This window comes from Sulfitobacter sp. 1A15106 (assembly GCF_043556995.1).
In the GTDB taxonomy this organism is placed as follows: domain Bacteria; phylum Pseudomonadota; class Alphaproteobacteria; order Rhodobacterales; family Rhodobacteraceae; genus Sulfitobacter; species Sulfitobacter faviae.
The window spans coordinates 225523-336542 of sequence record NZ_JBIFFM010000002.1; the positions used below are offsets into that span (position 1 = coordinate 225523).

Genomic DNA, 111020 nt, shown 5'->3' on the forward strand with positions numbered 1-111020 from the left:
CGCGGCGATCACCCAACCCATCCGCTGCCCGGTCAGGTGGCCATGCACGGCCACCCGCGCGATGCCAAAGTGATCCCCAGATCGCGAGATTTTCATTAACGAATCCTCATGCAATGCATGAGGTACACGCCGCAACTACATGATATAAAAAGCAAACCAATAAATAACCGATCCCCTGTTGACCCTCTGAACGCCCCTCGCTAGCCTGCCGGAAATCCGTTGGGGTGCCGCAGGGCTGAGAGGTGAAAACCGACCCATCGAACCTGATCCGGGTCGTACCGGCGTAGGGAACGGAAGCAAGCATCAGCCCCATCCGGGCGGTCGTTTACCCCGTATCTCCATGCCCTCGGCCCATCTAACGAATGGGGGGCCGAATGGCGTTTCAAGCACTAACGATTGCGGGGTCCGACAGCGGCGGCGGGGCGGGGATTCAGGCCGATCTCAAGACCTTTAGCGCGCTTGGCGTCTATGGGGCCAGCGTGCTCACCGCCGTGACCGCCCAGAACACCCGCGCCGTCACCGCGGTCGCCATGATCGCGCCTGCGATGATCCGCGCGCAGATGGCGGCGGTCTTTGACGATCTGGCCATCGGCGCGGTCAAGATTGGCATGTTGGGCGACCCAGCCACGATCTCCGCCGTGGCCGAGGGGCTGGCAGACTGCCCCGCGCCCGTTGTGCTCGACCCGGTGATGGTGGCGAAATCCGGCGACGCGCTCCTCTCTGCCGAAGCGGTCAAAACCCTGCGCGACCGGATGCTGCCCCGCGCCCATGTGCTGACGCCGAACCTGCCCGAGGCCGCACGGCTGCTGGACACAGAAGAAGCCACCGACGAGGCCACGATGCTGGCGCAGGGCCGCGCGCTCCTGTCGCTCGGCCCCCGCGCGGTGCTGATGAAGGGCGGCCATGGCAAGGGCGAAACCTGCGTCGATCTGCTGATTTCCGAGGCCGACACCCTGCGCCTTTCCGCGCCCCGCCAGCAGACGGCGAACACCCATGGCACCGGCTGCACGCTCTCTGCCGCCATTGCCGCCGGTCTGGCGCGGGGCCTGCCTCTGCCGGAGGCGGTGGAGGCTGCCCATAGCTATCTGCAACGCGCCATTGCCGCGGCGGACGCCCTCAACATCGGCCATGGCCACGGGCCGGTGCATCATTTCCACGGCGTTTGGCCCCATGAGTGATGTCACCATCATCGGCGCGGGCGTGGCAGGGCTTTGGGCCGCGCGGGCCTGTCTGGCGCAGGGGCTGCGGCCCCGGCTCGTTGACCGCAAAGGCCCGCCCGGGCCGCACGGCTGTTCGTGGTGGGCGGGCGGCATGCTCGCCCCCTTTTGCGAAGGCGCGCTGAGCGAGCCTGCGGTGGTGACCCACGGGCGGCGTGCTGCGGCGCTATGGGGGGAGGTCACGGAGGTCACCCATAGGGGCACGCTGGTCCTCGCCCCCGAGCGGGACCGCGCGGAATTGCAGCGTTTCGCCGCCCGCACCGAAGGCCACAGCGACTGCGACGCCGAAGCCATCGCAGCCTGTGAGCCGGACCTCGCCGGGCGCCATCGCCGCGGGTTGTTCTTTGCCGAGGAAGCGCATCTGAACCCGCGCCAAGCGCTGTATGATCTATCCCAAACCCTTATCGCCCAAGGGGTAAAGGTCGAGACCACGGCCCTCGCCCCGACGCAGATCGCAGGCCCGGTGATCGACTGCCGCGGCATGGTGGCCCGCGACGCTCTGCCCGGTCTGCGTGCCGTGCGCGGCGAGATGATCCTGCTGCGCGCGCCCGAGATCACCCTCACCCGCCCGATCCGCCTGCTACACCCGCGCCACCCGCTCTACGTCGTACCGCGCGGGCAAGGCATCTACATGCTGGGCGCGACTCAGATCGAAAGCGCCAGCCGCAGCGGCATGACCGCCCGCTCGGCGCTGGAACTGCTCTCAGCCGCCTATGCGCTCGACTCGCGCTTTGCCGAGGGCGAGATCATCGAGATGGGCGCCGACCTGCGCCCGGCCTTCGCCGACAACCTGCCCGGCATCGTGCAGCGCGGGGCGGTGCTGCAACTGAACGGATTGTTCCGGCACGGTTTTCTCATGGCGCCCGCCTTGGCCGAACAGGCTGCGGGCTTTCTGGCAACAGCGACAACGGGGGATTTATTCCGTGAAGATTGAAGTGAACGGCGAGACGCGTGAGGTCACCGCCACGCAGCTTGACGCGGCATTGGCGGAGCTTGGTTGGGGCGAAGCGAAAGTCGCCACCGCCCTCAACGGCAGTTTCGTCCCCGCAGGCGCGCGGGGCGAGACCATGCTGAGCGACGGCGACCGGCTCGAAGTGCTCAGCGCCATGCAGGGGGGCTGAACGATGCGCGATTTCTACGGCACCGCCTTGCCCCTGCCGCTGATGCTGGGCACCGCGCGCTACCCCTCGCCCGCAGTGATGGAGGCCGCCTTTCGCCAAAGCGCCGCGCCGGTCGCCACGGTTTCGCTGCGCCGCGAGCAAGGCGCGGGACAGGCGTTTTGGGACATGGTGCGCGGCTTGGGCGTGCATCTGCTGCCCAATACCGCCGGCTGCCATTCCGCCCGCGAGGCGATCACCACTGCGCAGATGGCGCGGGAATACTTCGGCACCAATTGGATCAAGCTCGAGGTCATCGGCCATGCCGACACGCTGCAACCTGACCCCTTCGGGCTGGTCGAGGCTGCCGAAGCGCTCTGCGCCGATGGGTTCGAGGTCTTCCCCTATACCACCGAGGATCAGGTGCTGGCCGCGCGGCTGGTCGATGCAGGCTGCCGGGTGCTGATGCCTTGGGGTGCGCCGATCGGCTCGGGGCTGGGGCTGAACAACCTGCACGGGCTGCGCAGTCTGCGGGCAGCATTTCCCGATGTGGCCATGGTGATCGACGCGGGCCTCGGCCTGCCCAGCCATGCCGCGCAAGCGCTGGAGATGGGGTTCGACGCGGTGCTTTTGAACACCGCCGTGGCCGAGGCCCGCGACCCCGCCGCCATGGCCGAAGCCTTTGCGCTGGCCTGCCGCGCGGGCGCGCTTGCCGCCGCTTCCGGCCCCATGGGCCAGCGCGACATGGCCGTGCCCTCCACCCCCGTGATCGGAAAGGCTTGGCTATGAGCTTGCCGCGTTTCTACCCCGTCTTCGATAGTGCCGCATGGGTCGCGCGGGCCGTGCCCTTGGGGGTGAAGCTGGTGCAACTGCGCATCAAGGACGCGCCGGAAGAGGTGCTGCGCGCCGAGATCACCACCGCGCTCGACCTCTGCCGCCAGCACGGCGCGCTGCTGGTGGTGAATGACCATTGGCAACTGGCGATTGAACTGGGGGCCGATTGGCTGCATCTGGGGCAAGAGGATTTGGACAGTGCCGACATCCCCGCGATCCGCGCCGCCGGGCTGAAGCTGGGCCTGTCGACCCATGACCGTGCCGAGCTTGACCGCGCGCTGGCCCTCGCCCCCGATTACATCGCCCTCGGCCCCGTCTATCCGACCATTCTGAAAAAGATGAAATGGACCGAACAGGGCCTCGACCGTTTGACGGAATGGAAGGCGCGGATCGGGGATATCCCGCTTTGCGCCATCGGCGGCATGTCTGTCGCCCGCGCGCCGGGGGCCTTTGCCGCCGGGGCCGATACGGTGGCGGCGGTCACGGATATCACGCTGAACGCAGACCCCGAGGCACGAATGCGCGAATGGCTTGAGGTGACAACATGAGCCGTTACGCCCGCCAGATCATTCTGCCGCAGGTTGGCGCCGAGGGGCAAGTGCGTCTCACGGCGGCGCATGTGCTGGTCGTCGGTGCCGGAGCGCTGGCGGTGCCCGTGCTGCAATATCTCGTCGGGGCCGGTGTCGGGCGGATCACATTGGTGGACGGCGATCAGGTGGCCTTGAGCAATCTGCACCGCCAACCGCTCTACCGGATGGGTGATCTCGGCAGGCCCAAGGTCCGTGCCGCCGCCGAGGCGATGGCGGCGCTGAACCCCGAGGTGACGCTTGCCCCGCGTGCCGAATGGCTCACCCCCGCCAATGCGCCCGCCCTGCTGGCGGACTGCGATATCGCGCTCGACTGCGCCGATACTTTCGCCGCCAGCCTGACCCTGTCGGACGAAGCCCGCGCGCAGGGCAAACCGCTGATTTCAGCCTCGGCCCTTGGGCTGTCGGGCTATGTCGGCGGTTTCTGCGGGGGTGCCCCCTCGCTCCGCGCTGTCTTCCCTGACCTGCCGCAAACGGCAGCGACCTGTGAAACGGCGGGCGTCTTGGGGCCCGTGGTCGGGATGATCGGCGCGGCGCAGGCGCAGATGGCGCTCTCGGTCCTGCTGGGCCTCGCGCCTTCCCCGCTGGGGCAACTCTTGATCTGGGACGCCGCGCAATGGCGCATGTCGGGCTTTCGTTTCGACACCGCGCCCGAGCCCGCGCGCGCCGCGGGTTTCATCGCCGAAAGCCAGATCGCCCCGCGCGATATGGTCATCGACCTGCGCGCCGAGGCGCCCGCGCCTTTCTCAGCCCAAGCGCGTCATGTCCCGCCCGAGGCGCTGCCGGACCTGCCGTTGCCAGCCGATGCACCCCGCATCGTGCTCGCCTGCCGCACCGGCCTGCGGGCGCATCACGCGGCCAACACCCTCCGCCCCCGCTGGCCGGGCGAAATCGCCCTGCTCGCCCTCCCGGGCGCCTGACCCTCTTCCCGCATAAACGATATACTGGAGACCCTTCGTGAAAAACATCCTCGCCCCCCTTGCCCTGACGCTGATCGCGGCCCCCGCCTTGGCCCAAGACAAGATGACCGTCATGCTCGACTGGTTCGTGAACCCTGACCACGGGCCGATCATTCTAGCGCAGGAAAAGGGCTATTTCACCGATGCGGGGTTAGAGGTCGAACTCGTCTCCCCCGCCGACCCGAATGAGCCGCCGCGCATGGTGGCGGCGGGCCGGGTCGATCTGGCAGTCTCTTACCAGCCGGAACTGCATCTCGCCCAGCGCGAGGGCTTGGACCTGCGCCGTGTGGGCACGCTGGTCGAAACCCCGCTCACCTGCCTCGTAGTCCGCGCCGACGGGCCGGTGCAGGAGATGGCGGACCTGAAGGGCCGAAAGGTGGGTTTCGCCGTGGCCGGCGTGCAAGAGATGCTGCTGGATGCGATGCTGAGCCACAATGGCGTGGCGCCTGCCGAGGTCGAGCAAATCAATATCGGCTGGTCGATCTCGCCCGCGCTAATGTCTGGCCAAGTCGACGGGGTGATCGGCGCGTTCCGCAATTTCGAGCTGAACCAGATGCAGATCGAAGGCCATGAGGGCCGTTGCTTTTACCCCGAAGCCGAGGGCGTGCCCGCCTATGACGAGTTGATCTACGTCGCCCATGCCGAAGAGATGGACCGCGACATGATCGCCCGCTTCCTGCGTGCCACCGAACGGGCCGCAGCCGATATCGTGAACGACCCGGCCGCCAGCGGAGAGGTCTTCTTTGCCTCCGACGCCGAGTTGCGCAACGAGTTGAACACCCGCGCATGGGAAGACACATGGCCGCGCTTCGCCACCCGCCCCGCCGCGGTGGACCACGGGCGCTATGACCGGTTCGAGACCTTCATGCAGGAAAGCGGCGTGGTGGAAACCGTGATCCCCGCCGCCGATCTGGTGGTCGACGTCACAGCGCAGGCGAAACCATGACGGCGCCCGATTATGGCAAGGCCTTCGCAGCTTGGCGCGATGGTGCCGGAGAGACATGGCGGGCCTATACCCGCCATGACTTTGTCGAACAGCTGGGCAACGGCAGCCTGCTGCAGACCAGCTATTTGCATTACCTGCGGCAGGACTATGTTTTCCTGACCCACTTCGCCCGCGCTTGGGCTCTTGCTGCGGCCAAGGCGGAAACGCTGGATGAAATGGCCGCCGCGAGTGCCACGGTCCATGCGCTCGTGCATGTGGAGATGCCCCTCCATGTAGAGACCTGCGCAGGCCATGGCATCGACCGCACCACGCTCGAGTCCACGGCAGAGGCTCCCGGCAACCTCGCCTATACACGCTATGTTCTGGAGGCGGGCTATTCCGGGGACTTCCTTGACCTGACGGCCGCCCTCGCCTCCTGCGTTCTGGGCTATGGTGAGATCGGGTTGGCCCTGCGGGGCAATGACGGCCCCTATGCCGATTGGTGCGCGGTCTATGGCGGCGAGGAGTATCAAGCACTGTGCCGCGATGTCGGAGCGCTGATCGACGGGGGGCTAGAGCGGCGTCTGGGTGCGGATTGGCAAACCCTGCCCCGAGCCAAGACCTTGCAAGAGCGTTTCAACACGGCCACAGCGCTTGAGGTCGGCTTTTGGGACATGGCGCTGTCGCCCGCGGCAGCATGACCGCCCCTGCGGTGCATCTATCGGGCGCGCTCCACGGCGCTGCTGGCCCCTTGATCGACCACTTCGATCTTGCCCTCAAGGCCGGGCGGTGGAACGTCTTGCTTGGCCCCTCGGGTGTGGGAAAAACCTCGCTGCTGCGTCTGCTTGCGGGTCTGCCCACTGTGGCCCGGCTGGAGGGCCGTGTTGCTACGAATGACGACCGTCCCCTCGCCCCCCGTGTCGCGATGATGGCGCAGGACGATCAACTGCTGCCTTGGGCGAATGCGGTTGAGAATGTCACGATCCCCGCCCGGCTGCGCGGAGAACGGGCGGACCCTGACCGCGCCGCAGCACTTTTGGCCGAGGTCGGGCTTCGCGCGGAGCTGCGCCGCAAACCTGCCGAGCTTTCCGCCGGTCAGCGACAGCGCGTCACCCTTGCCCGCACGCTGTATGAAGACCGTCCCATGGTCTTGCTGGACGAACCTTTTTCTGCCCTCGATGTGGTGACCCGCCTTAAAATGCAGGATCTAGCGGCGCGGCTGCTTTACGGGCGAACCGTCGTGCTGATCACCCATGACCCGGCTGAGGCCCTAAGGCTCGCCGATCACGCTTGGATCGTGAGCCGCCATGGGGCCGCCCCCTGCCCCTTGCCCAAAACGCCGCCACCGCGCCGGATCGACGCCCCCGAGACCCTCGCCGCTCAAGCCGATCTGCTGCGCCGCCTGGGGCTGGCCTCACCCGCGCAGGTCGCCTGATGGTATTTACGCTGCATAAATTATGGCGTGGCATGGTCTGCTTCGCCCTCGCCGTCGCGATATGGCAGCTTGTCGTCACCCTCAGCGGCGTGCCGCGTTTCATCCTGCCGGGACCTTGGCTTGTCTTGCAAGCGCTGGGCGGGAATGCCGCGCTGCTCTGGCAGAATGCGCTATGGTCGGCGGGCAATCTTGCGCTGGGCCTAAGCTTAGGCATTTTCCTCGGCATTGAGACCGCGCTGTTGCTGACCCTCTCGCGCCGCGCGCGCTGGCTGCTGCGCCCGATGCTGGTGGTGGCTCAGGCCGTGCCTGTCTTCGCCCTCGCCCCGGTCATCACCCTCTGGCTCGGTTACGGGATGCCCTCCAAGATCGTAACCATCGCGCTGGTCACCTATTTCCCCATCGCCTCGGCCCTCTTCGACCGGCTGATGGCGCTGCCCCCGGGCCTGCGCGATCTGGCGCATCTTTCCGGCGCAAACCGCTGGCGCGAAACACTGCTGCTGCGCCTGCCCCATGCCGTGCCGGGGCTGATCTCGGGACTGCGTCTGGCGGTGGTCTATGGCCCCCTTGCGGTGCTGATCGGCGAATGGGTCGGCTCCTCCCGCGGGCTGGGGCATCTGATGCTGATGGCCAATGGCCGCGGCCAAACTGCGCTCATGTTCGCGGCCCTGATCGTGCTCGCGGCGCTGTCGCTGCTGCTCTGGTCCGCGGTCGAAGCGCTCGCCCGCTGGACGGCACGGCGGTTTTAGGTGCCTTGGAACCCCATGGTCAGCGTGATGCTCTTATGCGGCACGGCATGGTAATCCGCGCCCCAGCGTCCAAGGATATCCGGTCACAGCCAAAGTTATCGGCTATGTGAAATGGTAGATCGATGAAACCGACACCGTCGGGCGCGGGTTCACCATCCCCTAAAAGCTAAGACGTGAAAATTGGCCGCCGCAACCTAAGTGGCGGCCATTCACCTGATAGCCAGAGGCAAATGCACATGCGCCTTTCGAATATTCCGGTCAGTTCAACGACAGCTGCGCGACACATTCGGCCCCACGGCAACGTATCTCTCCCCCTTCTTCGATGCAGAGCTTTTTGATCGCGATATTGCTGCGCAAGAAGTTCACATCCACCGTCTCAATATTTCGCGCGCGCGCTTCGGCCAGACCGCGATGGAAGAGCCTCCGGCCATAGCCGCGCCCTTGATAGGCATCTTCAACCGAAAGCCCGATTTCCGCGTGAGTGCTGTCGATGCAATGTAGCTCCAGTATCGCACGCAAAGCACCATCGCTTTCGACGCCGAGCGTGAGGTCGGGGTTGGAGCCCCGAACCACGCGCAGCAAGGCATCATCGTTAAGCTGGCCCATGAATCTCAGCTCGCGCGAAGCGGGGCTAAGTCTTTGGTAATGTTCGCATAGGGTCTGCTTTAGAAGCGGGAGGGGAACGGAAAGAGGTTCTGGAACGGCGGTGTGCATGATGTCTCCAATCTCAAGTCCAAGATGGGAAGCTGACCCGCCCGGAGTAGAGATCGAACAGGGCAGGAGAAATGCGCTGCTTGCATAGGTTGCCGGCACCTTTGCTATTCCAGCCTGTGGCGCGCGCCGCGAGAATAACGCGCTGCTGCCCTCGCCATCCTGTCGTCTTTCGTGCAGTTCCGGGAAACCGCAGGCGCGGCGTGCATCAATCCCGCGACGGCCTATACCCCCCTCCACTTCCGCTCTCAGCCGCTGCGCTGTCCCGCCGGGGGCGGCACCCAAGACGGCGATCCAGCGGTAGAAGATCGGTGTCAGAAAGAGCGTAAAAACCGTAGCAAAGCCCAGGCGGCCGACGATCCCCCAACCGACGGCAATGCGCAATCTTTGCGTCCGAATTGATCCAGCGCAAAGACCGCAGAACGGCACCCCCCTAAACCGGTGCCATGGAACAGATACAGATGCTCGAGGCTCTCGGCCTCTTCGACGCGCGCGTGCCGCGCTACACCTCCTATCCCACCGCGGCGGCTTTCACCCCCGCGGTCGGCGCCGCGTTTCAGCGCTCAGCGCTTGGCGCGTTGGACCCCGGCGCGCCGGTCTCGGTCTATGTTCACATCCCCTTTTGCGAGCGCCTGTGCTATTTCTGCGCCTGCCACACGCAGGGCACCAAGACGCTCAGCCCTGTCGAGCGCTATATCGAGGCTCTTGAGGCCGAGCTTGAGCTTCTCCGCGCCGCGATGCCTGCGGGCATGCGGATGGGGCGGATGCATTGGGGTGGCGGGACACCAACCATCCTACCGCCCGCCCTCATCGACCGCCTGAACCGCGCCCTTCATCAGCTCTTCACGCCGACCGAGGATTTCGAGTTCTCCGTCGAGATCGACCCCACCCAGATCGACCCCGCCAAAATCGCTGCCCTGCGCGCCGCGGGCCTCACACGGGCCTCTATCGGCATTCAGGATTTCGACCCTGAGGTGCAGCAGGCCATCGGGCGCCTCCAGTCCTTCGAGGTCACGCGCCGCTGTGTCGACCAGTTGCGCGCCGAGGGGGTCACCTCGCTCAATACTGACTTGGTTTACGGCCTGCCTCATCAGACCATGGCGCGGCTGGAGGATACGATTGACAAGACCCTGTCCCTTGCCCCGGATCGCGTGGCGCTTTTCGGATATGCGCATGTGCCATGGGTCGCGAAACGGCAGAAACTCATCCGCGAGGCGACACTGCCCGACGCCGTCGCACGCTATCACTTCGCTGAGAGAGCCGCGGCGCGCTTCGCCGCTTCGGGCATGGAGGCAATCGGCATCGATCATTTCGCCACGCCGCAGGATGGGCTGACCCAAGCAAAAAACAACCGCCGCCTGCGCCGGAATTTCCAAGGCTACACCGATGACAATTGCCAAACCCTGATCGGCCTCGGCGCCTCGTCAATCTCGCGTTTTCCGGGGGGATACGTACAGAACGCCCCCGCGACGGCGGCCTATACCGCGCGCATCCTCGCTGGCGACTTGCCCGGAACGCGCGGCTACGCCTTGGAGGATACGGACCGCCTGACCGCGCGGGCGATCGAATGTCTGATGTGCGACTTCACCCTTGACCTGAACGCCTTGGCAGAAACCTTCGGCGCGCGGGCCTTCGATCTCGCGCCCGAGTTGAAGGCCATGGCAACCCGCTACACGCCATTCGTGCGCTTGTCCGGAACGCGCCTCGACATCCTGCCCGAGGGTCGCGCCCTGACCCGCATGATCGCATCGATGCTTGACCGGGAGGTGCCGGAGGGCATGCGCTATTCGCAAGCTTCCTGAGCTTTATCCGGCCCGCCCGAGGCGCGGGCTGTTCGGACACTGACAAGCCGACGGCAGACAGATCGGCGTGCGCCTTGCCGACCGTGGCAGACCGCTGTGACCCTTGGGAACAAAGCGCGCGCGGGCCGGTTTCTTCCCAATAATGGATTGGGAAAGGAAATGTCTTCATCGAAATCGAAGGACGAAATCTGGGACGAGTGGCGCGATCTGGTCAACATGGCACCGGCGGAGCTTGAGGACTGGCTGGAGACCGAGGCCTCCAAGGCCGTGGGCGACAGCGGAAGCGGTGAAAGCACCGGGCACAAATCCGGCCGCCGGATCGTCAAGATCAAACGCACCAACAAGGACGACCTGACCGACGATCAGTGGGATCACATGGCGACCGTCGTTGGCTATATCAAACGGCATCTCTCCCAAGGCGGGCCGAAGGATGATGTTGAAGACTCGAAATGGCGCTATTCGCTGATGAATTGGGGCCACGACCCTCTGAAGGGCGATAGCTGACGCACTGTGCCTTGCCCGAGTGGTAAGGGGATGGACCTTTGATCGGGCTTCGACCTTGGCGAAGGAGCGCAGACAATTGAGCTTCTTCGCAACTCAAGCGTCGATATCTTTCGCCCTCTATGGCCTGCAATCCGCGCATCGCAGAACTGGTTGCGGGGCGCAGCGAACCTGCCGCCTCTGCCATCTTCCCATATCTTCGACCTCGCAAGACCGAAGCGGCCCGCCGTATTGGTCCGTAAGAGCCACCCAACAGCGAAACCCCATTCTCGACAATGTCGTAGTCTGCTGCCACAAAGTCACCCAAAGGCAGTCCCGCACCTGTTTCGCCGGGAGATCGTTCGCCTTGCGCTTGGAGGAGGAAAAACCATGAATGCGTTGAGACAAACTATTTGCGCGGCATTGGCCCTGGGGCTTGTCGGGGGCGCCGCAAGCGCCGAAACCAGAGTGACCTATAAGTCGGCCAAATCGGGCTCGTCCTACTATCAAATGGGCGTGGAGCTTGCCGAGGCTATGAAAGCGGGCAGCGGCGGAGACATCTCGGTTACCGTGGAAGAGAGCCAAGGATCGGTTCAGAACGTCATGGAAGTCCGCGCGCGCGGGGCCGACTATGTCTTTACCACCCCGCCCTCCCTCGTTGGTCTGGCCCAAAACGGCAAGGCTATGTTTGAAGGCAAGACCGCACCTGCTTTTGATGAGATTCGCGCGCTTTTCCCGATCCCATCGCTGACCATGCATTTCGTGATGTCTCAGGACAGCGGCGCCACCGCGCTTGCGGATCTGGAAGGCAAGAGCATCCTGCTGGGCAAAGGGTCTTTCGGCGCGACTGAAGGTGCGAAGTATCTGGATATGTTCGGGCTGGCAGACAGTGTGGAGATCGCGGATGCGGAATTGAGCAACGCCGTGGCCGCTTTGAAGAACGGGCAGATCGACGGCTTTGTCACCGCGGGTTCATTCCCGGCGCCAAATGTCGTCGAAGCCGCCGCTTCCACCCCCGTTACCATTGTCCCGTTGTCGGACGAGCAGATCACCCAATCCAAACGGACCCGCATTGTCATTCCGGCGGGCACCTATGCGGGCCAAGAGCAGGATGTGACCACAACGTCCCTGCCCGTCGTCGCTTTCACGACAACCAAGATGGACGACGAAACGGCTTATCAACTGACCAAGACCTATTGGGAAAACAAGGCCAAGATGGCCGATACATCGCCTTGGTGGGGCAATGTCACGCCTGAGTTGATGGCCAATATCACCACTGAACTGCACCCCGGCGCGCTGCGTTATTACGAAGAAGCTGGGATGGCGACAGAGACCTCGCAGTAACAGGACGCGCGGCGCGGGTTTTCCGCGCCGCGCTTGCCCAGCCAAAGCCGGACCCCCATAGATGACAAATCTCCCCGAAAGCCGATTGGCGGCGAGTTTCTGGATCGCGCTGGCCATCGCGCTGGTCAGCTATCACTTGGCGCTGGTGTTTTCGGGTCTGGTGCCGAACCTGATCAGCAGGCCGCTGCATATGGCCTTCATCCTGCCCTTCGCCTTGGTCTTTGACGCGCAGACCCCGCTGCGGCGGATCACTGGCATCATCTTGGCCGCATTGGGCATCGCCGCAGCGCTTTGGGTGGCCTTCAACAGCGATGCGCTTGGCGATCAATACGGGTTCATCGAAAGTAACTTCCAGCTTGCCGTGGCGGTGACGCTGCTCTTGGTGGTGCTGGAAACGGCGCGGCGCGTGATCGGTTGGCCCTTGCCACTGGTTGCGGCACTCGCCCTGCTCTATGGCCTGTTCGGGCAGCATATTCCCGGCGAATTCGGCCATTCCGGCACGCCAATAGAAAGCTATTTCGGAACACTCACCATCGCCGAGGGCGGCATCTGGGGAACGCTCACCGGTGTCTCGGTCTCTGTCGTGGCGATCTTTGTCATCTTTGGCGCAGTTCTGAACGCTGGCGAAGCGGGCCAAGGCTTCATGAATGTCGCCGCCGCCGCGGCGGGGCGGCTGAAAGGCGGCGCGGCGAAAGTGTCCGTTTTGTCCTCAGCGCTCTTTGGGTCGATCTCCGGCTCGGCCTCCGCAAATGTCGCTTCCACCGGCGCGATCACCCTGCCCGCGATGACCAAGCTCGGCTATCCCAAACGCCTTGCCGCCGCGGTCGAGGCCGTGGCCTCCTCAGGCGGGCAGATCATGCCGCCCCTGATGGGCGCAGGCGCTTTCGTGATGGTTGAGCTGACCGGCGTGCCCTACACTGGCATCATGGCTGCCGCCGCGCTTCCTGCGGTGCTTTACTTCGTGGCGGTCTGGGTTGGCATCAACGCCTACGCGCAGCGCTTCGCCCTCAAAGGGATCGCAGAAGCGGATCGCCCTGCAATGCGCGATGTGGTTGTCACATCGCTCTTCTTCCTCGTCCCCTTCTCGGTCCTGCTATGGGGGATGTTCGTCGCGCAGTTCACGCCGGAATATGCGGCGGCTATGGCGATCCTCGCAGCGGCGTTGCTCTTGTTCTTCAACGCAAAGCTCACTTTCGAACCGCGCCAGATCGCCACGCGAATGGCAAGTGCAGTTCTCAATGCCGCACGGCAGGTTGCCCTGATCGCCTCCATCATCCTTTGCGCCTCAATCATCATCGGTGTGCTGTCGATCACCGGGCTTGGCGTGAAAATCACCTCTCTCATTCTGGCGGGGTCCGGGGGGCTTCTTTGGCCGTCCCTGCTGCTCACGGCGCTTGCCTGCCTCATTTTGGGAATGGAAGTGCCCACCACGGCGGCCTATGTGATTTGCGTCTCCGTCGCCGGTCCTGCGCTCATTGAACTGGGTCTTTCGCCGCTTCAAGCGCATCTCTTTGTCTTTTGGTTCGCGCTTCTCTCGACAATCACGCCCCCGGTCTGCGGCGCTGTTTTTATCGCCGCGGGAATGATTGGCGAGAATTGGTTGAAGGTCGCTCTGACAGCGATGGCGCTTGGCATTGGGCTTTACATCATCCCACTGGGCATGGTCGCGAACCCGGATATGCTAAGCCTATCGGACGCCCCATTGGCAGCTCTCTTGGCGGCTGGTCGTGTCGCATTGGGGCTGACCCTGCTTTCATACGGTTTGATCGGAGCGCGACGGCCCGTGCCGACGCTCGCACTTTGCGCAGGTGGGCTGGCTGTTGTATTTTCTGGCCTGTGGTTTTGAGCGCGCGGCGTTAGAACAGGCGATTGGTTAAGTTGATGGTTCGAAGCAAACGCGCAAACCAATTCGGGCTCTATTGGAGGCGTGACCTGTTATCGAATTTTCACCCAGCCGCACCCAAAGCCCGTTTCGTCTTTACAATAGATGCCGCCGCTTGAGCGATCGCCCATCGTGCGGCGCTTCCATTTTTCGCAGAGGAGCGAGTGACTGCAATAGTCAGGGTTCGCGCGTAATAGACCGAGGTCAGAACACACAACGCCGAATGCCGGCGTTCAAACATGGTCTCATCAAGCAATTCACCCCGCATCCCTCCGTCGATACTCTCTAAGGAAGCCGTTCTGTATCTGCTAGCCGGGCGCGATATAGCGCATGCGACCCTTTGGTTTGATCATTTATCTTGGCGCCAGATACTCATCTCTTAGGAGCCTCTTGTGCAGCTTCCCCGTCTCTGTCCGGGGCAACCTCTTGCGGAACTCGATACTCCGTGGGCATTTGATCGAAGACAACTTTGTTCGGCAAAATTCAAACAAGGCGTCACGCAGTTCATCTGAAGCGTCGACATCTGGCAGCAACTGCACAACAGCATGAACGGCTTCACCAAAATCCTCATGCGGAATGCCGATAACGGCTGCGTCGAGCACGGCCGGATGGTTTAGCAGCGTATCTTCAGTCTCTTGCGGATAAACGTTCACTCCGCCCGAAATGATCATGAAAGATTTGCGATCCGTCAGGTAAAGATAACCTTCCGCGTCGACCCGACCGATATCCCCGAGGGTTGTCCAGCCTTTTTCATTAGTGGCACGCCGGGTCTTTTCTGGGTCTTTATGATAAGCGAACTGATGGCCATTCTCGAAAAAAATCTCTCCTTCTTGTCCAACTGGAAGCTCTTCTCCGGTCTCGCCGCAGATATGGATGACCCCCAGTTTGGCCCGGCCCACTGAACCGGGATGCTCCCGCCACTCACGGCTTGTTATCGCAGTGAAACCGTTATTCTCCGTACCAGCATAATACTCGTGGATAATATCCCCCCACCAAGCCAGCATGTTGTGCTTGACCTCAATCGGACAGGGAGCCGCGGCATGTACAGCCATCTGCATGGAGGAAAGGTCGTATGCCTCACGTACCTCCTGAGGTAGTTTCAACAGGCGCACGAACATGGTCGGCACCCATTGGCTGTGGGTAATGCGATGTTCTTCAATAAGTCTTAGCGCCTCTTCGGCGTTAAAACGGTCCATGACAACCGCAGTACCACCCGATTTTACCGTGACCATTGAGTGGCGTAATGGGGCTGCATGGTAAAGCGGCGCAGTGGACAGGTATCGCGTCTCCGGTCCGTAGCCGAAAAGATCGGTTAGCAGATCAACCAGCATCGTGCGCGTGCCAAGCGGCGCGGGTTCCAACGGCCATTTAATACCTTTTGGCCGCCCCGTCGTACCTGAGGAATAGAGCATATCAAGCCCTTGAGCCTCGTCTGGGATTGGCGTGGTTGGCTGATCCGCGACGCCGTGATCCCAACTTGGCAGGCTATCCGCCCCCCCGCCTACGACGCGCACAGCGAAGGCTATGCCAAAATCCGCCTGTAGTTTTGCGATTATTCCCGCAAACCGATCGCTTGTAATTAGCAACTGAGCATCGCAATCCTCGAGGATATAGGCGATCTCTTCCGGCCCCAGATGGGTACTGATGGTCGTGTAATACACGCCGGCACGATCTGCTGCGAAACAGACCTCCAGCATTTCGCGACGGTTCTCCATCAGAATGGCAATATGCGCACCCGTTTCGATGCCCATAGCGCGCAACAAATGCGCGCCTTGATTTGCCCGGGCTTCGAGCGCAGCAAAGCTGACACTTTCGCCTGTGGCGGCCATGACGAAGGCTGCCTTGTCCGCCGGATGGTGGCGAGGCTGCCAAGAAGTATCAATGTCGGACATGTCAGAACTCGATGAGGGTTTTGCCAAAGTGGCCGCCGGCGCGTAGATGCGTTAGTGCCTCTTTCAGCTGATCGAACTTGAAGGTCTCTCCCAGAACAGGCCGCAGCTCATGCTGAGCCATGGCACGCAGCATCGCCTCAAACCCGTCTCGATGGCCCACGGTGACGCCTTGGAGGCGGACCTGCCGGGCGACAATCGGACCCAGCGAGGCGTCGATGTTAAGCCCCGAAAGCACCCCAATCATGGACAACGTCCCGCCCGGCCGCACGGCCTTCAGAGACAGAGGCAATGTTTTCGCGCCGCCTAACTCGATAATATTGTCATAGCCGCCGCGGTCGGCGGTGATGGGTCGGCTGGCACGAGCCCAATCTTCTTCGCTGCGGTAATTGATTGTCGCGTCTGCGCCCATTTCAGTGACTTTCGCGAGTTTGTCGTCGCTGGAGGAAATTACAGTGACATGCGCGCCCTGCATCTTGGCAAAGGCCAAGGCGAAGAGCGCGACACTGCCGGTGCCTTGGACCAGCAATTTGTCCCCGGCGCGGGTTTGGCCGTGGGTGACGACCGCGCTCCATGCCGTGAGCGCGGCGCAGGGCAGTGTCGCCGCTTCTGCGTCGGTCAGGTAGTCAGGAACCTTGACCACCCCTTCCGCAGATAGACAGATGCGGTCCGCCATAACCCCGTCCAGCGGCCCCCCCAAGGCTGACGCGAAGCGTTCAGGGCTTGGCGCGCCCGCGGTCCAATTTTGGAAATAGGTCGGGCAGACACGGTCCCCCACGGCAACCCGGGTCACACCCGGCCCTACTTCGACAACTTCACCCACACCGTCAGACACAGGGATCAAGGGCAGTTCACCCGTCGCTCGGCCATAGCCCCGTTCGGGCACGATCAGATCGCGAGAGTTGAGCGACGCCATTCGCATCTCGACAATGACCTTTCCAGGTCCGCAGCTTGGCTCATCGCGCTCTGTCAGTGTGAGATTGTCGAATCCCCAGTCGCCTTCAATCTGGAATACACGCATGGTTCAGCTCTCCTTCCGGGCGGTCAAACGCGCCACCCTATCTTTGAGGATATTTGTCGCCCCATCGGTGAAGCCCGCCATCTGTGCGGCGGCGATGTGGCGGGTAAAGGGGTGCTCCGGGCGCAAGCCTTCGGCCCCCATCAGTTGCAAAAGTCTTGGCAGTTGAGTCTGCGCACAGGAGACCGAGTTGATCTTGGCCTCAGCAGCCGCAAGTTGGGCATCCGCGCCTTGCGCCACCTTTTCGACGGCCTGCTCCGTAGCGCGTCGGGCCTGCATCAAGGCGGCTTGCGCGGCCTCGAACTCTGCCTGCCAGCGTGGAATGGCATTCAGCGGCTTACCGAAGCTGCAACGTTTAGCGCCATAGGCCGCAGCACTATCCAGTGCTGCTTGCACCATGCCGTTGCACATTGCGGCAACATAGGTCCGCGCGGCATTGATCTCTTTCAGGATCGCTTTGAAAGCTGTGCCGGGTGCAGCGAGCATGGCTTCATGTGGCAGTTTAACCCCCGAAAGGTAAAACCCGCCGGTGCCCAGACTGGTCTGCGAAAAGGCACTGTCGATGGCATAACGGGTGACACCCGGCGCATTCAGATCAACGAGGAAGGCTGCGATGCCATCGCTGTCGCCCACCTCTGCGCATTGCGCATAAACGATCGAAAGCCCTGCCTGCCGCCCGTTGATAATCCATGCTTTTTCCCCATCGAGCTCCCAGCCGCCCGCAACCTGCCGCGCGGTGGTGCGAATGGCAGCAAAATCGCTGCCGGTGCCGGGTTCGGTCAAAGCGGTGCAGGCGTGCATCCGGCCAGAAAGCAGGTCGGGCAGATATTGTGCGGCGGCATCCTGTCCTACTTCGCAGAGCCTGAGGGCAATGTTGTGCGTATTGACCAGAGACATCGCGAAACCGAAATCTGCTCCGGCCAACACCTCCAAAGCTGCCGCGCGGGTGGCAAAGCCGAAGCCCCTGCCTCCCATTTCCTCTGGCACCTCAATACCCAGAAGCCCCAAAGCGGCGGCCTCATGGTAAAGCGCGGGCTCCGGCGCGGCGCCGATGGACCATGCTGCCGCCTCCGCGGCAACACGTCCCTTGGCGAAATGCGTGACCTGATCCAGAAAAGCTTGGCTCATGTCCGGCCCCGACGTTTTTCCATCAGGTCGCGGGCGATACCGGCAATACCGCGCGGCATGAAGATCGTCGCCAGTACCAGCACCAGCCCGTAGAGGATCAGCCGGAAACTATCGGCAAAGCGCAGGTATTCGGGCAGGAAGACCACGAAGAACGCGCCGATGATTGGCCCGGCAATGGTGCCCGATCCGCCGATGATGACCGCGAGGATCGCATCAAGCGACTGCGCAATGCCGAAGATCTCAGGATTGATGAAGCTTTGGTAGTGGGCGTAGATCGCACCGGCGAGGCCCGCGAACATCGCGGAGGTCACGAAGGCAAAGAGCTTGTATTTCCAAGCCGCGATCCCAACCGCGCCGACGAGGTCTTCGTTCTGGCGGATCGCTACGAGGATTTGCCCGATACGCGACCGCACGATCAATGCCGCAAGCCCCGTCATCAGTGCCGCGATGATCAATACAAAGTAATAATACGTCTCCCGGTCGCGCCAATTGAACAGTGCATCCTTGCCACCCGGCTTCGGGATGCCGGTGATGCCTGCCTCGCCTTGGGTAAGCTCGTGGAAGTTCATCAGGACGATGAAAATCACCATGTTGAACGCTAATGTGACGATGGCGAAGTAGTGCCCTTTGACCCGCAAGCTGGGGTAGCCTGTCAGCAGCGCGAAGAAGGCAGTAACGAAGGGCGCGAGGATGATCGTCAGCCAGACTGGCAGATCAAAGTGCGTGCCCATCAGCGCCGTCGAATAAGCCCCAATCCCCATGAAGCCGGCCTGCACGATGGAAACATAGCCGGTGTAGCCTTGGATCAGGTTCTGCCCTTGCGCTGCGATGACCCAGATCAAGGCTAGCACGCTCAGGTGGATATAGTATTTCACAGAGATGAGCTGCGGCAACAATACAAAGCCAACCAGTGCTAGCCCATAAAGGATGAAGGTACGATTACGAGCCATTATGCTTTCCCCATCAGGCCCTGAGGCCGGAACAACAGAACGCCGATCATCACCACGAATGCGATCACGTCCTTATAAGCGGATGAAATGAAACCGGCGGCGAGCGCTTCGGTGATGCCAAGCACGAGCCCTCCCACCACGGCGCCGGGGATCGACCCCAGACCGCCCAAGATGAGCACGGCAAACCCCTTGACGACCAAGCCCTCGCCAATGCCCGGCGCGATCGCAAAAAGCGACCCGACCATGACCCCGGCGCAGACACCAAGCGCTGTCGAGATCGCAAAGACCACCAGCGGGATCGTCTTGACGTTGACCCCCATAAGGATCGCGGCGTCGCGGTTCTCGGCCACGGCGCGGATCGCTTGGCCCGTTTTGGTGCGTTCGACAAACACTGTCATTGCGGCGATCAAAAGCGCGGCGGCAAGGATCACGTAAAGCCGCAGCTCAGGAATGGTGACACCGCCGATGTTGAAGACGCGGGAGAAGTCGGTCGGGAGGACGACTTGCTCATGCCCAAAGAGTTCGAGATTGATCCCCTCAACCATCATGGTCAGGCCAAGCGCCACGATAAAGGCGTTGATGTGATTGGCATCTCGTACCGGGCGATAGGCCAGAAGTTCGATCAATACGCCAAGGGCAAGCCCGACCAAAAGCGCAATCAGGATCGCCAGTAGCAAGGGTATGCCCCAACTGGTGACGAAAAAGAACGTAAGATAGCCCCCGAACATAGAGACCGATCCATGGGCAAAATGCGCGATGCCGAGGATTCCGAAAACCGTGGTCAGCCCCAGTGCGATCAGCACATAGACACCCCCGATGGCGATGCCGTTAATAATCTGTTGAAGTACCTCAACCATGCCGCACCCTGCGAATTAAAGAAGATAGAAGAATGGGGCGCAGGAAACCTGCCCGCGCCCCGCCCGGGGAGGGATCAGTCGTCCAACGTGCTCAGGAATGCTGAATACGCGGCGGCGTCAGACGGCAGGTCTTGTACGAAGACCCAATTGCCGCCCTGCCACTGGAAAGCGCCATTGGAGGTATAGGCCTGCCCGTTTTCATCGAACATTTTGTCATCGACAGGCAGGTATTGCATGACGACCTCATCCGGCACCGCAATCTCGCGCAGCGCCTCAGCCACAGCCTCAGTGTCGTCTACGGTCCCGGCCGCCTCGATGGCGTCCTTCAAAGCATAGGTTTGGTCATAGGAATAAGGTGAGCTTGGTGAAGGCGCGATGCCGTACTCTTCGGTATAGTTGGCGTGGTAGGCCTTGCCGTTTTCAGATGCCGAAAGCAGCGTCAACTCTGTCGGGCGCAGGTCCCAAACGCCTTCCATCTGCTCCGAAGTGGCCACACGGGTAAACTGCTCTTCGCTACCGGAGGTGAAACCATAGCGCGGCACGTCGATGCCAAGCTCGACTGCCTGACGGTAGATAAAGGCTGCTGGCTCCACATAGCCGACGACAAGGATCGCGTCAGGCTCTTGGCCGCGGATTTTGGTCAACTGCGGAGACATGTCGCGGTCTTTCAGACCAAATGCCTCCCGGCTCACGATCTCTCCGCCCGCTTTTTCCAACTCCTTTTCAAAGGCGTCGACGTAGCTGGCGTAGAACCCCACATCCAGCGCGCCCAAGACGGCAACCCGCTTGTGGCCCTTTTCGGCGACGAAGGTACCAGCCGCCGCACCAGTATAATCTGCTGGTGGACGCGTGCGTGTGAGGTTCGGGATTTCGCGGGTCGTGATCGACCGCTCAGCCGCATTGCCCACGAGCATCACCGCATCTTCATATTCGATGAAAGATGCCACAGCCCCGGTCGCGCCCGAGCAGCAGAAACCAAGAATATACTTAACGCCATCTCGGTCGATCAGTTTGCGTACGGCGTTGGAGGCCTCGGTCGGGTTGGCCTTATCGTCATAGGCGATGACGTTGAGCATGTAGGTGTCTTCGCCCACCTTGATCCCGCCACTGGCGTTAATCTCTTTCGCGGCAAGTTTCACCGCATTGGTCTGCGGCAGTCCGTAAACGGCCCCGCCCCCGGTCAGCGCATCGCTAACCCCGATGTCGAGCGTCTTTTCCTCGGGCCATGCGGCACCCGCCGTCATGACCATTGCAGCTGTTATTGCTGTCAGTCTCATGTTCTGTCTCCTCCCAGAAACGTTGGTATCAGTGGCCCAGATACGCCTTTGCGACATCCGGATGTGATTGCAGCTCCGCGCCCGTACCGCTCAGCACGATCTCTCCGGCTTCGAAAAGATAGGCCCGGTCGGCAAGCCGCAGCGCCATGGCCGAGTTCTGCTCGACCAGTAGGATGGTTTTCCCCATCTCTTTGACTCTCGCGATGGTCTCCCCCACCTCCGCGACGATTTTCGGGGCGAGCCCTAACGATGGCTCATCAAAGATGCAGAGCTTGGGCCGCGCCATAAGCGCCCGGCCAATGGCCAACATCTCCTGCTCACCCCCCGACAACGTGCCCGCCGCCTGGCTGGCGCGGTCGCGCAGGATAGGAAACATGTCCATCATCTCTTCAACATCGGATGCCTGCTCTGCATCCTTACGCGGATAGGCTCCCATCCTGAGGTTCTGCAGCGTTGTCATTTGCGGAAAGATCTGACGCCCTTCGGGGCACATGGTGATCCCCGCTTTGACGATGGAGTGGCCGCTTTGGTTGGTGATATCTTGGCCCTCGAACTCAATGGTTCCTGCAGTAGCCGGAACCAGCCCGCAGATCGCCTTGAGCGTAGAAGACTTGCCCGCGCCATTCGCGCCAATCAGCGCGACGCATTCGCCCTGATTGACCTGCAAGTCGATGCCGTGGATGACTTCGATCGCGCCATAGCTGACGCGCAGGTTGGATACGTTCAACATGTCAGGCCGCCTCGCCGAGATATGCGTCAATGACGACTGGATTGTTGCGGATTTCCTCAGGCGTGCCTTCGGCGACCTTTTGGCCAAAGTTGAGCACAACGATCCGATCGCAGACCTCCATGATCAGCGCCATGTGGTGTTCAATCACCAGGACAGAGGTCCCCAGATCGCGGATCTTCTTGATCAGGTCGCTTAAGGTCTTGCGCTCATGCGAGACCAGCCCGGCGGCGGGTTCATCCAGCAAAATCACTTTCGGATTTGAAGCCAGTGCCGTTGCGATCATCAGGAAGCGTTGTTGGGCCGAACTAATGGTGCCCACGCGGTGATCCTGTACCGGCGCGAGGTCGGTGATCTCGAGGATCCGGTCGACACGCGCGGCCAGTTCCTCTTCCTCGCTGGATTTCCGGCCCATGCCGAATACAGACGCCAGCGGATGCGAGGTGCGCGTAACGTTGCAGCCCAGCACGACATGGTCACGTACCGTGAATTCCGTGAATGTACTGGCTGTCTGAAAGGTCCGCGACAGGCCTTTCGCCACACGATCATATTCAGGCAGATTATCGATCTTGGCGCCGGCCAAGCTAATTGCGCCGGATGTGATTGGGAACAACCCCGCCAGACTATTCACAGTGGTCGATTTTCCGGAACCGTTCGGTCCAATCAAACCGAGGATCTGCGCCTCGTTCACATCAAAGGACAGGTCTCGGATCGCATGCACGCCGCCAAACGACTTGCACAGAGATTCGACCCTCAAAACAGGTGTCGCCATAATATATTCCCCTCCCCGCTCCTCCTGCGGTTCGAGAAGCGTAGCGACGGCCCATGGCGCAAATCAAATTCAAAGATTCCGCTTGGATATCTAATTTTTAGATGGTTAGATTTCGAGAGGGCGAAGACTTCGGAGGAGTTTGGCACCGTGAAACCGATCAGGAATATCAATTCTGTACAGGTGTTTAGCCTCACCGCCGAGACTCGGAATGTCACCCGCGCCGCGCAACTCTTGAACATCAGCCAAAGCTCAGTGAGCTATCACATTAAAAAATTGGAATCGGATCTTGGCTACCAGCTCTTCCACCGCACCGGCCAAGGGCTGACCCTCACGGACGAGGGCGTCGAGCTTGCGCAGCATGTTGGGCGGGGGCTTGAGATGATCCAAACTGGGCTCGATCAGTTATCGATACGAGCGGGCGCGATCCGTATCGCGCTCTTGCCGATGTTCTCTAGCCGCTGGTTGTCGTCAGAGTTGGGTGACTTGATCGAACAATATCCTGACGTGCGCCTATCCATGCACAACCACAACAATAACTATGCCTATATGCCCGAGCCCGGGAGCTTTGCGGACATCGGCATTCAATGGGGAAAGGGCGACTGGAATGGCTTTGAAGTCCACCCTCTTTGGCCCGAAAGGATGGCATTGGTCTGCAGCCCCGAGTATCTTGCAAAACATCCGATCACCGAACCAAAAGATGTGACAGGCTGCACCTTATTGCATGTAGACGATACTGGAATGTGGGAAGAATGGTTCGACTTGAACGGAATGAAGATGGTCCATAGCCAGCCGCAAATGATGCTTGAAGATCGTCATTTTCAGCTCAGCTCGACCATCAATGGTTTGGGGGTATCTCTTTTTGCCTCGTGGCTAGTGCAGGAGGAATTGGAAAGTGGCGCGTTGGTTAGTCCTTTCTGCCGAGATTTCAAAACATCATATGCTTATCATCTTATCCTGCCGCGCTTGAAAACTTCATCCCCTGCAGCGCTGCGGTTCCGTGATTGGCTTCTTGAAAACCGTTCCAAGGCAGATCGATTACCGTCGTCACCTTCAGAAGCGTAACTCAGTGATAGAGAAAAGCCGCATCGGCTTGCCGCTCAAATACAGCTTTGTCTGAGAGACAGGCAGGGCCATTCCCAAAATACCACATTCCGTACCGGTCAATGGAAGGATTCAGACGCGTCCGAAAGAAACACAAGAGAAACGATAGGCAGCTATATTTCTCTGCAACCACGGCAACAGGTCGCCGAACGCGGCCCATTCAAATCAAATAGGAATGCATGGTGGCGGAGGAGGTGGGATTCGAACCCACGGTACGCTCTCACGCACGCCGGTTTTCAAGACCGGTGCATTCGACCACTCTGCCACTCCTCCGCAGCACGCTCCTCCTAGAGCGCCGGGATTGATTCGGCAAACGCACATTTTCGCGGCCAGCCCCCCGCACCCCTTTGGGGAAATTCGCCGATCTGCCCTGCGCGGTCTTTTCAAGCGCCGCCCCGTCGGGTTACTCTGCGCCAAAGCCCCTTTCAGAGGGGCGCAGGGCGTGCCGATCCAACGGCGCGACATTCTCGCGGGACATGGGTCGCGGCGCGCGACGACAGCAGGCAAGGACATCAAAGGCATGAGCAGGGATAATCAACCGTTGCGCATCAAGAAAAGCCGCGCGGCGGGCTTGGGCGTGGGCATTCTGACAGTTGGTTTGCTGGCCGGTTGCGAGGGCGGTGATTTCAAACTCCCCTTCGGTGCAAACGAAGGCGCCAGCGCGCCGCGCAGCACCTCGACCAAATTGGTGGAACGTGATGTCGAAGCGCCTGAGGTCTTCTCAGCCACGGATGAGGGTCTTTGGGACGGGCGCCCCTCGCTCGGCGGGGTCTGGGTGGCGCATCCGGATGTGACCGAGCCCGAGCGCGTGATCGTGCGCAATGAGGCGAACGGGAAATTCGTCATCGGTGCCCTGTTCCGGCGTGAGCGCGAATTGCCCGGACCCAAACTGCAAATCTCTTCGGATGCCGCCGCTGCGCTTGGCATTCTGGCGGGCGCTCCGACGCCGCTGAACGTGACCGCCCTGCGCCGCGAGGAAAGCGCCGCCCCGGAAGAGAGCTTTGAGACCGAGAATAGCGGCGACGCTGCAGCCACTCTTGCCAGCCCTGCCCCTATCACCGCCACGGCGCTGGCCCCTGCGCCGACGGCCAGCACCGCTGCCCCTGCCACCGCCAAACCGGCGGCCAAACCGCCCGCCCCCGCGGCCCCGAAACCGGCGCGCCCTGCGGCTGGTGCGAAACTGTCCAAACCCTACGTGCAACTGGGCATTTTCAGCGTGGAGGCCAATGCCACTCGCACCGCCAAACAGATGCGCGGCGCGGGCATGGTGCCCACCGTCAAGCAAAGCGCGATCAATAACAAACCCTTCTGGCGCGTGGTGATCGGCCCCGCCACCAGCAAATCCGAACTCGATACCCTTCTCAAGAAGGTCAAGGCCGAGGGCTTTACCGACGCCTACGCCGTGTCGAACTGACAAACCGGAGGAAATGCTTCCTATGATCCGCCTTTTTGCCGCCGCCGTGGCGCTGGTGCTGACGCTCCAGCCCGCCGCCGCTTTCGATACCCGAGCCACCGCCGCCTATGTGTTGGACCAGACCACCGGCACCGTGCTGCTGGCCAAGAACGCGGATGAGCCGCTGCCGCCCGCCTCCATGTCCAAGCTGATGACACTTTACATGGCCTTCGAAGCCGTGGAGCGTGGCAAGCAGAACGGCGGGCTCGATTTGGTCGAGAAACTGCCCGTGTCTGAACACGCGATGTCCTATGGCGGCTCGACCATGTTCCTCGACACCACCGACCGTGTCTCGGTCGAGGACCTGATCCGCGGGATCATCGTGCTGTCGGGCAATGACGCCAGCGCCGTGATTGCCGAAGCGCTGAGCCCCGATGGTACGGAATACGGCTTTGCCCGGCTGATGACACAGCGCGCGCAGCAGATGGGGATGACCAATTCCACCTTCGCCAATTCCAACGGCTGGCCGCAGGCGGGGCATCTGATGTCGGTCCGCGATCTGGGGCTGCTGGCCAACCGGATCATCACCGATTTCCCGCAGTTCTACCCGCTTTTCGCCGAACGTGAGTTCGCCTTTGATGGCCGCGCGCCGCAGAACAAGACCAACCGCAACCCGCTATTGGGTCTGGGCATCGGCGCGGATGGCTTGAAAACCGGCCATACCAATGAGGCGGGCTATGGGTTGGTCGGTTCGGCCAAACAGGGCGACCGCCGGGTGATCTTTGTCCTTTCGGGTCTCGACAGCGCCGCCGCCCGCGCGCAGGAGGCTGAATCGGTGGTCAACTGGGCCTTCCGCCAGTTCACGCAGCGCGATCTGGGCGAAGCGGGCACCCGCATTGCCGAAGCCCCCGTGGCCCTTGGCACGACCCAATCGGTCGGGCTTGAGCTGAAAGACGATCTGTCGATGCTGGTGCCTGTCACCGGCGGGGATGAGATCGAGGCCGAGGTGATTTACACTGGCCCGTTCCAAGCGCCGATCAGCAAGGGGGACGAATTGGGCGAACTGGTGGTCGACCGGGGCGAATTGCCTGCCATGCGCGTGCCGCTGGTGGCCTCGGCCTCCATCGCGCCGGGGGGGTTCATGGTCAAGATGACCGCCGCCGCGCTGCATCTGATGAACCGCCTCAACGCAGGCCCGCAGGCGGCCCCCACCGTGGAAGCGGAAGCTTCGTGACCAGCGCAGAGAAGGCCCGCGCTCCGGGACTCTTCGTCACTTTCGAAGGCATTGATGGCTCTGGCAAATCCACCCAAGCGCGGCTTTTGGCGGATCATCTGACGGCACAGGGCCATGACGTGGTACTGACCCGCGAACCGGGCGGCAGCCCGGGGGCCGAGGAAATTCGTGCGCTTGTCTTGCAGGGTGCCCCCGACCGCTGGTCGGCGCAGACGGAAATCCTGCTCTTCACCGCCGCCCGCCGCGATCATCTTGAACGCACCATTCGCCCCGCGCTCGACGCCGGAAAGGTCGTGATCTGCGACCGTTTCGCCGATAGCACGCGGATGTATCAGGGCCTTTCGCGCGGCGATCTGCGGCAGATGGTCGATGACCTGCACGCGCTGATGATCGGGGTGGAGCCTGACCTGACCCTCTTGATCGACATGGACCCTGCCCATGGGCTGGAGCGTGCCCTCTCGCGCCAGACAGCCGAAGAACGGTTCGAGGATTTCGGCGTGGAACTTCAAGCCAAGATGCGCGGGGGCTTTCTGAGCCTTGCCAAGGAGTTCAGCGACCGCTTCCATGTGATCGACGGGGGCCGCGACATCGACAGCGTGGCCCAAGACGTGACCGCCTGCGTGACCGCGCGATTGGTCTGATCCACGCGCCCTGCCCGCTTCCCTCTGCGGCGAAACATGCTAGACCGAGGCCATGACAGACGACGCCCCCCAGCCAAACCGTGTGGAAGGTGCCCGCCACCCGCGCGACACGCCGAAACTGATCGGCCAAAGCGCCGCCGAGGCTGCCTTTCTCGACGCTTTCAATAGCGGCAAATTGCATCACGCATGGATGCTGACCGGCCCGCGCGGTGTGGGCAAGGCGACGCTGGCATGGCGCATCGCGCGGTTCCTTTTGGCGACCCCCGACCCCGATGGCGGGATGTTCGACCTGCCCCCGGCTGAAACGCTTGAGATCGACCCCGACCACCCTGTCGCCCGCCGCGTCGCCGCCGGGGCCGAGGCGGGGCTGAAGTCCGTCACCCGCACGCTGAACCCCGACACCAAGAAGATGCGCAAGCAGATCGTCGTCGATGACATCCGCGCGCTGAACGGCTTTTTCCAGATGTCCGCCGCCGATGGGGGCCGCCGCGTGGTCATCATCGACGACGCGGATGAGATGAACCCCAACGCCGCCAACGCGCTGCTGAAGATGCTGGAGGAGCCGCCGGAACGGGCCGTTCTGCTGCTGCTCAGCCACCAACCCTCCAGCCTTTTGCCCACGATCCGCTCACGCTGCCGCACCCTGCGGCTCGGCACGCTTGACGCGGGCCAGATGGCCGAGGCGCTGGACGGCTCAGGCGTGGAGGTCGAAGACGATCCCGCCGCACTGGCCGAGCTTTCCGGCGGGTCGGTCGGCGGGGCGCTGCGCCTGTCGCTGATGGGCGGGGTGAAAACCTATGCCGATCTCGTCGGCCTGATCTCTTCGCTGCCGCAACTCGACCGGGGCCGCGCCATCAAACTGGCCGAAGCCGCAGCACAGCGCGGGGGGGAGGCGAAACTCGACCTGCTCTTTACCCTCTTGGACCTGCTGCTGGTGCGTCTGGCCCGCACCGGGGCCACCGGTGCGCCGCCCGCGCAGCCCGCCTGCGCCGATGAGATTGCCGTGCTGCAACGCCTTTCGCCCAGCCCCGCACAGGGGCGCGCATGGGCCGATGCGGCGCAGCAGATATCCGACCGCGCCCGTCACGGGCTGGCGGTGAACCTTGACCCTGCCGCGCTGGTCCTAGATACCCTGCGGCAGATAGGCCAGACGGCGCCAAGATAGCCGAAAGGACAGCATGACCGACACGCCCCAGATCACCGACAGCCACTGCCACCTCGATTTCGAGAGCCTGCAAGAAGACCTGCCCGGCGTCATCGCCCGCGCAGCGGAGGCCGGCGTCACGCGGATGGTCACCATCTGCACCCGGCTAAAGAACGAGCCGAGCGTGCGGGCCATTGCCGAGGCGCATGAACCGGTGTTCTACGCCGCAGGCACTCACCCGATGTCCGCCGCGGAAGAGCCGATGGCTTCGGTCGACGAACTTCTCGCCCTGACCCAGCACCCCAAGATGGTCGGCATCGGTGAGACAGGCCTCGACTACCACTACACCGCCGAGAGCGCCGAGGTGCAAAAGACCTCCCTGCGCATCCATATTGCGGCGGCGCGGGAAAGTGGCTTGCCGCTGATCATCCATGCCCGCGACGCGGATGACGACATGGCCCGCATCCTGCGCGAGGAACATGCGAATGGCGCTTATAGCTGCGTCATGCATTGCTTCTCCTCCTCCGCTGAGCTGGCCCGTGCCGCGCTCGATTTGGGGTTCTACCTGTCGATGTCCGGCATCACCGCCTTCCCCAAATCGCAGGACCTGCGCGACATTTTCGCGGCCGCCCCGCTCGACCGAATTCTGGTGGAAACCGACGCGCCCTATCTCGCCCCGCCGCCGCATCGCGGCAAACCGAATGAGCCTGCCTTCACCGCCCATACCGCCCGCCGCGCGGCAGAGACCTTTGGCCTCGACTACGCCGACTTTGCGGCCCGCACGCAGGAGAATTTTGAACGCCTCTTCGCGAAAGCCGCCGCTTGGGAGCCTGCGCGCTGATGGCCGACCTGCGGGTGACCATATTGGGCTGCGGCTCTTCCGGCGGGGTCCCGCGGATCGGCGGCCACTGGGGGGCTTGCGACCCGAATGAGCCCAAGAACGCCCGCCGCCGCTGCTCGATCCTTGTGGAGCGGGTGACGGAGGCAGGCAGCACCGCCGTCTTGATCGACACCTCCCCCGACATGCGCAGCCAACTCTTGGACGCAGGCATCGGGCGGCTCGATGCGGTGATCTACACCCATTCCCACGCGGATCACGTTCACGGGCTGGACGATTTGCGCATGGTGGTGATGAACATGCGCGCGCGGCTGCCGGTCTGGGCCGATGCGCCCACGCGGGACGCGCTGATTGAGCGCTTTGGCTATGCCTTCGTGCAGCCCGAATGGTCCAGCTACCCGCCCATCCTCGATATGCATGAGATCACCGGCGAGGTCAGCATCGACGGCCCGGGTGGCACCCTGAAATTCGCGCCCTTCACTGTCACCCATGGCAATATCGACGCGCTCGGTTTTCGCTTTGACGATATCGTCTATCTGCCCGATGTCTCGGCCATCCCTGAGGACTGCTGGCCGATGATGGACAACCTGCGCTGCTGGATCATCGACGCCCTGCGGCGGGAGCCGCATCCGACCCATAGCCATCTGGCGCAGACCCTTGGCTGGATCGACCGGGTGGCGCCGCAGACGGCGGTCCTGACCAATATGCACAACGACCTTGATTACCACACCGTCGCCGCAGAGACGCCGGATCACATTCAGCCGGCCTATGACGGGCTGACCCTTCATTTCCCCCTTCCCCATTCAGACTAGGCAGCGCCGGGCGCGGGCCTGAGGGTCGGCGCCCCCCGCCGCACCCCATAAGGCCCCTTTCAAGTGCAAACTCTTTTAGACGTCATTCTGCCGGTCTTTCTGGTCATCGGCTTTGGTTATGTTGCGGTCTGGCGCGGGCTCTTCCCCGTCTCTGGCATCGACGGGGTGATGAAATTTACCCAGAACTTCGCCATCCCCTGCCTGCTGTTCCAAGCCATCGCCCGCATTGACCTATCAAGCAGCTATGACCCGCGCCTTCTGGGCAGTTTCTACGGCGGCGCGGCGCTGTGTTTTGCGCTTGGCATCCTTGGCGCGCGGCTCTTGTTCCGCCGCGATTGGGAAGACAGCGTGGCGATCGGATTTTGCTGCCTGTTCTCGAATTCGATCCTGCTGGGCCTGCCGATCACCGAACGCGCTTATGGGCCTGAGGCGCTGGCCGGGAACTATGCGATCCTGTCGTTCCACGCGCCCTTTTGCTACGGTTTGGGCATCACGGTAATGGAATTCGTGCGCAACCGCGGGCAATCGGGCCTGTCGCTGCTGCGCAATGTCAGCCGGGCGATGTTTCGCAACGCGCTGGTGCTGGCGATCCTCGGCGGCTTTGCCGTTAACCTCAGCGGTCTGCCGATCCCCGGTGTGGTGGATGACGCGCTGTCGCTCATTGTCCGCGCCGCCCTGCCCGCCGCGCTCTTCGCGCTTGGCGGCGTGCTACTGCAATACAAGCCCGAAGGCGACATGAAAGCGATCCTCATGGTCTGCGCCATCGCCCTTTTGGTGCATCCCGCGCTGGTCTGGAGCTTTGGCACCATGCTGTCGCTGCCGCAGGCCGGTTTCCGGTCCGGCGTGCTGACGGCGGCCATGGCACCGGGGTTCAACGCCTATATTTTCGCCAATATGTACGGCCGCGCACGCCGTGTGGCGGCCAGCTCCGTGCTGATCGCGACGGGCAGTTCGATCCTGACGGTATGGCTTTGGCTCACGGTGCTGGGCTAAGCGAGTCACGCGCGAAAAGCCTGCGATATCCTTGATTTACCGGGGTAAAGTGGTGCGGGTGAAGGGACTCGAACCCCCACGCCAAAGGCGCCAGAACCTAAATCTGGTGCGTCTACCAATTCCGCCACACCCGCACTGCACCAACCGGTGCCCGCGCTGATTAGCAAACCCGCGCGGCAGATGCGAGAGCAAAAAAGCACAAGACATTAACCGGATGTTTGCATATGGTTGGTGATACCTGAGGCAGGTACAATAGAAAGAGACGCCCATGAAACCGAATACGGTCGGGTGCGTAGGCGGCAAAGATCGCCATGGGGGGCAGTTTTCCCCATTCGCTGCGCTGGACACCGGTCTTGTGCAGGGCGCCCTTATTTTGACGCTGGATGGTGAAATCCCGGTTGAGTATCTCTCGGTCGGGGATCGTGTCATTACGCGCGACAGTGGCTTTGCAAAAATCCTTCATATTCAACGCACGACCCGCAGTGTGCGGCGCATCGCGCTGGCGGCGGGATCGCTGGGCCATACGCGGCCCGAGCGCGACGTGGCCCTCGCCGGGGATCAGATGGTGCTGGTACGCGATTGGCGCGCGCGGGCGCTTTTCAATTCCGAACGCGCCTTGGTCGCGGCGCGGGCTTTGGTCGACGATGAATTCATCACCGATTTGGGGGAGGAAGAGACGACCCTGATCCAGATATTCTGCGACGGCCCGCATGTGATCTACGCCGATGGGCTGGAGCTTGGCACAGCCGATGCCGCCCGCGCCCGCGGCGCGGTGCTGCACGCGGCCTAAACCCCCAAGTCCCGCAGCACCTGCGGCATCAGATCGGGCAGGTCCTCGGCGATCAGCCCCGGCCCATGCAGCAACGCTGCCTCAGCATGTATCCATGCCGCGGTGGAGGCTGCCTCGACCGGGGCGATCCCCCGCGCGAGCAGCCCGGTGATAAGCCCCGCCAAGACATCGCCCGCCCCAGCGGTGGCCAGCCAAGGGGTTGCCCGGTCTTGGGTCGCGCTGTGGCGCCGCACCTTCCCCTCGGGCGTCGCGATGATCGTCTCCGGGCCTTTCAACAGGATCACGCAACCGAACCGCGCGGCAGCCTCGCGGGTGGCCTGCGCCTTGGCCCCCTCACCCTCAGCCTTCGCTGCCTCGGCCAGATCTGGGGCGAGCCGGGCGAACTCCCCCATATGCGGGGTCAAAACGCAGCCTTCATGCAGAACGTCGCGCAGATCCGCATCTTGCGACAGCAGGGTGATCGCATCGGCGTCCAACACGACATGCGGCGCGGCGAGGGCTGCTTTGACAAGCTCCGCCGCGCGCGCGCCCAACCCCAAGGCTGGCCCGAGGCAGAGCGCGTTGATCCGGCTGTCTTCGAGCGTTTCGGACAAGGCCGCGCCATCTGGTATCCGTTGCAGCATGACCGCCGTGAGCTGCATCGCCGCTTCAAGCTGCGCGGCGGGCGGCACGCCCAAGGTCAAGGCCCCTGCCCCGATCCGCAGCGCGCCGCGCGCCGCCATACGCGCGGCCCCGGTCTGGCCCGGCCCGCCGGATAGGACGAGCGCATGGCCGTGGTCATACTTATGCCCCGGCTCTTTGCGCAGCAAATCGACGTTCAGGCTCTCTCGGGTGATCTCGGAAATACGCATGCAAAGGGATCTAGCAACTGGCGCCCAAAGGTACAGTCCGGAGCCGATTCACCAATGCTCATTTTTTAGGCACGTTGCGCAAATTCTCAGCGACCCTTGGCAAATGCATCCGCCGCGCCATGTTACCCCCTGCCCGGCGCTGGACGTTACGCGGGCGGGATGCTCTGTCGAAACCAGAGCATATATGCGCGGGAATTGTCAGGGGATTACCATGAAAAAGATCGAAGCCATCATCAAGCCGTTCAAACTCGACGAAGTCAAAGAAGCCCTTCAAGACGTGGGCGTTCAAGGTCTGAGTGTGATTGAAGTGAAAGGCTTCGGCCGCCAGAAAGGCCACACCGAGCTCTATCGCGGTGCGGAGTATGTTGTAGATTTCCTTCCCAAAGTGAAGGTCGAAGTGGTATTGGATGACGATCAGGTCGATGCCGCGATCGAGGCCATCGTCGACGCCGCCAAGACGGAGAAAATCGGTGACGGCAAAATCTTCGTTTCCCCTGTTGAACAAACAATTCGCATCCGTACCGGTGAATCCGGTTCAGACGCGCTTTGACAACGGCCCTCGGGCCCAGACTACGAATAGACCATAAAGGACCTACACGATGGATACCCAGGAATTCCTGAGCAAAATCAAAGATGAAGGCATCGAATATGTCGACATCCGCTTTACCGACACCCGCGGCGCCTTGCAGCACGTTACCATCGTGAGCGATCTGGTCGACGAAGACTTCCTCGAAGAAGGCTTCATGTTCGACGGTTCCTCCATCGCAGGTTGGAAAAGCATCGAAGCCTCCGACATGAAGCTGATGCCCGACGTCAGCACCGCCTATGTCGACCCCTTCTATGCCGAAACCACGATCTGCCTGCACTGCTCCATCGTTGAGCCCGACACCGGCGAAAGCTATGAGCGTGACCCCCGTGGCACCGCTGAAAAGGCCGAAGCCTATCTGCGTTCTTCGGGCATTGGCGACAACGCCTACTTTGGCCCCGAGGCCGAGTTCTTCCTCTTTGACAACGTGAAATTCTCGAACGAAGTCAACAAGGTATCCTACGAAGTTGACGCATCCGACGGCTCGTGGAACACCGACACCGACTATGAGATGGGCAACATGGGCCACCGCCCGGGCCTCAAAGGCGGCTACTTCCCGGTGAACCCGGTGGACGAAGCGCAAGACCTGCGCGCCGAGATGCTCTCGACCATGAAGCGCCTTGGCATGAAGGTCGACAAGCACCACCACGAGGTTGCCTCCTGCCAGCACGAGCTGGGTCTGATCTTTGGTGAGCTGACCAAACAGGCGGATGAAATCCAGAAGTACAAATACGTGATCCACAACGTGGCCCACGCCTATGGCAAATCGGCGACCTTCATGCCGAAGCCGGTCTTTGGCGACAACGGCTCGGGCATGCACGTGAACATGTCGATCTGGAAAGACGGCAAGCCGCTGTTTGCGGGCGACAAATACGCCGACCTTAGCCAAGAGGCGCTGTGGTTCATCGGCGGCATTCTGGCCCACGCCAAATCGCTCAACGCCTTCACCAACCCGACGACCAACAGCTACAAGCGTCTGATCCCGGGTTTCGAAGCGCCGGTTCTGCGTGCCTACTCCGCGCGTAACCGTTCGGGCTGCGTGCGTATCCCGTGGACCGAAAGCCCCAAAGCCAAGCGCGTTGAGGCCCGTTTCCCCGATCCGGCGGCGAACCCCTATCTGGCGTTCTCGGCGCTCTTGATGGCTGGCCTTGACGGCATTAAGAACAAGATCGACCCGGGCGAGGCGATGGACAAGAACCTCTATGACCTGCCCGCGGAAGAGCTGGCGGACATCCCGACAGTGGCCGGTTCGCTGCGCGAGGCGCTGGACGAGCTGTCCAACGACATGGACTATCTGCTGGCCGGTGACGTGTTCACCCGCGACCAGATCGAAGGCTATATCGGGTTGAAGATGGAAGAAGTTCTGAAATTCGAACAGACCCCGCACCCCGTTGAATTCGGCATGTACTACAGCTGCTGATGCGACGTTCGTCCCCACGGGACGGCTGGAGAAATTCGAAAGGGCGCGGTCATTCCGCGCCCTTTTGCTTGGCACCCCCCGGAACAGAGCCTGCCTTGCCGCGTTGGCTTGGCAGAGCAGCAAGAAAAGGGGTGCGCATCATGGCCGAGGATTCAACGGCGCTGACGGATGTTGTCGATGAGTTGAAAGACGCCTCCGAGGGGAAAGAGACCGTTGAAGTTGGCCAATTGATCGACGCGCTCGACCAGCGCGGCTATGGCCCCGCCCTCGCCGTGCTGCCGCTGATGGAGTTGACTCCCTTGGGCGGCATTCCCGGTTTTCCCACCGCTCTGGCGCTTTTGGTTGGCATTCTCGCCCTGCGGATGCTGCTGGGGTATGAGCATTTCTGGGCCCCCAACTGGCTGCGCAAGCGCACATTGGATACCGACAAGGTGCTGAAATCCGTCGAATGGCTGCGGCCTGTTTCGCAATGGATCGACGACAAGCTACAGGCCCGGCTGTCGCGCATCGCAGGCCCCACCGGTCAAAAGGTTGCCTGTGTCGTCATCCTTTGCCTGTGCTTTGCCGTTCCCCCGCTTGAGGTGGTTCCCTTCGCCACCTCCGCGCCGATGATCGTGATTTCCATCTTCGGGCTCGCGCTGCTTTATCGCGACGGGCTGCTGATGCTGCTGGGCTTTATCGGCGCCGGGATCGCGGCTTTTGCAGGCGCATCCTATTTTCTGGGCGGCTGACCGCCCTGCGCCCCACCATCGCCATAAAAGAGCCACAGCGCTTAAGCACTCTTTACCAAGACCCGGCTAAGGAAGCGGATAGATGGCGATTTCCACGACGACCTTTAACGAGCGGCTGCACCGCATTGAACAGCGCGCGAAACAGGCGCGCGGCAAGCAGCGCCGCGCCAAGCGCAGCCGCAAAGGGCTGGTCTTTCTGGTAACCATCGGCCTGCTCTTTGGCGGGGCAAGCTTCGCCCAAGACAGCGCGCCGCAGGTCAATCTCTGGGCTGGCACCGCCTTTGAATATATCCGCGCGCTACTGCTCCGCTGAGGGCCAAAGATTTTCCCTTTCGGTCGCCAAGTGAGTTGAACCGTTTCCCATATGGGCTAACCTCTGCTCGGCACACAGACGCAGAGGGTCAATCTCATGTTCAGAACACTTTTCACCACCACCGCGGCCATCTGCACCTTCATGGCCGCGCCGACTTTGGCCGCGCAATGCGGCAATACGGCCAATGGCTTTGAGGCATGGAAAGGCGCTTTCGCCCAAGAGGCCCGCGCCGCAGGCGTCGGCCAGCGCGGCTTGGACGCATTGGCAAGCGCGCGCTACGCCAATGGCACCATCGCCGCCGACCGGAACCAGAAATCCTTCAAATACTCCCTGTCCAAGTTCATGCAGGTGCGCGGCGCGGATACGATCGTGGCCCAAGGCCGCAAACGCAAAGCGCGCAACGCCGGGCTCTATAACGCGCTTGAGCAGCGTTATGGCGTGCCTGCGGGGGTCTTGCTGGCGATCCACGGGATGGAGACGGGCTTTGGCAGTTTCATGGGCAATAGCGCTGTCGTCTCAGCCATCACCACGCTGGCCTATGATTGCCGCCGGTCCGACTTTTTCGTGCCCCATGCCATCGGCGCACTGAAACTGGTCGACCGCGGGGCCATCACCTCCAACACCCAAGGCGCGAAACATGGTGAGTTGGGTCACACGCAATTCCTGCCCGGCAACGCGCTGCGCTATGGCGTTGACGGCAATGGTGACGGTCGGGTCGATTTCTACAATCAGGTCGACGCGTTGGCCTCTACCGCCAATTTCCTGCGCCAGAAAGGCTGGCAGCCGGGGGCGGGCTATCAGGAGGGTCAGCCGAACTTCCGCGTTATTCAGGCGTGGAACGCGGCGGGGGTCTATCAAAAGGCCATCGCCATCATGGCCAGCCGCATCGACGGCTAATAGCCCACTTAAACTATGTTAAGCGGCGGCGCGTCCCAATCGGGGCGCGCCGCTTGCGTTTGTGGGCTCGGCGGGCTTCTGCGCCCGTTTAATTCCTATAGGCCAAAGGGTTCCCAGCATTCTTTTGCCCCCCCCGGGGGAACCCCCCGCGGCGTCAGTCGTTGGACTGTAGATAAGATATTTGCTGCAGACGAATGGAGGGACCCATGCACGGAATTTTCTACCTCATCGGCCTGATCGTGGTCGTTCTCGCGATCCTGAATCTCGTATTTTAAAGGAGGTCACCATGCCCGACAACAACACCACACAGACCCAAAGCGCTGCCGCCAAAGAGCAGGCGACCGCTGCAAAAGACAAAGCTGCCGCCGCCGCGAGCAACGCCGCTGAATCCGCCAAGGCGCAGGCCCGCGACGTGGCCGACACCGTATCCGCCGAAGCGACCAACTATGCCTACCAAGCGCGCGACACCGCCGCTGACGAGGTCAAAGGCGTGGCCTCTGCCCTGCGCACTGCAGCTGATGAGCTGCGCAGCGGCTCCCCGCAGGAGCGCAGCTTTAGCCAGTTGGCCGATGGTCTCGCCGATGTCTCTGACAGCATGCGCGACAAGGATCTGGGCGAAATGATGGGCGATCTGAACGGTTTCGCCAAGCGCAACCCGATGGTCTTCCTCGGTGGCGCTGCCCTTTTGGGCTTCGTGGCAACCCGTTTCGCCAAAGCCTCCAGCGATCGGCCTCAGGGCGGCTACGGCGGCACCGGCGTCGAATATGACGACGATGACCGCATCGACCGTCCGATGACCGGCACGCCGCCCACCGGTGCTGCCAGCACCGTGCCCGGCCGCACCGCCGCTCAGCCGACAACTCAGCCTGCCGCGCCCAATGTCGTTACAGGAGATAAAGTATGACCACCGAAAGCAACAAATCCGCCGGGAGCCTGCTGACCGAAGCCCTCTCCCACGTCAGTTCGCTGATGCGCAAAGAGGTCGATCTGGCCCGTGCCGAAGTGAATGAGAACCTGAAACATGCGGGCGTGGCCATTGGCCTGATCGTCGGCGCCGTGGTTGTGGCCCTGACCGCCCTGAACGTGCTGAGCGCCGCCCTCGTGGCCGCCCTGACCGAAGCTGGCATCGCCGCTGGTTGGTCCGCCGTGATCGTGGGCGTTCTTTTGGCCATCGTCGCCTATGTGATGATCCAGAAAGGCACCAATGATCTGAAGCTCAGCAGCCTTGCACCGAGCCGCACCGCCAAAAACGTCAAGCGTGACGCAGAGACCATGAAGGAGGTCTACGATGACAAATGACTCCAGAAACCCCGAAGAAATTGAACGCGAAATCGAGCGGGAGCGTGCCGGTCTGGCCGATACGCTGGACGATCTGCAAGACCGCTTTTCGGTCGAAGGCATCGCGCGTCAGTTCTCTGACCAGTTCCGCGAGCATGGCGGCGACTGGGGTCGCTCCATCTCTGACGCGGCCAAGCGCAACCCGGTCGCATTGGCGCTGACAGGTGCGGGCCTTGCGTGGATGATGTTCGGCAGCGGCAACAGCCGTGACCGCCGCGGCTACGAAGGTCTGGACCGCGACCGCGCACATCCCGTGCCGGTGCCGGTGACCAATACCGAAAACCGCCCCGCCGTGCGCGATGCGCGTCGTTCCTCTGCCCCCGCAAACGCTTATGCCACCAGCTATGGCTCCGAACGCGGCGCTGCCGATGATGTCCCCGCTTGGGCCCGTGACGTGCATCACGAAGATGATGATGGCCGCGGCTTCGGCGATCGTGCCCGCTCTGCCGCAGGCAGCGTGAAAGGGGCCGCAGGCTCCGCCGCGAGCGGTGTATCCGGTGCCGCAGGCTCTGCCGCTGGTAGCGTCAAGGGCGCTGCAAGCTCGGCTGCCGGGCGTGCCCGCTCCGCCGGTTCCTCGGTCGCCAGCGGCGCCCGCTATGCCCGTGACCGCGCGTCCTATGGCACGCGTTCCGCCGTGGACAGCATCCGCAGCACCGCCAGCGGCGCGGCGCACAGCGTACGCGACAGCGCCAATGCCGCCAATGAGCGTGCCCATGCCCTGCGGGACCGTCTGTCGGAAGGCACTGAAAACATGACCGCCGAAGCGCGTGAGCGCATCGTGATGGCCCGTGCCCGCGCTGTGGATGCGTGGAACGCCAGCGGCCGCTATGCCCGTCAGGGCGGTGAGCGTGCCTCGGACATGTTCGAAGAGCATCCGATGGTGGCCGGTGCGCTGGCCCTCGCAGTGGGTGCCGCAATCGGCGCCGCCCTGCCCCGCAGCCGCACCGAAGACGCCTATATGGGCGAGCACAGCGATGCGCTCTTCAACGAAGCCGAGCGTATCTACGCGGAAGAGCGTGACAAGCTGGGCAAGGTCGCCAAGGCCGCGACGGATGAAGCTGGCAAAGTCTTGAAAGAGACCAAAGACAATGCCGATGCCGCCGCCGACGAAGAGACCGCCGCCGATGCCGCCGTGAAGAAGGCCAAGGAAAGTGGTCAGCGCGTCGCGGATGCCGCGAAAAGCGAAGCCGACAAGCAAAAGCTTGGCGACGTTAAGAGCTAAGCCAAGCCACGCCCGCTCCCGACCTCGGGGGCGGGCATATTTTACGATACGAATTCAACGTCAAAGGACCAGATATGGCGCGCGGACGGAAAGCGGAAACGCCGATGGAGATACCGGCCCCCGGATGGAAAGACATCCTGTTGCGGGTCAAGGATGAGATCGCCGCCGATCATGTGTCGCTTGTCGCCGCTGGTGTCGCCTTTTACGCGCTGCTGGCGATTTTCCCTGCCGTGACCGCTCTGATGGCCCTCGCCGGATTGGTGATGGAGCCCGCTCAGGTCACCGCGCAGCTTGAATCCCTGACCAACCTCATTCCCGAAGAAGCCGCCAATATCATCCTCGGCCAAGCCGTCGCCGTGACCGGATCGGAAGAGACCGGTCTAGGCTGGGCCTTCTTGATCGGTCTGGCCCTCGCGCTTTACTCCGCGTCCAAGGGCGTGGGCAGTCTGATGGAAGGACTGAACGTCGCCTATGACGAGGATGAGACCCGCGGTTTCGTCTCCAAACTGATCTGGACGCTTGGCCTCACCCTCATGTTGATCGGCGTGCTGCTTTTGGGTCTTGCAGCCACGTTGGCCGTGCCTGCTGTAGTCGCCTTTCTCGCTCTGCCCGATTGGGTCGAGACGCTGCTCACCTACGGCAGCTGGGTGCTGCTTGCCGCACTTACCGCGCTCGCATTGGCCGTGCTTTACCGCTACGGCCCCGCCCGCGACGATGCGGAGTGGAAATGGCTCACCCCCGGCTCCGTCATCGCCTGCATCCTGTGGATCGTCGCCTCCATCGGGTTTTCGATCTACGTCAGCAACTTCGGCAGCTACAACGAAAGTTTCGGCAGCATGGCCGGGGCGATCATCCTGCTGATGTGGCTTTGGATCTCGGCCTTCATCGTGCTCTTGGGGGCCGAGTTCAACTCCGAGATGGAGGCCCAGACCCGTAAGGACAGCACCACCGGCCCCGATGAGCCAATGGGCCAACGCGACGCGGTCAAGGCCGATAAGCTGGGCCGCGCGAAGGGCAAATAGGAGAGTTCTCATGGCACCGCGCGCACTTTGGAAAGGTCAGCTACGCCTCTCGCTGGTGTCGATTCCGGTCGAGATATTCTCGGCCACCAAGACCAGTTCCAAGGTCTCCTTCCGGCAAATTCACAAACCCTCGGGCAAGCGGGTCCGCTATGAGAAATCCGTGCCCGGCATCGGCCCGGTCAAGGCCGAGGATATCGTCAAAGGCTATGAGGTCGGCAGCGACGAATATATCCTGCTCGACCCCGATGAGGTGGATGAGATCAAGCTGGAGACGAAAAAGACCTTTGAGTTGGTGCAATTCGTCGATGCCTGCGAAATCTCTCCGCTCTATTTCGACAAACCCTATTACATCACCGCTTCCGACGATCTGGCCCAAGACGCTTACCGCGTGGTGCGCGATGCGCTGCGCCAATCCGGCAAGGTTGGGTTGGGGCAGGTCACCATGCGCGGCAAGGGATATCTGGCCTGCGTCAAACCCTGCGGCGACGGGCTGTTGATGGAGACGCTGCACTACGCTGATGAACTGCGCGAGGCAGATCAAATTTTCACCGATATCGAGGACGACAAGACCGACAAGGAATTGCTCGATGTCGCGACTTCGCTCATCGACAAGAAAACCGCGCCTTTCGACGCCTCAGCCTATACCGACAAATACGCCGAAGCGATGCAAAAGCTGTTGGATGCCAAGGTAAAGAACAAAAAGACCCCGCGCGTGCAGACCGGGGATGACAGCGCCGCCGAAGGCGAGAATGTGATCGACCTGATGGGCGCGCTGAAAGAGAGCCTGAAAGAAGCGGGCGGCGGGAAATCCAGCGCCAAGAAGAAGGCGCCGCGTAAGAAAGCCTCGTGATGGCCAAATCCCCCGACAGGCTGGCCAGTTACAACGCCAAACGCGATTTCGAGGCGACAGCGGAGCCGCGCGGCCAGATCGGCAGCGGCGCGGGGCAAAGCTTTGTCGTTCAGAAACACGACGCCACCCGCCTGCACTATGATTTTCGCCTTGAATGGGAGGGGGTGCTGCTCAGTTGGGCCGTCACCAAGGGCCCCTCCCCCGACCCGTCGGAAAAACGCCTTGCCGTACGGACCGAGGACCATCCGCTCGACTACGGCGGCTTTGAGGGGACGATCCCCAAGGGACAATACGGCGGCGGCACGGTGATGCTTTGGGACCGGGGCACATGGATGCCGCAGGGCGATGTGGCCAAGGGGCTGGAAGACGGCAAGCTCAAGTTCACGCTGCAAGGCCAGCAGATGCAGGGCGGTTGGACGCTGGTGCGGATGCGGGGCCGGGAAAAGCGCGAGAACTGGCTACTGATCAAAGAGCGCGACGACTATGCCCGTGATCTGCCCGATGGGCTGACCAAAGGCACCGCCCGGTCGATCACCACGGGCCGCACCATGGCCGAGATCGCCAAAGACGCCCCCGCCAAAGAGGTCACCGACCCACGCCCCAAGCGCAAAGGCAAGAACCCCGCTTTCGTCAAACCTCAGCTTGCCACCCTTGTTGCCGACGCGCCCGAGGGCGACGGTTGGATGCATGAGACCAAGTTCGACGGCTATCGCTGTCTGGTGTCCCTGGGCAAGAACGGCACGCGGCTTTTCACCCGCTCCGGCAAGGATTGGACCGATAAGTTCGGCGCGCTTGGGGCCGCCTTTGACCCGCTGCCCTGCGACCGGGCGCTCTTGGACGGAGAGGTCATGGCGGCCAAGATCAACGGCTCGGCCTTCTCTTCGCTGCAAAAGGCGCTGAAAGAGGGGCATCCGCTGATCTTTTACGCCTTCGATCTGCTGTCGCTCGACGGTGAGGATTTCCGCGACGCGCCGCAGTTGGACCGCCGCGCGCGTCTGGCGCAGTTGCTATCCGGCGTGCCCGCAGGCGGGCCGCTGCGGCTGAGCGAGCATGTCATCGGCCATGGCCCCGAAGTCTTCGACCGCGCCTGCAAAGCCGGAGCTGAGGGGATCATCTCCAAACGCGTTGACGCGCCCTATACTGGCAGGCGCAGCAAAAGCTGGCTCAAGGTGAAATGCACCCGGCGGCAGGAATTCGTGATCATCGGCTATTCCCCCTCCGACAAAAAGGGCCGCGCCTTTGCCTCGCTCCTGCTGGGCAGCCATGAGGACGGCGAATTGCGCTACAAGGGCCGCGTCGGCACAGGGTTTTCCGAGGCGGTGATGGCCGACCTCGCCCGCGCCATGACCGCCCGCAAGACCTCGCCCGCAGCCGATGTGCCCGCGGAGGTGGCGCGCGATGCCAAATGGGTCCGCGCCGATCTGGTGGCCGAGGTCGATTTTGCTGAGTTTACCGCCGATGGCGTGATCCGGCACGGAAGCTTTCTGGGCCTGCGCGAGGATAAGGACGCGAGCAGCGTGACCTTGGAGGAACCGCAAGAGGAGCCTAAGATGGACAGCGACAGCAAGATCGGCGGCGTGCAGATCAGCAATGCCGACCGCAGGGTTTTTCCCGATGCGGGCTGCACCAAAGGCGATGTGGCACGGCATTACGAACGTGTCGGGGCGCGGATGATCGACCTCATGGGCCACCGTCCGCTGTCGCTATTTCGCTGCCCTTCGGGGATTGACGGGCAATGTTTCTTTCAAAAACATGACAGCGGCGGGATGCCCGACGCGCTGTCACGCGTCTCGATCGAGGAAAGCGATGGCGACGCGGCGGATTACCTCTATGCCACGCGCCCCGAAAGCCTGATCGCGGCGGCGCAGATGGGCAGTCTGGAATATCACATCTGGGGCGCGCGGGTGGATCGGCTGGACCGCCCCGACCGGCTGGTCTTTGACCTCGACCCCGATGAAGGGTTGGACTGGGCCGATGTTCGCGCGGCAGCGTTCGAGCTGCGCGATGCGCTGGCGGCCCTCGGCCTGCAATCGGGGGCCATCGTCACCGGCGGCAAGGGCGTGCATGTCTGGCTGGCCCTGCGCCGCACGCGCGGTTGGGAGACGGTCAAGCTTTTCGCCAAGACCTTTGCCCATGTCATGGCCGCGCAAGACCCCGACCGCTATGTCGCGACCATGTCCAAGGCCAAGCGCAAGGGCCGGATTTTCATCGACTGGCTGCGCAATGAACGCGGTGCTACGGCCATCGCGCCCTACTCCCTTCGCGCGCGCCCCGGTGCACCGGTTGCCGTGCCGGTGACTTGGGAGGAATTAGAGACGCTCGACAGCGCCAATGGCTTCCACATGGGCGATATGGCCGCGCGGCTGGATCAACCCTGCCCGGCGCTGGCGGTGCAGGAGAATCTGCAATCGCTGACTGATGGGGTGATCGATAAGTTGCAGGAATGGTCTGAACGGTGAGGCAAGATTGGCCGCGAGGGTGCGCGGCCAATTTCGTTTTACTGCCCGAGCGCTTGGCCCAGATCAGCGCCAAGGTCTTCGACATCCTCGATCCCGACCGACAGGCGCAACAGCCCCTCGGGGATCCCGGTATGCGGCTCGATCGTGTGGCGATGCTCGACAAGGCTTTCCACCCCGCCGAGCGAGGTCGCGCGGTGGAACAGTTGCAACCGCCCCGCCGCTTTCAACGCCGCCTCGGCCCCGCCTTTGACGACAAAGGACAACAGCCCGCCATAGCCCCCGTGCATCTGCTGCGCGGCCAGCGCATGGCCGGGGTGGTCCGGCAGGCCGGGGTACATCACCTGTTCCACCTGCGGATGATCCGACAGGAACTCGGCCAAGGCCATGGCATTGCGTGACATTTCGCGCATCCTGAGCGGCAGGGTCCGCATCCCACGCGCCAGCAACCATGCCTCCATCGGGCCGATCACCGCGCCCGCCTCATTGCGGTCGTCGCGGATCATCTGCCAGCGCGGCGTCTCGGCGTCTTTGGTGGCGAGCGATCCGGCCAGAACATCGGAGTGGCCGTTGATCCCCTTGGTCGCCGAATGCATCACGATATCCGCGCCATGCTCCAATGGGTGGCTCAGCACCGGCGAGGCTGCGGTGCTGTCGACCACCAGCGTCGCGCCCACCTCATGCGCGGCGGCAGCGGCCCCGGCGATATCGGTGATCCGCAGCCACGGGTTCGACGGCGTCTCGATCAGGCAGAGGTCAGGCTTTTCGGCGCGGCACAGGGCGGCAAAGGCATCAAGGTCGCTCGCCTCCACCTCATGCAGCGCGATCTGCCGCCGGGCGCAGAAATCGCGGATCCATTTCGTCGTGCCCCAGTAAATCTGGCTCTGCACCACCACGCTCGCCCCATTGGGCACGGTGCGAAAGACCGCCGCGATGGCCGCCATGCCGGAGGGGAAGATCAGCGTCTCGTCGGCCCGTTCCAGCGCGTTCAGCAGACGCTCCGCCACGCGGGTATTTTCGTTATGCGAGCGCAGATAAACGTTGTCGGGATTGACCAGATCGTAATTCTCGTCCCGCAGATAGGTGGTGGCGAATTGCACCGGCGGCACCACACCGCCCGAGGCGGGATCGACGGCGCCCGCGGCTTGGGCCGCGATGGTGGCAGGGTGCAGGTTCGGTTTGGGGGGCTGGGCCAAGATATGTCTCCGACAGGGGTTTTTGCACAAGTCGTATACAAAGCAACAACCGGGGGCAAATGCGATCACGCGCAGTGCTTTCGCGTCACGCTTGGGTGAGCGCACGGCCCCGGCCCTTGATCCGCCCGCTAGAGATGTCACCTTTAGGCCAAGCAGATTGGAGAGCCTCATGGCCATCGAACGCATCACCTTTCCCGGCCCGGGCGGCACGGAACTCTCCGCACGGTTGGACATGCCGGAGGGGCCGCATTTAGCGACCGCGCTTTTCGCGCATTGTTTCACCTGCGGCAAAGACATCCCCGCCGCGCGGCGCATCGCGGGCCGTTTGGCGGCGATGGGGATTGCGGTGCTGCGCTTTGACTTCACAGGGCTGGGGCATTCAGAGGGCGATTTCGAAGAGACGTCGTTCTCGTCCAACGTCGATGATCTGCTCGCCGCTTGCCGCTATCTGTCGGGCCGTGACATGGCCCCCGCGCTTTTGATCGGCCATTCACTAGGCGGCGCGGCAGTGCTTAAAGCCGCCGCACAACTGCCCCATGTCAGCGCTGTCGCCACGCTCGGCGCGCCTTTCGATCCGGCCCATGTGACCCATAACTTTGCCGAGAGCCTGCCCGAGATTTCGGAAAATGGCAGTGCCGAGGTCAATCTCGGAGGGCGGCCCTTTACCATCAGTCAGGGGTTCATCGACGATCTGCAGGGGGCCACGCTCGCCCCCGATATCGCTGGGCTAAAGGCCGCCCTGCTGGTGATGCATGCGCCGCGCGACGAGATCGTCAGCATCGACAACGCCGGACAGATTTTCATGGCCGCGAAACACCCCAAAAGCTTTGTGACCCTCGACGATGCCGACCACCTGATCACCCGCCCGCGCGACGCGGAATATGCGGCAGAGATCATCGCCACATGGGCGGATCGCTACATGTCGTTGAAATCCCCCGCCCCGCCCCCCGGCGCGCCGGAAGGAATTGTGCGCGTGACCGAAGCGGATGCCGATGGGTTCTTGCAAGACGTGAACGCGGGCCCGCATCACCACGCGCTGGCGGATGAGCCGCGGGCCTATGGCGGCACCAACCGCGGCATGTCGCCCTATGGGTTTTTGTCCGCCGGATTGGGGGCTTGCACCTCGATGACCATCCGCATGTATGCCCGGCGCAAGGGCTGGCCGCTCGACGGCGTGAGCGTGGATGTCTGCCACGACAAGGTGCACGCGCAGGACGCATGCACAGGCGCGGCAGAGAAGATCGACACTTGGCGGCGGCGTATCCGGCTGGAGGGGGATTTGACCGAGGAGCAGCGCCAGCGGCTCTTGGAGATTGCGGACAAGTGTCCGGTGCATCGCACGTTGGAGCGGAGTTCGACGGTGGTGACCGAACTGCTTTAGCTACAACAGGTTTACCATCCCGGCCCGGAATCAAGCCGCAGGCGCCGGGCCATCGTCTGCCCGCCCGTCACGCCAAAGGCGTGCCGATATACACTGGCGCACCTTTGGTGCGACCGGGTAGGCGATTTGGTGAGGCTGGGCGTAACCTCGCGAGCGCACATCATGGTTGAGCCATAAAGTGGCACCGACTTACGTATGATCGCCGACCCGCGGGCAGGCGATGGCCCTCGTCACCCTCCCCCCTCAGACTTGTCCTTAACCCCAAGTCAGTCTATGCCGCCCCTGACCCATCCCCTGTCCTAAAAAGGTGCGCGCATGATCCCCCGCTACTCCCGTCCCGATATGGTTGCCGTCTGGTCGCCGGAAACGAAATTCCGCATCTGGTTCGAGATCGAGGCCCATGCCTGCGACGCCATGGCCGATCTGGGCACCATCCCGCGCGAAAACGCCGACGCCGTGTGGAAAGCCAAGGACGTCGAATTCGACGTGGCCCGCATCGACGAGATCGAAGCCGTGACCAAACATGACGTCATCGCCTTCCTTACGCATCTGGCCGAACATGTCGGCAGCGACGAGGCGCGTTTCGTGCATCAGGGGATGACCTCCTCCGACGTGCTCGACACCTGTTTCAACGTGCAACTGACCCGTGCCGCCGACCTGCTGCTCGACGGTATGGACAAGCTGCTCGCCGCGCTGAAGAAACGCGCGCTTGAGCATAAAGACACCGTGCGCGTGGGCCGCAGCCACGGCATCCACGCAGAACCCACCACCATGGGACTCACCTTTGCCCGTTTCTATGCCGAGATGGACCGCAACCGCGCCCGCCTCGTCGCCGCGCGTGACGAGATTGCCACCGGCGCGATCTCGGGCGCTGTCGGCACTTTCGCCAATATCGACCCCCGCGTCGAAGAGCATGTCTGTGAGAAATTGGGCCTCAACCCCGAGCCGATCTCGACCCAAGTCATCCCGCGCGACCGTCATGCAATGTTCTTTGCCACGCTCGGCGTCATCGCCAGCAGCATCGAAAACGTCGCGATCGAGATTCGCCACATGCAGCGGACCGAGGTGCTGGAAGGGGCGGAATTCTTCTCCATGGGGCAAAAAGGCTCCTCGGCCATGCCGCATAAGAAGAACCCGGTGCTGACCGAGAACCTGACCGGTCTGGCGCGTCTCGTGCGCATGTCGGTGATCCCGGCGATGGAAAACGTGGCGCTTTGGCACGAGCGCGACATCTCGCATTCCTCCGTCGAGCGTGGCATTGGCCCCGATGCCACCGTGACGCTGGACTTCGCCCTGCACCGTCTGGCGGGCGTCGTCGACAAAATGCTGATCTTCCCCGACAACATGCTGGAGAACATGAACAAATTCCCCGGCCTTGTGATGAGCCAGCGGGTGCTTCTGGCCCTGACCCAAGCGGGGGTGAGCCGTGAGGATGCCTATTCCATGGTGCAGCGCAACGCGCTGAAGGTCTGGGAAGAACGGCTCGATTTCCGCGAATTGCTGCTGGCCGATGAAGAGGTCGTCGCCGCCCTCGGCGAAGACGGCATCAATGAGAAGTTCGACATGGGCTACCACACCAAACATGTCGACACGATCTTCAAGCGCGTCTTCGGCGCGTAACACGCGGATCGTAACGCTTTGAGATTGGCGCGGGTGGGTGTACCCTATCCGCGCCTGTCAAAGGAGCAAACGACATGAAACTCGCACTGACACTCGGCGCCCTCATGGCGCTCACGGCCCCCTCCCTCGCCCTCGCCTCGGGCTGCGTCCATGACAAACAGGTCATGACCTGCGCGGAGGGTATGAAACTCGACATCAGCAGCGGCACCTGCGTGCCGGACGCCACTGCCTAAGCTTTCCATCGGCGGCGAAGTACAATGCACCCTGCCCGGGCCTCTGACGGCTGACCCCGGCCTATGCCGCCCGGCATGGCTTGTTGCGCGCGTCGGCGCAGGCTATGTCAGGAAAAGTTTAACAGCCTGTCAGAGCCCATGTCGGACCCAGCCACCAAAGCCAAAAAGCCCTATCCCTTCGGTCGCCGGGCCCGGCATTACCTAAGCAACTTGCTGATCGTCGGCATCATCCGCACGGCTTTGGCCCTGCCCTATAAGACGCGGGTCGGCTTTGTCGGCCGATTGGTGCAGCACGTTCTGGCCCCCCTCGCGGGCTACCGCCGCCGTGCGCTGGACAATTTGGAACATGTCTGGCCCGAGATGCCGCTTGCCCGGCGTGAGGAGATTGCCACGCGCTGCCTCAACAATCTCGGGCGGTCTTTCATCGAAAATTACTCCGCCGAGGACTTTCCCAAACGCATGGCCGAGATCGCCCCACAGGGGCCGGGCATGGCGGCGCTGGAAGAGGCCAACCGCACGGGCCAGCCGGTTATCCTCGTGACCGGGCATTACGGCAATTACGAAGCGGCGCGGGCCTCCCTCGTGGCGCGGGGCTATGATATCGGCGGGCTCTACCGCAAGATGAAGAACCCCTATTTCAACGCGCATTACGTCAAGACGCTCGAAGCCTTCGGCGGGCCGGTGTTCCCCCAAGGTCGGCGCGGCACGGCGGGGTTCGTGCGGCATCTGAAACAGGGCGGTCGGCTGGTGCTGCTGTTCGACCAACATGTCATCCGCGCGCCGATCCTTGATTTCATCGGAAAGCCTGCCCGCACCGCCATCTCGGCGGCGGAACTGGCGCTGCGCTATGATGCGCTGCTGATCCCCTTTTATGGCATTCGTCAGGACGATGGCGTCAGCTTTGACGTGGTGCTCGAAGCGCCGGTGCCGCATAGCGATCCGATGACCATGACGCAGGCGCTCAACGACAGTCTGACCGCGCAGGTCACCAAGACGCCGGAGCAGTGGTTCTGGGTGCACCGCCGCTGGCGGCCCCACGAAACCTAAGGGCGCGCCTTACTTGGCTCGCGCGGCGGCAAGGATCGCCCCTGGGCCGCCCTGCTCTTTGCGCTGAACGATGACCACGACGGGCAGATCGCCCTCAGCATCGGCACGCAGTGACAGCGGCGCGGCCCCGTCCCACTCCGTCAAGACCTGCCAGCCCTGCACCACATTGCTGTGCTCCATGACATGGCCCGCGTTTTCACCCCGGGTGACCTTGGTCCGCTCCATCGGGGAATAGCGCAGCATGTGGATCTGCATCGGCCCCACGCCTTTGGCTAAAGGATCTGCCGTGATCTCAACCGCTCCACCTGACCGCGCGACCGTCAAGGCCACCTGCGGCGCGGCCTCTGCATGACGTTCGACCGCGTCCATCAGCTTCATCGGTTTCGCGCCGACGATATCGGTCTGCCCCTGCACGATCAGCTCGGGCGTATAAACGCTGCGCCGCCCGCCGACAGCGGCATAGCCGCGCTGACGCTCGGCATGGGCCGGATCGCCAAAGGGATCCTCCCAGCCGATGTAATCCCAGTAATCCACATGCAGCGCGAGCGCGATGATATCTTCCCGCTCGGCCAATTCGGCGAGCATCGCATCGGCATCGGGGCAAGAGGAACAGCCCTGAGAGGTAAAGAGTTCGACCACCACAGGCTGCTCCTGCTGAGCCTGCAATGGCGCGGCCAGCAGCGAAAATGCGGCAAGGACGGGAAAAATCAGGGGCTTCATAAAATTCCAGACGGATCAATATCTCGGTGATGGGTTTGGTCTAACGGCTGGAAGGGTAAAATACCAATCAACCTTTGTTGAAACGGCCGTTAGCGCCCACAGCCGTATCCCGAGCATGATGCCCCCTTTAAAGTCGGTACACAATGGTATACAAAATCGCGCGAAACCGCCCGATAACAGTTGAACCGCCGCGCCCGTAGTGGCATTGAGACGGCAATCTAGCCACCCATCAGACCCCGAAGGGAGCCCGCCATGACAATCCAAGTCGGTCACGACAGTGCCAAGACACGGAAAACCCTCTCCGTTGGCAGCCAGAACGTCGCCTATTACTCCATCCCCGCCGCCGAAGCGGCTGGTCTGGGCGATTTCTCCAAACTGCCAGCGGCGTTGAAAGTCGTTCTGGAAAACATGCTGCGTTTTGAAGACGGCAAGACCGTCACCCAGGACGACATCAAGGCTTTTGCCGAATGGGCGACCAAGGGCGGCAAGAACCCGCGTGAGATCGCCTACCGCCCGGCCCGCGTGCTGATGCAGGACTTCACCGGCGTGCCGGCAGTGGTCGACCTTGCCGCGATGCGCGACGGTCTGGTGGCGCTTGGTGGCGACGCCGACAAGATTAACCCGCTCAACCCCGTCGACCTCGTCATCGACCACTCCGTCATGATCGACGAGTTCGGCAACCCGCGCGCCTTCCAGATGAACGTGGACCGCGAATATGAGCGCAACATCGAGCGCTATACCTTCCTCAAGTGGGGTCAGAAGGCGTTCAACAACTTCCGCGTTGTGCCCCCCGGCACCGGCATCTGCCACCAGGTGAACCTTGAGTACCTCAGCCAGACCGTCTGGACCGACAAGGACCAAAACGGCGAGGAAGTGGCCTATCCCGATACGCTCGTCGGCACCGACAGCCACACCACCATGGTCAACGGCGCTGCCGTTCTGGGCTGGGGCGTTGGCGGGATCGAGGCCGAAGCCGCGATGCTGGGTCAGCCGATCTCCATGCTGATCCCCGAGGTCGTGGGCTTCGAGCTGACGGGCCGCATGATGGAAGGCACCACCGGCACCGACCTCGTGCTGAAAGTGGTTGAGATGCTGCGCGAAAAAGGCGTGGTCGGCAAGTTCGTGGAATTCTACGGTGACGGCCTTGACCACTTGCCGCTGGCGGACCGTGCGACCATCGCCAACATGGCGCCCGAATACGGTGCCACCTGTGGCTTCTTCCCGATTGACGACGAAACGCTGCGCTATCTGACCAACACCGGCCGCGACAAGGATCGCGTGGCGCTGGTCAAAGCCTATGCGCAGGAAAACGGCATGTGGCGCGATGCGGATTACGCGCCGGTCTACACCGACACGCTGAGCCTCGACATGGGCACCATCGTGCCCGCGATCTCGGGCCCCAAGCGCCCGCAGGATTACATCGCACTCGACAAGGCGCACACCGCTTTCGCCGAATACGTCAAAGGCATCCGCGAAGGCAAAGACACCTCCGCGAACTCCGAAATCCGTTGGGAAGGCGAAGGCGGCCAGCCCGAGCCGCAGGAAATCCCGGGTGACGAGGGTCACCACAACCGCGGCTATGTGATGACTGACGACGGCCATTACCAGCTGCACGACGGCTCCATCGTGATCGCCTCGATCACCTCCTGCACCAACACGTCGAACCCCTATGTGATGATCGGCGCGGGCCTCGTGGCACGCAAAGCGCGTGAACTGGGTCTGACCCGCAAGCCTTGGGTCAAGACATCGCTGGCACCGGGCTCTCAGGTCGTGTCGCATTACCTTGAGGCCGCGGGCCTGCAAGACGATCTCGATGCCATCGGCTTCAACCTCGTGGGCTATGGCTGCACCACCTGCATCGGCAACTCCGGCCCGCTGGAAGCGCCGATCAGCAAGGCGATCAACGACTATGACCTGATCGGCACCTCGGTGCTTTCGGGCAACCGCAACTTCGAGGGCCGCATCAGCCCCGACGTGCGTGCCAACTACCTCGCCTCCCCGCCCCTCGTGGTGGCCTATGCGCTGGTCGGTGACATGAACCACGACCTGACCAACAGCCCGCTGGGTCAGGATAAGAACGGCAATGACGTCTACCTGAAAGACATCTGGCCCTCGACGCAGGAAGTCGCCGAACTGGTCGAACAGACCGTGACGCGCGAAGCCTTCCAAGAGAAATACGCCGATGTCTTCAAAGGCGACGAGAAGTGGCAGGCGGTCGAGACCACCGACAGCAAGACCTACGATTGGCCGCCGCAGTCGACCTATGTTCAGAACCCGCCCTACTTCCAAGGCATGTCGCCCGAGCCGGGCACGATCTCGAACATCGAGGGCGCGAAAGTGCTGGCGGTGCTGGGTGACATGATCACCACCGACCACATCTCGCCGGCTGGTTCCTTCAAGGAAACCACGCCCGCGGGTCAGTACCTGATCGAACGTCAGGTGCCGGTGCGGGAGTTCAACTCCTACGGTTCGCGTCGTGGTAACCACGAGGTCATGATGCGCGGCACCTTCGCCAACATCCGCATCAAGAACGAGATGCTGGACGGCGTCGAGGGCGGCTACACCAAGGGCCCCGATGGCGAGCAGACCTCGATCTTCGATGCCGCCATGGCGCATCAGGAGAACGGCACTCCGCTGGTGATCTTCGGTGGTGAACAGTACGGCGCGGGCTCCTCGCGTGACTGGGCCGCGAAGGGCACCGCTCTGCTGGGCGTGAAAGCCGTGATCGCCGAGAGCTTTGAGCGTATCCACCGCTCCAACCTCGTTGGCATGGGCGTCATCCCGTTTGAGTTCACCGGCGGCGACACCCGCAAATCGCTGGGTCTGACCGGTGAGGAAAGCGTCTCGATCAAAGGGCTCGACACCATCAAGCCGCTTCAGGAAGTGCCCTGCGAGATCACCATGGCGGACGGCAGCACCAAAGAGATTACTCTGAAGTGCCGCATCGATACCGCGATTGAGATCGAGTACATCGAACACGGCGGCGTGCTGCACTACGTGCTGCGCAACTTGGCGAAATCGGCCTAAGCGCCAATCGCAACCGCGAAACAAGTCAAGGAGCGGCCCCATCGGGTCGCTCCTTTTCATTTGCCGCGCGCCGCTGCGCGGGAACCTGCCCGCCCATCATGGGTTGCCTTCATAAGACGATCGCGTTCGAGGAAGGCACAGCAATGTTAGCAGGTTACGCACTAGGCGCTTTGGGCGCGGTGATCCTTGTTATCGTGCTGCTGGATTTTCTCTATACCGCGATTGGCGCGGCCCCTGTGGCGCCCCTGTCGGAACGAGTGGCGCGGGCAGCGTTCTTTCTCTTCACCAAACTCATGCCCAAGGGAAACCCCCGGCACCGGCTTTCCGGCCCGGTGGTGATGACGGCCATCGCGGTAACTTGGATCGTGCTCGTCTCCTTTGGCTGGACCTTGGTGTTTCAGATGAGCCGTGAGGCGGTGGTGATGTCGGACAACGCAGAGCCTGCGGGTTTTGTGCGCGACTCCGCCTTTGTCGGCCATCTGCTTTCGACCCTCGGCGGCGGGCCGCTGCAAACGCAAAGCCCCTTCTGGATGGTGATGTCGGTGCTTGTCGGGGTCAATGGGATGGTGATCCTCACCCTCTCGGTCAGCTTCGTGCTGTCGACCACCACCACCGTCGCGCAAGCGCGGGGGCTTTTGAGCAAGGCGTCGATGTTCGCGGCGGACAGCGATGAGATGAACACGATCATTATGCCCGCCCTCGCCGATCTGGTGTCGAACCTCAATGCGATGCAATTCGCGCTTTACTACAGCGCCGAACATCCCGCCCGCCGGGTGCCCGCAGGAATGGTGGAACTGGCCGAGCGGGTCGCCCCCTACCCCGAACAGATGCGCCGCCTGCGCATCGCGCTTGAGCCGCTGCCCGGGTTCACCGCGCCCGAGGGCCGCTTGGACCAGCTGACCAATGCCCAGTTTATCGACCGCCTGCGCGAATGGGCGCGGCCCTATTCGCTCTGACCCCGGGGAACAGAAGACCCAAGCATTCCGTTGATCCCGAAGCACCTCGTGAAAGGAGATACCATGAGCCCGAAAATCACCGTTCTGTTCTACTCCACCTATGGGACAAACCACGCCATCGCCAAAGAAGCCGCCCGCGCCGCCAAAGAGGCAGGCGCCGAGGTCCGCTTGCGCCGCTGCGCCGAGACCGCCCCGCAGGCCGTTGTCGATGGCCAAGACGCGTGGCGCGCGCAGTTGGACAAGATGCAGGACATCCCCGAGGCCAAACCCGAGGACATGGAGTGGGCGGATGGCTATTTCATCTCGGCCCCCACCCGCTTTGGCGTCGCCGCCAGCCAATTCCGCGCCTTCATCGACACGCTGGGGCCACTCTGGCAGTCAGGGGCGCTTGCCAATAAGGCGATCACGGCGACCACTTCGGCCCAGAACCCGCATGGCGGGCAGGAAACGACGCTTCAGTCGATCTATGTCACCGCCATGCACTGGGGCGCGATTATCGTGCCGCCGGGCTATGCCGATGGCATCAAGTTCGAAGATGGCGGCAACCCCTACGGATACTCCTGCGAACCCGGCCCGCTGAGTGAGACTGGCAAGAAATCCGTCGCCTATCAGGCGAAACGTCTGGTCGAATACGCCGCCAAGATCAGCGGGTGATCGCATCCCGCAGCGCCGGGAGGAACCGCTGTTCGTAATCGCTGCCAACCAGCGGCCCGGCAAAGCGGAACAACACCGTGCCGTCCCCGTCGACGATGAAAGTCTCCGGCGGGGCGGTCACGCCCCAGTCGATTGCCACACGCCCCTGCGGATCGAAACCGACCCCGGCGAAGGGGCTTTCTTCGTCTTCGAGATAGGCGGTCGCGTTCTTCTCGGTATCCTTGAAATTGACGCCGATGATGTTCATTCCCTCGGCCTGCATCTCAAGCAGTTTGGGGTGTTCGGCACGGCAAGGCGGGCACCAGCTGGCCCAGAAGTTCACCAAGCTCACTTGCCCTCCCCGCAGCATGTCATCCCTGGCCTGCGGATAGCCGGGCAGCGTGGCTTCGGGCATGGCAGGCGCCTGTAGGCCCACCAGCGTCGAGGGCAGCCCCTCGGGATCGTCGCGGTACATGCCAACGGCGGCCAGTGCGACGAAGGCGGCAAAGATCACCGGTGGCGCGATCATCATGGGCGAGAGTTTAGCCACGGCGTCCGGCCTCCTGCTCTGTCTCTTCCAAAGCCCGGCGCGCTGCGCGACCGCGCCAGAGGGTCAAGCCGATCAGCGCCGCCAGCAGCAGCAGAGATACGGCATAGGCCGAGAGCACCTCGGCCGCGTATTTTCCAAGATCCGGCATCACGCCCCCCTGTTCATCCGCGCCCTAAGCGCCGCCGTACGGCGCAGGCGAATTTCGGTGCCCGTGCGGTAAACCACCAGCGCCAGAAACAGCAGGCCAAAGCCCAGCATCGCCAGAACCAACGGATAAAAGAAGACATCCGCCACACTGCGGTTGCCCGTGGCCACGGGGATCGAGGTGCCTTGGTGCAACCCTTGGTTCCAGAATTGCACCGCATAGCGCGACAGCACCGCAAAGACGGAGCCAACAAGGCAGAGAACCGAGGTCAGATCGGCGGCGGTGTCCGGGTCTTCGACCGCCTGCCACAGCGCGATATAACCCAGATAGAAAAGGAAGAGGATCAGGAAGGACGTGAGCCGCGGATCCCACGCCCACCATGTGCCCCACATCGGCTGGCCCCAGATCGCCCCCGTGACCAGCGCAATCAGCGTCATCACCAGCCCCACGGGGGCCGCGGCCTTGGCCGCCAATGCGCTGACGTGATGCCGGCGGATCAGCCAGATGAGCGAAGCCACCAGCATCATGAACCACGCGTTGATCGCCATCAGGGCGGCGGGCACATGCAGGTAGATGATCTTGACCGTGCTGCCTTGCCGCGCGTCATCAGGCGTGCCGAAAAAGCCCCAAAGCAAGCCCACACTTACGAAAGCCGCCGCCAGCACCCAAAGCGCAGGCTGCACGCGCTGCGAAAGCGCAAGGAATTTGACCGGGTTTGCGTATTGCCAAAGGGACATGCAGACTACCTATCGCGCGGTTGGGTGGTGCTCAATGCACGATTTACCTGGGTCATCGCAACCCCATCCGTAGCACGGCGGCTGCGGCAAATGGCATCAAGGCCACCACGGCCAGCGTCAGCCCCGCCAGCATCAAAAGCGGCGTGGCGGTGTCCAGCCCCGCCGCCCCGCGCCGCGCGACCTCGGCCCCGAAAATCAGCGTCGGGATATAGAGCGGCAGCACGAGTAGCGACAGCAGCAACCCGCCGCGTTTGATCCCCACCGTCAGCGCCGCGCCGAACATGCCGATCACCGACAGCGCGGGCGTGCCGAGCGCCAGCGAGACCAGCAGCCACAGATGCCCCGGCGCTGCGAGCTGCAGCATCACCCCCAGAAAGGGGGCCGCCAGAACCAGCGGCAGCCCGGTGGTCAGCCAATGCGCCAAAGCCTTGACCGCCAGCGCCCCTTCCAGCGGCAACGGGGCGGTCAGCAGCAGCTCCAACGAGCCGTCTTCGAGATCGAGCGCCAGCAGACGATCGAGCGACAGAAGACAGGCCAGAAGCGCCCCGAGCCAAAGCACGCCGGGCGCAATCGCGCGCAGCAGCGTGGCCTCTGGCCCGACGCTGAAGGGCACCAGCATCGTCACGATCAGGAAGAACGCCAAGCCGAGGCCAAAGCCCCCGCCCGCCCGCAGCGCCAAACGCAGGTCTCGCAGCAGCAACGCCTTCATAGAAAGGCCGCATCGCTGGCGCCGAGATCGGCATCGGGGGCCGCGCGATAGGCGCTGATGTCGAGCATCCGCGCCTCCACCCCCAGATCGATATGCGTGGCCATGAGGGCCGATCCACCCGCCGCCAAATGCCCGCGCAGGACAGCGCCGAACAACGCCACCGCGTCCGCGTCGAGCGAGACCGTCGGCTCATCCAACACCCAAATCGGCCGCCCCGTCACCAAGAGCCGCGCCAAGCCCAAACGGCGCTTTTGCCCGGCGGAGAGGGTCGCAGCCAAACGGTCCGCCAAAGGGCGCAGCGCATAGCCATCAAGTGCTGCGGAAATGTCAGTGTTGCCAAAGACCTGCGCCCAAAAGCTCAGGTTCTCGCGTACGGTCAGCATGGATTTCAGCCCATCTGCGTGGGCGGCATAGGCGACACGGTCCTCCGCCCCCTCGATCTGCCCCGTAAGCGGCGCTTGCAGCCCCGCGATACAGCGCAGCAGCGTCGTCTTCCCGGCCCCGTTCGGGCCGCGCAGCACCAAAGCCTCCCCCGCCGCCAGCGCGAAGGATAGGCCCGAGAGCACGGGCACCCCGCCGCGTGCGACGCTAAGGTTACTGACTTGCACTGGCCGCGCCGCTCCGCCCTTAGACCGGCAAGAGAGCCAGCGCGATGCGCCGCCCCTCGCTCAGCAGAATGTTGTAGGTGCGGCAGGCGGCGGGAGAGGACATGACCTCGACCCCCAGCCCGGCCTCTTCCAAGGTCTCACGCAGGTCATCGGGGATATGCGCCACCTCCGACCCGGTGCCGAGGAAGACGACATCCACTTTGCCCGCCAGCGCCAGCACTGGCGCGGGATCGGCCAGACCGCCCCAGCCGGTGATGCCCTCAGGGCCGATCACCTGCGCGCCCTCGACAACCTCTCCGTCGATGCGGAAAAAGCCCGGGCCGTAGCCATCGATCGGTTTGGCGTCGGTATAGGTGATCTCGTTCAATCGCATGTCGCGTCCCTCACAGGCTCAGATATTCCACAGCGGCAGGCCGAGGATAGCCGATGCGGCGATGACGATATAGGCCACCGCGCGAAAAAGCCGCTCTCGCTTTGGGTCAAATAGCCGCGCCCCGATGATATTGGCGATGACATTCGGCACCCCGGCCAAGAGGCCCAGCCACAGCACCGGCCAGACCACCTGCCCCGTCGCCGCGAGCATGGCAAAGAGCATCAGGTCGAGCCCCAGAAGATAGAGCAGGAAATTCGCCCGGATCACAGCAGCGGGCCTGCGGCTTGCCATATAGAGCAGGATCACCGGCGGCCCGGCGATGCCCGCGAAACCGGTCATAAAGCCACCCAGAGCGCCGGTGGCCGTCACCAGCTTCGCGCCAAGCGGCCCGTGATAGCGCCAGCCCGCGAGCAGCAGCGCCAGAAGCCCCAGTACCACGCCCGAGACGATCCAGCCGAACCCTTCGGGTGAGATCAGCGACAGCCCCCAGAGCCCCAGTGGCATCCCGATCAGCACGCCGAGGAGCAGCCGCCCCACTTCGCGGGGCGCGCCTTCGCGCAGGGCATCGGGGAGGTTTGGCAGGGGGCCGATCAATTCGGCAGCGGTGAGAAACAGAATCGCTTCGACCGGAGAAAGCACAGAGGCCGCCACGGGCATGATGATCATGGCGGAGCCGAACCCGGCAAAGCCGCGCACCAACCCCGCCACGATCACGGCCAGCGCAAGCCATGCCACCCCGGGGGTGGCGATGGCCTGCGCCAGCAGGTCAGGCATCAATATTGGCGAATTGCGTGCCCGCGCCCGCGTCGGGCTTAGACCAGTCGCGCTTCACGCCAAGGTAGAGCACCACGTTCTTGGCCACATAGACCGAAGAATAGGTGCCCACGATCACGCCCCATGTGATGGCAAAGACGAAGGCCCGGATCACATCGCCGCCCAAGACCAACAGCGCGATCAGTGCCAGCAGCGTGGTGCCCGACGTCATCAGCGTACGGCTCAGCGTCTCGTTCACGCTGAGGTTCATCACATCGCGCAGAGGACGCTTTTTGTATTTGCGCAGGTTCTCCCGCAGGCGGTCAAAGATCACCACGGTGTCGTTGATCGAATAGCCGATGATGGTCAGGATCGCCGCCACGACCGGCAGATCGAAACGAATCTGCAGGAGCGAGAACAACCCGATGGTCAGCACCACGTCATGGAACAGGGCCACCACCGCGCCGACCGAGAACTGCCATTCGAACCGCAACCAGATGTAGATCAGGATCGCCGCCAGCGCCCCGCCCACGGCAAGGAAGGCGGTCTGGATCAGCTCACCCGAGACCTTCGGCCCCACGGATTCGACGGAGGTGAACTTGATATCGGGGGCGACGCCTTGCAGTGCCGCTTCGATGGTTTCGATCGTGTCGGTGGTCGCCGCCTGCTGCCCTTCTTGGGCCTGCACGCGGATCATCGCCACATGGCGGTCCGCGCCGAAACCGGGGTCGAAGACCTCGGAAATCGTGACGTCGCCCAATTCAAGCGGCGCGAGCGCATCGCGGTATTCGCCCACGTCGACGGCTTGGGTGCTTTCGGTCCGCAGCGTGGTGCCGCCGCGGAAGTCGATGCCAAAGTTCAGCCCCATCACGCCCCAAGCGATCAGGGATAGGACCATCAGCACCACGGAGGCGCCGAAGGTGATCTTGGCATAGCCGAAGAAATCGAAGTTCGTATTGTCGGGTACCAGCTTCAGTCGCATGTCAAACCTCGATTGTCTTGGGACGGCGGCGTTCAAACCAGATCACCACCAGCAAGCGGGTGACGAAGAAGGCGGTGAAAACCGATGTGACGATGCCCAGCCCCAGCGTCACGGCAAAGCCGCGCACCGGGCCAGAGCCGAGAGCGAAGAGGATGACCGCCACGATGAAAGTGGTGATATTGGCATCCAGAATGGCGCTGAGCGCGCGCTCATACCCCAGTGAGATCGCCCGCGCGGCACCCTTGGCGTTGCGCTGCTCTTCGCGGATACGCTCGAGAATCAGCACGTTGGCGTCGACCGCCATGCCGACCGTCAGCACGATCCCGGCGATGCCCGGCAACGTCAGCGTGGCACCGATCAGGCTCAACAGGCCAAAGATCAGCCCGACATTGATGATCAGCGCGATATTGGCGAAGACGCCGAACAGCCCGTAGGACGCCCACATGAAGAACAGCACGGCGACAAAGGCGACCACAGTCGCGATCTTGCCCGCGTCGATGCTGTCTTGGCCCAGTTCCGGCCCGATGGTGCGCTCTTCGACAAAGCTCAGGCCCGCAGGCAGTGCACCTGCGCGCAGCAGCACGGCAAGGTTGGTGCTTTCCTCGACCGAGAAGCGCCCGGTGATGATGCCCGACCCGCCGGGAATATGGCTTTGAATGGTGGGCGCGCTGATGACCTCATCGTCGAGCACGATGGCGAAGGGCGAGCCGATGTTCTCGGCCGTGTAATCGCCGAACTTGCGTGCGCCGGAGGTGTCAAAACGGAAGGACACGGCAGGCGCGCCGTTCTGGTCAAAGCTGGGCTGCGCGTCGACCAATTGCTCACCGGTGACGACGGGGGCGGTCTCGATCGTGTAGAAGACGCCTTCTTCATCCGCCGCGGGCAGGATGGCGTTGCCGATGCCGGGGTTGTCGTTCTCATTCGAGCCGCGGTTGACCACCGGGTTGAAGGTCAGCTGCGCCGTGGTGCCGATGATGGCTTTCAACTCGGCCGCCGAGCCGATGCCGGGCACCTGGATCAGGATACGGTCCGCCCCCTGACGCTGGATCGTCGGCTCACGGGTGCCGACTTCGTCAATGCGGCGGCGCACGATTTCGAGGCTCTGCTGCATGGTGCGTTCGTCGGTCGCCTGTTTTTCGGCATCCGACAGGGTGATGGTGATGATGCCATCGGCCCCGCTCACGTCGATGTCGCTGCCGCCTGCGCCGGTCACGGTGGTGACGGGCCGGGCCAGATCACGGGTGATCTGCAGCGCCTCGGCCATCTTCGACGGATCGTTCAGACGGACCCGCAACTCCCCCGCTGGCGCTTCTTGGCGGCGCACCGGGGTGAGGCTGCGCAGAGCGTCGCGCACCTCGGGCCATTGGGCTTCCATGCGCGAGGCATAGACATCGGCCAGTTGCACCTCGGCCAACAGATGCGCACCGCCGCGCAAATCGAGGCCAAGGTTCACCAGCCCCGAGGGCATCCAATCAGGCCAAAGCGCGCGCTGCGCTTCCAGTTCGGGCGTACTGCCCTGAACCTCGATGGCCGCAACGGCGTCATTGTGCTTTTCGACAGGAGCGTAAAAGGCATTGGGAAGCGCCAGCCAAAGCCCTGCCAAACAGGTCAGGACAATGACAATCCGCTTCCACAGATCAATCTGTAGCATAGTTCCGCCTTTGGGTTGCGGCCTCGGGGTAGGGTTTATTTCGCCGGTTCGGTCTTGGAGACCACGGTGGCGATGGTGGCCTGCACCACGCGAATTTTCACGCCTTCGGCGATTTCCACCTCAAGCTCACCGTCGTCTTTGACCTTGGAGACCTTGCCGATGATGCCGCCTTGGGTCACGACCTGATCGCCCCGGCGCAGACCGGCCACCATGGCCTGATGTTCCTTCGCCTTCTTCTGCTGCGGGCGGATGAGCAGAAAATACATGATCGCGAAGATCAGGATCAGCGGCACGAATTGCTGGATGCCTTCCATGGGGGTCGTCCTTTTCGATGGGTATTGGGCCACAAAATGGGCCTTGAGAATTTGGCCAGAACCTATGCGCGGTGACAGCGGGGTGCAAGGTGGAAAGCCGATGCCACCTGCCCGCCCGCGCGGGGCCAATCGCCGCATGGTTGCGGCCCCTACCCCCGCACCCCACATTAAGGCATAAGGCAGCAAAACCGACTCACCCGATCTTGAGGACAAACCCATGCACGACATCCGCGCCATCCGCGACAATCCCGAGGCTTTTGACGCCGCTCTTGCCCGCCGGGGCGAGGCGGCGATGTCGCAGGCGGTGCTGTCCCTCGATGCCGCGCGCCGCGCCAAGATCGCCGCCGCCGAGACCGCCAAGGCCGAGCAGAACAAGGCCAGCAAGGAAGTCGGTGCCGCTAAGGGCCGTGGTGACGAGGCCGAGTTCGAGCGTCTGCGCGCGCTGGTCAGCGACAAAAAGGCCGAAGTCGCCGCGATGAACGCCGAGGCGCAGGAGTTGGACGCGAAGCTGACCGACATGCTCGCCCGCATCCCCAACAACCCCGCCGAGGACGTGCCTCAAGGCGATGATGAGAACGACAATGTCGAGGTGAAAAGCTGGGGCGACAAGCCCGCCTTCGATTTCAAACCGGTTGAGCATTACGAGATCGCGGGCGTCAAACCCGGCATGGATTTCGAGACCGCCGCCAAGACTTCGGGCGCGCGTTTCGTCATGCTGAAAGGTGCCGTGGCGCGGGTGCACCGCGCGCTGGCGCAGTTCATGATCGACACTCATGTGGATGAAAACGGGCTGACGGAGGTAAACTCCCCCGTGCTGGTGCGCGACGAGGCGATGTATGGCACCGACAAACTGCCGAAGTTCGGCGAGGACAGCTATCAGACAACGGATGGCTGGTGGCTGGTGCCCACTTCCGAAGTGCCGCTGACCTATTCGGTGGGCGGCGACACGCTGGAGGAAAGCGCCCTGCCGATCCGTCTTACCGCGCACACGCTCTGCTTCCGTTCCGAAGCCGGAAGCGCGGGCCGCGACACCGCCGGTATGCTGCGTCAACACCAGTTCGAGAAGGTCGAGATGGTCTCAATCACGCACCCGGATGAGAGCGACGCCGAACAGCAGCGAATGGTCGCCTGCGCCGAAGGCATTCTCGAAAAGCTCGGCGTGCCCTACCGGACGGTGATCCTCTGCACCGGCGACATGGGGTTCGGCGCGCGGCGGACCTATGACATCGAGGCTTGGGTGCCGGGGCAGGATTGCTACCGCGAGATCTCCTCGGTCTCCACCACCGGCGATTTTCAGGCGCGGCGCATGAACGCGCGGTTCAAGCCCGAAGGCGGTGGCAAGCCGCAGTTCGTGCATACGCTGAATGGCTCGGGGCTGGCGGTTGGGCGTTGCCTGATCGCGGTGCTGGAAAATGGCCAGCAGGCGGATGGCTCGGTGAAACTGCCCGAGGCGCTTGCGCCCTATCTGGGGGGGAAGACGACCCTCACTGCGGAAGGTGTGCTCGCCTAAGGGTGAGCCACCGCTAGGCCCGATCCGCGCCGCAGGGGTCGGGCCATCGCCTGCCCGCCCCGTCAAGCCGGGGCGTGCCAGATTATGTTGGGCGCAGCTTTGGTGCGACCGAATAGGCCCTGGCCCTTGGTTGCCGTGGCGCGCGGTCGCTCTAGGATTAGCTGTACCGCAACTGCTAATCCCGCGAGGCCGACCTTGCCCAAATCCTCCCGCACTCTGATCGCCGTGCTTGCGCTGCTGCTCAGCATCGCCTTCGCGATCTCGCCCTTTTTCGTTCCCAGCTTCTCGGGCTTCGATCCGAACCAATTCCCCATTCCGCAGGACAACCCGCCCGCACAGCCTGCGGGCTATGCCTTTTCCATCTGGGGGGTGATTTACCTGTGGCTGATCGCGGGCCTTGGTTATGGCCTGCTGCGCGCGCCGCGGGATGGGCAGTGGCATGACATGCGCGTGCCGCTCTGCCTGTCGCTCGCCGTGGGGACCACATGGCTCGCCGTGGCCACCATGAGCCCGGTCTGGGCGGCGATACTGATCTGGATCATGCTGATCACCGCGCTCATCGCCCTGTTCCTCGCCCCGGTCGAAGACCCGCTCTGGGCCGCCGCCCCGGTGGGGCTCTACGCAGGCTGGCTCTCTGCCGCTTCCTGCGTGTCGCTGGCGCTGCTGGCCGCAGGATACGGCTATTTGGAAGAGCAGACAGCGGCGGTGGTCTTTGTCGGACTGGCGATTGCAATCGGCGCCATCGTCCAGACCGCTCTGGGGCGGACACCGACCTATGGCATCGCGGTGATCTGGGGGCTGGTGGGCGTGGTCGTGACCAATTGGGGCGAGACGCCCTTGGTCGCCTATCTGGCGCTCGGGGGCAGCGTCATCGTGGCGCTGCCCACCGTCAGGGCGTTTCGGCGCGGCTGAGCGCGCTTAGTCCTTGCGGCGACCGTCGGTGTGCTTGCGCAGCTTCGACGGCGCCGCTTTCTTGCGGTTCTTATAGGGGTTGGCGTCGGACTGGCCGCGCATCCACAGACGGATCGGCGTGCCGGGCATGTCGAAATCCAACCGCAACCCGTTGACCAGATAGCGCGTATAGCTGTCCGGCACCTTGTCGGGGTGGCTGCACATCACCACGAAGCCCGGCGGGCGGGTCTTGGCTTGGGTCATATAGCGCAGTTTGATCCGCTTGCCCTGCGGCGCGGGGGGCGGATGCGCCTCCATCATGCCCGAGAGCCAGCGGTTCAGTTGTGCCGTGGTGACCCGGCGGTTCCAGACCTCATAGGCCCGCATGATCGCGGCCTGAAGCCGGTCGAGGCCCCTGCCCGTCTTGGCCGAGACGGTGATCAGCGGCGCGCCGCGCAGCTGTGGCAGCAGCCGCTCAAAGCTCTCCTTGAGATCGCGCAGTTTCTCCTGCCGGTTCTCTTCGATGTCCCATTTGTTCACGGCGACGACCACGGCACGGCCCTCACGCTCGGCCAGATCGGCGATGCGCAGGTCTTGCTGCTCGAACGGGATTTCGGCGTCGAGCAGAAGCACCACAACCTCGGCGAATTTCACCGCGCGCAGACCGTCGCTAACGCTGAGCTTTTCCAGCTTCTCCTGAACCTTGGCCTTTTTGCGCATCCCGGCGGTGTCGAAAATGCGCATCGGCACTGGCTCACCATCCGGCCCGGCCCATTCGGTGGTCAGCGAGATCGCATCGCGGGTGATCCCAGCCTCTGGGCCGGTCAGCAGACGGTCCTCACCCAGAATCTGGTTGATCAGCGTCGACTTGCCCGCATTGGGGCGGCCCACCACGGCGACCTGTAAGGGCTTGGAGCGGGTCGGCATCGGCAAGGATTCGGCTTCGAGATCGGCGTCATCCTCGGGCAGGTCCACATCCGTCTCGGGCGCGTCTTGGGTGGCATGTTCGGCATATTCATCGGCCAGCGGCATCAGCGCGGTGTAAAGATCGGTCAGCCCCTCGCCATGTTCGGCGGACATGCGAATGGGCTCGCCCAGACCCAGCGAATAGGCCTCGATCATTCCGGCGTCGGCGGCCTTGCCCTCCCCCTTGTTGCCGGCGAGAATCACATGGGCGGATTTCTTGCGCAGGATCTCGGCAAAGACCATGTCAGAGGGGGTCACGCCGACGCGCGCGTCGATCATGAAGAGGCAGACATCGGCCATGTCCACCGCACGTTCGGTCAGGCGGCGCATCCGGCCTTGCAGGCTGTCGTCGGTGACCTCTTCCAGCCCCGCGGTGTCGATCACGGTAAAGCGCAGGTCGGCAAGCTTGGCCGCGCCTTCGCGCAGGTCGCGGGTCACGCCGGGCTGGTCATCGACCAGCGCAAGGCGTTTGCCGACAAGGCGGTTGAACAGCGTGGATTTCCCGACATTGGGACGGCCCACGATGGCGAGGGTAAAGGACATAATTCAGGCTCCGGGCCCCGGTTGGGCCAGTTCAGACACGCGCCTTAGCCTATTTGCGGCCTAACGGAAAGCGTGCAATTGCCCCTTGGTGGAGACGACATATAGCGTGCCGCCCGCCACGACGGGGGCGGTGGTCGCCCCGCCGGGGATTTGGGTGGTGCCGGTCAGCCCGCCGCTTACGGGGTCAAAGCTGCGCAGCACCCCGTCGTTCGAGGCCACGATCACGCGCCCCCCGGCGATGATCGGGCCATAATGGGCCACCACTTCGGATTGTTTCTTGGGCTTGTCCTTGACGAAATTCGGCAGCGGCGTGCCCCAGATGCGGCGCCCCGTGCTGGCGTCGAGCCGCACGAGTTCATTCAGGTCAGTCACCGCAAAGACAGAATCGCCCGCAGGCCAGACCGGACCGATCGCCCCGTCGCGCGCGACCCATTTGCGGTCGCCGCTGTTGACGTCGAGTGCGGCCAGACGGCCCGAATGATTGCCCACATAGACGGTCCCGTTCGAGACCACAGGCGCGCTTGTCACATCGCCCACAAAGCTCAGCGCGCGGCCCGGACGTTTGCCCAGAACAGAGGTCGACCACCGCTCAAGCCCGCCCTGGCGGAACAGCCCCTGCACCTCGCCCGAGCCGAAGGCAAAGATCGCCAGATCGCTGGTGACGGCGGGCGCAGGCGCGCCCAAAACGTTGCTAAGGCTGGTGACCGCACCGGTTTGCCACTGGATGCGGCCAGTCGCCTTGTCGAGCGCCCAGCCGGTATCGTCGCCCGCCGTGAGATAGACCAGATCGCCCGAGACGGTCGGCGTGCCTGACCCGGTGGCGTCAAGGTCTTGGGTCCAGCGCACGCCGCCCGTCGTCACGTCGAGCGCGGCCAAAACGCCAAAGCCCACGGAGACATAGAGCGTTTCCCCATCCACGGCGAGGCCACCACCGGTGGCTTGGCCTTCGCGGTCGGATGCCGGGGTGAGGTCACGGGTCCAGAGCGTTTGGCCTGAGGTCGAGGTCGCGGTGACCTGCGCCCCGGCGTCGAGCGTAAAGACACGCCCGCCCGCCACCACCGGATCGGCGGTGATACGTTGTTTGCGGCTGTCGCCCGCGCCGATATCGGCGCTCCAGACCGGCTGCAAGGCGGTCCGCAGCGCGGGATGGCTGATGCGGGTCGCGGCGGTGCCGATGCTATGGGTCCAATTGGCGTTGTTCACCGTGCCGCCCAGAGCGATGGCGCGGCTGGTATTCTCTGGCACGGGGCCGGTGGCGGCGTCAAAGGCAGGGTCTTGCACGCCGGGATTTTGCAGCACCGCGCGCACGTCTTCGCGTTTGCCCGGCAGATAGGTCTGCTCATCCGCGCAGGCCGTCAGCAACAGCGCGGCACCAATGGCCCCCGCCACGCCCAGACCCCGCAGACCCGCATAGCCGGGTTCGGTTTCGCGATGCTTCGTCATGGACCTGCTCACTTTCTGTCTTTCCTCAACCTTCACGCCCCCGCCGTTTTTGGCGGGTGGATATGTGTCAGTCACCCGTTGCTTCGGGGATCTCCAGCGCGGCCTCTGCGGCGGCGCTCTCGTCACCCGGTTCTTCACCCAAGGCCACAATCACCTGAAGGGCGCGTTGTTGCAAGTCCGGGGTGGTTTCCGCATCGGAGAGAATGGACTGATAGCGCGCCACAGCCTTGTCGGTCTCCCCCTCTTGAATGTCGATCAGCGCCAGTTGCTCTTCTGCCAACAGGCGCAGCGGGGCACCGGGCTGGGCCAGCTCTTCGAGCGCCTGACGCCGCTCAGCCACGGGCACCGATTGGCCCTGAAGGGTCACGATCTTGAACTGCGCCAAGGCCCGGTAGATCGGCGCGAGATCACCGTCGAGCGCCACGGCATCAAGCTGCTCCACAGCGGCATCGGTCTCACCCGCTTCGGCCATCGCATCGGCACGCATGAAATTCAGCACGGCGCGGGCCCCGGGGCCATCGGCCTCGATCGGGGCGAGCACTTCGGCGCGGGCGTTGCTGGCATCCGCTTCGAGCGCGGCAAGCATCGCATCCCCCAGAGCTTCGGCCTCGGCCCGCTCCTGTGCTTTGCTGTATTCGTTCCACGCCGCCCCGCCGACGATGGCCACCACGGCCAGCACGGCGATCCAACCATAGCGGCGCAGGTAGCCGTATAGCCGGTCGCGGCGGACCTCTTCGTTCACTTCGTCAATAAAACTGTCGGTATCGCTCATCGCGCCCTGCCCCCGGCCTGATTTTGCCCCTCTTACCGCGCGTGGCCAGCCAAGCCAAGACCCAGCGAACCGCAGCGCCTTTTCGCCGAAGGCTTGGCCCGGGGGCGCGTCACGCTAGGTCAGGGGCAGAATGCAGCGAAAGGAGACGATGATGAAAGCGATTGCACTGGCAGCAGGTGTCGTGATGGCGGCCATGCCCGCTTTGGCGCAGGATTTGGTGGCCAAGGTCTCACCCCATGATGTGCCGACGACGATGGACCGACTGGAAAGCGCGGTCGAGGCAGCGGGGGCCGAGGTCTTTGCCCGGGTCGATCACGCCGCCGGGGCCGAAAAGGCCGAGATGGAATTGCGCCCGACGCAGCTTTTGATCTTTGGCAACCCAAAGCTCGGCACCCCCGCGATGCAGGATGCCCAGACCGCCGGGCTGGACCTGCCGATGCGGGTGCTGGTCTACGCCGATGGCGAAGGTGCCGTGCATGTGACCTATGCCGCGCCTGAAACGCTGGTCACCGCCCACGGCCTGCCCGAAGAGGCGGAATATCTCACCAAGATGACCAAGGCGCTGGACAACCTCACCGCCAAGGCGATCGGCGAGGAATAACGCCCTCTCCCCGCCCGGCCTCTTAGGGTTTGGGCGGGGTGTTCTGCGCCTTGATCAGGTTTTCCAGATCGGTCAACCGCGACATGACCTCATCTCGGTAGGTGTTGGTCTGCTCGTTGCTTTCCTCATGATGCGCGTCTTGCATCGAGTTCACGATCAGACCGACTAACAGGTTCACCACCGCGAAGGTGGTGACCATGATGAAGGGCACGAAGAACATCCAGGCATAGGGATAGACCTCCATCACCGGGCGCACGATGCCCATGGACCACGACTCGAGCGTCATGATCTGAAACAGCGAATAGCCCGACTGGCCCAGCGTGCCAAACCACTGCTGGAAATCCGCGCCAAAAAGTTTGGTGGCCATGACGGAGGCGATGTAAAAGATCACCCCCATCAGCAGAAAGACCGAGCCCATGCCGGGCAGCGCGTTGACCAACCCTTCGACCACGCGGCGTAGCGAGGGCGCGACCGAGACGACGCGCAAGAGCCGCAGGATGCGCAGGGCGCGCAGAACGCTCAGCCCTTGGGTGGCCGGGATCAGCGAGATGGCGACGATGACGAAGTCAAAGATGCTCCACCCGCGTTTGAAGAAATCAAGCCCGCGCCCGAAAAGCTTGATCGCGATTTCGATGACGAAGATGGCCAGACAAATACGATCTAGCAGCAGGATCAGCGGCCCGGCCTGCGCCATCACCTCGTCCGAGGTTTCAAGCCCCAAGATCACGGCGTTAAAGAGAATCACGCCCAGAATGAAATTCTGGAACGAAGGGCGGTCGGCCAGCCGGGCTGCGCGGGCGCGCAGCGAGGTCTGCGAGGGGGTCGAAAGATCGGTCATGGCGGTAGATATCATGCGCCGCCCCGCACAGTGCAAGAGCAGATCGCCCGCAAATGCCCCCCTCGGCGGCAATGCCCCGCCTGCCTGCCGAAACAGAGGGCGGGGCCAGCTTCTCCGTCTACTCTTCTTCCGCCTGTTGGCGCTGCCAAAGCTGGGCATAGCGCCCACCTTGGGCGAGCAGCACCTCATGGCTGCCCTGTTCGATGATCTCGCCCTTCTCCAACACGACGATGCGGTCGGCCTCGGCGATGGTCGAGAGGCGGTGGGCGATGGTCAGCACCGTACGCCCTTGGCCCGCGCGGCGCAGCGCGTCTTGGATCTCATGCTCCGTCTCGCTGTCGAGCGCGCTTGTGGCCTCATCCAACAGCAGGATCGGCGGATCTTTCAGCAGGGTCCGCGCGATGCCCACGCGCTGTTTCTCGCCGCCCGACAGTTTCAGGCCCCGCTCGCCCACCGTGGTCTTATACCCCTGCGGCAGCGCCATGATGAAATCATGGATCTGTGCTGCGCGCGCGGCGTCCTCGACCTCCTCCTGCGTGGCACCATCGCGTCCATAGGCAATGTTGTAGCCGATGGTGTCGTTAAACAGCACCGTGTCCTGCGGCACGACGCCAATCGCCATATGCAGCGAATGCTGCGTCACATCGCGCACGTCCTGCCCGTCGATCTTCAGCGCCCCGCCCGCGACATCGTAGAAGCGGAACAGCAGCCGCCCGATGGTGGATTTGCCCGAGCCGGTCGAGCCGACGATCGCCACCGTCTCTCCCGGACGCGCTTCAAGCGAGATGCCTTTGAGGATTTCGCGGTCGGTGTCATAGGCGAAACGCACGTTCTCAAGCGTCACATGGCCGCCGGTGACCTTGAGGTCCGGCGCGTTTGGCTTGTCGTCAATCTCAGCCGGTTGTTCGAGCAGGCCGAACATCTGCCCCATGTCCACCAGCGCCTGACGGATCTCGCGGTAAACGGTGCCAAGGAAGTTCAGCGGTACGGTCAGCTGGATCATGTAGGAGTTCACCATGACGAAGTCGCCGACGCTCAGCTCGCCGCTTTGCACGCCCATCGCCGCCATGACCATGACCCCCACGAGCCCCGCGGTGATGATCAGAGCTTGGCCAAAGTTCAGGAAGGCCAGCGAATAGTTTGTCTTGATCGCCGCGTTCTCATAATCGGCCATCGCCAAATCATAGCGCGCGGCCTCACGCCCCTCGGCGCCGAAGTATTTCACCGTTTCATAGTTCAGCAGACTGTCGATCGCCTTTTGGTTGGCGTCGGTGTCGCTGTCGTTCATCTGCCGCCGCAGGCGCACGCGCCATTCGGTGACGGCAAAGGTGAACCAGACGTAGAGCGCAATGGTCACCGCCACGACCGCCAGATACCAGACGTCGAAGAGCACGGCGAGGATCACGCCCACGAGGATCAGCTCAAGGATCAGCGGCCCGATGGAGAAGAGCAGGAAGCGCAGCAAAAAGTCGACACCTTTGACCCCCCGCTCGATGATCCGGCTGAGGCCCCCGGTCTTGCGGGTGATGTGATAGCGCATCGAGAGTTTGTGGATGTGCTGAAAGGTCTCAAGCGCCAGCATCCGCAGGGCGCGCTGCCCGACGCGAGCAAACACCGCATCGCGGATCTGTTGAAAGCCCACCCCCATCAGCCGCGCCATGCCGTAAGCCACGGTCAGACCAATCGCGCCAAGCGCCAGCATCGGCGCCCCCTCGCCCGCCAGCGCATCCACCGCGTCGCGGTAGAAGAACGGCGTGGCGACGATGATCAGCTTCGACACCAGCAGCGCCAGCATGGCCAGAACCACCCGGCGTTTCACCCATGGCATATCCTTGGGCCAGAGGTAGGGCGCGACCTTGCGCAGCACCAGAAAGCCCGACTGCCGCTCGGCGGCGTCGATCATCTCGGCCTCTGTGGGGATGCGTTCGGGCTTGGGCGTCTTGCGGTCGCGCCGCCGCGCGGCGTTAGATTGTTCTGTATCGGCTGGCATGGAAATTCCTGAAGTGATTACAGGCTACATAGGCCCCATGGCCTTGGGTTGCCAGTACCGGGCGGCGCACAGCCGCTCTGCGCGCTGCGAATGCCGCCCCGGTTTGGGCATTTCAGTTCACTCCGACGCAGGCTCTTCGGGCAGATCGAAGACCTGTCCGGGGTAGATCAAATCAGGGTCGCGGATGTTGGCGCTGTTAGCCTCGAAGACCTTCACATAGAGCAGCGGATCGCCGTAGCGCGCGCGCGAGATCGCCCAGAGCGTATCGCCTTTTTGCACCGTCACCGCGCTGAGCGGGCCGGTCAGCCCTTCGGTAGCCGCGGCCAGCACCTCGGGAGATTCGCGTTTGAAGGGGGTCTCCACCCGGCTGGTCACATCGCCGCCGCGGGAAAGCTCATCCACGCGCAGGGTATAGACGCCCTCATCGACATTGGGCAGATCGCCCCGCCAGCGGCCCTCTTGATCGACGGGCAGGCTGATCACGGCGTTGTTGTTCAGATAGACGCGCACTTCGCGGGTGTCCGGCTGGGCACGGCCCGCCAGTTGCACATCGCCCTGATCGGAGTAACCGATGGTGTCGAGCGCCACATTGGTCATCACCTGCGGCGGCGCGGTGTCGAGCCGTTCGACCCCTTCGGCGGTGGATTTCAACACCGGAGCGGCCGCGGGCGGCTTCGCCGGTGCGGCGATGGTGTCGGGCTCCTCCGCAGGGGCGGGGGTCGTGGTCTCGGGCGCCGATGGGCTGCGGTCCGCGAGGTTCGGGGCCTCGGTCACGGCTGCGGGCGGTGTTTGCGCGAGGGTGGCGTCTCTCTCAGTAGTTCCCGTTTCTGCCAGTGGTGTAGCTTGAGATGGCGCCTCACCGTCAGCGTTTGGCGCGGCGGTCTCGCCCGCTTCGGTGCCGGTTTCCGACAACGGCGTCGCTTGAGAAGACGTGGCGCTGGTGTCTGCCCCCTGATCGGCGGGACCGTCTTGTTCCGACGGCGCGGCGTTCACGTCTTTAGCCGTACCCGTCCCCGCCATTGGTGTGGTTTGGGCCGGAGCAGTGCTGGTATCCTCGCTCTGTTCGGCGGCATCGTCTTGCTCTACCGTCGCAGCGCTCACGTCTTCAGCGCTGCCTGTTCCGGCCATCGGCGTGGCTTGGGACGGCGCGGTGTTGCTATCCGCGCTCTGCCCGGCGGCACCGTCTTGATCCAACGCCGCCGCGCTTTCGTCCTCCGCGGTGCCTGTTTCGGCCATCGGCATCGCTTGAGAGGGTTGCTCCGATGTTCTGCTCTCTACGTCAGCGGTCCCGGTATCGGAGAGCGGGGTGGCCTGAGCGGGGGCGGAGACGACCTCCTCTTCGGCGATAGCCGGGTCTTGCTCTGTCGATACGGTATCTTCGTCCGTGCCAGCCTCGTCTTGCGTCCACTCTCCTCGGTCCGCCTCGATGTCTTGCGCGTCCGCATTGTCGGTCGCAGCGCGCTCCGCCTCGGCTGTGGCCGTTCCGGCCAGAGGGGTCGCCTGCCCCGCCTGCGCAGCGGCTGGGTTTTGACCCGTCGCTGCCGCGCTCTCCTCTTCAGCGTCGTTCGTAGTTGCCGGGATCGGCTCTTCCATCGTGTTCTCAGAGGTTTCAGGCTCCGCCGCCTCGACCGGCTGTGTGGCCCCCTCCTCAAGCGATGCGACCGGGCTTTCCTCCGGCGCGATATTGGCCTCCGCCAACTGCACTGGCGCTGCGCGAGGGGTGAGAATAATCTCCTCTTCCGAAGCAAGCTCCACCGCGCCGTCCTGCCCCAAAAGCGTCAGCACATGGCCCTTGCCATCGGGCGGGATCATGGCAAGCGTCGCGAATTTCCCGGCCCCATCGGCGGTGGCGCGGGCCACCTCTTCGCCATCCTTCAACACGGCCACGGTGCTGCCGGGCGCCGCGCGGCCCGCGATCACCGTCATCCCGTCGCTTTCGCGGCGCACTTCGTCAAAGGCCGGGGCCTGCGGCGCCGCCTCGGGCTCGGTTGCCGCCTCACCCTCAGGGCCGACCGAGACACCTTTCACAGCATCCGGCACCAGCGTGGCATTCTCAGGGGTGGCATCGCGTTCGGGGAGCACGGCCACCGTCTCAGAGGCTGCCTCCTCCGGCGCGCCGCGCTTGCTGCCGATCCAAGCGCCAAGCGCCAGCACCGCCGCCGCAAAGGCGCCCGCCGCCATCGCCCCCATGCCGCCAAACCGGCCAAATCCCTTGAACATTCTCTACTTCCCCTGTGGTTGAGCCTTTTTAGCAAGCAGGCTAACAGGGGTCAAAAGCGCAGACGATCCGCGCCGAATTTTCCTAATCAACAGGACGCTTTACCATGCAACATTCTGTCTGTGTCTATTGCGGCTCCCGCCCCGGCGACGACGAAGCCTTCACCCGAGACGCCGAAACATTAGGCCGCGGTCTGGCCGAGGCCGGGTTGCGGCTGGTCTATGGCGCGGGCGATGTCGGGCTGATGGGCAGCGTCGCGCGTGCCGCCCAAACGGCGGGGGGCGACACCTTCGGCGTGATCCCCGCGCATCTCGTGGCATGGGAAGTCGGCAAGACCGATCTCACCCGCTATATCGTGACCGAGACGATGCACGAACGCAAAAAAGTGATGTTCATGAACTGTGATGCCGTGGCGGTACTGCCCGGCGGCGCGGGGTCATTGGACGAGCTTTTCGAGGTGCTGACATGGCGCCAGCTGGGCCTGCATGATAAACCCATTTTCCTTGTGAACACAAACGGTTACTGGGATCTCTTCATGTCGCTGATGAACCATGTCGTGACCCATGGGTTTGCCGATGCGACGCTGCTGGATTACGTCACCGTGGTGCCCGATGCCGATGCCGCCCTCAGCGCTCTGCGCCGTGCCTTGTCCTGACGAAAGGTGCTGACGGAATAGACCGCCAGCGCGCACCAGATCAGCACAAAGGCCTGCACATGCCAGCCCGTGAAGGGCTCGCGAAACAGGACCACGGCGCAAAAAAACTGTAAGGTCGGGTTGATATAGCTTAGCAATCCGGCCGTCGCCATCGACAATCGCCGCGCCGCGTAGCTGAACAGGATCAGCGGCGTTGCGGTGATCGGCCCGGCGAGTATCAGCAGCGCCGTATCGCGGAAGGAGGCCCCGAAGGCCCCCGCTCCATTGTCACCCGTTTGCCACAGCACGAGCACCGCAAGGGGCGACAACAGCAGCACCTCAGCGGTGACAGAGACGACCGGCCCCACCGCCAACCGCTTTTTCGCGAGCCCATAAAGCCCAAAAGACGCCGCCAGCGCCATGGCGAGCCAAGGCGCGGTCCCCAAGCCATAGGTAAGCAGCGAGACCGCGACCGTCACCAGCCCCACCGCGAAAAGCTGTACGGGGCTCAGTCGCTCCGCAAAAACCAGACGGCCCAACAGGACCGAGACCAGCGGGAAGATGTAATAGCCCAAGGCCGCCTCCGTCGCCTGCCCGCTCTGAACCGCCCAGATGAAGAGGTACCAGTTCGTCGCGATTACCAGCGCCGCGAAAGCGAGCAGCCCAAAAGCCCGCGGCCCGGCCATCGCGTCAAGGATCGCGCGCAAACGCCGCTGCACCGCCAGCACGATGACGAAGAACACCAGCGACCAGAGGGTGCGATGGGCCAGCACTTCGGCGGCGGGCACATGCGACAGCGATTTGTAGAAGATAGACGACAGCCCCCAGATACAGCAGGCCGCGATCATGGCGGCGAAACCCTTGGTGGTGTCGGTCATGGGAAATCCTTGGCGCGGTAGACTGCTTCCTTGTGAAGGCAATCAATTCCCGCGCCAAGGGAAAAGTCAGGCTTGAGCCAATTCCCCGGCCACGATCTTTTCGATCTCGTCGATGGGGTGGTTGGTCAGGGTCTTGGGGATTTCCCCCACCACCTTGCTCTGCACCTCTTTGTGGAGGTCATCGCGCAGGTCGCCCAGCACTGCCGGAGGGGCCACCAAAACGATCCGATCAAAGCGGCCCTTATGGGCCAGTTTGTAAAGGATGTCCGACAAGTCCTTGGCGAAGCGCTCTTTTTCCAGCTCATGCCAATCCGTGTCGTCAAAGGCAGAGCGGTGCCCGCTTGGACCATCGCTCATCCGACCGGGGCGGTTGGCGGCTTGCTCCCGCGCCGGTGGGTTCTCCTGCTCTTCCTTGCGCACGACTTGAAGATAGGGGTCTTCGCCATCGGTGTGGTTTTGCAGGAAAAGGGCCTTCTCGCCATCCGCGATCAGCACCCATGTGTCTTGGCTGAGTTTGGTCATGAAGGCTCTCCATGGTTGCGTTTGTCTTCGCCGGTGACGCGGGTCACGCCGTCTTCGCCCTTCTCGGCGCGGCGCATGGCGTCTTGGGTGCCAACGTCCTTCTGCAGATCACCCCCGGCGCGGCCACCTTGGTCTGGCGTCTCGGTATCGGAGAGGAATTTTTCCGTCTCCTTGCTACCGTCGTTGGATCGCTTCCGCTCGGCCATGTTGTCCTCCTTTTTTGACGTGAAGTCTCAAGAGAAAAACATCCGCGAAGGGTCTTGGGTTCCAACGAAAAAACCCCGCAGCAGGCTGCGGGGTTTTTGTCTTGTTCGGGCTGGCCGTAAGGCCGCGCCGTCATATCACATACGCGACGCGACGTTGTCCCTGTTCACCCAGCCTGCGGCGTAGCCGTGGGCGTCGGTGACTGGGAGAGCGCCACACGCATCAGGCGCGAGCGGCTCTCGCACGCGCCGCCGCTAGATCACAGGCGCGACGCGACGTTGTCCCAGTTTACAAGGTTGTCGAGGAAGTTCGACAGGTAGTCGGGGCGCGCGTTGCGGAAGTCGATGTAGTAGGAATGCTCCCACACGTCACAGCCGAGCAGCGCAGTCTGGTCGAAGCAGAGCGGGTTCACGCCGTTCTCGGTCTTGGTGACCTTCAGGCTGCCGTCCTTGTCTTTCACCAGCCATGCCCAACCGGAGCCGAACTGGCCTGCGCCCGCGGCCTTGAACTCATCCTTGAACTTGTCGACGGAGCCAAAGCTCTCGGTGATCGCCTTTTCCAGCTCACCGGGCATTTTGTTGTCTTCGGGGCTCATCATTTCCCAGAACTGGTTGTGGTTCCACAGCTGAGAGATGTTGTTGAAGATGCCGGACTGGGCCACGGCGTTCGGGTCGTAAGTGCCCTTGATGATCTCTTCGAGGGTCTTGCCCTCCCACTCGGTGCCCTCAATCGCCTTGTTGCCGTTCGTGACATAGGCGTTGTGGTGCTTGTCGTGGTGGTATTCCAGCGTTTCCTTGGACATGCCCTTGGATGCAAGCGCGTCGTGGGCATAGGGGAGATCGGGAAGTTCAAAAGCCATTTCTGGGCCTCCTCGTTTGGAAATTTCGCTGCGGCCACTTGATGGGGATCAAGCAGCAACGTCAAGGTCAACGTCTGCAAATCACATCCGTTCCGAGAGAAATAGTCAGTTTTTCTCCCGACTTACGCCGTTTGCAAATGGCCGACCGCGCTGCCGGGCTGGGCCGCGACGCAAAGCTGGTCGAACATATACCGCGCGACCGAGCGAAAGCAGATCGCCTCAAAGGCGCCATCGTCGCGCAGCCAAAAGGCGGCGGGCACCTGCCCCATCCGCGTGCGGCGGAACATGCCAGGGGTGAATTGATCCGGGGCAAGGTCGACGGGGGCGAGCTTGGCCAGCACCTCCCGCGCATGGGGGCCTTCGACACGAAACGCCGCCCGCGCGCCGGAGACATCTATGGCGGTGGTATGGGTATCCTCGAAGGCCGCATGCAGCCGCGCCAGCACCTCGGGCACCTGCGCGTGGGGGCAGAAGAGCAGCAATTCATCGGGCGACATCCAAGCTGCCCCGGCATCCCCGGCGAAGCGGCATTGCCCCCGCTCGGGGCGCTCCACCCCGGTGAGTTTCTTGGTCACCTTGCGCAGATAGGGCGCATCAAGATCGCCGCGGATCGTAATCATGCCCATGGGTGCCACTTCGGAAATCACAGCGATACCAGCGTCATAGCGGCCGTTCTTCAATGCGCTTACGGGTTCAGACATTCTGTTTCTCCCCCTTGGGATCATAAAACACCGGATCAACGATCCGCGCCTCATAGGTCTTGCCATCGGTGCCGGGGAAGGTCAGCACCTCGCCCATCCGGTCCGGTCCATGCAGGACCAAGCCCATGGCGATGCCCCGGTCCAGCGTTGGGGAGTGATAGGAGGAGGTCACCCGCCCCTGCATCACCTTCTGGCCGTTCTCATTCTCACCTTCGCCAAGCGCATAGGCCCCATCCGGCAGGGTGCTGCCATCCGTGGTCTCAAGCCCCACCAGTTTCCAGCGGGTCGGGTCCTGCATATGGCTGCGCTGTTGCGCGCGTTTGCCAAGGTAGTCGTCCTTCTTTTTCGAGATCGCCCAGTTCAGGCCAAGGTCTTGGGGGATCACCGTGCCGTCAGTCTCATCCCCGATCATGATGAAGCCCTTTTCAGCGCGCAGGATATGCAAACATTCCGTGCCATAGGGCATCACGCCCAAGTCATGCCCGGCGATCAGCAGCGCGTCCCAGAAGGCCTGCCCCTGCCCGGCCTCGACCGCGATCTCATAGCTCAACTCGCCCGAGAAAGAGATGCGGAAGACGCGGACCTTGAAACCGCCCAATTCGCCCTCGGTCCACTCCATGAAGCCAAGCGCTTCGCGGCTGAGGTCCATCCCGCCAAGTTTCTTCAGACATTTCGGCGCGTTGGGGCCGACGACAGCCACCTGCGCGTAATGTTCGGTGGCGTTGACCACATGCACTTTCCAATCCCACCACTCGGTCTGGAGCCATTCCTCCATATGGGCGTGGATGCTGTCGGCCCCGCCGGTGGTCGTGTGGCAGAGGAAGGTCTGCTCATCCAGCCGCGCCACGACGCCATCGTCGATGAGGAAACCATTCTCGTTGCACATCAGCCCGTAACGGCATTTGCCGGGTTTCAGCGTCGACATCATATTGGTGTACATCATATCGAGGAACCGCGCCGCATCCGGGCCACGCACGATCAGCTTGCCAAGGGTCGAGGCATCCAGCAGGCCGAGGTTCTGGCGCGTGTTCGTCACCTCACGCATCACCGCGTCATGGGTGCTTTCGCCGTCTCGCGCATAGGCATAGGGCCGCCGCCACTGGCCGACCGGTTCCCAGACCGCGCCATTGGCTTCGTGCCAGTCATGTAGCGGGGTGCGGCGGATCGGCTGGAAGGTATCGCCCCGCGCCGCCCCCGCAATCGCGCCCATCGAAATCGGGTGATAAGGCGGGCGGAAGGTGGTGGTGCCGACGCTGGGAATCTCTGCATCAAGCGCCCCAGCAAGCGTGGCCAGCCCGTTGATATTGCTAAGCTTCCCCTGATCCGTCGCCATGCCGAGCGTGGTATAGCGTTTGGCATGTTCGACCGAGACAAAGCCCTCCTGCGCCGCCAGCCGCACGTCCGAGACCTTCACGTCGTTCTGATAGTCCAGAAAGGTCTTCTCGCGCAGTTTGACGCTGGCGCCCTGCGGCATTTGCCAGACCGGCATCATCGGCGCTTCCTCGCGCCGGGCCGCCGTGGGCGCGGTGAGATCGCGTGGCAGTTTGAAGCCGAGCGACGTCGCCACCCCATCGGCAGCGGCATGGGCGTCATGCAGCACGTCGTCGAGGGCAAAGACCCCGGCCGCCGCCCCCGCTGGCGTCACGAAACCATGGCCGTCTGCCCCGGTGGGCGGATGGTCCTGATCTGGGCGGAAACAGGCTTTTGCATCGTCCCACGTCAGCTTGCCACCGCAGTGCGACCACAGATGCACCACCGGCGACCAGCCGCCCGACATGGCCACCGCATCGCAGGCGATCTCTTCCAACACGGCCCCTTCGCCCGCCTGCGAACAGACGGCCACACCGGTCACCCGCTTGCCCCCCTGAACCGAGGATACCGCATGGCCCATGACCACCCGAATGCCAAGCGCGCGGGCCTGTGCGACCAATTCGCTGTCCTGCGGCAGGACGCGGGCATCCAGCACGGCGGGCACATCAAGCCCCGCCTGTTTCAGCGCAATCGCCGTGAGATAGGCGTTGTCGTTATTCGTCACCACCACGGTGCGGTCACCGGGTGAAACTCCGTAATTCGCCACATAGTCGCGCATGGCCGAGGCCAGCATCACGCCCGGCACGTCATTGCCCGCAAAGCTCAGCGGCCGCTCGATCGCGCCGGTTGCGGTGATCACATGGGCCGCCCGCACGCGCCAAAGCCGATGGCGCGGACCTGCGCTCTCGGGGGCATGATCCCGCAGCCGTTCATAGCCCAGCACATAGCCGTGATCGAAAACCCCTGCCCCCATGGTCCGGTCGCGCAGGTCCACATTCTCCATGCCGCGCAAACGGTTGAGCGTTTGGGCGATCCAGTCCTCCACCGGCGCGTCGTCGACCGTGCCACCGTCAACCGGCGCCCGCCCGCCCCAATGGGCTGACTGCTCCATCACGATGACACGCGCACCGCTTAGGCCCGCGGCCAAGGCGGCCTGAAGCCCCGCGACACCGCCGCCGATGACCAGCACATCGCAGAAGGCGTGGAAGTGTTCATAGGTGTCGGCATCTGCCGCCTTGGGCGCTTTGCCCAGACCGGCGGAATGGCGGATGATCGGCTCATAGAGATGCTTCCACAGCGGACGCGGATGCATGAACATTTTGTAGTAGAAGCCCGCGGGCAGAAAGCGGCTGAGGTATTTGTTGATCGCGCCCACGTCGAACTCAAGGCTCGGCCAGTGGTTCTGGCTTTCCGCGGCCAACCCCTCGTAAAGCTCGGTCGTGGTGACGCGGGCATTGGGCTCGAAATGCCCCTCTTGGCCAAGACCGACCAGACCGTTGGGCTCTTCTGGGCCGGAGGTCACGATGCCGCGCGGGCGGTGGTATTTGAACGAACGCCCGACCAGCGCCTGATCATTGGCCAACAGCGCCGAGGCCAGCGTGTCCCCCTCATAGCCGCGCATCTGCTTGCCGTTGAAGGTAAAGCTCAGCGGTTTGCTTTTGTTCAGCAGGCGGCCGCCTGTGGCCAGTCTTGTGCTCATCGTGGAAAACCTTGGGGGCTGAGGATGGGGTGAATGCTGGGGCGAAACACGAGGTCGGGGGCTAGCTGGCGCGCTGCCACTGCCAATCGGGATGGCGTTTGCGGATCGCCTCAAGGATGTGATCGGGCGGGGCGAGGGTCTGCGCGGGATAGCTGCCAAAGACTTCGAGCGTGGCGGTATCGCGGGCCATGTGGAACCACTTGCCGCAGCCATAGACATGCCGCCAACGCTCAAGATGCACGCCCTTGGGGTTTTCGCGCATGAAGAGGTAGCGCTCGAAATCCTCTTCGGAGCCGCCGGGGCCGATGCGTTTCAAATGCGCCTCCCCGCCGCCGTGAAACTCCGTCTCTTCGGCGGTGACATGGCAGCAAGGACAGGTGAGGATCAGCATGGGCAAGCTCCTACGCGGGTAGAGAACGGCAAAACGCCGCCCCGGCGCGACTGCGCAGAGCGGCGTGAATCGTGAAAAGGCGACGCTGCGCGCGTGGCCGAGGGGGGTTTACTCGGTCGGGGTTGCGGCCTCATCGACGGCATCCGCCGTGCCTTCGGCCGCGCCCTCAATAGTCTCACCAGTGCTTTCGGCTGCACCTTCGATGTTGACGTTGACGTCATTCGCGCCATCAAGGTCACCGCCCGCGAAGAGGAAATAGGCCAGCAAAGCCACCACGACGACGACCGCGCCCACGATGAAGGCAAGGCCGCTGTTGCCGCCACGATCGGTCGTGGTCGTGGTTGTGGTGGTGTTGGTATGATCGACGTGATCCGTGCGGTTGTGATCCGGGGTTGCCATTGTTCAGCTCCGTTATATTCAATGTCTGAACGGGTAACCCCGGGCCGGGCACTGGCGTTCCCCCCCGTGCTGAGCAGCGGCGAATTGTGGCCGATCCACAACATCAATGCGCCACCCCGGCGGCCACGGATTCGTCGATAAAGCGGCCTTCGGCGAAACGCTCAAGCCCGAAGGCGTCGGTCAGGGGCGAATGCCCCTTGGCCATCAACTCCGCAAAGCCCCAGCCCGAGCCGGGGATCGCTTTGAAGCCGCCCGTGCCCCAGCCACCATTGATAAAGACCCCCTCGACCGGGGTTTTGCTGAGGATCGGAGAGCGGTCGCCCGTCACATCCACGATGCCACCCCATTGCCGCAGCATCTTGAGCCGCGAGATCATCGGGAAGGTCTCAACCAACGCGCGCACCGTCTCTTCAATATGGTGAAAGCTGCCGCGTTGGGTGTAGTTGTTATGCCCGTCCGTGCCGCCCCCGATGACCATCTCGCCCTTGTCGGACTGGCTCATATAGCCGTGCACCGTGTTGGCCATGACGACGACATCCATACAGGGCTTGACCGGCTCCGAGACCAGCGCCTGCAAGGCCACGCTTTCGATCGGCAGACGAAAGCCCGCCATATTCGCCAGCTGGCCCGAATGCCCGGCCACGACGATCCCCAGCTTGTCGCAGTCGATATCGCCGCGTGTGGTGCTGACGCCGGTCACCTTGCCGCCCGTCTGGCGCACGCCGGTGACCTCGCATTTCTGGATGATGTCCATGCCCATATCCGAGCAGGCCCGCGCATAGCCCCAAGCCACCGCATCATGCCGCGCGGTGCCGCCGCGCGCCTGCCAAAGCCCGCCCAGCACCGGGTAGCGCGGCCCGTCGATGTTGATGATCGGCACCAGTTGTTTGACCCGGTCCGGCCCGATGAATTCGGTCTGTACGCCTTGGAGAGCATTGGCATGGGCCGTGCGTTTGTAGCCGCGCACCTCATGTTCGGTCTGCGCCAGCATGATGACACCACGGGGGCTGAACATGACGTTGTAGTTCAGGTCTTGGCTCATCGTCTCATACAGACTGCGCGCCTTTTCGTAGATCGCAGCCGAGGGGTCTTGCAGGTAGTTCGAGCGGATGATCGTCGTGTTGCGCCCGGTGTTGCCGCCGCCAAGCCAACCCTTTTCCAGCACCGCGACATTGGTGATGCCGAAGTTCTTGCCCAGATAATAGGCCGTCGCCAGCCCATGCCCGCCCGCGCCCACGATGATCACGTCATAGCGCTTTTTCGGCTGCGCATCCCGCCATGCGCGGGTCCAGCCCGTATGATGGCGCATCGCCTCTCGGGCCACTGCGAAAACGGAGTATTTCTTCATCACGTCACTTCCCGGCAAGGATTCGGGCCGCGCGGGCGGCTGTGCTCAGTTCTGAGCCTAGGAGCAGATAAGCGAAATGACCACCACGGCATTTGGACGCGGTTTTGCGACATGCAGCGCGATTGGTGAAAAATGCCGCAGGGCAGGCGGCATTTGCGGTCTTTTGTCGGCGGCGGTCAAAGGTTAGGTAGAAGCCATGATATTCTGGTTTCTCTCTGGCGCGATGGCGCTTGTCGTGGGCGGTCTTTTGGCGCGGGCCGCTTGGCGCGGCGCGGATACGCCCCTGCCCGCTCAGGCGGACTATGATCTGAAGGTCTACCGCGACCAGTTGGATGAGGTTGAGCGCGACGTGGCACGCGGGGTTGTCCCCGAGGCCGACGCCGCCCGCATCCGGACCGAGATTTCGCGCCGGATCCTCGCGGCCGATGCCGCCCGCGATGGTGGCCCGCACACCGCCGCGCGCCCCGCGCCCTTGGTGCTGATCGCCGGGGTCGTGGCTTTGGGCGCCGGGTCTTTGGCGCTTTATTGGCATCTGGGGCAGCCCGGCTATGGCGATCTGGCCCTCGCTGACCGCATCGCCTTTGCCGAGGATATGCGCCGCAACCGGCCCAGCCAGCAAAGCGCGGTGGAGAGCCTGCCCCCCAGCCCTGCCACCGAAGGGCTGAGCGCCGATTACCTCGCCTTGATGCAACAGCTGCGCGCCACGGTCAAAGACCGGCCCGAAGACCTGCAAGGGCAAACCCTTCTGGCGCAGAACGAAGCCCGGATCGGAAATTTCCCCGCCGCCGCCGAGGCGCAGGCCAATGTGCTGCGCCTCAAAGGCGCCGACCGCACCGCCAAGGATATCGCGGATTATGCCGAACTCTTGGTGCTGGCAGCGGGCGGCTATGTCTCGCCCGAGGCGGAAACCGCCCTGCGCGAGGTGTTGAACCGCGATGAGCAGGATGGCCGGGCGCGCTATTACCTCGGCCTAATGATGGTGCAGACCGGACGGCCCGATGTGGGCTTTCGCATATGGGATGCGCTGCTGCGGCGCGGGCCTGTCGATGCCCCCTGGATCGAGCCGATCCGCGCGCAGATCGCTCAGGTCGCCGCACTTGCCGGGGTGAATTACGAGATGCCGCAGATTGGCACTGGCGCCCCCGCGCGCGGCCCTTCGGCCGAAGACATCGAAGCCGCCTCGGAGATGAGCGCGGATGACCGGATGGAGATGATCGGCGGCATGGTCGCGGGGCTGTCGGACCGTCTGGCCAGCGAAGGCGGCCCACCGCAGGACTGGGCGCGGCTGATCACGTCGCTGGGGGTCTTGGGCGATACCGATCAGGCCCGGGCGGTCTATGATAACGCGCTTGAGGTCTTCTCGGGCGACAATGCGGCGCTGGACATGATCCGCAGCGCCGGGGAACGCGCAGGGGTGGCAGGATGATTTACGACGAAACCGCAGATTTCATCGCCGCCCTGCCCCCGATGCAGGCGCTGATCGGGCTGGACTTGGGTGAGAAAACCATCGGCGTGGCCGTGAGCGATAGTTTCCAATCCGTCGCCACCCCGCTGGAAACCGTGCGGCGCAAGAAGTTCGGCGTCGATGCCGCACGGCTGACCGAGATCATCGCGGAACGCCGCATCGGCGGGCTGGTTCTGGGGCTGCCGCGCAATATGGATGGCACCGAGGGGCCGCGCTGCCAGTCGACCCGCGCCTTCGCGCGCAACTTCGACCGGCTCAGCCCGCTGCCGATCACCTATTGGGACGAGCGCCTGTCGACCGTGGCCGCCGAACGCGCGCTTCTTGAGGCCGACACCACCCGCAAACGCCGGGCAGAGGTCATCGACCATGTGGCGGCGGGCTATATCCTTCAGGGGCTTCTGGACCGTTTGCAGGTGATGCGCCGTGACTAAGAAGGTCTGGCAACGTGATGAGGTCGAAAGCCCCTGCATCAACATCTGCGTGGTGCATCCCGAAAGCCGTCTTTGCACCGGCTGTCTGCGGTCGATCGACGAGATTGGCCGCTGGTCCGCGATGAGCGCCGAGGAACGCCTCGCCATCATGGCGGAACTGCCCTCACGCGAAAGCGCCCATGCGAAACGGCGCGGGGGCCGCGCGGCGCGGCTGGCCCGGCGGCGCGACTAAGGCGGGCTCAGGCGCCGCGGCGCTGGACGATCTGGTTCAGGAAAATAAGAGCCGCTTCGCCATTGGTCGCGTCCTGATGCCCCATCGGGGCCGCGTTGTAGTTGGCGGCAGGCGCAGAGGCACGGGCGAAGGTCAGGCAGGTCTCACGGGTGAACATCCCATCGAAACGAAACGCCCGACGACCCCGGCGCGCAGGTCTCCAATAGGCGAGGTCGCTGCCCTGCCCTTTGAGGATGATCGCTTTGGTCCCGCTTCGGCGCATCTCGTCACGTCCCTTGGTTCGGATGATTCCGCGTTTATTATGCCATTTAGCCCGCAATTTGTGTCGAGATTGCGGCAATTAAGTGAACATTGTCCGAAATTGGGCAGAAAGAGCCGCATTTCGGCAGGAGTAAGGTCAAAACCGGGTCGCCTCAGCCCCAAAGCGCTTTTCTGAGCATGTTCAGCGCCACCAGTACGAGGAAGACGGCAAAGACCCGCCGCAGCGGTTTGGGGCCCATCGCATGGGCCAGCCGCACGCCCCAAGGCGCGGTGATCAGCGTCATCACCACGACGATCCCAAAGGCTGCGAGGTTGACCGCGCCGAGCGTCAGCGGCGGGCGGTTCTGGCCGATGTCGACAAACAGAAAGGCAATCACCGAAGGCACGGCGATCAAGAGGCCAAAGCCCGCCGCCGTGGCCACGGCCTTGTGAATGGGCCGCCCGTGCAATGTCATCAGCGGCACGCCAAAGCTGCCGCCACCGATCCCCATGAGCACCGACAAAAAGCCCACCATCGGCGACAGGAGCGCGCGTTTAAGGCCGCGGGGCATGGTCTCCCCCAAGCGCCACTCGCTGCGCCCGAAGCCAAGGTAGAGACCCACGCAAAGCGCCAACCCGCCAAAGATCACCTGTAGCGTCTGGGTCCGCAGTTGCGACACCAGCAGCACGCCCAGAATGGCCCCCAGCATAATCCCCGGTGCCCAAGTGCGCAAAATCTCCCAATCCACCGCGCCCTTCTTGTTGTGCGCATGAACCGAACGGGCCGAAGTGACGATGATCGTCGCCAGAGAGGTCGCAAGGCAAATCTGCATCAACTGCGGCCCGCCGTAGCCCAGCGATTGCAGCACATAAAAGAACGCCGGGACCAAGACGATACCCCCGCCGACGCCCAAAAGCCCTGCCAAAATCCCGGCAAAACCGCCGATCAGGGCGAGCAGCACCAGCATCGGCAATAGATCGTTCAATTCTGGCATGGGCCCCTCCCCGGCTGTCTTTGGCTCTATCAAGCCGTTTCGCGCGGGGGGTTCAAGGCGATAACGGCGGGCTTGCACTTTGCCCGGGGGCAGTTAGGTTGCGCGCGATTGTGGGCCCCAAGCGCACCGACCGTTTGCCGCCTGCCCCATATGGCCCCGGCCATTCCATCCGAAAGGACATCTCGTGCTACGTTCAGCGCTCATTCTCGGGTTGCTGGGGCTGGTCGGCCCCTTCGCCATTGATATGTATCTGCCCGCCATGCCTGCCATCGCCGCCAGCTATGGCGCCTCTGAGACGGCGGTTCAGGCGACGATCACCGCCTATTTCATCGCCTTTGGGCTGGGGCAGCTTTTCTACGGCCCTTGGGCCGATCAGGCGGGGCGCAAACTGCCGATCATGGTCGGGCTCGCGCTGTTTCTGGTCGCCTCTTTCGGGGCGGCCTTCGCCCCGTCGATGGCGGCGCTGACCGGTTGGCGCGCCCTGCAAGGGCTGGGCGGCGCGGTGCTGATGGTGGTGCCCCGCGCGATCATCCGCGATCAATATACCGGGACGCAGGCGACGCGCTTGATGGCGATGTTGATGCTGGTGATCTCGATCTCGCCCATGCTGGCCCCGCTGGCGGGCAGCGCGGTTCTGGCCTTGGCCGATTGGCGCGCAATATTCATCGCCCTTGGCGTTCTGGCGGTTGCCGCGCTGGCCCTCACCGCCACCGCCCAGCCCGAGACCTTGCCCGCAGAGCGCCGCGTTCGGATCAACCCGCGCAGCCTCTGGCGCGGGGCGAAAGTGCTACTGAGCGATCCGATCTTCATGGGGCTGACCTTTATCGGCGGCTTCGCCATGGGGTCTTTCTTTGTCTTCATCGCCTTCGCGCCCTTCGTCTATACCGGGCAATACGGGCTGGCGCCGACGGGGTTCTCGCTGGCCTTCGCAGCCAATGCGATTGGCTTCTTCTCGGCCTCGCAATTGGCGGGTTGGCTCGGTGAACGCTGGGGCATGCGCAGCCTCGTCCGGCGTGGGGTCGCGGGCTTCGTGCTCTTTTCCGCCGCGATCTTTGTCACCGCGTTGGTTACCGAGCCGGGGCTCTATCTGGTGATGGCGGGTCTGTTCTGCGCCAATGCTTGCCTTGGCGTGGTGGTGCCGACGGTGATGGTCGTGGCACTGGATGACCATGGCGATATCGCGGGGCTGGCCTCGTCCTTGGGCGGCACCTTGCAGATGGTGGCCGGGGGCCTTTCCATCGCGCTGGCCGGGCCGTTTTTCGACGGCAGCGTCACGCCCATGCTGGGGGCCATCGCGGCCTGCGGTTTGGTGGCGGCCCTGCTCACACTGGCGCTGCTGCGGCCCCGCCCTGTGGCTGAACCCAGCGTCTGACCCTACCCCGCCGCGGCCATGTCCTGTGCCGCGGCGACCTCGGCTAAGGCCGTTTCGACCAGTTCTGGACCCGCGCCGGGCTTATGCGCCCCTTCGGAGAGGATACGCCGCCACTGCCGCGCACCGGGCCGCCCGGCGAAAAGCCCCAGCATATGACGGGTGATCTGCCCCAGCCGCCCGCCGCTTGCCAAATGGGCCTCGATATAGGGCAACATCCCCTGCACCGCCGCCTCCGCACTGCTGTCACTGCCCTGCCCATAGATGCGCCGATCTGCCGTGGCGAGGATATCCGCAGGCGCGTGATAGGCGCTGCGCCCCACCATGACGCCATCGAGCCCCGCATCGAGAAAGGCTTCGGCCTGATCAAGCGAGGTGATCCCGCCATTGACCGAGATATGCAGGTTCGGGAACAGCCCTTTCATTCGATGGACGAGGTCATAATCCAGTGGCGGAATATCGCGGTTTTCCTTGGGGCTTAGCCCCTGCAACCACGCCTTGCGCGCATGGATGGTCACCCGGGTGCAGCCCGCCGCCACGATCCGGGACAGGAACTCGGGGAGGATCTCTTCGGGGTTCTGATCGTCCACCCCGATGCGGCATTTCACCGTCACCTCGACATCGCAAGCCGCGCGCATCGCGTCGACGCAATCGGCCACCAGCCCCGGCTGCTGCATCAAGACGGCCCCGAATGCGCCCGATTGCACCCTGTCAGAGGGGCAGCCGCAATTAAGGTTGATCTCATCATAGCCCGCCGCGGCCCCCAACCGCGCCGCCTGCGCCAGCTCCTGCGGGTCCGACCCGCCCAATTGCAATGCAACGGGATGTTCTGCAGGGTCGTGATCCAGCAGATGCAACGCGCCACCGCGCACCAAGGCGGGGGCGGTCACCATCTCGGTGTAAAGCAGGGTCTCGCGGCTGAGCAGACGGTGGAGGTAGCGGCAGTGGCGGTCGGTCCAATCCATCATGGGTGCAACGCTCAGCCGTGCTGCTCTTTCAACATTATTTTTCAATAGCTTAACCTCATCTCCGAATGAGCTTGATGTAGCACGCTTGGCGTGGATTTCCGGGGGTTTCCCCCGGTTTTCCGGGGTTTTCGATTCAGGATTGCTACCGTGTAGCACATCTGAACTGCCAGAACACCGCCACTTACTCCGCCCGTGTTCACCCCGCGCGCCGCCTCCCTTGCTTCTCTGTCTGAACCAGGGAAGTCGGGAATCAAACCAAGGAGAATTTTTTCGCGGACGCGCCGACTTGCATTGTAGCGTTGTTAAAATTATCAATTTCGCGCAAAGCAAAAACAGATTTTTAATTACTACTTTCAGACCATTAGGCTCCGCCTATGTGTGGATCGGGCCTTACCGCGGCAGCGTTTCAGAACGTATAATTCGGAGCGTATTCTCCATGAGCAAGCTTACTCGAACCGCCCATGTCGAGCTTGGGTCGCGCGTAAAAGAGGCCCTCAAGGATGTCGGGCTCGGGGTGGCATTTATCGGCTTCGCGCTCTTGGGGGCTTTTCAGGTCCGCCGCAAGGTTCAAAAGACACATTCCCAATCGCTCTAACTTCTCAAAAGGATATTCCCATGAAACGGGCACTTCTGACGGCTTTGGCCATGATGACCTCTTCTGCCGCAATGGCCGGCTCTTACTGCGAACTGGACGGGTCGGAGATGTTCAGCTGCACCTTTAACGGTGGCGCAAAGGCCGTTGAGGTTTGCGATGCCTTCTGGATGGACGGCGATATGGCCTCTTATGGCTTTTTCCAAACCAGCGGTGAACTCGAGAAGGAAATCATCGTCGACAAGGCCTCCCTGCTTTACAACGAGGGCACGGGCATGGGCACGATGATGAGCGAGTCGGTCACCTTCCAAACCGAAGACGGCTATGGCTACGAGGTATACTGGTGGGCCGAACGGGGCGACGCCGAGGTCGGCGGTGGCCTCACCGTTTATCAGGACGGCAACGAGATTGCCGACCTGTCCTGCGATGCGGGGTCTGTTCAGCAAAGCCTTGGTGAGTTCATCATGATGATCGACAATGCGCAGGTCTCCCCATGAGACCTTGGGCTGCGGCCCTGATCGCGGCGAGCCTCGGCTCTGCCGCACAGGCGCAGGGGGTGTGTTCGGGCGAGGTGGTGTTTCAATGCGCCACCAACGCGCCCGAGGCGGAGCGGGAGCAGATTACTGTTTGTCAGTCTGATGCGCGGTTTGAAATGGTGCGGCACCACTTGGCCTCCGGTGAGCTGCGCTATGACGTTCCTCTGACCGCCGATGGGGCGCTGACCCACTACACTTTTGGCTGGCTCGACGAGGAAACGCTCAAGGTCGAACTGGGCTTTTGGGACGAACCCTACGCCATGCCGCGCATTCTTCATATGGCGGTGCCGTGGAACGAAGAGGAAGACGAACAGCGGCTTGATCTTCCTGCCGAAGCCTGGTTGCAAACCGCTGATTGGCAGATGCCGATTGAACAGGAACTGTGCCTGCCGCAAACCGTCTACGCCGACCTCGCCACGATGGAGCTCGGGTTTGTGGATCGCGGGCCTGTGGGCTTGTTTTTCTCGGGTGATGAAATCGTGCCGACCCCAGAGACAGTCGGTCGCGTGCAGACCGATACAACGGTACCTGTCTACCAGTGGAGCAGCCCCAATGCCGCAACACCCGTGTGGTGGCAGCTATATAACGGTGACGAAGTTGAGGTGCTGGCCGTGCATGGCGCTTTTCGCGCGGTGGCGATCCCGATCGCCGTTAGCGAATGCGTAATCCGTCCTGAAGACATGGGGCATCCCTACAACGGCCCCTGTGCCACGGGCTGGGTGGATCAGCAGTACCTACAGATGCTTCAGTAACGGATCGCCGAAGCTTAAATCTACGACACAGACATAACACATGGCACTTTCAATTTTGAGCGCAGTGGGGGGAAGATGCGGAAAACTATGACAATTGCAGCTGTGCTGGCTGCGAGCCAAGCCGCTGCGTTTTGCGACGAAGGCATTCTGGAAACCGATGTGCTTTGTGTGACCGAAGATGCAGAAGAAATTAAACTCTGCCGCACGGTCCACCCGATGACCGAGATGGAGATTTTGACTCTTAACGTTGATCCGGCGATCTCTAAGGGACCACACAGCGAGGTGGCACGGGATATTCCCTTTGCGATGACACTCGGGACAGGTGGCTACCCTTGGGACAGTTATGGTCTGACTTTCTTCGACGAGAGCGGACACGCCGTGCTCAACCTGCGCCGTGCGATTGATGCCGTGGATAACAGTCACGTTGAAATCTCGCTCGACCTGTTCGGACGCGGGTCCGAACCGCAGCGCACTTTAACCTGTATGGTGCCCGCCCTGCGCGCTGAAATTGACGCTCTGCTGACGACACGCGGCGTTGCGCCAAATGGCGCGCGCACCGGCCCTTCCGCAGACAGCCGCCCCTTCTACATCCCGCGCCAACGACTGCCTGGAGATACGCCTTATGGCGGCTATGCTTGCCGCGAAGTCGGTCTGGTCGAAAGTAAGGAAGGCTCTGACGCGGGTCAAATTGCGCTTTACACCGCCGCCTTTGAGGACGCCGCGATCATGGGGTATCTCAGCCCCTACGACGCCACGGGAGCCTTCGAATGCTGGAATGAAAACGGTTTCAGCGGCATCGTCTGGCCCGATAGGGACAAGCGCGGCGATGACCTTCCGTGGTCCATGCTCGATTTCGACGCACGTCTTGTCGCCTGCGGCCTGAACGAGGCTAGCTGGCCACCGAATGTTGCCTATGACGGAAAATGCTCCAGTGCATGGGTGACGTCCGGTTCGGTTGCTGGTTTTGGCGGCTGACGCAGCTTCAACTTTATGGTTCCACCTGCCGATCATGCACTTTGGCACCGCATTGCGCACCTGCAGCGAAAGTCGGCAAACCGCCCTTGGTGTAGATTAGGAGCCGCCGTTCGCTGCGAAACGAAGGGTCTTTTTGAATTGAAGATTGCTTGCCCCTTCCAAGTTGTCGAAAGGCTTTTCGATCTCAATAATGCAGTGATGGCCATTAGGAATAGTTAGACCGATCCGAGATAATAACCGATGGCCTCTGCCAGTTCAGTTTCCTCGTATCTGAAATGAGATCGCACGACCTCCTCCAACTTTCTGAAGGCGGTGGCGGCATGAAGGAAATTCGCATCGTTCGGATCTTCCGTCAATACGTCCGCCGCGCGGTCGAGGCGGAGGATCAACTCATGCACCACCGCGTGCTCCGCCTTCAATTTGGCGACGACCTCACGGAACTTGCCTTTACCCGCCGCCTCGATCCGAGGGAACATGTCGGTGCTCTCGATGTCGTGGTGGAACTTCAGAATTTGGCATTCGCGTCCGCAAAGCGAACCGAAGGCGCGGAAATTCTCTGCCATATCGAGCGAAAGCACGATCCGCTTGAGGTCATCGGGCGGGCTGTCCCCCGCTTCGATCCGCGCCAGAACCGCTCCGATTTGGGCCATCTCCATCAGATAGTGCCGATGAATGGCCGCCAGCTGTCGCCCCTGAGCACGGTGCCTATCCGTCGCCTCCGGCACCGGCGGCGCTGTCGGGCGGGCAGCCTCGTCGAGGCTGAGTTGATCCAGTGGCTGATTAGAAAATTCGGTCATGATAGACATGCAAGTCCTTGTTCGTGAACGTCGACCGCCGGTGCAGGAGGCAACGTCATGGGTAGAAGACGCCTCCCTGCGCCCGTTTGATCTTGGGCTTGCCCTCCGGCGCCGGGATGAAATCGGCCTCGTCCCCCGGCACCGTCGAGAACTTACCCTGCCGCCATTCCTCGCGCGCCTCTTCGATGCGCTCGCGGCGCGAGGAGACGAAATTCCACCAGATGTAGCGCGGCCCCTCCATCGGCGCGCCGCCGAAGAGCATGAAGCGCGCATGGGCGCCGGTGCCGTCATCGACGCCCGTTACGGTGACCTCGTCCCCGGGGCGGAGGACCAGTAGCTGCCCCGGCGCGAAGGTATCCCCAGCCACGTCGATCCCGCCGTGGATGGTATAGAGGGCGCGTTCCTCGGTATTCGCCACGATCGGTGCCTTCGCCCCCGGCGCAAGGGTCACGTCGACGTAAAGCGTGTCCGAGGCCGTCTTGAGCGGTGAGGCGACGCCGAAGGCTGATCCGGCGATCAGCCGGGCGGTCAGTCCCTCGACCTCAACCGTGGGCAGGTCGGTCTTGCCGTAGTGCAGGAAGGCGGGGTCGCTTTCCTCCTCCGCCTCGGGCAGCGCCATCCATGTTTGCAGGCCGAACAAGCGCTGGCCGGTCTTGCGGCGCTCGGGCGCGGTGCGCTCGGAATGGACTATTCCCCTGCCCGCCTTCATCCAGTTTACCGCGCCGGGTTCGATCGCCAGATCGGTGCCGAGGCTGTCGCGGTGATGGACCTGTCCCTCAAAGAGATAGGTCAGCGTAGCGAGGTTGATATGCGGATGCGGGCGCACGTCGATGCCCTGATCGGTCAGGAATTCCGCCGGCCCCATCTGGTCGAAGAAGATGAACGGGCCGACCATCTGGCGCTTGTCCGAAGGCAGCGCGCGGCGGACTTCCATTTCGCCGATATCGACGGCGCGCGGGACGATCAACGTCTCCACCGCATCGACGCTCTTCGCGTCCCCGGGGATTGGGTCGGGACAGGGGCTCCAGCTCATGACGTGTCTCCTTTCAGCTTTTTCGTTGCAGGACGTCCTGCCATTCGGGGTGACGGTCGATCTGTGCCTTGGCGAAGAGGCAAAGCGGCACGATCTTGCGGTCCTCGGCGCGGGCGTCCTCTACGCCGCGGCGTACCATCGCTTCGCCGACGCCGCGGCCCCGCAGGGCCTCCGGCACGCCGGTATGGTCGATGATGATCGCGCGGGCGCCGAGGCGGGAGTAGGTCATCTCGGCCTCGTAGCCGTCGACCACCGCCAGGTAGCGGCCCTTGCTGTCGCCCTCTTCGCGGGTAATCTCGATCTCGCTGTCCATGGGTGCTCTCCTTACATTTCGGTGTTCAGCTGCCTGCGCAGCCAGTCGGCCTCTTCGGCGACGATACCATGTCCGGCGCCGGGCAGGATCAGCGTCTCGACCTTGGCCCCCATGTTCTGCAGCACATCGGCGCTCTTCTGCACCCGCGCCAGCGGAATATGCGGATCGCGTTCGTGACAACCGAGCAGCACCGGCACATCGGCCAGCCGGCCCGCATAGTCGAAGGTCTTGGCCGGACGGTCGTAGAGGTCGGCCCGCGGAACGCCGCCCGCCTCGCCCGTGCCGACCAGCCCCCCGGAGAGCGCGGCCACAGCGCGGAACGGACAGGCCAGCCGCGCCGCCGCCTCCAACGCCAGACAAGCCCCCTGCGAAAAGCCGATCAGCGCCACGCGTGTTGGATCGAAACCCTGCTCAGACAGGTCATCCAGCAGCGAGGAGATGACGCTCAGCCCGCTGCCGAGCCCCGGCTCATTGGCCGTGAGCGGCGCCAGGAAACTGTCCGGCCACCAAGACTGCCCGGCCGCCTGCGGGGCCAGCACGGCGAGATCCTGCAGGGCAAAGTGTTTGGCCAGACCGAACATATCCTCCGGCGCGCCGCCGCGGCCGTGGATCATCACCAGAGCCAGCCGTGCGCGTTCCACCGGAGCACCAGCGCTGACCAGCCTTTGTCCCGCGTGCGGACCGGTGCCGCGCGTCACCGCCCCGAGGCCGCTCACGACGGGACCCGGATCTGCGGCAGCACCTGCTCGATCTGAGCGCGGTGAGGCTCAAATTTCTCGGGCAGTTTCAGCGCCTCGCCCAGGTGGGCTGGGTCTTCGTCAACGGCGAATCCCGGTGGATCAGTGGCGATCTCGAAGAGCACCCCGCCGGGTGTGCGGAAGTAGATCGCGTCGAAATACTGCCGGTCGATGACCGGGGTGACCTGCTGGCCGGCGGCAGAGAGCCGCGCCCGCCATGCCAGCTGCTCTTCCTCGTTGCGCGCACGGAAGGCGACATGGTGGATAGTGCCTGCGCCTGAGCGCCCGATTGAACGAACGTCCGAGGTCATTAGGTCCACGGCCGAACCACGCTCGGGTTCGGTCGAGCGGTAGCGAATACGGGTCTCCGTCCCGCCGGTGCCGCCCGTGGCGGCGGCCTCCTCGCCCTCGCGCACGTAGCCCATTGCCTCAAGCACAGCGGCGGTGGCCGCGACCTCTTCAAGCCAAAGGGTCACGCTGTGAAACCCCTCGTCCCGCGCGCCGCCTTCGATCACCTCGACCCGCAGCCCGTCGGGGTCACGCAGCGCGATGGCGCGTTCGCCGAAGCGATCGAAAGGTCCTTCGAAGTCGATGGTGGCCTCCGCCAGTTCCCCCATGCGCCGGTCCAAGTCGGGGATCGCATAGGCCACCGCCGACGTCATGCCGGGCCCCGCGCGCCCCGGGCCTGCATCTACGAATGGAAAGAATGTCATGATCGACCCGGGCGCCGCGTCCTTATCCCCGTAGTAAAGGTGATAGGTGCCGGGATCGTCGAAGTTCACGGTGCGTTTGACCAGCCGCTGCCCGAGGGTGCGCACCCAGAAGTCAAGGTTGTCCTGCGGCGGGCCGGAGATAGCGGTGACGTGGTGCAGGCCGGGGATGGCTCGGGAAGTGCCTTGGGACATGGTGCTCTCCTTTCGATGCCAGCGGCGCGAAGCGCTTCCGGCTTATTGTGTCGGTCGGTTGGGAACTTATGTAAGGCGAGAGTTACCAAGTGAAAGTCGTTACCAAATGGAAACCACCCAGAAAAAGGCACCCGGCCCCGGGGACCGGGACGCAGTTGATATCCCCTGCGCGGCGGACACGCTGCTGCGCAAGCTCTGGGGACAATGGAAAACCCATGTGATCTACGTGTTAGGCGATCAGCGTGCCTGCCGCTTCGGTGTGTTGCGACGCCAGATCACCGGCATCTCTCCCAAGGTGCTGACCACCCGCCTGCGGGAGTTGGAAGCCGATGGGCTGGTTTGGCGCGAACAGGAGAATACCATTCCGCCCAAGGTGACCTATGGGCTGACTGAAACAGGCCTTGCCGTGCATGCAGTGCTGAAGAGTCTTGAAAGGATTAAAGTCTAAGTGCGTAAAAAAACCGGAGTAAATCGGGTCAATCAATCTATCAAAACCCTTAGCAACGGGAATCGCAGCAACTTTTGAGTTGGCACTTATTGGTGCTTTCGGCCCAAACCGGCCCTTGCCGATGTAGTCAAGCGATGTGTTGCAGCTTCACCAGACCGGCCATTCGTCTATGGTGCAGCACTTTCTGATGGTCGGGGGCGGGCGTGATCGAACGAGCCCATCGGACATCCGCATAGCGTCGAGCTTGGCCGATCCCGACCCGCGCCGTAGACTGCCGCGCATGGGATATGTGACGTCGCTCTTTGCTCGCAAGATTGTCGCCGCGGCAGGCGATGGCATCGACGCCAGCGAGATGCTGTCCTCGGTCGGGATTGACCCGGAGAGCCCCTGGGACACCGAGCAGATGATCCCGGCCGAACGCTACTACGACATGCTTGAGCGCATGGCCGCGCAGATCGATGTCACCGATCTGCCCATGCGCGCCAGCGCGTCCATGCGGCTCGACGAATACGGCGCGCTGTGGCTCGCCTTCAAGGCGGCGACAACACTCGGCGCATCCTACGCGCGGATCGAGCGCTATGCCCGGCTCTGGACCAGCGTAGTCGAGTATGAACTGCGCCAGGCGCAGGGCGGCACGCTCTTCATCCTGCACCGGGCGGGCGACAGACGCCTTGGGATGCGGCTGTCGAACGAAGCAACTCTTGCGAGCGCCGTGTCGATCGCCCGGCAGGTCAGCCCGGAGCCGGTCTTGGCCAAGATAGTGCTGGTGCGACATGGCGCGCCGCACTCCGTCGCCGCGCACGAGAATCGGTTCGGCTGCCCGGTCCGGTTCGGCGCGGAACTCGACGCGATCCTCTACGCAAACGAAACGCTGGATCGGTCGAACGTCCTCGGTGACGAGGGGATCTCGCGCTATCCCATTTCGCATCTCGATGTGAAGCTATCCCGGATTTCGAACGCGCCCGATCTGGTGAGCCGCTCGAAAGATGCCATCGCCCAGGCGCTGAGCGAGGGCACACCGAAGATAGCCGAGATCGCGCGGGGTCTTGGCTTTTCCGCGCGCTCCTTCCAGCGCCGCCTCTCCGAGCACGGGATGAGCTACCACGCCCTGACCGAGGAGACGCGCCGCGATCCGGCCGAAGGGCTCCTACGGGACGAGCGCCATTCGCTGGCAGAGATCGCCTTTCTGACGGGCTTTTCCGAGCAGAGCGCCTTCACCCGCGCCTTCAAGCGCTGGATGGGGACGACGCCGGCGAGCTACCGCAAGGATCGCCTTCTACCCTGAGCCGCTCTTGGCGCTGCTGCTCTTCGGGCTGACGGCGCTGCCCCAGGCCCAGCCCGTATGACGAGAAGTGAAAGACAACATGGCCGATCCACCGACCCTGCGCCTGCTCTGCGGCTGGATCGCCTCAGGCAAGTCCACGCTGGCGACTGAGCTTGGTCACGGTCCAAGGACGGTGGTGATCCGCGAGGAAGACTGGCTCCAGGCGCTCTACGGTGCGGAGTTGACGTCGATGCGCAACTACATGCGCAGGGCCGGCCAGTTTCGCGAGGTCGTCGGGCCGCATGTCACGGACCTGCTGACAGCGGGTGTCTCAGTGGTCCTCGACTTCCAGGCGAACACCGTCGAGGCGCGAGGTTGGCTGCGCGGCCTCCTCATGGGGACGAATGCCGCGCATGTGCTTCACCTGCTCGATGTGCCGGAAGAGGTCTGCCTCGCGCGGCTCAGGGCGCGGAACAAGGAGGGCCTGCATCCCTTCGCTGTGACCGAGGACCAGTTCCGGCAGGTCTCGCGCCATTTCGTGCCACCAGCGCCGGAAGAGGGTTTCGTGATCGAGGTCCATCCGGCCCCGGCCCGGTAAGCGTCCGGGGCCAGTGCCCCAAGGGTCAGGCGGCGAGCCGCTTGCCGAGCGTTTCCTGGCGGACCCGCAGGAGCGCTACGCTGACGGCCACGAACCAGGCGATGGCGCCAAGACCGAAGACGGCGCCGATAATATCGCCAAGCGGCGGCAGGATGGTCAATGAGCGTTCAAAACTGACCCTGGTTCAGCGTTTGATTTTGACCCGCCTATCGGATGGCAAAGCCCCCAGGCGGGCCGCCCTCATATAGCGAGTCGGTCTGGGGGCTTTGCTTGCGGCATGTTTATTTTTCTGTGCGACTTTTGCTCTGTGCGAAGCGGTAGGATCTATTACCGGTCTCGATGATGGCGCAGTGGTGCGTGACGCGATCCAACAGCGCGGTTGTCATTTTGGCATCGCCGAAGACAGCGACCCATTCCCCGAACTCCAGGTTGGTGGTGATGATGACGCTGGTTTTTTCGTAGAGCTTGCTGATCAGGTGGAACAGCAGTGCGCCGCCGGATTTCGGGAACGGGATATAGCCCAACTCGTCGATGATAACGCAATCCAGGGCCGACAGTTGCCGGATGACCTTCCCGGCATTGCCATCGGCCTGCTCCTTGATCAGGGCATTGATCAGATCGACCGCGTTGAAGAAGCGAGCCTTCTTGCCATTGTTGATCAAGGCGGTTCCAAGCGCGATGGCGATATGGGTTTTTCCCGTCCCGGTTCCGCCCACCAGGATGAGGTTGTGTGCCTCTTCGGTGAACTGGCCCGAGCAGAACGGTTCGATCTGGGTTTGAGTGACGGCGGCCGCACCGTAATCGAAGGTGGCGAAGTCCTTGTGATGGGGGAACTTCGCGATGCGCATTTGATACTGGATGGAGCGCACCCGCCGCTCTACAGTCTCCGCGTCGATCAGTTGCTTTATCGCTGTGGTCAGACTTGGTGGCTTGCGCGCGGACAGCAAATCATGGGCGCAAGCTGCCATTCCGTGCAGCCTCAGGGCGGTGAGTTGGTCGATGAGGGCATTCATGCCGCGACCGCCCCGGCTGCACACAGCGTCTCATAGCGCTTGCAATCGGCCTCGGGCCGAAGGGTCAGCTGCGGATAGGTATAGGCGTCGCTGAGCGGCGTGATGACCGGCTCCACCAACTGGTTGATCAGATTGATGATGGCGGGCGGGCGCAGCGTGCTTTGTTCCACTGCCAATTCGCAAGCCGTCTCAACCACCTCGATCCCGTGATCCTGGGCCAGAAGAAGCAGATCGACAAACTCCCGATCCCCACCTTTGCCGACCATGTAGCGCTCCCTGATCCGATGCATGGCATCGGGCAGTTGCCAGTCCACGAAGGGTGCCCCGTTGCGCAAGGCACCTGGCTTGCGATCCAGCAGCGGCACGTAATGCCACGGCTCAAAGTAGCTGACGTTGCGGGTGAAACGACGCTTGTGCTCGGCGATGACATCCTGGCCCGACACCAGCACGATCCGGCCTGCATAGGCGCGCAGCGACACATGTTGCCCCGCGAATCGGGACGGCACGCTGTAGCGATTGCTGGCATATTGAACTAGGCAGGTGGAGCGAACCCGAACGGTCTTTTCCACGTATCCGTCAAATGCCCGCCCCAGGGGGCGCAGATCGGCGCGTTCGTCTTCGAACAACTGTGCAATCGTGCGATCCGATTGCTCGGGATGGAGCCGGTTTGCCAATTCCTCACAGCGTAGCCGCAACCAATTGTTCAGCGCATCCAGATCATTAAAGGCTGGCATGGGAACAAACAAACGGCCTCGTAAAAACTGGACCTGGTTCTCGACCTGACCCTTCTCCCAACCCGACGCGGGGGTGCAGGCCACCGGCTCCATGACATAGTGGTTCATCAACGCTAGGAACCGCGGATGGAACACTCGGTCCTTCGAGCGTGAGACATAGGTCACCATCGTTTTGGGATTGTCGATGATCACCCGACGCGGAACCCCGCTGTAAAAGGACAGCGCCCGCACAAAGGCATCCAGCACCATTTCCTGGCTCTCGCCGGGATAGGCGGCGACAAAGGGCTTGCGGCTGTGGCAAAGCCGGAAGTGGGCAACCTTCACCTTCTGCTCGACACCGCCCAGGACAACCCGTTCCTCGCTCCAGTCAAATTGCAGCGCGTCACCTGCCGCAAAATGCAGCGGGATAAATGCCTCGCCCGAACTGGCACCGGCCCGCTTCAGATCGCGGACAAATCGCTGAACCGGCGAATAGGAACCGGTATACCCTTCCGACACAAGCTGCTCATAAAGCCGCACAGCCGTCCGCCGCTCCCAGCGCGGCCGCTTCTGATCCTGATCGAACAGATCTTGAAGCCGAAGATCAAACCCGTTGCACAGTTTGTGGCGAACCGGCGGGACCTGGCGCTGGTAGCTCGGCGGGCTCTCATCCTTCAGATAATTCTTGATCGTGTTGCGCGATAATCCCGTCGCCCGCGCAACAGACCGGATGCAGCGCCCTTCAACCAGCACCCACAGACGGATCTTCGATACACTTTCCATCAATAACACCTGCTCTTTCCTCCGCACTTCCTGTGCGGATGTTAACGAAAACAGGTGGGTCAATTTTACTCGCTCATAACCCACCTAAGTGGGTCAATTTCGCATGCCAATTCACATTCTCTGGATCATGCGCGTTGTCTGTCAGGGCCTGGGAATCCGCCAGCAGAAGGAATTGTTCATCGCTGTCCTGGTAGCGCAGCCGGTTTGAAAGTGAGCCTGCATAGTGCCCGATGTGAAGTGGCCCCGTCGTGCGATCGCCTGTCAAGATGGTTGGTCTGATCATTTTGCGTGTTCTCATGAATTGAGAGGCAGCACGTCGGGAAGCTTGGAAAACAAAAGGCCGCCCGTGCGGCGGCCTCGGAATACGTTTGGTCATCCGGCCACTCTGTCAGGAGGCCAGCCACCAAGTCATTGCGATGGTCGTAGTGTTTTCCATAAGACGGCAGATATCGTCGACACGATCATGCGTCAATCGAATGGTAGAAAGAGTTTGATCCAACGTTTCGCTGCAGGAGTAATGAAAGTCCGCTCAGTCCTGTGAGCCGGCGTTAACGCAGCGCGCAGCGAATGACGGATTTCTGCCCTCTATCCCCAAGTTCTCACATCCGCAGAGAAAACAGAGCGCCTGCAGCGAACGGCAGAACGGTTCCACTCAACTATTCCAACCAGAGTATCGCCGATGCGTAGGTGAGCAAAACCGCACAGGCCGCGCCGGCGCAGAAAAATGTTGCGCGCATCGCGATTTCCCGGCCGAGTTCCTGCTCTAAGCCTCAGACGAGCCTCCCCCAGCCATTGCCCTCGACGGCATCGAGCCCCATCCGGTGCGGCGATCAATTTTGGAAACTAAGCTCAAACCTTTGAGCGCCCAACTCTGCTACTAAAGCGCTAAAAACCTCGGAAATAGCCTGTAAGCCACTGAATCAAAACGAGAAAAAGAATGCCCTACCGATCCACCATGGGTGCCACGCTCAGGCGCGCGGCGCGGTAAACCTCGGCGTGGGTGAGGTTTTGGTCGCGCATGCGGCGGGCTCCGTCTTTGGGTCACGGCCTTCTGCACGGCTTTGCAGGGGTGGCGCAAGCTGTTCTTATGCCGCAGCCGCCCCCGCGCGGGATGTCGCGAAGGGCGGCTGGCCGCGTCACACCGCCGTCGCCGTTTCCGCCTGCGCTAGAATGCCCAAACGCGTGAAAACCCGCTCAAGGTCGCGGTCACCGAAAGGTTTCTGCACCACGGCGCAGCGGCCCAGGGCCTCGGCAGCGGGCACTTCCGCTTGGCCGGTGGCAAAGATGATGGGCATATCGGGATGCGTTGCCCGGACGCGGGTCGCCACCTCTTCGCCTGAGATATCTGGCAGGCCCACGTCGATCAGCAGCACGTCGTACGCGCCAGCCTGCAGCCTGTCCAAGGTTTCCTGACCCGAGGCGGTTTCCGTGACTTCGGTGCCAAGCCCGCTGAGGATATCCGCCAGATCGAGCCGGATCAGCGCGTCGTCTTCGCACAGCAGCACATGACGGGGCCGGTCGGGCAGCTCCTGCGCCGGGGTCTCGGTCTTGGTCGAGGTGACCGGGGCCGAAGACAGCGCATCGCGCACCTTGATCGCCAAAGCGTCTTTGGTGAAGGGTTTGGCAAGGAACTGCACCCCGGCGTCGACCCGGCCATCGCGCACGATTGCATCGCGCGAATAGCCCGAGATGAACAGGATCGGCAGATCGGACCGCTCGGCCTGAAGGGTTTCGGCCATCTCGCGGCTGCTGAACTCGCCGGGCATGACGACATCCGATATCACAAGGTCGAAGTCCGGCGCTTGCCGCGCTGATTTGAGCGCCGCCGTGGGGTCTTCTGCGGTGCGCACGCTATAGCCCAAATCTGTCAGCAAGGCGGCGGTGGCGTCGCGCACCTCAGCGTCGTCTTCGACGAGCAGCACGGTCTCACTCCCGCCTGCGATCTCGGAGGGGTCATGCCACTGCAAAGGCTCCGCCGCCGTCTCGGCCCGCGGCAACAGCAATGTCACCGTCGTGCCCGCGCCGGGGCGGCTGGCGATGGTCACCCGCCCGCCCGATTGCCGCGCGAAGCCATAGACGGTGGACAGGCCCAGCCCGGTGCCCTTGCCCACGGGTTTGGTGGTAAAGAAAGGGTCAAAGACCTTGGCCAGCGTCTCGGCCGGGATGCCGGGCCCGTGGTCGATGATTTTGACCTCAACATAATCGCCCGCCACCATGTCAGGCTCACCAAAGAGTTCTTCTGGGCCGACGTGCCGGTTTTCGACAGCGATCCTCAGCTTGCCGCGCCCCTCCATCGCGTCGCGCGAATTGATCACGAGGTTCAGCACCGCGTTCTGGGTGCTGGCCGCATCGGCATAGGCGGGCCAGAGGGCCTCGGGCGTGTCGATCTCGACCTCCATCCCCTCGCCCAAGGCGCTGCGCATGATGTCGTCGATATCCCGCAGCAGATCGCGCAGGTCGATCGAGCGGGGCTGCAACGGCTGGCGGCGGCTGAAGGCGAGCAGTTGCGAAGAGAGCGAGGCACCGCGCTCCACCGCGCGCATCGCCGCATCGAGCCGCACCCGCACAGGCGAATCCGCGGCGATCTCGCGCGCGGCCATGGTGAGGCTGCCGGTCATCACCTGTAACAGGTTGTTGAAGTCATGCGCGATGCCACCGGCGAGATTGCCCACCGCCTCGACCCGCTGGCTCTGCGCCAATCGGTCATGCAGCTCTTCCAACTCGCGGTTGCGTTTCTCGACACGCTCTTCCAACGTCGTGTTCAGATCGGCCAACTGGCGCGACAGTTCTTTTTGTTCGTGAATGTCGGAATTCGTGCCGACCCACCGCATCAAAGCGCCTTGGTCGTCCCGGATTGGTGCGCCGCGCACCAGATGCCAGCAATAGGCCCCATCGGCCCGCCGCAGACGAAACTCGGTCGCATAGACCGTACCGGTCTCCACCGCATAGGCCCAAGTCGCGATCGCCTCCGCGCGGTCATCGGGGTGAATGATCGTCGGCCAAGCGTCGCCCACCAGACTGCCCGGTTCCGCGCCCGAAAAGGCGTAGACCTGATCGCTGATCCAATCGAGACGCCCATCGGCGGTGGCGGTCCAGACATGAACCGGCATGGTATGGGCCATGGTGCGGAACCGTTCCTCGGCCTCGCGCAGCCGGGTTTCGGCAAGCTTATGGGCGGTCACGTCATGGCCTTGGATCATGATCCCGATCGTCTCGCCATGGACGTTGTCGAGCGGTTGGAACACGAAATCCACCACGACACGTTCCGCCGGACCCTCGGCGCTGCGGCGCACCCATGCCTCGGCCCCATGTTGGCTGACGGCCTCTCCGGTCCGGTAAACCTCGTCGAGCATTTCGAAGAAGCCTTGGCCCGCGATCTCGGGCAGCGCCTCGCGGACGGGTTTGCCGATGAGATCTCTTTGGCCCACCAGTTGCATATAGGCGGCGTTGACCGTGCGGAAGACGTGGTTCGGCCCCATGAGGGTGACCATGAAGTTCGGTGCCTGTTCGAAGATCATCTTGAAAAGATTGATCCCGGTATCAAGCTCAAGGTTCTGCTGGGTCACCTGATGGGCGCGGCGCAGCACGGCGGCTTGAGCCGGGCTTGGGCGCGCGTCATCTGGCGTTTCGGCGGCGTATATCTCGGTGATGTCCTGCGTGTGCTGTAGAAGGAACTCAACCTCCCCTTCCGGGCCCAGGATCGGCGTATGGGTCGCACTCCAATAGCGGTCTTCGGTTTTGCCGTCGGCCGTGTCGATCGGATAGGGAATGACAGGCAGGTGATCCGTGGTGCCATCGCGGAACACCCGCTCGAAAGACGCCCGCAGCATCCGCCCCGACTCGCTTTCGGGGTCCGAGGGGAACTCGTCGAAGAGGTTCTTTCCAATAAGCCCTTCCATCTTGCGGTCCGTCACCTGCAGATAGGCGTCATTGGCCCAGACCACCCGAAGCGCACTGTCCAACAAGACAAAAGGCGACGGCGCAGCTTGGAGGATTCTTTCAAAGTCGTGGTTCATCTTGGGGGTCTTCTATCCAATGGAAGGTGCTGGTCGACAGGCCGAAGGGCGCGAGGACGCCCGCAGCTGACAAGCGGTGCCCGCCACGCGGGGGCGGATTTCGAATGCGGGTCTACATGTTATCCTATCTCGGAACTGTCGGGTTTGGGCAATGGCGCCGCTGCGTTTTAAACGCGTTTCGGGCATAGTTAGCGCGCAACCTGCCGGGGGCCAGAAATTCGCGCAGATTTTGCATGGCCTTGCACTCCGCGCTGAGTTTGCGATGAATGGGGTGGCAGCGATGGGCCGCCCCGGCTGGCCGCGCAGCCGATCGACCATTGCCCTCTGCCTATTGAACCCCCGCCCTTTGCCAAAGCCATTCAGGACCCCCGCATGACATTCCGTTTCATCCACGCGTCCGACCTGCATATCGGGCGCAAATTCGCGAATATTCCGCAAGCGCCTGACGGCAATATCCGGGGGCGTCTGATGGAAGCGCGGCATGGCGCCATTGCCAAACTGGCCCAGGCCGCGCGGGATCACGGCGCGGCGCATGTGCTCTTGGCGGGCGATACATTCGACACCGCGACGCCCTCGGCCAGCGTGCTGCGGCAGGCGCTCACCGCCATGGGCGAGGCGGCGGAGGTGACATGGTGGCTCCTGCCCGGCAACCACGACAACCTGCGCGATGCCGAACCCCTGTGGGAGGTGATCGCCCGCGATGCACCGCCCAATCTGCGCGCCCTCACCGAAGCCGCCCCGGTCGAAATGGCCGAGGGTGTCAGCCTGCTGCCCTGCCCCGTCGCCTTTCGCGCGGGCGCCAGTGACCCAAGCGCCCCGCTGGACCGCATGCACAGCCCCGAGGGCCATCTGCGCATCGGCCTTGCCCATGGCGGGGTCACCGATTTCACCGACAGCGGAGAGGCCATCGCCCCGGACCGGGACCAGCGCGCGCGGCTCGACTACCTCGCCCTTGGCGACTGGCACGGTCGGATGGCCGTCTCTGACCGGGTGCACTACTGCGGCTCGCCCGAGCAGGACCGGTTCAAACACGGGCGCCGTGGCGTCTGCCTTGCGGTCGAAATCGCAGGCCCCGGCGCGCGCCCCAAGGTCGAAGAGGTCGAGACCGGCAGTTTCCTGTGGTCTGAGGCCGAGGTCACGCTGCACCCCCGGCAAGATGTCGCGGCGGCTTTGCAGGCGCTCTTGCCCGAGACAGGGCGCAGGGACCACCTCCTGCGCGTCAAGGCGGGGGGCTGGGCAAGCCTTCCCGATCGCGCGGCTCTTGCCCACGCGGCCCAAGCCTGCGCCCCCGATTTTGCCCATTTCGAATTGCTGACCGAGGGGCTGGGCACGCAGTATGAAGCCGCGGACCTTGATGAGATCGACCGCGGCGGCGCGCTGCGCATGGCGGCGGAAACCTTGGTGAGCGAGGCGCAGTCCGAGACCCTTCCCCAATCCGACCGTGACGTGGCCGCCGATGCGCTGGCCCGGCTTCACGCCTATGTGCAGGGGGCAAAAACATGAAAATCCGCGCCATCACCCTCAACAACGTGCGCCGTTTCACCGACCCCGCGCAGGTCACCGGAATCGGCGATGGGATCAACGTGCTAAGCGAGCCGAATGAACACGGCAAATCCACCCTCTTCGACGCGATACAGGCGCTGTTCTTCAAACCCTTCGGCTCGCGCGACAAAGAGGTAGCGGCCCTGCGCCCCCATGCGGGCGGCGCGCCCGAGGTGACCATCGAGGTCGAGACCGAGGCGGGCCGTTTCGCCCTGCACAAACGCTGGTTTCAAAAGCCCCTCGCCACCGTGCACCGCGATGGCAAGCTGATCGCGCAGGCGGATGAAGCCGAAGCATGGATCGCGCAGCTTTTGGGCGGCGATGCGGGCGGCCCCTCGGGGCTGATCTGGGTGCGGCAGGGGATGACCGCGCTGACCGGTGGCACGACCAAGGAAGAGAAACTGGCGCTGGAGGCGCGGCGCGATCTGATGACCTCGGTCGGGGCCGAGGTGGAAGCGATGACCGGCGGGCGGCGCATGGACAAGGCGCTGGCGCAATGCCGCGAGGAGCTTGCGCAATACGCCACCAGCACCGGACGGCCACGCACCGGCGGGCCGTGGAAAGAGGCGCAGGATCAGGTCGAGGCGCTGATGGCCACGCGCGATCAACTGGCCGCGACCGCAGGCGCGTTGCAAGACGCTTTGGCCGAACGCCAGCGCGCGCGGCGCGCCTTGGCCGAGCTTGAAGCGCCCGAGGTGGTCGCCGAACGGCGCGAAAAACTGGAGGCCGCCCGCGCCGCCCATGCCGCCGCGACCCGCCATGCGGAAGAGATGGAAGCGTTGAGCCGGGCCGTGGAACTGGCCCGTCTCAACGCCGATAATGCCACATCGCGTCTCAACAACTACCGCGCCGGAGAGGCCGAGCAAAAGGCCGCCCGCCGCGCTGAGGCCGCAGCACGCGAAGCGGCGGAGGCGGCCCGCGCCGCCCTGTCAGACCGTCGCGCCACGTTGGAGGCCGCAGAGGCCGCCGCCGCCGAGGCCCGAACAGCGCTCAAAACCGCCGAGGATGACCACCGCCACGCCCTCCGCGCCCGTGCGGCCCGCGACGGCGCTGACCGACGCCAAGCGCTCGAAGCGCGCATCAAAGAGGCCGAAGACGCCCGCCGCCGGATGGAGAGCGCCAGAGCCGCCGCCAAATCCGGCCCGGACGCCGCGGCGCTGCAACGGTTGGAAAGGCTTTCCGCCGAACTCTCTGCCAGCCGCGCCGCCCGCGATGCCGCGGCCCCGCAGGTGACGGTTCGCTACGCCCCCAATCAATCGGGCGCCATCCACGGCGATGACGGCCCCTTGGCCGATGGCGCCCCCCTGCCCCTGCCACGCCGCACCACCCTGCGGATCGACGGGGTCGGCGATCTGGAGATCGAGCCCGGCGCGGGCGGCGGTGAGGACGGCTCCGTCGACGCCGCCGCGGCCCGGTTGCAAACCGCCCTTGACGAGATCGGCGCAGCTGATCTGGCGCAGGCCCGCGCCGCCGGGGCTGCCCGTGCCGAGGCCGCCGCGCGGCAGGGCGAGGCGAAAGCCGTGCTGGCCAGCCTCGCCCCCGATGGGATCGACGCGCTGCACCAAGCCCTCGCCGCCATTCCTGCGCCGGAAGAGGTCTCCGGCGCGCCGGATCTCGCGCAGGCCGAAGACGCGCTGCAAACCGCGCAGACCGTACATGAGCGCTGCCGCATCGCGCGTGAGACTGCCGCCGAGGCGCTGGCCGATGCCAAGGCCGATGCGGCGGGCAAGGAAGCGCAGCTTGCCTCGCTCACCGACCGGCTGCAGCGCGCCGAGGCGCAGCAGGCCAAGCTGGGCGATGTCACAGAAAAAGACCTCGCCGCCCAAACCGTCACCACCGCCGCCGCGCTGGAGGCCGCCCGCCTCGCCCATGCAGAGAAGGCCAAAGACGCGCCGGATGCGGCCAGCCTTCAGGCCGCGCTCACCCGCGCGGAATCGGTCGAGACGCAGGCCCGAGAAGAGATCGCCCGCCTGCACCCCCTGCTGGCCCGGCTGAGCGAACGCATCACCCGCGCCTCTGGCGACGCGGTGGAGGAACGGCTGGCCGAGACCGAAGACCAATTGCAAGCCGCCGAAGCGGGCCTTGGCCGGATCGCCCATGAGGTCGCGGTGCTGACCCGGCTGCAAGAGGCCTTGCAGGACGCAAGGAACGAGGCGCGAGAGCGCTATTTCACCCCCATCGTCAAAGAACTCAAACCGCTGCTGCAACTGCTTTGGCCCGATGCGGAACTGACATGGGGCGAGGAATCGCTCCTGCCCCACGCGCTGATCCGTGAGGGCCGGGAAGAGCCGATCGAGGTCCTTTCGGGCGGCACGCAGGAACAGGTGGCCCTGCTGGTGCGGTTGGCCTTCGCGCGGATGCTGGCCCGGGCGGGGCGTATCGCGCCGGTGATCTTGGACGACGCGCTGGTCTTTACCGATGACGACCGGATCGAGCGGATGTTCGACGCGCTGCACCGGCAAGCGGGGGATATGCAGATCATCGTCCTGACCTGCCGCCAACGCGCCTTTCGCGCCCTTGGCGGGCAGGCTTTGCGGCTTCAAGCGGTGGCCCCCTAGCGCCGAATGAACTTTTCCCCCCGTTCGGCGTTAGCCTCCTGACGTATGCGCAGGGCATCTGGGGGGAAGACATTGAACGATATCGCCGCGATCAGACGGCTGCTGGAGGTGCTGGTTCTGATCGCCCTCTTCGTGACGGCCTATTTTGCCAAGGACCTGCTGCTGCCGATCCTGCTGGGCTTCCTCCTTGCGCTGACGCTCAGCCCGCTGATCCGCTCTTTCGAGAAATTCGGCATCTCCGCCCCATTGGGTGCCGTGCTGCTGATTGGCTGTGTCGGACTGATCATCTTTGTGCTGGCTGGCCTGTCGGCGGGCACCGTGGCGACTTGGTCTGACGAAATTCCCACCATGGGCAATGAGATACGGCGCAAGCTGCAGGGCTGGGCGCAGACGGTCGAGGATGTCCGCTCGGCCACTGAACAGGTCGAACAGATCGGCACCGAGAATGGCAGCGGGAGGCCCGAAGAGGTGGTGGTCAAACAGCCCGGCTTGCTGGACAACGCTATGAATACCGGCGCGCGGATCGGGGGCACCGTGGCGGTGGCTTTGGTCTTGGCGCTGTTTCTGCTGGCCTCGGGCGATCTGTTCTACCTCAAACTCGTGCAGTCCTTTCAGACCTTCACCGGCAAGAAACGCGCCTTGAAAGCGGTCTATGACGTGGAGCGCCGCGTGTCGCGCTACCTGCTGACCATCACCATCATCAACGCAGGCCTGGGCATCTCGGTGGGGCTCTACCTCTTCGCGCTTGGGCTGCCCGTGCCTTACGTCTGGGGCTTGGCGGCGTTCTTGCTGAACTTCCTGCCCTATATCGGCGGGGTGATCGGTGCGGTGCTGGTGGGGGCCTATGCCATCGCGACCTTCGACAGTGTCGGCTATGCCATCCTCGCCCCGCTTGGCTATCAGATCCTCACCGGGATCGAGGGGCAATTCGTCACCCCCTACCTCGTCGGGCGGCGGCTGGAGTTGAACACCGTGGCGGTGTTCCTCACCGTGGTCTTCTGGGGCTGGCTCTGGGGGATTGCGGGCGCGCTGGTGGCGGTGCCCTTCCTCGTGGTTTTCAAGGTGATCTGCGAGAACGTGACCGCACTCAACATGATCGGGCATTTTCTGGATAAATCCGCCCCCGATGTGGCGGCAACCGCGGCGGATGAACCCGCCGCGGAAAAGCGCGGTGGCTAGGGCCGCTTATCCCGCGAGGGACGGCAGCCAGAGCACGATCTGCGGGAAGGCGACCAGAAGGCCGATTGTGACTGCGTCAGCGATGAAGAAGGGCATCACGCCGCGGAACACGTCCTGCACGCTGAGGTCGGGGCGCACGCCCGCGACGACAAAGCAGTTGAGGCCGATTGGCGGGGTGATCAGACAGAACTCCGCCATCTTCACTACCAGAATGCCGAACCAGATCGCGCACATCGGACCCGACATGCCAAAGGCACTGTCGGCGGCCGAGACCATCTCGCCCCCGTTAAGCGCCATGACCGCCGGATAGACCACCGGCAGCGTCAGCAGCAGCATCCCGATGGCGTCCATGAACATCCCCAGCACGGCATAGGCCAAGAGGATGCAGATCAGGATCAGCATCGGCGAGGTTTCGAGCGAGGAAATCCAGTCGGCGAAGGCACCGGGCAGATCGGCGAAGCCAAGGAAGCGCACATAGATCAGCACGCCCCAGATGATGGTAAAGATCATCACCGTCAGCTTCGCGGTCTCCAGCAGCGCGTCCTTCAACTCGGCCAGCCGCATGCCACGGAAGACGGCCATGCAGAAGACGATAAAGGCGCCCACGGCCCCGCCCTCGGTCGGGGTGCCCCAAGCGTCGCCGAAGGGGTTGTAGACGAAAAAGATGATGATCACGACCACGGCGACAATCGGCATCGCAGCGGGGAGCGAGGCAAATCGCTCGCCCCATGTAAAGCCGCGCACCGGCGGGCCGACGCTTTTCCAGATCATCGCGATGCCGATGATCAACACCGCATAGACCACCGCCGAGAAGGCACCCGGGATAAAGCCCGCGAGCAGCAACTTGCCCACGTCCTGCTCAACGATGATCGCGTAGATCACGAGGATCGCCGAGGGCGGGATCAATGAGGCCAGCGTGCCCCCTGCCGCCACGACACCGGCTGCGAATTGCTTGTTATAGCCGATCTTGAGCATTTCGGGGATGGCGATACGGGCAAAGACCGCCGCGGTCGCGACCGACGCGCCTGACACTGCCGCGAAGCCCGCCGTGGCGAAAACGGTCGAGACCGCCAAACCGCCCGGCACCCAGGCGAACCAACGTTTCGCCGCCTCAAAGATCGCCTTGGTCAGGCCCGCGTAATAGGCCAAAAAGCCGATCAGAATGAAGGTCGGGATAAGCGAGAGGGTCTGGCTCGATACCTTCGAGTGCGGCACTTGGCCCGCGGTTTTGATCGCCACGGTCAGCGCCCAGCCGAGCTGGTCCCACTCCATGCCCTTCTTGGCCCAGAAAATCCAGATCAGGCCGACAAGCCCAGCCATGGCCGCGGCAAAGGCCACCCGCATGCCAAGCACCACCATGACGAGCATACCGCCCGAGACCCAAAGGCCGATTTCAATAGGATCCATCAGTCACGTCCATCCAGTTGTTCGGCCTCGGCCATTGCTTGTTCCGCCGCCGATTGCACCAGCGGCACGGCCACGGGGCGCTCCAGCCCCAGCACCAAGGCCCGGCCATAGCCCCAAATTTGCAGGCAAAGCCGCAGGGAGATCACGACGAAGGCCAGCGGCACCACGAGCTTGCTGGGCCAGATCGGCAGGCCGATGTCGATCGAACTGTCGCGACTCCACATCGGGGCGTTCATGTCAAAGCTGCGGTCGAAATGCGCCCAAGCGCCCCATGTCAGCGCCAGCATCAGCAAAAGGATCAGCACCACCGACAGCAGTTCCGCCGCCCAAAGCGCGCGGCCCTTGAGCTGGCCGATCAGGATGTCCATGCGCACATGGCCGCCCATGCGTTGGGTATAGGCGATGCCCATGATGGCGATGAAAGGCATCGCCGCTTCGATCCAGTCGACATAGCCCGCCAGCGGCGTGGAAAAGAACTTGCGCCCCCCCACGGACCAGACGGCCAGTATCATCAGTGAGAAAACGGCAAGCCCCGAGATCAGGGCAAAGAAGGTTTCCAGCTTCAGCAGGCCCCGGTCGAGGCGGCTGAGGAGGCTGCTGTCCTCCAGCACGGCGGATGATCCGGCCATCGGCTCTCCTTTTCAGAAAGTCTGTTTGTTGCGTTTTGGAAGTCGAAAGGGCCGCGCGGTCAATCCGCACGGCCCTCACAGTCATGCCCGGCTGGGCTTAGTTCGAGGCACGCTCTTTTTCCAGCGTCTCCATCACGAGGTCATAGAGTTCCTGACCCGGGATGCCCTGCGCTTCCATGTTTTCGATCCATGCTTCGCGCGCGGGATCGGCGGCTTTCTCTTTGAACTCGGCGATGACTTCGGGAGAATACTCAACCTTCTCCACGCCTTTTTCTTCGAGAACGGAATCCCAACGCTCCAGCAGTTCCGCATAGTTGGCGAGGTAGTGATCCAGCGCCTCATCGACCGAGCTGTCCAGCGCTTCGCGCTCTTCGTCGCTCAGCATCTCATAGGCGTCGATGTTCACCACGACAGGGCAGTTCACGGTGCCGGGGTTGAGGTTCGCGGTCCACCAATCGGCCTTGTTGATGGTGCCAAAGGACAGATGCGCGTGCTGGGCGAAGGCCACGGTGTCAACGACACCCGATTCCATCGCGTTATAGGCTTCGGTCGCGGTCACGGATGTGGGCACGGCGCCGACAGCTTCAAAGGCTTTGCCCAGACCGCCGGTGGCGCGGACGCGCATGCCGTCGAAATCTTCCAGCGTGGTGCGCGGATCGCCGGTGCCGACAAGGTTGTACTGCGGCATGGGCGAGGTCATCAGCATTTTCGCGTTCCACTGCGCCATCTCTTTGGCGACGGCGGGGTGGTCATAGACCGCTTTGGAAACCGCGACTTCCTCTTCAAGGTTGCTGACCCCCAGAAACGGCAGTTCCAGCACGGTGATCGCGCGGTTCTTATCGGCGTGGTAGCCGGCGCAGAACTGGGCCATCTCGAAAGCGCCGATGGAGATACCGTCGAGGTTCTCA

At 63.2% G+C, this 111020-nt stretch carries 113 protein-coding genes, 2 tRNA genes and 1 riboswitch (2 of these 116 only partly in view); of the genes, 60 read left to right on the top strand and 55 right to left on the bottom strand.

Going from position 1 to position 111020, the window contains the following annotated elements:
• From ACGYKA_RS03680 to ACGYKA_RS03730, 11 genes are all read left to right on the top strand, one after another.
• Positions 1–99 carry the final stretch of an error-prone DNA polymerase gene (locus ACGYKA_RS03680; RefSeq protein ID WP_394412782.1) on the top strand. It extends 3231 nt beyond the left edge of the window, so 99 of the gene's 3330 nt are visible here — the last part of the coding sequence; its start codon lies off the left edge, out of view; it ends in the stop codon at positions 97–99.
• Positions 100–210: 111 nt separating this feature from the next.
• Positions 211–307: riboswitch (TPP riboswitch) on the top strand.
• A 67-nt stretch (positions 308–374) separates the two neighbouring features.
• Positions 375–1178: a bifunctional hydroxymethylpyrimidine kinase/phosphomethylpyrimidine kinase gene (gene thiD / locus ACGYKA_RS03685; protein WP_394412785.1), complete on the top strand. Its 804-nt coding sequence runs from the start codon at positions 375–377 to the stop codon at positions 1176–1178.
• Positions 1171–2151 carry an FAD-dependent oxidoreductase gene (locus tag ACGYKA_RS03690; RefSeq protein WP_394412788.1) on the top strand — a complete coding sequence of 327 codons (981 nt, stop codon included), beginning with the start codon at positions 1171–1173 and terminating at the stop codon, positions 2149–2151. The genes thiD and ACGYKA_RS03690 overlap by 8 nt, the downstream gene beginning before the upstream one ends.
• The gene (thiS, locus tag ACGYKA_RS03695; protein WP_394412790.1) at positions 2141–2338 is read left to right on the top strand and encodes a sulfur carrier protein ThiS; all 198 of its coding nucleotides are present in this window, start codon (positions 2141–2143) and stop codon (positions 2336–2338) included. Before ACGYKA_RS03690 ends, thiS begins: the two co-directional genes overlap by 11 nt.
• Before the next feature lie 3 nt (positions 2339–2341).
• Positions 2342–3103, top strand: coding sequence for a thiazole synthase (locus ACGYKA_RS03700; protein ID WP_067260906.1), 762 nt, complete (start codon positions 2342–2344; stop codon positions 3101–3103).
• Positions 3100–3696, top strand: coding sequence for a thiamine phosphate synthase (locus ACGYKA_RS03705; RefSeq protein WP_394412793.1), 597 nt, complete (start codon positions 3100–3102; stop codon positions 3694–3696). The genes ACGYKA_RS03700 and ACGYKA_RS03705 overlap by 4 nt, the downstream gene beginning before the upstream one ends.
• On the top strand, positions 3693–4655 hold the full coding sequence (locus ACGYKA_RS03710; protein ID WP_394412795.1) for a ThiF family adenylyltransferase: 963 nt from the start codon (positions 3693–3695) through the stop codon (positions 4653–4655). Before ACGYKA_RS03705 ends, ACGYKA_RS03710 begins: the two co-directional genes overlap by 4 nt.
• Before the next feature lie 37 nt (positions 4656–4692).
• Positions 4693–5640, top strand: coding sequence for an ABC transporter substrate-binding protein (locus ACGYKA_RS03715; RefSeq protein ID WP_271691616.1), 948 nt, complete (start codon positions 4693–4695; stop codon positions 5638–5640).
• The gene (locus ACGYKA_RS03720; protein WP_394412798.1) at positions 5637–6320 is read left to right on the top strand and encodes a TenA family protein; all 684 of its coding nucleotides are present in this window, start codon (positions 5637–5639) and stop codon (positions 6318–6320) included. Before ACGYKA_RS03715 ends, ACGYKA_RS03720 begins: the two co-directional genes overlap by 4 nt.
• Positions 6287–7054, top strand: a complete 768-nt coding sequence (locus tag ACGYKA_RS03725) for an ABC transporter ATP-binding protein (protein ID WP_394417605.1) — start codon at positions 6287–6289, stop codon at positions 7052–7054. The genes ACGYKA_RS03720 and ACGYKA_RS03725 overlap by 34 nt, the downstream gene beginning before the upstream one ends.
• Complete coding sequence (locus tag ACGYKA_RS03730) at positions 7054–7800, top strand: ABC transporter permease (protein WP_394412804.1); 747 nt, start codon at positions 7054–7056, stop codon at positions 7798–7800. The genes ACGYKA_RS03725 and ACGYKA_RS03730 overlap by 1 nt, the downstream gene beginning before the upstream one ends.
• 258 nt (positions 7801–8058) lie before the next feature.
• Here the strand turns inward: ACGYKA_RS03730 and ACGYKA_RS03735 are convergent, their stop codons facing one another.
• A complete protein-coding gene (locus ACGYKA_RS03735) occupies positions 8059–8895 on the bottom strand; it encodes a GNAT family N-acetyltransferase (RefSeq protein WP_394412807.1) in 837 nt (278 codons plus the stop codon).
• A gap of 62 nt (positions 8896–8957) precedes the next feature.
• Between ACGYKA_RS03735 and hemN the strand changes: the two genes are divergently transcribed.
• The 4 genes from hemN to ACGYKA_RS03755 all read left to right on the top strand — a co-directional run bounded on the left by hemN (position 8958) and on the right by ACGYKA_RS03755 (position 13983).
• Positions 8958–10313, top strand: a complete 1356-nt coding sequence (gene hemN, locus ACGYKA_RS03740; RefSeq protein ID WP_394412809.1) for an oxygen-independent coproporphyrinogen III oxidase — start codon at positions 8958–8960, stop codon at positions 10311–10313.
• Between the two features lie 159 nt (positions 10314–10472).
• The gene (locus tag ACGYKA_RS03745; protein ID WP_394412812.1) at positions 10473–10817 is read left to right on the top strand and encodes a DUF3140 domain-containing protein; all 345 of its coding nucleotides are present in this window, start codon (positions 10473–10475) and stop codon (positions 10815–10817) included.
• A gap of 366 nt (positions 10818–11183) precedes the next feature.
• Complete coding sequence (locus tag ACGYKA_RS03750) at positions 11184–12137, top strand: TAXI family TRAP transporter solute-binding subunit (protein WP_394412815.1); 954 nt, start codon at positions 11184–11186, stop codon at positions 12135–12137.
• A gap of 61 nt (positions 12138–12198) precedes the next feature.
• The gene (locus ACGYKA_RS03755; protein ID WP_394412818.1) at positions 12199–13983 is read left to right on the top strand and encodes a TRAP transporter permease; all 1785 of its coding nucleotides are present in this window, start codon (positions 12199–12201) and stop codon (positions 13981–13983) included.
• Between the two features lie 389 nt (positions 13984–14372).
• On the opposite strand, the gene ACGYKA_RS03760 is transcribed toward ACGYKA_RS03755, so the two are convergent.
• The 8 genes from ACGYKA_RS03760 to ACGYKA_RS03795 form a co-directional block, all read right to left on the bottom strand.
• Entirely contained in the window at positions 14373–15911 is a 1539-nt protein-coding gene (locus ACGYKA_RS03760; RefSeq protein ID WP_394417608.1) for an acyl-CoA synthetase, read from the bottom strand.
• Position 15912: 1 nt separating this feature from the next.
• On the bottom strand, positions 15913–16929 hold the full coding sequence (locus ACGYKA_RS03765) for an NAD(P)-dependent alcohol dehydrogenase (protein ID WP_394413232.1): 1017 nt from the start codon (positions 16927–16929) through the stop codon (positions 15913–15915).
• 3 nt (positions 16930–16932) lie between these two features.
• Positions 16933–18054, bottom strand: coding sequence for an acyl-CoA dehydrogenase family protein (locus tag ACGYKA_RS03770; protein WP_394413234.1), 1122 nt, complete (start codon positions 18052–18054; stop codon positions 16933–16935).
• On the bottom strand, positions 18051–19004 hold the full coding sequence (locus ACGYKA_RS03775; protein WP_394413236.1) for a branched-chain amino acid ABC transporter permease: 954 nt from the start codon (positions 19002–19004) through the stop codon (positions 18051–18053). Before ACGYKA_RS03775 ends, ACGYKA_RS03770 begins: the two co-directional genes overlap by 4 nt.
• A complete protein-coding gene (locus tag ACGYKA_RS03780) occupies positions 19004–19861 on the bottom strand; it encodes a branched-chain amino acid ABC transporter permease (protein WP_271689782.1) in 858 nt (285 codons plus the stop codon). The genes ACGYKA_RS03775 and ACGYKA_RS03780 overlap by 1 nt, the downstream gene beginning before the upstream one ends.
• Before the next feature lie 74 nt (positions 19862–19935).
• Positions 19936–21138: an ABC transporter substrate-binding protein gene (locus ACGYKA_RS03785; protein WP_271689781.1), complete on the bottom strand. Its 1203-nt coding sequence runs from the start codon at positions 21136–21138 to the stop codon at positions 19936–19938.
• Positions 21139–21166: 28 nt separating this feature from the next.
• The gene (locus tag ACGYKA_RS03790; protein ID WP_271689780.1) at positions 21167–21868 is read right to left on the bottom strand and encodes an ABC transporter ATP-binding protein; all 702 of its coding nucleotides are present in this window, start codon (positions 21866–21868) and stop codon (positions 21167–21169) included.
• A gap of 1 nt (position 21869) precedes the next feature.
• Positions 21870–22637, bottom strand: a complete 768-nt coding sequence (locus ACGYKA_RS03795) for an ABC transporter ATP-binding protein (protein ID WP_271689779.1) — start codon at positions 22635–22637, stop codon at positions 21870–21872.
• Between the two features lie 147 nt (positions 22638–22784).
• On the opposite strand from ACGYKA_RS03795, the gene ACGYKA_RS03800 reads away from it, so the two are divergent.
• Positions 22785–23699 carry a LysR family transcriptional regulator gene (locus ACGYKA_RS03800; protein ID WP_394413238.1) on the top strand — a complete coding sequence of 305 codons (915 nt, stop codon included), beginning with the start codon at positions 22785–22787 and terminating at the stop codon, positions 23697–23699.
• 222 nt (positions 23700–23921) lie between these two features.
• Here ACGYKA_RS03800 and ACGYKA_RS03805 read toward each other — a convergent pair.
• Positions 23922–24011, bottom strand: a tRNA-Ser gene (locus ACGYKA_RS03805).
• Between the two features lie 247 nt (positions 24012–24258).
• Here ACGYKA_RS03805 and ACGYKA_RS03810 point away from each other — a divergent pair.
• The 7 genes from ACGYKA_RS03810 to ACGYKA_RS03840 all read left to right on the top strand — a co-directional run bounded on the left by ACGYKA_RS03810 (position 24259) and on the right by ACGYKA_RS03840 (position 30793).
• The gene (locus tag ACGYKA_RS03810; protein ID WP_394413280.1) at positions 24259–25152 is read left to right on the top strand and encodes an SPOR domain-containing protein; all 894 of its coding nucleotides are present in this window, start codon (positions 24259–24261) and stop codon (positions 25150–25152) included.
• A 22-nt stretch (positions 25153–25174) separates the two neighbouring features.
• Positions 25175–26365, top strand: coding sequence for a D-alanyl-D-alanine carboxypeptidase family protein (locus ACGYKA_RS03815; RefSeq protein WP_394413283.1), 1191 nt, complete (start codon positions 25175–25177; stop codon positions 26363–26365).
• Complete coding sequence (gene tmk / locus ACGYKA_RS03820; RefSeq protein ID WP_394413285.1) at positions 26362–27006, top strand: dTMP kinase; 645 nt, start codon at positions 26362–26364, stop codon at positions 27004–27006. The genes ACGYKA_RS03815 and tmk overlap by 4 nt, the downstream gene beginning before the upstream one ends.
• Before the next feature lie 52 nt (positions 27007–27058).
• Positions 27059–28171, top strand: a complete 1113-nt coding sequence (locus ACGYKA_RS03825; RefSeq protein WP_394413288.1) for a DNA polymerase III subunit delta' — start codon at positions 27059–27061, stop codon at positions 28169–28171.
• Between the two features lie 13 nt (positions 28172–28184).
• Positions 28185–28991 (top strand): TatD family hydrolase, encoded by an 807-nt coding sequence (locus tag ACGYKA_RS03830; protein ID WP_322329503.1) that lies wholly within the window; start codon positions 28185–28187, stop codon positions 28989–28991.
• Complete coding sequence (locus tag ACGYKA_RS03835; RefSeq protein WP_394413291.1) at positions 28991–29800, top strand: MBL fold metallo-hydrolase; 810 nt, start codon at positions 28991–28993, stop codon at positions 29798–29800. Before ACGYKA_RS03830 ends, ACGYKA_RS03835 begins: the two co-directional genes overlap by 1 nt.
• Before the next feature lie 63 nt (positions 29801–29863).
• On the top strand, positions 29864–30793 hold the full coding sequence (locus ACGYKA_RS03840) for an AEC family transporter (RefSeq protein ID WP_067266328.1): 930 nt from the start codon (positions 29864–29866) through the stop codon (positions 30791–30793).
• Between the two features lie 50 nt (positions 30794–30843).
• Here the strand turns inward: ACGYKA_RS03840 and ACGYKA_RS03845 are convergent.
• Positions 30844–30927: transfer RNA gene (locus tag ACGYKA_RS03845), tRNA-Leu, on the bottom strand.
• 134 nt (positions 30928–31061) lie between these two features.
• On the opposite strand from ACGYKA_RS03845, the gene ACGYKA_RS03850 reads away from it, so the two are divergent.
• Positions 31062–31583: a Hint domain-containing protein gene (locus ACGYKA_RS03850; RefSeq protein WP_067266333.1), complete on the top strand. Its 522-nt coding sequence runs from the start codon at positions 31062–31064 to the stop codon at positions 31581–31583.
• On the opposite strand, the gene ACGYKA_RS03855 is transcribed toward ACGYKA_RS03850, so the two are convergent.
• Entirely contained in the window at positions 31580–32434 is an 855-nt protein-coding gene (locus ACGYKA_RS03855; RefSeq protein WP_394413294.1) for an NAD(P)H-hydrate dehydratase, read from the bottom strand. The two genes, ACGYKA_RS03850 and ACGYKA_RS03855, sit on opposite strands and share 4 nt — an antisense overlap.
• Positions 32435–32645: 211 nt before the next feature.
• On the opposite strand from ACGYKA_RS03855, the gene ACGYKA_RS03860 reads away from it, so the two are divergent.
• The 11 genes from ACGYKA_RS03860 (at position 32646) to ligD (ending at position 43272) form a co-directional block, all read left to right on the top strand.
• Positions 32646–32984 (top strand): P-II family nitrogen regulator, encoded by a 339-nt coding sequence (locus tag ACGYKA_RS03860; RefSeq protein ID WP_067266338.1) that lies wholly within the window; start codon positions 32646–32648, stop codon positions 32982–32984.
• 49 nt (positions 32985–33033) lie between these two features.
• The gene (gene glnA / locus ACGYKA_RS03865; RefSeq protein ID WP_168613076.1) at positions 33034–34440 is read left to right on the top strand and encodes a type I glutamate--ammonia ligase; all 1407 of its coding nucleotides are present in this window, start codon (positions 33034–33036) and stop codon (positions 34438–34440) included.
• 140 nt (positions 34441–34580) lie between these two features.
• Complete coding sequence (locus tag ACGYKA_RS03870; RefSeq protein WP_394413297.1) at positions 34581–35171, top strand: exopolysaccharide biosynthesis protein; 591 nt, start codon at positions 34581–34583, stop codon at positions 35169–35171.
• 82 nt (positions 35172–35253) lie between these two features.
• Positions 35254–35484 (top strand): hypothetical protein, encoded by a 231-nt coding sequence (locus ACGYKA_RS03875; protein ID WP_394413299.1) that lies wholly within the window; start codon positions 35254–35256, stop codon positions 35482–35484.
• Positions 35485–35580: 96 nt separating this feature from the next.
• Positions 35581–36381 (top strand): lytic transglycosylase domain-containing protein, encoded by an 801-nt coding sequence (locus ACGYKA_RS03880; protein WP_394413302.1) that lies wholly within the window; start codon positions 35581–35583, stop codon positions 36379–36381.
• A gap of 286 nt (positions 36382–36667) precedes the next feature.
• A complete protein-coding gene (locus ACGYKA_RS03885) occupies positions 36668–37285 on the top strand; it encodes a hypothetical protein (protein ID WP_168613080.1) in 618 nt (205 codons plus the stop codon).
• Complete coding sequence (locus ACGYKA_RS03890) at positions 37282–37680, top strand: phage holin family protein (protein WP_067266354.1); 399 nt, start codon at positions 37282–37284, stop codon at positions 37678–37680. Before ACGYKA_RS03885 ends, ACGYKA_RS03890 begins: the two co-directional genes overlap by 4 nt.
• A complete protein-coding gene (locus ACGYKA_RS03895) occupies positions 37670–38941 on the top strand; it encodes a DUF3618 domain-containing protein (RefSeq protein WP_394413305.1) in 1272 nt (423 codons plus the stop codon). The genes ACGYKA_RS03890 and ACGYKA_RS03895 overlap by 11 nt, the downstream gene beginning before the upstream one ends.
• 74 nt (positions 38942–39015) lie before the next feature.
• A complete protein-coding gene (locus ACGYKA_RS03900; RefSeq protein ID WP_394413308.1) occupies positions 39016–39963 on the top strand; it encodes a YihY/virulence factor BrkB family protein in 948 nt (315 codons plus the stop codon).
• Positions 39964–39973: 10 nt separating this feature from the next.
• Positions 39974–40813 (top strand): Ku protein, encoded by an 840-nt coding sequence (locus ACGYKA_RS03905; protein ID WP_394413311.1) that lies wholly within the window; start codon positions 39974–39976, stop codon positions 40811–40813.
• Positions 40813–43272, top strand: coding sequence for a DNA ligase D (ligD, locus tag ACGYKA_RS03910; RefSeq protein ID WP_394413313.1), 2460 nt, complete (start codon positions 40813–40815; stop codon positions 43270–43272). Before ACGYKA_RS03905 ends, ligD begins: the two co-directional genes overlap by 1 nt.
• Positions 43273–43310: 38 nt before the next feature.
• On the opposite strand, the gene ACGYKA_RS03915 is transcribed toward ligD, so the two are convergent.
• Positions 43311–44465: a trans-sulfuration enzyme family protein gene (locus ACGYKA_RS03915; RefSeq protein ID WP_394413315.1), complete on the bottom strand. Its 1155-nt coding sequence runs from the start codon at positions 44463–44465 to the stop codon at positions 43311–43313.
• Between the two features lie 169 nt (positions 44466–44634).
• Here ACGYKA_RS03915 and ACGYKA_RS03920 point away from each other — a divergent pair, with 169 nt between their 5' ends.
• From ACGYKA_RS03920 to ACGYKA_RS03935, 4 genes are all read left to right on the top strand, one after another.
• On the top strand, positions 44635–45846 hold the full coding sequence (locus ACGYKA_RS03920) for an alpha/beta fold hydrolase (protein WP_394413318.1): 1212 nt from the start codon (positions 44635–44637) through the stop codon (positions 45844–45846).
• A 315-nt stretch (positions 45847–46161) separates the two neighbouring features.
• On the top strand, positions 46162–47466 hold the full coding sequence (gene purB / locus ACGYKA_RS03925) for an adenylosuccinate lyase (RefSeq protein WP_394408853.1): 1305 nt from the start codon (positions 46162–46164) through the stop codon (positions 47464–47466).
• 74 nt (positions 47467–47540) lie between these two features.
• A complete protein-coding gene (locus ACGYKA_RS03930) occupies positions 47541–47699 on the top strand; it encodes a hypothetical protein (protein WP_162931827.1) in 159 nt (52 codons plus the stop codon).
• A gap of 138 nt (positions 47700–47837) precedes the next feature.
• Positions 47838–48746: a lysophospholipid acyltransferase family protein gene (locus ACGYKA_RS03935; RefSeq protein WP_394413321.1), complete on the top strand. Its 909-nt coding sequence runs from the start codon at positions 47838–47840 to the stop codon at positions 48744–48746.
• Positions 48747–48755: 9 nt separating this feature from the next.
• Here the strand turns inward: ACGYKA_RS03935 and ACGYKA_RS03940 are convergent, their stop codons facing one another.
• A complete protein-coding gene (locus tag ACGYKA_RS03940; protein WP_394413324.1) occupies positions 48756–49466 on the bottom strand; it encodes a DUF1223 domain-containing protein in 711 nt (236 codons plus the stop codon).
• 252 nt (positions 49467–49718) lie between these two features.
• Between ACGYKA_RS03940 and acnA the strand changes: the two genes are divergently transcribed.
• The 3 genes from acnA to ACGYKA_RS03955 all read left to right on the top strand — a co-directional run bounded on the left by acnA (position 49719) and on the right by ACGYKA_RS03955 (position 54103).
• Positions 49719–52493 carry an aconitate hydratase AcnA gene (gene acnA / locus ACGYKA_RS03945; RefSeq protein ID WP_394413327.1) on the top strand — a complete coding sequence of 925 codons (2775 nt, stop codon included), beginning with the start codon at positions 49719–49721 and terminating at the stop codon, positions 52491–52493.
• 143 nt (positions 52494–52636) lie between these two features.
• Positions 52637–53449 (top strand): hypothetical protein, encoded by an 813-nt coding sequence (locus tag ACGYKA_RS03950; protein ID WP_394413330.1) that lies wholly within the window; start codon positions 52637–52639, stop codon positions 53447–53449.
• A 63-nt stretch (positions 53450–53512) separates the two neighbouring features.
• Entirely contained in the window at positions 53513–54103 is a 591-nt protein-coding gene (locus ACGYKA_RS03955; protein ID WP_394413333.1) for an NAD(P)H-dependent oxidoreductase, read from the top strand.
• Here the strand turns inward: ACGYKA_RS03955 and ACGYKA_RS03960 are convergent.
• The 10 genes from ACGYKA_RS03960 to yajC are packed head-to-tail and all read right to left on the bottom strand — an operon-like array spanning position 54093 to position 60904.
• Positions 54093–54611: a DsbE family thiol:disulfide interchange protein gene (locus ACGYKA_RS03960; RefSeq protein ID WP_394413583.1), complete on the bottom strand. Its 519-nt coding sequence runs from the start codon at positions 54609–54611 to the stop codon at positions 54093–54095. The genes ACGYKA_RS03955 and ACGYKA_RS03960 overlap by 11 nt on opposite strands.
• 13 nt (positions 54612–54624) lie before the next feature.
• Positions 54625–54780 carry a heme exporter protein CcmD gene (gene ccmD / locus ACGYKA_RS03965; protein ID WP_067266382.1) on the bottom strand — a complete coding sequence of 52 codons (156 nt, stop codon included), beginning with the start codon at positions 54778–54780 and terminating at the stop codon, positions 54625–54627.
• Complete coding sequence (gene ccmC, locus ACGYKA_RS03970; RefSeq protein WP_067266389.1) at positions 54780–55514, bottom strand: heme ABC transporter permease CcmC; 735 nt, start codon at positions 55512–55514, stop codon at positions 54780–54782. The genes ccmD and ccmC overlap by 1 nt, the downstream gene beginning before the upstream one ends.
• A gap of 52 nt (positions 55515–55566) precedes the next feature.
• On the bottom strand, positions 55567–56223 hold the full coding sequence (ccmB, locus tag ACGYKA_RS03975) for a heme exporter protein CcmB (protein WP_394413336.1): 657 nt from the start codon (positions 56221–56223) through the stop codon (positions 55567–55569).
• On the bottom strand, positions 56220–56831 hold the full coding sequence (ccmA, locus tag ACGYKA_RS03980) for a heme ABC exporter ATP-binding protein CcmA (RefSeq protein WP_394413339.1): 612 nt from the start codon (positions 56829–56831) through the stop codon (positions 56220–56222). The genes ccmB and ccmA overlap by 4 nt, the downstream gene beginning before the upstream one ends.
• Positions 56832–56850: 19 nt before the next feature.
• The gene (locus ACGYKA_RS03985; RefSeq protein WP_067266397.1) at positions 56851–57204 is read right to left on the bottom strand and encodes an Mth938-like domain-containing protein; all 354 of its coding nucleotides are present in this window, start codon (positions 57202–57204) and stop codon (positions 56851–56853) included.
• Between the two features lie 18 nt (positions 57205–57222).
• Positions 57223–57978, bottom strand: coding sequence for a sulfite exporter TauE/SafE family protein (locus ACGYKA_RS03990; RefSeq protein ID WP_394408879.1), 756 nt, complete (start codon positions 57976–57978; stop codon positions 57223–57225).
• On the bottom strand, positions 57971–58939 hold the full coding sequence (gene secF, locus ACGYKA_RS03995) for a protein translocase subunit SecF (protein WP_394413342.1): 969 nt from the start codon (positions 58937–58939) through the stop codon (positions 57971–57973). Before secF ends, ACGYKA_RS03990 begins: the two co-directional genes overlap by 8 nt.
• A 1-nt stretch (position 58940) precedes the next feature.
• Positions 58941–60590, bottom strand: a complete 1650-nt coding sequence (secD, locus tag ACGYKA_RS04000; RefSeq protein WP_394437994.1) for a protein translocase subunit SecD — start codon at positions 60588–60590, stop codon at positions 58941–58943.
• Between the two features lie 35 nt (positions 60591–60625).
• Positions 60626–60904, bottom strand: a complete 279-nt coding sequence (yajC, locus tag ACGYKA_RS04005) for a preprotein translocase subunit YajC (protein WP_067627241.1) — start codon at positions 60902–60904, stop codon at positions 60626–60628.
• Positions 60905–61121: 217 nt separating this feature from the next.
• Between yajC and serS the strand changes: the two genes are divergently transcribed.
• Complete coding sequence (gene serS, locus ACGYKA_RS04010) at positions 61122–62414, top strand: serine--tRNA ligase (protein ID WP_394413348.1); 1293 nt, start codon at positions 61122–61124, stop codon at positions 62412–62414.
• A 195-nt stretch (positions 62415–62609) separates the two neighbouring features.
• Positions 62610–63326 (top strand): hypothetical protein, encoded by a 717-nt coding sequence (locus ACGYKA_RS04015; RefSeq protein ID WP_394413351.1) that lies wholly within the window; start codon positions 62610–62612, stop codon positions 63324–63326.
• A 6-nt stretch (positions 63327–63332) separates the two neighbouring features.
• Here the strand turns inward: ACGYKA_RS04015 and der are convergent, their stop codons facing one another.
• From der to ACGYKA_RS04030, 3 genes are all read right to left on the bottom strand, one after another.
• Positions 63333–64814 carry a ribosome biogenesis GTPase Der gene (gene der, locus ACGYKA_RS04020; protein ID WP_394413354.1) on the bottom strand — a complete coding sequence of 494 codons (1482 nt, stop codon included), beginning with the start codon at positions 64812–64814 and terminating at the stop codon, positions 63333–63335.
• Positions 64815–64874: 60 nt separating this feature from the next.
• Positions 64875–66257, bottom strand: coding sequence for a PQQ-binding-like beta-propeller repeat protein (locus ACGYKA_RS04025; protein WP_394413357.1), 1383 nt, complete (start codon positions 66255–66257; stop codon positions 64875–64877).
• Between the two features lie 67 nt (positions 66258–66324).
• On the bottom strand, positions 66325–67029 hold the full coding sequence (locus tag ACGYKA_RS04030; protein ID WP_394413360.1) for a hypothetical protein: 705 nt from the start codon (positions 67027–67029) through the stop codon (positions 66325–66327).
• A gap of 151 nt (positions 67030–67180) precedes the next feature.
• Here ACGYKA_RS04030 and ACGYKA_RS04035 point away from each other — a divergent pair, with 151 nt between their 5' ends.
• Positions 67181–67630: a DUF302 domain-containing protein gene (locus ACGYKA_RS04035; protein WP_271689661.1), complete on the top strand. Its 450-nt coding sequence runs from the start codon at positions 67181–67183 to the stop codon at positions 67628–67630.
• 22 nt (positions 67631–67652) lie between these two features.
• On the opposite strand, the gene ACGYKA_RS04040 is transcribed toward ACGYKA_RS04035, so the two are convergent.
• The 3 genes from ACGYKA_RS04040 to ACGYKA_RS04050 all read right to left on the bottom strand — a co-directional run bounded on the left by ACGYKA_RS04040 (position 67653) and on the right by ACGYKA_RS04050 (position 72678).
• On the bottom strand, positions 67653–68483 hold the full coding sequence (locus ACGYKA_RS04040; RefSeq protein ID WP_394417625.1) for an ion transporter: 831 nt from the start codon (positions 68481–68483) through the stop codon (positions 67653–67655).
• 103 nt (positions 68484–68586) lie between these two features.
• Entirely contained in the window at positions 68587–70371 is a 1785-nt protein-coding gene (locus ACGYKA_RS04045) for an ABCB family ABC transporter ATP-binding protein/permease (protein WP_394413586.1), read from the bottom strand.
• Between the two features lie 204 nt (positions 70372–70575).
• Entirely contained in the window at positions 70576–72678 is a 2103-nt protein-coding gene (locus ACGYKA_RS04050; protein WP_394438001.1) for a LysM peptidoglycan-binding domain-containing protein, read from the bottom strand.
• 104 nt (positions 72679–72782) lie between these two features.
• On the opposite strand from ACGYKA_RS04050, the gene ACGYKA_RS04055 reads away from it, so the two are divergent.
• Positions 72783–73331, top strand: a complete 549-nt coding sequence (locus tag ACGYKA_RS04055; protein ID WP_394413367.1) for a TIGR00730 family Rossman fold protein — start codon at positions 72783–72785, stop codon at positions 73329–73331.
• On the opposite strand, the gene rarD is transcribed toward ACGYKA_RS04055, so the two are convergent.
• From rarD to ACGYKA_RS04100, 9 genes are all read right to left on the bottom strand, one after another.
• Positions 73268–74188 carry an EamA family transporter RarD gene (gene rarD, locus ACGYKA_RS04060; protein ID WP_394413370.1) on the bottom strand — a complete coding sequence of 307 codons (921 nt, stop codon included), beginning with the start codon at positions 74186–74188 and terminating at the stop codon, positions 73268–73270. The genes ACGYKA_RS04055 and rarD overlap by 64 nt on opposite strands.
• 66 nt (positions 74189–74254) lie before the next feature.
• Positions 74255–74710, bottom strand: coding sequence for a host attachment family protein (locus tag ACGYKA_RS04065; protein WP_209218648.1), 456 nt, complete (start codon positions 74708–74710; stop codon positions 74255–74257).
• On the bottom strand, positions 74707–74916 hold the full coding sequence (locus ACGYKA_RS04070) for a hypothetical protein (protein ID WP_067266439.1): 210 nt from the start codon (positions 74914–74916) through the stop codon (positions 74707–74709). The genes ACGYKA_RS04065 and ACGYKA_RS04070 overlap by 4 nt, the downstream gene beginning before the upstream one ends.
• A gap of 257 nt (positions 74917–75173) precedes the next feature.
• Positions 75174–75773, bottom strand: coding sequence for a superoxide dismutase (locus tag ACGYKA_RS04075; protein WP_067266441.1), 600 nt, complete (start codon positions 75771–75773; stop codon positions 75174–75176).
• Positions 75774–75895: 122 nt separating this feature from the next.
• Entirely contained in the window at positions 75896–76474 is a 579-nt protein-coding gene (locus tag ACGYKA_RS04080) for a sarcosine oxidase subunit gamma (protein WP_394413373.1), read from the bottom strand.
• Positions 76467–79484, bottom strand: a complete 3018-nt coding sequence (locus ACGYKA_RS04085; protein WP_394413376.1) for a sarcosine oxidase subunit alpha family protein — start codon at positions 79482–79484, stop codon at positions 76467–76469. Before ACGYKA_RS04085 ends, ACGYKA_RS04080 begins: the two co-directional genes overlap by 8 nt.
• A 61-nt stretch (positions 79485–79545) precedes the next feature.
• Positions 79546–79875 (bottom strand): sarcosine oxidase subunit delta, encoded by a 330-nt coding sequence (locus ACGYKA_RS04090; RefSeq protein WP_209218644.1) that lies wholly within the window; start codon positions 79873–79875, stop codon positions 79546–79548.
• A 108-nt stretch (positions 79876–79983) separates the two neighbouring features.
• On the bottom strand, positions 79984–80274 hold the full coding sequence (locus tag ACGYKA_RS04095; protein WP_209218643.1) for a hypothetical protein: 291 nt from the start codon (positions 80272–80274) through the stop codon (positions 79984–79986).
• A gap of 103 nt (positions 80275–80377) precedes the next feature.
• Positions 80378–81622 carry a sarcosine oxidase subunit beta family protein gene (locus tag ACGYKA_RS04100; protein ID WP_322329468.1) on the bottom strand — a complete coding sequence of 415 codons (1245 nt, stop codon included), beginning with the start codon at positions 81620–81622 and terminating at the stop codon, positions 80378–80380.
• Between the two features lie 196 nt (positions 81623–81818).
• Between ACGYKA_RS04100 and ccmI the strand changes: the two genes are divergently transcribed.
• The 3 genes from ccmI to ACGYKA_RS04115 are packed head-to-tail and all read left to right on the top strand — an operon-like array spanning position 81819 to position 83750.
• Positions 81819–83048, top strand: coding sequence for a c-type cytochrome biogenesis protein CcmI (gene ccmI, locus ACGYKA_RS04105; protein WP_394413379.1), 1230 nt, complete (start codon positions 81819–81821; stop codon positions 83046–83048).
• The gene (ruvX, locus tag ACGYKA_RS04110; RefSeq protein WP_067264722.1) at positions 83045–83518 is read left to right on the top strand and encodes a Holliday junction resolvase RuvX; all 474 of its coding nucleotides are present in this window, start codon (positions 83045–83047) and stop codon (positions 83516–83518) included. The genes ccmI and ruvX overlap by 4 nt, the downstream gene beginning before the upstream one ends.
• Positions 83511–83750, top strand: a complete 240-nt coding sequence (locus ACGYKA_RS04115; RefSeq protein ID WP_394413381.1) for a DUF1289 domain-containing protein — start codon at positions 83511–83513, stop codon at positions 83748–83750. The genes ruvX and ACGYKA_RS04115 overlap by 8 nt, the downstream gene beginning before the upstream one ends.
• Before the next feature lie 7 nt (positions 83751–83757).
• On the opposite strand, the gene ACGYKA_RS04120 is transcribed toward ACGYKA_RS04115, so the two are convergent.
• Both ACGYKA_RS04120 and ACGYKA_RS04125 read right to left on the bottom strand, forming a co-directional pair.
• Positions 83758–84012: a hypothetical protein gene (locus tag ACGYKA_RS04120; RefSeq protein WP_394413384.1), complete on the bottom strand. Its 255-nt coding sequence runs from the start codon at positions 84010–84012 to the stop codon at positions 83758–83760.
• A 151-nt stretch (positions 84013–84163) separates the two neighbouring features.
• Positions 84164–84985: a sulfite exporter TauE/SafE family protein gene (locus ACGYKA_RS04125; protein WP_394413387.1), complete on the bottom strand. Its 822-nt coding sequence runs from the start codon at positions 84983–84985 to the stop codon at positions 84164–84166.
• Between the two features lie 184 nt (positions 84986–85169).
• Here ACGYKA_RS04125 and ACGYKA_RS04130 point away from each other — a divergent pair, with 184 nt between their 5' ends.
• Positions 85170–86357, top strand: a complete 1188-nt coding sequence (locus ACGYKA_RS04130; RefSeq protein WP_394413390.1) for a multidrug effflux MFS transporter — start codon at positions 85170–85172, stop codon at positions 86355–86357.
• A gap of 2 nt (positions 86358–86359) precedes the next feature.
• Here ACGYKA_RS04130 and dusA read toward each other — a convergent pair whose 3' ends face one another.
• A complete protein-coding gene (gene dusA, locus ACGYKA_RS04135; RefSeq protein ID WP_394413393.1) occupies positions 86360–87367 on the bottom strand; it encodes a tRNA dihydrouridine(20/20a) synthase DusA in 1008 nt (335 codons plus the stop codon).
• A 391-nt stretch (positions 87368–87758) separates the two neighbouring features.
• On the opposite strand from dusA, the gene ACGYKA_RS04140 reads away from it, so the two are divergent.
• From ACGYKA_RS04140 to ACGYKA_RS04155, 4 genes are all read left to right on the top strand, one after another.
• Positions 87759–87917, top strand: a complete 159-nt coding sequence (locus ACGYKA_RS04140; protein WP_394413396.1) for a hypothetical protein — start codon at positions 87759–87761, stop codon at positions 87915–87917.
• A gap of 20 nt (positions 87918–87937) precedes the next feature.
• Entirely contained in the window at positions 87938–88411 is a 474-nt protein-coding gene (locus ACGYKA_RS04145) for a hypothetical protein (protein WP_394413398.1), read from the top strand.
• A complete protein-coding gene (locus ACGYKA_RS04150) occupies positions 88408–89202 on the top strand; it encodes a hypothetical protein (protein WP_394413401.1) in 795 nt (264 codons plus the stop codon). The genes ACGYKA_RS04145 and ACGYKA_RS04150 overlap by 4 nt, the downstream gene beginning before the upstream one ends.
• Positions 89203–89289: 87 nt before the next feature.
• The gene (locus ACGYKA_RS04155) at positions 89290–90177 is read left to right on the top strand and encodes a hypothetical protein (protein WP_394413404.1); all 888 of its coding nucleotides are present in this window, start codon (positions 89290–89292) and stop codon (positions 90175–90177) included.
• A gap of 215 nt (positions 90178–90392) precedes the next feature.
• On the opposite strand, the gene ACGYKA_RS04160 is transcribed toward ACGYKA_RS04155, so the two are convergent.
• Genes ACGYKA_RS04160 through ACGYKA_RS04180 form a run of 5 tightly spaced genes read right to left on the bottom strand, consistent with a single transcriptional unit; the run spans position 90393 to position 93962 of the window.
• Complete coding sequence (locus ACGYKA_RS04160; protein ID WP_394413406.1) at positions 90393–90974, bottom strand: hemerythrin domain-containing protein; 582 nt, start codon at positions 90972–90974, stop codon at positions 90393–90395.
• 55 nt (positions 90975–91029) lie between these two features.
• Positions 91030–92007 carry a pirin family protein gene (locus ACGYKA_RS04165; RefSeq protein ID WP_394408045.1) on the bottom strand — a complete coding sequence of 326 codons (978 nt, stop codon included), beginning with the start codon at positions 92005–92007 and terminating at the stop codon, positions 91030–91032.
• Positions 92008–92020: 13 nt separating this feature from the next.
• Positions 92021–92320 (bottom strand): GNAT family N-acetyltransferase, encoded by a 300-nt coding sequence (locus ACGYKA_RS04170; protein WP_394413409.1) that lies wholly within the window; start codon positions 92318–92320, stop codon positions 92021–92023.
• Positions 92321–92331: 11 nt separating this feature from the next.
• Positions 92332–93036 carry an alpha/beta hydrolase gene (locus tag ACGYKA_RS04175; RefSeq protein ID WP_394408051.1) on the bottom strand — a complete coding sequence of 235 codons (705 nt, stop codon included), beginning with the start codon at positions 93034–93036 and terminating at the stop codon, positions 92332–92334.
• Entirely contained in the window at positions 93033–93962 is a 930-nt protein-coding gene (locus tag ACGYKA_RS04180) for a ring-cleaving dioxygenase (protein ID WP_394413412.1), read from the bottom strand. The genes ACGYKA_RS04175 and ACGYKA_RS04180 overlap by 4 nt, the downstream gene beginning before the upstream one ends.
• A gap of 106 nt (positions 93963–94068) precedes the next feature.
• Here ACGYKA_RS04180 and ACGYKA_RS04185 point away from each other — a divergent pair, with 106 nt between their 5' ends.
• The 3 genes from ACGYKA_RS04185 to ACGYKA_RS04195 all read left to right on the top strand — a co-directional run bounded on the left by ACGYKA_RS04185 (position 94069) and on the right by ACGYKA_RS04195 (position 96272).
• Complete coding sequence (locus ACGYKA_RS04185; RefSeq protein WP_394408057.1) at positions 94069–94410, top strand: winged helix-turn-helix transcriptional regulator; 342 nt, start codon at positions 94069–94071, stop codon at positions 94408–94410.
• Between the two features lie 244 nt (positions 94411–94654).
• Complete coding sequence (locus ACGYKA_RS04190) at positions 94655–95695, top strand: AraC family transcriptional regulator (protein WP_394413415.1); 1041 nt, start codon at positions 94655–94657, stop codon at positions 95693–95695.
• 79 nt (positions 95696–95774) lie between these two features.
• Complete coding sequence (locus ACGYKA_RS04195; RefSeq protein ID WP_394413418.1) at positions 95775–96272, top strand: AAA family ATPase; 498 nt, start codon at positions 95775–95777, stop codon at positions 96270–96272.
• A gap of 25 nt (positions 96273–96297) precedes the next feature.
• Here the strand turns inward: ACGYKA_RS04195 and ACGYKA_RS04200 are convergent, their stop codons facing one another.
• The 5 genes from ACGYKA_RS04200 to ACGYKA_RS04220 all read right to left on the bottom strand — a co-directional run bounded on the left by ACGYKA_RS04200 (position 96298) and on the right by ACGYKA_RS04220 (position 102797).
• Entirely contained in the window at positions 96298–96432 is a 135-nt protein-coding gene (locus ACGYKA_RS04200; RefSeq protein ID WP_394413421.1) for a hypothetical protein, read from the bottom strand.
• 121 nt (positions 96433–96553) lie between these two features.
• On the bottom strand, positions 96554–97285 hold the full coding sequence (gene istB, locus ACGYKA_RS04205; RefSeq protein ID WP_386375574.1) for an IS21-like element helper ATPase IstB: 732 nt from the start codon (positions 97283–97285) through the stop codon (positions 96554–96556).
• Complete coding sequence (gene istA, locus ACGYKA_RS04210) at positions 97282–98781, bottom strand: IS21 family transposase (RefSeq protein ID WP_394417691.1); 1500 nt, start codon at positions 98779–98781, stop codon at positions 97282–97284. The genes istB and istA overlap by 4 nt, the downstream gene beginning before the upstream one ends.
• A 73-nt stretch (positions 98782–98854) precedes the next feature.
• Positions 98855–99157 carry a hypothetical protein gene (locus tag ACGYKA_RS04215; protein ID WP_394413428.1) on the bottom strand — a complete coding sequence of 101 codons (303 nt, stop codon included), beginning with the start codon at positions 99155–99157 and terminating at the stop codon, positions 98855–98857.
• 760 nt (positions 99158–99917) lie between these two features.
• Positions 99918–102797 carry a response regulator gene (locus ACGYKA_RS04220; protein WP_394413431.1) on the bottom strand — a complete coding sequence of 960 codons (2880 nt, stop codon included), beginning with the start codon at positions 102795–102797 and terminating at the stop codon, positions 99918–99920.
• A gap of 372 nt (positions 102798–103169) precedes the next feature.
• On the opposite strand from ACGYKA_RS04220, the gene ACGYKA_RS04225 reads away from it, so the two are divergent.
• From ACGYKA_RS04225 to ACGYKA_RS04235, 3 genes are all read left to right on the top strand, one after another.
• Positions 103170–104300 (top strand): exonuclease SbcCD subunit D, encoded by a 1131-nt coding sequence (locus tag ACGYKA_RS04225; protein ID WP_394413434.1) that lies wholly within the window; start codon positions 103170–103172, stop codon positions 104298–104300.
• Positions 104297–106897: a chromosome segregation protein SMC gene (locus tag ACGYKA_RS04230; protein ID WP_394413437.1), complete on the top strand. Its 2601-nt coding sequence runs from the start codon at positions 104297–104299 to the stop codon at positions 106895–106897. The genes ACGYKA_RS04225 and ACGYKA_RS04230 overlap by 4 nt, the downstream gene beginning before the upstream one ends.
• Before the next feature lie 72 nt (positions 106898–106969).
• On the top strand, positions 106970–108076 hold the full coding sequence (locus ACGYKA_RS04235) for an AI-2E family transporter (RefSeq protein ID WP_394413440.1): 1107 nt from the start codon (positions 106970–106972) through the stop codon (positions 108074–108076).
• 6 nt (positions 108077–108082) lie between these two features.
• On the opposite strand, the gene ACGYKA_RS04240 is transcribed toward ACGYKA_RS04235, so the two are convergent.
• The 3 genes from ACGYKA_RS04240 to ACGYKA_RS04250 all read right to left on the bottom strand — a co-directional run.
• Positions 108083–109483 (bottom strand): TRAP transporter large permease, encoded by a 1401-nt coding sequence (locus tag ACGYKA_RS04240; protein WP_394400591.1) that lies wholly within the window; start codon positions 109481–109483, stop codon positions 108083–108085.
• A complete protein-coding gene (locus ACGYKA_RS04245; RefSeq protein WP_067260512.1) occupies positions 109483–110112 on the bottom strand; it encodes a TRAP transporter small permease subunit in 630 nt (209 codons plus the stop codon). Before ACGYKA_RS04245 ends, ACGYKA_RS04240 begins: the two co-directional genes overlap by 1 nt.
• A gap of 97 nt (positions 110113–110209) precedes the next feature.
• A protein-coding gene (locus tag ACGYKA_RS04250; RefSeq protein WP_394413443.1) for a C4-dicarboxylate TRAP transporter substrate-binding protein crosses the window boundary here: on the bottom strand, positions 110210–111020 show its 3' portion. It continues 206 nt past the right edge of the window; only the last 811 of its 1017 coding nucleotides appear in the window; the start codon falls outside the window, past its right edge; it ends in the stop codon at positions 110210–110212.

Bases quoted from the DNA above. Each gene is read 5' to 3' on its own strand.
- ACGYKA_RS03770 (WP_394413234.1), bottom strand. From the start codon at position 18,054: ATGAGCCAAGCTTTTCTGGATCAGGTCACGCATTTCGCCAAGGGACGT.
- secD (WP_394437994.1), bottom strand. From the start codon at position 60,590: ATGCTACAGATTGATCTGTGGAAGCGGATTGTCATTGTCCTGACCTGT.
- ACGYKA_RS03815 (WP_394413283.1), top strand. From the start codon at position 25,175: ATGATCCGCCTTTTTGCCGCCGCCGTGGCGCTGGTGCTGACGCTCCAG.
- ACGYKA_RS03795 (WP_271689779.1), bottom strand. From the start codon at position 22,637: ATGGCGACACCTGTTTTGAGGGTCGAATCTCTGTGCAAGTCGTTTGGC.
- ACGYKA_RS03860 (WP_067266338.1), top strand. From the start codon at position 32,646: ATGAAAAAGATCGAAGCCATCATCAAGCCGTTCAAACTCGACGAAGTC.
- thiD (WP_394412785.1), top strand. From the start codon at position 375: ATGGCGTTTCAAGCACTAACGATTGCGGGGTCCGACAGCGGCGGCGGG.
- ACGYKA_RS03750 (WP_394412815.1), top strand. From the start codon at position 11,184: ATGAATGCGTTGAGACAAACTATTTGCGCGGCATTGGCCCTGGGGCTT.
- ACGYKA_RS03905 (WP_394413311.1), top strand. From the start codon at position 39,974: ATGGCACCGCGCGCACTTTGGAAAGGTCAGCTACGCCTCTCGCTGGTG.
- ACGYKA_RS04120 (WP_394413384.1), bottom strand. From the start codon at position 84,012: ATGCGCCGAAGCGGGACCAAAGCGATCATCCTCAAAGGGCAGGGCAGC.
- ACGYKA_RS04035 (WP_271689661.1), top strand. From the start codon at position 67,181: ATGAAAGCGATTGCACTGGCAGCAGGTGTCGTGATGGCGGCCATGCCC.
- ACGYKA_RS03835 (WP_394413291.1), top strand. From the start codon at position 28,991: ATGGCCGACCTGCGGGTGACCATATTGGGCTGCGGCTCTTCCGGCGGG.
- ACGYKA_RS04240 (WP_394400591.1), bottom strand. From the start codon at position 109,483: ATGGATCCTATTGAAATCGGCCTTTGGGTCTCGGGCGGTATGCTCGTC.
- ACGYKA_RS03930 (WP_162931827.1), top strand. From the start codon at position 47,541: ATGAAACTCGCACTGACACTCGGCGCCCTCATGGCGCTCACGGCCCCC.
- ACGYKA_RS04160 (WP_394413406.1), bottom strand. From the start codon at position 90,974: ATGACCGAATTTTCTAATCAGCCACTGGATCAACTCAGCCTCGACGAG.
- rarD (WP_394413370.1), bottom strand. From the start codon at position 74,188: ATGACCGACACCACCAAGGGTTTCGCCGCCATGATCGCGGCCTGCTGT.
- ACGYKA_RS03690 (WP_394412788.1), top strand. From the start codon at position 1,171: ATGAGTGATGTCACCATCATCGGCGCGGGCGTGGCAGGGCTTTGGGCC.
- ACGYKA_RS04025 (WP_394413357.1), bottom strand. From the start codon at position 66,257: ATGACGAAGCATCGCGAAACCGAACCCGGCTATGCGGGTCTGCGGGGT.
- istA (WP_394417691.1), bottom strand. From the start codon at position 98,781: ATGGAAAGTGTATCGAAGATCCGTCTGTGGGTGCTGGTTGAAGGGCGC.
- ACGYKA_RS03895 (WP_394413305.1), top strand. From the start codon at position 37,670: ATGACAAATGACTCCAGAAACCCCGAAGAAATTGAACGCGAAATCGAG.
- ACGYKA_RS04165 (WP_394408045.1), bottom strand. From the start codon at position 92,007: ATGAGCTGGAGCCCCTGTCCCGACCCAATCCCCGGGGACGCGAAGAGC.
- ACGYKA_RS03755 (WP_394412818.1), top strand. From the start codon at position 12,199: ATGACAAATCTCCCCGAAAGCCGATTGGCGGCGAGTTTCTGGATCGCG.
- ACGYKA_RS03700 (WP_067260906.1), top strand. From the start codon at position 2,342: ATGCGCGATTTCTACGGCACCGCCTTGCCCCTGCCGCTGATGCTGGGC.
- ACGYKA_RS03765 (WP_394413232.1), bottom strand. From the start codon at position 16,929: ATGCGTGTATTCCAGATTGAAGGCGACTGGGGATTCGACAATCTCACA.
- purB (WP_394408853.1), top strand. From the start codon at position 46,162: ATGATCCCCCGCTACTCCCGTCCCGATATGGTTGCCGTCTGGTCGCCG.
- ACGYKA_RS04220 (WP_394413431.1), bottom strand. From the start codon at position 102,797: ATGAACCACGACTTTGAAAGAATCCTCCAAGCTGCGCCGTCGCCTTTT.
- ACGYKA_RS03730 (WP_394412804.1), top strand. From the start codon at position 7,054: ATGGTATTTACGCTGCATAAATTATGGCGTGGCATGGTCTGCTTCGCC.
- ACGYKA_RS04230 (WP_394413437.1), top strand. From the start codon at position 104,297: ATGAAAATCCGCGCCATCACCCTCAACAACGTGCGCCGTTTCACCGAC.
- ACGYKA_RS04215 (WP_394413428.1), bottom strand. From the start codon at position 99,157: ATGACCAAACGTATTCCGAGGCCGCCGCACGGGCGGCCTTTTGTTTTC.
- ACGYKA_RS03940 (WP_394413324.1), bottom strand. From the start codon at position 49,466: ATGAAGCCCCTGATTTTTCCCGTCCTTGCCGCATTTTCGCTGCTGGCC.
- der (WP_394413354.1), bottom strand. From the start codon at position 64,814: ATGTCCTTTACCCTCGCCATCGTGGGCCGTCCCAATGTCGGGAAATCC.
- ACGYKA_RS03790 (WP_271689780.1), bottom strand. From the start codon at position 21,868: ATGTTGAACGTATCCAACCTGCGCGTCAGCTATGGCGCGATCGAAGTC.
- ACGYKA_RS03985 (WP_067266397.1), bottom strand. From the start codon at position 57,204: ATGCGATTGAACGAGATCACCTATACCGACGCCAAACCGATCGATGGC.
- ACGYKA_RS04245 (WP_067260512.1), bottom strand. From the start codon at position 110,112: ATGGCCGGATCATCCGCCGTGCTGGAGGACAGCAGCCTCCTCAGCCGC.
- ACGYKA_RS04225 (WP_394413434.1), top strand. From the start codon at position 103,170: ATGACATTCCGTTTCATCCACGCGTCCGACCTGCATATCGGGCGCAAA.
- ACGYKA_RS04055 (WP_394413367.1), top strand. From the start codon at position 72,783: ATGCAACATTCTGTCTGTGTCTATTGCGGCTCCCGCCCCGGCGACGAC.
- ACGYKA_RS04140 (WP_394413396.1), top strand. From the start codon at position 87,759: ATGAGCAAGCTTACTCGAACCGCCCATGTCGAGCTTGGGTCGCGCGTA.
- ACGYKA_RS03775 (WP_394413236.1), bottom strand. From the start codon at position 19,004: ATGGCTCGTAATCGTACCTTCATCCTTTATGGGCTAGCACTGGTTGGC.
- ACGYKA_RS03710 (WP_394412795.1), top strand. From the start codon at position 3,693: ATGAGCCGTTACGCCCGCCAGATCATTCTGCCGCAGGTTGGCGCCGAG.
- ccmI (WP_394413379.1), top strand. From the start codon at position 81,819: ATGATATTCTGGTTTCTCTCTGGCGCGATGGCGCTTGTCGTGGGCGGT.
- ACGYKA_RS03890 (WP_067266354.1), top strand. From the start codon at position 37,282: ATGACCACCGAAAGCAACAAATCCGCCGGGAGCCTGCTGACCGAAGCC.
- ACGYKA_RS04075 (WP_067266441.1), bottom strand. From the start codon at position 75,773: ATGGCTTTTGAACTTCCCGATCTCCCCTATGCCCACGACGCGCTTGCA.
- ccmB (WP_394413336.1), bottom strand. From the start codon at position 56,223: ATGAAGGCGTTGCTGCTGCGAGACCTGCGTTTGGCGCTGCGGGCGGGC.
- ACGYKA_RS03830 (WP_322329503.1), top strand. From the start codon at position 28,185: ATGACCGACACGCCCCAGATCACCGACAGCCACTGCCACCTCGATTTC.
- ACGYKA_RS04030 (WP_394413360.1), bottom strand. From the start codon at position 67,029: ATGAGCGATACCGACAGTTTTATTGACGAAGTGAACGAAGAGGTCCGC.
- ACGYKA_RS03920 (WP_394413318.1), top strand. From the start codon at position 44,635: ATGGCCATCGAACGCATCACCTTTCCCGGCCCGGGCGGCACGGAACTC.
- ACGYKA_RS03960 (WP_394413583.1), bottom strand. From the start codon at position 54,611: ATGATCGCGCCACCGGTGATCTTTGCCGCCTTCGTCGCACTGGCCGCC.
- istB (WP_386375574.1), bottom strand. From the start codon at position 97,285: ATGAATGCCCTCATCGACCAACTCACCGCCCTGAGGCTGCACGGAATG.
- ACGYKA_RS03825 (WP_394413288.1), top strand. From the start codon at position 27,059: ATGACAGACGACGCCCCCCAGCCAAACCGTGTGGAAGGTGCCCGCCAC.
- glnA (WP_168613076.1), top strand. From the start codon at position 33,034: ATGGATACCCAGGAATTCCTGAGCAAAATCAAAGATGAAGGCATCGAA.
- ACGYKA_RS04125 (WP_394413387.1), bottom strand. From the start codon at position 84,985: ATGCCAGAATTGAACGATCTATTGCCGATGCTGGTGCTGCTCGCCCTG.
- ACGYKA_RS03990 (WP_394408879.1), bottom strand. From the start codon at position 57,978: ATGCCTGACCTGCTGGCGCAGGCCATCGCCACCCCCGGGGTGGCATGG.
- ACGYKA_RS04085 (WP_394413376.1), bottom strand. From the start codon at position 79,484: ATGAGCACAAGACTGGCCACAGGCGGCCGCCTGCTGAACAAAAGCAAA.
- ACGYKA_RS03855 (WP_394413294.1), bottom strand. From the start codon at position 32,434: ATGCGTATTTCCGAGATCACCCGAGAGAGCCTGAACGTCGATTTGCTG.
- ACGYKA_RS04070 (WP_067266439.1), bottom strand. From the start codon at position 74,916: ATGGCCGAGCGGAAGCGATCCAACGACGGTAGCAAGGAGACGGAAAAA.
- ACGYKA_RS04090 (WP_209218644.1), bottom strand. From the start codon at position 79,875: ATGCTGATCCTCACCTGTCCTTGCTGCCATGTCACCGCCGAAGAGACG.
- ACGYKA_RS04185 (WP_394408057.1), top strand. From the start codon at position 94,069: ATGGAAACCACCCAGAAAAAGGCACCCGGCCCCGGGGACCGGGACGCA.
- ACGYKA_RS03850 (WP_067266333.1), top strand. From the start codon at position 31,062: ATGAAACCGAATACGGTCGGGTGCGTAGGCGGCAAAGATCGCCATGGG.
- ccmD (WP_067266382.1), bottom strand. From the start codon at position 54,780: ATGCCGGATCTTGGAAAATACGCGGCCGAGGTGCTCTCGGCCTATGCC.
- ACGYKA_RS03870 (WP_394413297.1), top strand. From the start codon at position 34,581: ATGGCCGAGGATTCAACGGCGCTGACGGATGTTGTCGATGAGTTGAAA.
- serS (WP_394413348.1), top strand. From the start codon at position 61,122: ATGCACGACATCCGCGCCATCCGCGACAATCCCGAGGCTTTTGACGCC.
- ACGYKA_RS04045 (WP_394413586.1), bottom strand. From the start codon at position 70,371: ATGATCGACGCCGCCGAGCGGCAGTCGGGCTTTCTGGTGCTGCGCAAG.
- ccmC (WP_067266389.1), bottom strand. From the start codon at position 55,514: ATGTCCCTTTGGCAATACGCAAACCCGGTCAAATTCCTTGCGCTTTCG.
- secF (WP_394413342.1), bottom strand. From the start codon at position 58,939: ATGCGACTGAAGCTGGTACCCGACAATACGAACTTCGATTTCTTCGGC.
- ACGYKA_RS04155 (WP_394413404.1), top strand. From the start codon at position 89,290: ATGACAATTGCAGCTGTGCTGGCTGCGAGCCAAGCCGCTGCGTTTTGC.
- ACGYKA_RS03900 (WP_394413308.1), top strand. From the start codon at position 39,016: ATGGCGCGCGGACGGAAAGCGGAAACGCCGATGGAGATACCGGCCCCC.
- acnA (WP_394413327.1), top strand. From the start codon at position 49,719: ATGACAATCCAAGTCGGTCACGACAGTGCCAAGACACGGAAAACCCTC.
- ACGYKA_RS03875 (WP_394413299.1), top strand. From the start codon at position 35,254: ATGGCGATTTCCACGACGACCTTTAACGAGCGGCTGCACCGCATTGAA.
- ACGYKA_RS04050 (WP_394438001.1), bottom strand. From the start codon at position 72,678: ATGTTCAAGGGATTTGGCCGGTTTGGCGGCATGGGGGCGATGGCGGCG.
- ACGYKA_RS03935 (WP_394413321.1), top strand. From the start codon at position 47,838: ATGTCGGACCCAGCCACCAAAGCCAAAAAGCCCTATCCCTTCGGTCGC.
- hemN (WP_394412809.1), top strand. From the start codon at position 8,958: ATGGAACAGATACAGATGCTCGAGGCTCTCGGCCTCTTCGACGCGCGC.
- ACGYKA_RS04145 (WP_394413398.1), top strand. From the start codon at position 87,938: ATGAAACGGGCACTTCTGACGGCTTTGGCCATGATGACCTCTTCTGCC.
- ACGYKA_RS03720 (WP_394412798.1), top strand. From the start codon at position 5,637: ATGACGGCGCCCGATTATGGCAAGGCCTTCGCAGCTTGGCGCGATGGT.
- ACGYKA_RS04100 (WP_322329468.1), bottom strand. From the start codon at position 81,622: ATGAAGAAATACTCCGTTTTCGCAGTGGCCCGAGAGGCGATGCGCCAT.
- yajC (WP_067627241.1), bottom strand. From the start codon at position 60,904: ATGGAAGGCATCCAGCAATTCGTGCCGCTGATCCTGATCTTCGCGATC.
- ACGYKA_RS04180 (WP_394413412.1), bottom strand. From the start codon at position 93,962: ATGTCCCAAGGCACTTCCCGAGCCATCCCCGGCCTGCACCACGTCACC.
- ACGYKA_RS03885 (WP_168613080.1), top strand. From the start codon at position 36,668: ATGCCCGACAACAACACCACACAGACCCAAAGCGCTGCCGCCAAAGAG.
- ACGYKA_RS04095 (WP_209218643.1), bottom strand. From the start codon at position 80,274: ATGGCAACCCCGGATCACAACCGCACGGATCACGTCGATCATACCAAC.
- ACGYKA_RS03745 (WP_394412812.1), top strand. From the start codon at position 10,473: ATGTCTTCATCGAAATCGAAGGACGAAATCTGGGACGAGTGGCGCGAT.
- ruvX (WP_067264722.1), top strand. From the start codon at position 83,045: ATGATTTACGACGAAACCGCAGATTTCATCGCCGCCCTGCCCCCGATG.
- ACGYKA_RS04170 (WP_394413409.1), bottom strand. From the start codon at position 92,320: ATGGACAGCGAGATCGAGATTACCCGCGAAGAGGGCGACAGCAAGGGC.
- ACGYKA_RS04080 (WP_394413373.1), bottom strand. From the start codon at position 76,474: ATGTCTGAACCCGTAAGCGCATTGAAGAACGGCCGCTATGACGCTGGT.
- ACGYKA_RS04065 (WP_209218648.1), bottom strand. From the start codon at position 74,710: ATGACCAAACTCAGCCAAGACACATGGGTGCTGATCGCGGATGGCGAG.
- ACGYKA_RS03955 (WP_394413333.1), top strand. From the start codon at position 53,513: ATGAGCCCGAAAATCACCGTTCTGTTCTACTCCACCTATGGGACAAAC.
- ACGYKA_RS04195 (WP_394413418.1), top strand. From the start codon at position 95,775: ATGGCCGATCCACCGACCCTGCGCCTGCTCTGCGGCTGGATCGCCTCA.
- ACGYKA_RS03950 (WP_394413330.1), top strand. From the start codon at position 52,637: ATGTTAGCAGGTTACGCACTAGGCGCTTTGGGCGCGGTGATCCTTGTT.
- ACGYKA_RS03780 (WP_271689782.1), bottom strand. From the start codon at position 19,861: ATGGTTGAGGTACTTCAACAGATTATTAACGGCATCGCCATCGGGGGT.
- ACGYKA_RS04150 (WP_394413401.1), top strand. From the start codon at position 88,408: ATGAGACCTTGGGCTGCGGCCCTGATCGCGGCGAGCCTCGGCTCTGCC.
- ACGYKA_RS03785 (WP_271689781.1), bottom strand. From the start codon at position 21,138: ATGAGACTGACAGCAATAACAGCTGCAATGGTCATGACGGCGGGTGCC.
- ACGYKA_RS04040 (WP_394417625.1), bottom strand. From the start codon at position 68,483: ATGATATCTACCGCCATGACCGATCTTTCGACCCCCTCGCAGACCTCG.
- ligD (WP_394413313.1), top strand. From the start codon at position 40,813: ATGGCCAAATCCCCCGACAGGCTGGCCAGTTACAACGCCAAACGCGAT.
- ACGYKA_RS03760 (WP_394417608.1), bottom strand. From the start codon at position 15,911: ATGTCCGACATTGATACTTCTTGGCAGCCTCGCCACCATCCGGCGGAC.
- ACGYKA_RS03880 (WP_394413302.1), top strand. From the start codon at position 35,581: ATGTTCAGAACACTTTTCACCACCACCGCGGCCATCTGCACCTTCATG.
- ACGYKA_RS03810 (WP_394413280.1), top strand. From the start codon at position 24,259: ATGAGCAGGGATAATCAACCGTTGCGCATCAAGAAAAGCCGCGCGGCG.
- ACGYKA_RS03705 (WP_394412793.1), top strand. From the start codon at position 3,100: ATGAGCTTGCCGCGTTTCTACCCCGTCTTCGATAGTGCCGCATGGGTC.